Genomic DNA, 115,343 nt, shown 5'->3' on the forward strand with positions numbered 1-115,343 from the left:
AAGCAGAGTAGGCTGTACGTCCAGGGGTGCCTCTATACCCGTTGATAGAAGACACACCAACAATAGATCCTTGGGATTTGACGAGATAGGGAAGAGCAAACTTTACATATTTAACAGTTCCCATAAGGTTGATTTTCATAATTTCCTCAAATACATCTAGATCAACATCTTCGAACATCGCACGTTGAGAGACACCAGCATTACAAATAAGTACGTCCAGTGTTCCGTATTTTTTTATGGCGAAGTCAATGACTTTTTTTGCTCCATCTGTATTAGCAGCATCTTTTACTATATAATCAGCTTCTCCACCTTTTTCCTCTATTGACTGTAGGACATGTTTTAGTCGTTCCTCTTCTCGTCCTGTAAACACGACGTAAAATCCTTTGGTAGCATATAGCTCCGCACATGCTCTACCTATTCCTGAGGAACCACCAGTTATTACTACAGTTTTTTTCATCTATCCGAATTCAATGTCAAAGATATAACTGAAAAAGCCTAGAGCAGTTTCATCTTGGCGAGAATTGTCAAGTAGTCAACTTGGGATAATCTTATTTAGATGTTAAGTCATACACTCGATTGGTTTTGATTTCCTGTTAGTTTTTGACGGTATGGAAAACTTCTAATGCAACAATGTTGCGATTATCCATGCCTAAAATATATTTGCTGTTATCGAATAAGTATCATTCCAATAAAAAGAAGAAGGTTGAATATATGGTTATTTTGTTTTCTGCTAGACAAACCTTTCTCTTGATTTTTAAAGGAGTAACTCAAACAGGATAAATAATAATTGATATGTGTTTTGGATCGAATCTTTACTCTAGCCTTGAAGTTTTTATTAAGAGAGCATTTTTCTCTTTATTGATAATAGTATCGGTTATGGCTTGTGGTCATTCTGATAAGTCAAATAAAATTCTTCAAGAAGCGTATGAGGTTCATAAAAAATCGGTTTTAGTACGAGCTCAATTAAATGACCAACTTACTATGCTTAGAACGGCAGAATATCAAGAAGAAAATAAAGCTGAAATTGATTCAATTGAATTACAAGTCAAAGAATGGGATGGGCAATTGATTGAAGTTCCAGGCATAGAAGAAGAGCATGATCATTCAGGGCATGATCATAATCATGAGGTAGAAGTTAAGCTATCTCCTGATCAACATTTGAAACTGCAAGAGCACTTACTTCTTGAAATTCGTTCAATAGAAAACAAGATTAATGAATTGATGCAGAGTAATAAGTAATATTGACTTAATATAGCGGCGGGAACTTCAAATTAGAAAAACCAATACGTAATGATATTAAGTGGTCTAGAGATTAAAGAGCGAATGGGAAAGGATATTAGGATAGAGCCCTATAATCCTAATCAATTGAACCCTAATAGCTATAACCTTCGACTTCATGATGAGTTAGCTGTCTACGACAATCATGTCTTAGATATGAAAGTTGAGAATAAGGTGACCAAACTGACTATTCCTGAGAGTGGTCTTCAATTGGAACCAGGAAAACTTTATCTAGGCCGTACACTAGAACATACCAAAACTGACAATCTCGTTCCTATGCTAGAAGGTAGAAGTAGCATAGGTAGGCTAGGAATGTTTGTTCACGTGACTGCGGGTTTTGGCGATGTTGGATTTAATGGTTTTTGGACTTTAGAAATATTTGTGGTTCAACCCTTGATAATTTATCCAAGTGTTGAAATATGTCAGATATATTATCACCACCTCGATGGTGACTATACTCAATATGAAAGTGGTAAGTATCAAAATAATGAAGGGATACAGCCAAGTATGCTTTACAAGGATTTTACTAAGAAATAAAAGCAATACTCTTTGAGTGAAGGAATAGCTAAAATAAGTTCAGGATTTCATTTTTGAACAATGTTTTCAAGTTAGGTACTTTTTAGGTAACCTATAGAAAATAGCGTCTTTGTCTAAAACCTCTTTGAGAGGTGCTAAAAAGTTGAATAGAAGGTTTATCCAAGGATAAACTCTATTAGTTTTATACAAAGCAAACCATAAGTCAATCAAGAAAGAGTATTGAAACTTAAACTAATGCAACATTGTTGCGTTAGCTAATTGCGTTTACATTTGTAAAAAATTTCATAAAGGTGCACATTTTGAAATACATAGCTAAGTTCTTAGCCATAGGAGCTATTCGATTTTATCAAATAGGTATATCTCCTTACTTCCCATCATCATGTCGACATACTCCTACATGCTCAGGATATATGCTAGAAGCCATTCAAGAATGGGGAGTATTTAAAGGGATAGTTCTTGGATTGAAAAGACTCAGTAAGTGTCACCCATATGGTACATACGGATATGATCCTGTTCCTAAAAAAGCAAAAGATGAATAAGCCTTTTAAGTATTCTACAGAAGAACTGGAGGAAGGACTTGACCTTCTATTACAATTTGAAAAAAGGGGAGGTTTGCTTCCGGTAGCTGTTCAGGAGACTGCGACGGGCCAAATTCTCATGTTAGCATCTGTCAACAAAGAAGCATTTGAGAAAACGATCAAGACTGGTTTAGCTACGTTTTGGAGTACTTCTCGAAATACACTTTGGACCAAAGGTGAGACCTCAGGAGATACTTTAAAGATGGATAACATATTGGTAGATTGTGATCAAGATGCTTTAGTGTATCAAGTGACACTATTGGGAGATGGAGTATGTCATACTTATGGTAGTAACGAAAGACACCGAAAGGCCTGCTTTTATCGTGAATTGAAGGTTGAGAAAGAGGGACTCCAATTTGTAGAAGGAATGCAATAACAGAATAAGTGCTTTTGTATTAAAAAAATTAAGCTGAAGATAATGCCAAACAATAATAAGTTACCCGTTACTGTTCTTAGTGGTTTTTTGGGAGCAGGTAAGACCACTCTTTTAAACCATGTTTTGCACAATAAGGAAGGATTGAAAGTAGCGGTCATAGTCAATGACATGAGCGAAGTAAATGTCGATGCTGATCTAGTGAAAAATGAAAACACACTCTCGAGGACTGAAGAAAAACTCGTAGAGATGAGTAATGGCTGTATTTGCTGTACGTTGAGAGAAGACTTGATGGTAGAGGTAGAACGATTGGCAAAAGAAAATAGGTTTGACTATCTGTTAATAGAAAGTACAGGTATTAGTGAACCAATTCCAGTAGCACAAACTTTCAGTTTTGTGGATGATGAAAACGGAATTGATCTTTCGCAGTTCAGTTATATAGATACAATGGTGACAGTGGTAGATGCGTTCAATTTCTTCAAAGACTTTGGTAGCCCAGACCTTTTGGTAGATCGAGATTTAACAGATATTGCTGGAGATGATCGTACGATTGTTCATCTTTTGACCGACCAAGTTGAATTCGCGAATGTTATTATTCTGAATAAAGCGGATCTAGTTGATGAGAAAAATTTAGGTGTCCTTCGCTCTACTTTAAAAAAACTCAACCCTACGGCCAAGATTATAGAATCATCATATAGTAAGGTAGAACCTCAGAAAATCTTAAATACAGGATTATTCAATTTTGACGAAGCAGAACAAGCTCCTGGATGGGAAGAGGAACTGAATAAAGAAGAACATACTCCTGAAACTGAAGAGTATGGAATTACCTCATTCGTGTACAGAAGTATAAAACCATTTGATCCGATTAGGTTATATAATTATGTAGAGAATGATTTTCCTAATTCGATAATAAGAAGTAAAGGATTGTTTTGGTTGGCTTCGCGCCCAGATCAAGCGCTTTCTTGGGGTCAAGCAGGAGGAATACATGATGTCAATAGTGCAGGTGTCTGGTGGAGTAGTATGCCTTTTGATCAAAGAATAATGTATCCAAGCTTTTTAGAAAATCAAGAAGATATTCAGTCTGGTTGGGACGTTAGGTATGGGGATAGAAAAAATGAGTTAGTATTCATTGGACATGAAATGGATGAACAGGCTATTAAGTCAGATTTGGATGCTTGTTTAAGTACGGATGATGAATTAGATACAGACTTCTGGGTAGAGGGATATAAGGATAATTGGCCTATTGACTCCATGTCATGATCAATTTCACGATAACAGATTGGTGTCGTTAAAACCTAAAACAATTTTCTAAAAATAAAGCTTTTAGCTCAGAGTAAATTTGGATTCATTTAGTCAAGATATTTATATTAAAAATACTCTTAGTGGAGATAAAGAGTTATTCAAACCTATTAGCGAAGGAAGGGTAGGTATGTACGTATGTGGACCTACCGTGTACGGTGAACCACATTTGGGACATGCCAGATCGGCGATTACTTTTGATGTGATCTATCGCTATTTTTCTTTTCTAGGTCTTAAAGTCAGATATGTTCGCAATATAACGGATGTTGGCCATCTTGAAGATGAACTAGCAGATCAGGGAGAGGATAAAATCATTAAGAAAGCACGATTAGAACAGCTGGAACCAATGGAGGTAGCACAGAGGTACACCAATCTGTATCGTGATACGATGGCAAAGCTTAATGTATTGCCACCTTCTATCGAACCAACTGCTTCCGGTCATATTACTGAGCAAATAGAAGTTATTCAGGAAATTCTATCCAATGGCATGGCTTATGAATCCAATGGTTCAGTTTATTTGGATGTGAATGCTTACGCAGATAAATACCATTATGGAGAATTGTCTGGGAGGGTATTAGATGAGTTGATGGCTGGCAGTCGAGACCTTGAGGGTCAGCAAGAAAAAAAGAACCCTGCAGACTTTGCGCTGTGGAAGAGAGCAGAAGCGTCTCATATCATGCAGTGGTCTTCTCCTTGGGGTAAGGGGTTTCCAGGTTGGCATATTGAATGTACAGCGATGAGTAAAAAATATTTAGGACTACCATTCGATATTCATGGTGGAGGTATGGATCTTAAATTCCCTCATCACGAAGCTGAAATTGCACAGAGCTATGCTGCCTTCGGATGTACTCCTGTCAATTATTGGTTGCACAATAATATGATGACATTAAAGGGACAGAAAATGGCTAAGTCTAAAGGTAATTTTATTACACTTGGTCAGATGTTCAGTGGTGAGCATGAGCTGTTACTACAGGCTTATGATCCTATGACAGTTAGGTTTTTAATGTTACAAGCACACTATGGGAGTGTAATTGACTTTTCTAATGAAGCCCTTAAATCTGCAGAAATCGCTTGTAATAAACTTCAGAAAGGTTTGGAGTTAATAGGTGGTTTAGAATCAAAATCAGATAAGATCGTTGATAATGAGTTATCTCAACAAATTTTGACAGCTTGTGAAAACTGCTATGTCAAAATGAATGATGATTTTAATACCGCTCAGGTGCTGGCTAGCTTATTTGAGTTAATGTCTCTGGCCAATAAGTTTGAGAATAAAGAAAGCAACGTAACTGAAGAAGCATTAAGTCAACTTAAAAGAACTTTTAAAGGGTTCTTCTGTGATGTGTTAGGTATTCAGCCTCAGGAGAGTTCTGAAAATGATTATTTACCAGAAGTCATGGAGATTATTTCAGAAATCAGAAACGATGCTCGATCAAAGAAAGACTTTCAAATGGCTGATTTTATTCGTGATAGGTTAGCAGTTATTGGGATAAAAATCAAAGACAGTATAGACAAGACTACATTCGAATTCAACGGTTAGTCAAAAATTAGTTAAAAAGAAATTAGATGAATAAGCCAGATGTAAGAGAATTAGTAAAAGAAAAAATCCTTGTACTAGATGGAGCCATGGGGTCTTTGATTCAAACTTATAAGTTACAAGAAGAGGATTTTAGAGGAGAGAGATTCAAAAATCACTCTGTTCCACTTAAAGGAAACAATGATTTACTTGGACTGGTACGTCCTGATATATTAAAAGAGATTCATGGTGTATATCTTGAGGCTGGAGCCGACATTATTGAAACCAATACATTCTCTGGTACTTCTATTGCACAGGCGGATTATAAATTAGAGAGTGCCGTGTATGATATCAATTATGAGTCTGCTAAAGTAGCCAAAGAGATTGCGGATGAGTACACGAAAAAAAATCCTAATAAACCAAGATATGTCGCTGGAACAATTGGCCCAACTAATAGAACCCTTTCTCTTTCTCCTGATGTGAATGATCCGGGGTATAGAGCAGTAACTTGGGACGAAATGGTCGCTTCATATCAAGAACAAGCAGGGGCCTTAATCGATGGAGGTGTGGATATATTAATGGTTGAAACTATCTTTGATACTCTGAACGCTAAAGCTTGCCTTTTTGCCATTGAAGAGTCCTACAAAGAGAGAGGAGTGAAACTACCAATTATGGTTTCAGGAACGATCACGGATGCATCAGGTAGAACTTTGAGTGGACAGACAGCTGAGGCGTTTTTGGCATCTGTATCTCACATGGATTTGCTATCGGTAGGCTTCAATTGTGCATTAGGGGCAAAAATGATGAAGCCATATTTAGAAATTCTCTCTAATAATTCCGAATTTGGCATCAGCGCTCATCCTAATGCAGGGTTGCCAAATGAAATGGGAGAATATGATGAGTCGCCTACTGATATGACTGAACAGATTCAAGAGTATCATGATGGTGGTCTGGTCAATATCATTGGAGGTTGTTGTGGGACTACGCCAGAGCATATCAAGGCTATGGCCGAAATGGCAGCTAAGTATGAGCCAAGAGAAATTAAGTCATCCTCTAGTTGCTGTGTCAATTGTGACTAAGGTAGTTTTTTAGATTAAGGAGAATTTGAAAGTAATTAAGAAATATCACTTCTACGCAGCTCACCGAAATGAGTATTTGGAAAATAAGTGCAGTAACCTGCATGGTCATACCTATTATGTAGAGGTCAAACTTTCTATTGAAGAAGTGGATGGAAGAGGTATTACTATGTTGTTTGAAGATATTGATAATTACATAGATCCTATAATCAAAGAATACGATCACATTACATTCATCAATTCTTCAGACAAAGAATTATTGAATGCTTTGACTCCATTAGGGATGAAGCTTAAAGTGTTTGATTTTCCTACCAGTGCTGAGAATATTTGTAAGCAACTCTACACCGATATTAAAAATGTCGGTATTCCAGTAGTAGAAGTTGCTTTGAGAGAAACCACTAGTTCAGTGGTGGTGTATCCGTAATAGGGTTTTCAAAGTATAGATTGACGATAGTAGCTTTCTAATCAAATAGAAACACTATAGTAATTAGGAGTGATTTATCTATTAAGAATAAAGTTTATAAAATTTTGTACTTAGCTAAGGCTCTGACGAAAGCGTCCTTATAGCCAATTTCCCGTACAGATTTCATAGCCTTTAGAGCGGTTTCGCGATTATCATATATCCCGAAATAGTACCTGTCCAAGCCGTCTTTACCTCTAGACATCTGGACGTCTGAATCTTCAAGAGGAATAAAAAACTCAGGTTCTGGTTTCATATTTCTTGGCATAGCTATTACTTGAATTGCAAACCCTTTTCTAGTTTCTTCTTCAATAACTTCTAAGTCTTCGGATACTTCTACCAATTGGATAGTGTCAATATTGATAGTCTCTGGTTCAATGGTTTCTATAATTTGTTCTATGGAATCTGTAGCGTTATCTTCATCAGTTTTGAAAACTAATTTACCAGTGTACAATGAGGATTTACCTCCGCCTTTGTTACTTGCGAAAAAACTCTCACCTGATGGGTAAGTAGAAAAGTAAGCATCAAAACGTTCACTATTTATTGTATCTCCCATGTTGATGGGTTCACTCCATTCTGTCCAAGTATCACCAAGCTTTTTACTCATGTATATATCAAAGCTTCCTTTTCCAGAGTGTCCATCACTGGCGAAAAAGAGAGTTTTTAGGTGAGGGGCATAAAAAGGTGCTATTTCTGATGCGTTAGAATTAACGCTTTTGCTAATTTGGATGGGGCCAACCCAATTTGGTCCATCTAGTTGATAGACATAAATATCTTCGTTTCCTCTTCCATGTCTGGTTCTCATAGAAAGAAAGATTACCCCTTCCTCTGGATTGATAAAGAAATTTCTTAGTAGACTTTCCATGGGGAAAGTGGCATTCAGCTCTAATGGCCTGGTCCAAGAACTGTCCGATTTCATTTTCGATGAAGATATTCCATATCTCCATCGGTTTGGACTAGAATAGGTATTCAGAAGGTAAAGTGAGCTATCAATGTCGTTTACTCCGACTACCATATTATTAAACTTATTGTTCAGAGCAAACAAATTATAAGCTTGAGTCCACTGTGAAGAATCATTCCTTTGAGAAAACCAAATATCTTGTCCAGCTTTTTCCCCACCTACATTATCCTTAGCAAAAGTACTGACGAAAAACAGCGTATTTTGATCAGCGCTCAAAATGGGGTAAGAGCATTCTGTATGCTCAAAACCACCAAGATCCATCTTTTTGTGGTCTCTAAATTCATGTTGCCCTTGCGACAAGAAAAAATTGAAAGCAACCAATAAAAATGTAAATCCTGTCTTCATAGAAGTCTACCAAACGGGTTTGTATTTCTGATTATTAAATAGCTGAACACCAATGGTTAGTTCATGTGTATTTAAGTCTCTTACGTTTTGGTTAGCGGTTTTAAATTCATACGAATAGGTAACAGAATAAATACTCTTAAACGCTATTCGTATCATTGAGATGAATGATTTGTCGTTTCGATACGACAATCCAAGCATCAGGTCGTTCATGTAACTCAACCGAACACCAGCATCAAGTAGAGTAGGAGTTTGGGGAGTTTTTCTAAGGAAAAAGTTGGGTGTTAGTTCAAAAAATTGATTGAGACTCAAACGTACCCCACCTAAAAAATTATGAGTGAGATCTGTTGAGTTTTGCCTAAAAGCCTCATTTCGCCCCAATTTAGAGTTTAAATATGAGATCATAGAATACGAGAAGTAAAATCTACTAGAATAAAACGCTAAACCTATATGGTTATCCATATAGGAGGCACTTGTTCCTTGAGAGAGATATGCTTGATACACTTGATCGTTATTAGGATTTAGTACAGTCAAATCTCTCAAATCAACCTGTTCTAGAATATAACCTGTAGAGATACCGAGAGACAGATAAGAGTCTCTAAGAACAAGAACATGCAAAGCTGTACTGGCCATCAGGTGTGTACGATCGATTGGGCCAACACTATTTTGCATGAAATAACCTCCTACACCCATCTTGAGATTTTTTTTCTTGTAAGGAGACATGTCACTGACTCTAATAGAATTGTACTCATGAGGATTCATTCTATTGACCAATAGCGTACTATTGGCATTAAAGAAGTTACTTTTTGGAGCCCCGTCTGTATTTCGCCATTGTTGACGTGTACCTAGATTTATATCTAAATAATCATTAGCCCCTGTCAGTCCAGGGGCGTAAGTCTGCATTATATTAAAATACTGCCCAAGTAATTGCTGTTGAGCCCAACTGACCTGCTTTACAGAGCACAAGAGTGTTGTAAAGAATAAGATCAAGTATTCTTTTTTCAGTAGGAGTATTTTTCTCTTTTGCTTCTTCAACTTCATCTTGTGCTTATAATATCACTACAAATCCATTTTTCTTAATGATGGTGCCTTCACGATCCAACTCTATGAAATAGTAGTAGGTATCCTTAGGTAGTTTTTCACCTTTGTATCTTCCATCCCATGGACGATCATACCCTTGAGAAGAAAATACCCTTTTGCCATTTCTATCCAGAATATTAACTCTACAGTTTGGAACCAATTCAATATTTGGAATTTCCCAGAAATCATTTTCTCCATCATTGTTCGGAGTGAAAGCACTAGGTATTATGAGTTCCTTTTCAGGATTCTTTTCAATGAATATGGTGACTTCGGTAGAAATGCTAGCTCCAGCCACATCGAATGATTGTATCTCAAACGTATATTCCTTTTGAGCAAAATGAGAAAGTTGTCTGTTTGTCAATAGCTGATTGCCATCAATATAAAACGGTTCACCATCTTTTTCATCGAAAACTAACTTGTAGGTATGACTATCATTTGGATCGGGATCCTCAGTGGTCAGACTTGCAACAAACAAACCTATGGGCTCGAATTCCATGGTAGTGTTGTTGGATATCGTTATAGCTGTAGGAGGATCGTTAGTATTTACTACGCGAACTGTGAAATTTTGCCATGTAGATAAATCGCCATCATCAGCACGTAATGAAACGTCATATGAGCCAATGTCTTCATTAGTAGGCGTTCCTGATAGAACAGCAGTACCATTTGTATTGCTCTTTAGTGACAACCAAGATGGATGACCAAATGATTGTACTATAACCTTATCTCCTTCCAAGTCTTTTGTTTGGACATTATATGTAAATAATTCATCTTCATCAGCCAAGGCTTGAGGAGAGGATGTGAAGGTAGGAGCACTGTTGACACCTTTCACAGTAATCTTAAAGCTCTGTTGTTTTGGTGTAGCTATAATTCCGTCACTTACAGTTAAGACAACATCGTGAGCTCCCACATCTGAAATAGTTGGAGTTCCCTCTAATTTCTGAGTACTAGGATCAAAAGAGAGCCAAGAACTAGTCAGTGGTGAAATCATAGCATAGGTTAAGGTATTCCCGTCATCATCAGTTGCAGTTATAGTGTATGAATAGGCAATATCGCGACTCACAACTGTAATCGGAGTAGATGTAATTTTTGGTTCATCATTGACATCGTTGATATTGATAGTAAATACCTTTTCAAAGGCTAGATTTCCCGTACCGTCATCAGTAGATTTTACCCTAATAGAATAAGAACTCTTAGTTTCATGATCAAAAGCAGCTAGAGTTTGCAGTTCATCGCCTACAATTTTGAAGCTAGCATTATCGGTACTACCGGTTCCAGTTACGAGCGTGTAAGTATGCTTATCACCAGAATCAGGATCAGTAGAAGAGAACTTACCTACAGCAGAATTAGCAGTTTTATTTTCATCGATAGAATTAGCAGAGATAGCTATATCAGTAGGCTTGAAATTATCATCACCAATATTGATAGTAAAGACTTTTTCAAAGGCTAGATTTCCAGTACCATCATCAGTAGACCTTACTCTGATAGAGAAAGACTTTTTGACATCGAAATCGAACACGGCATCAGATTGTAGTTCGTCTCCAACGATTTTGAAACTAGCGTTATCCGTACTACCTGTTCCAGCGACAAGCGTATAAGTATGTTTATCACCAGTATCCTGATCAGTAGAAGAGAAATCTCCGACTTTAGAACCCTTGGCCAAACCTTCTTTAATTGAATTACTAGAAATGCTGATGTCAGACGGTTTATCATTCACATCGTTGATATTGATAGTAAATACCTTTTCAAAGGATAGATTTCCCGTTCCATCATCGATAGATTTTACCCTAATAGAATAAGAGCTCTTAGTTTCATGATCAAAGACAGCTAGAGTCTGGAGTTCATCACCTACAATTTTGAAGCTAGCATTATCGGTACTACCGGTTCCAGTTACGAGCGTGTAAGTATGCTTATCACCAGTATCAGGATCAGTAGAAGAGAACTTACCCACTGTAGAATTAATAGATTTATTTTCATCTATAGAATTATCAGTTATGGAGATAGCAGTAGGATGATCATTAGTAGGCTTAATAGTAATACTAACCGATACCTTATTACCTGTTCGGGTACCATCGCTGATTTGGTAAGTGAAGCTATCACTTGTAGTTTCAGAACCGTCATGTTTGTAGTCGAAAGATCCATCAGAATTTAAGGTCAATGTTCCGTTAGAGACGTCGGTGTCTAAGATTGCAGAAATAGCATCTCCATCAGGATCAGAATCATTTTTTAGAACTCCGTCCGCTGCGGTCTCGCTATTGGTAGAACCTTCATTGTAGGTATAAGCATCAGCTACAGCTTTTGGATCATTATCGTTAACATTAGTGATAGTAACAGTCCAGCTAGTCGATGCATTGTTTCCAAGTGGGTCAGTAGCTACAAGAGTGATTTCATATACATTGTCTTTATCGTCATCGGTTGGGACCTCATGATCTTTGGCACTCATGGTAATTACACCAGTGCTTTTACTTGTCAAAGTAAACTGACTAGCATCTTTACCAATCAAAGAATAAACTATTGTCCCAGTAGGTGCAAAAGGAGTATTTGTAATAGAAGGAGTCACCTTATAAGTAGCATCATTCTCTTTTACATTAGCATTGCTAATAGCGTCAAGTGTAAAAAGAGAACAACTGGCAGAAGAGTTCAGTTTATTTGGAATAGACCAATTCATACCAGCAGGGTCAGTTAAAAGATCGTATGCTGCCTTGGCACTCGTTCCGAACTCGCTATCATTGATACCCATATCGCGATTAGTGACACTAGAGTTTACAGTAGCCCATCCATTTAAAATAGAAGAAAAGTTGATGCAGCCGACTCCAGAAGAATGGAAAATATTACTCAATAATACATTTGAGTTGAGTTTCCATGAACCAAGGTTTTGATCAAAGGATTTTGCTAGAGCAAACATTGATTGCATATTGGTACAGCTACTTACATCCCATGAACTAATATCTTGATTGAATGCATCGTTGTAAGTAAACATCTGACGCATCTCCTTTACATTTCCAACACTCCACCCGCTGATGTTATGGTTAAAAGAATCAGCATTTTCGAACATTCGACTCATGTTTTCTACGCTGGTAACATCCCATGAACTGATATTTTGATTAAATACAGACGCCCCTGCAAACATCGCTTCCATGTTTTTCACAGCGTTGGGTGAATTGAACCAATTGCTGATATTTCCATTGAAGAGGGATGCTCCTGCAAACATGTCTTGTACGTTTTCTATTCCAGTAACTGTCCAATTATGATTACCTAAATCAGTCAAAGAAGAATTATCAAGAAACATCTCGTTGAGATTGGTCACCGAGTTGGTTACCAAATCTGGTACATCGCTAGCTGTAATGGTCAAATTACTACAACCTTTAAAGGCTCTTTCCATAGATGTCCAAGGGTTATTACCCCATTGTTCTATTTTTAGAATTTTTTGATCATCGCCCACACCATTGAAATAGATCTGTGGAAAATCACCAATTATGGTAACTCGATACGTGCCAGCTGTACCAAAATCAATAGTAGCATCTCCTGAATAAGGACCGACCGTACCATTGATACTTGCATCAGAAGTATTCATGTAATGCACATAGTAATCATATCCAGTTCCTGTAGTGGGAATAGTTATTTCAGTAGAAGATGAAGTGCCAGGGTTATCACTTTTCCAAATAGTCACAAAGGGACGATCTGAAGAAGGGTTACAGTTAGAAGTTCCAGTTCCTAGCACATCATTATTTATAGTCCAGCCGAGGGCATCGGTCAAGGTAGCTCTAGCTTCTATAATATGTGAACCATAGGTAAGTCCTTTTGCGCCTAATGTTCTACCACTAACAGTTGGTGATAATGCAGACCATCCCGAAATCGTCTTAGAATAGCTATCACATGTTATTCCCGAATCATCCAACATATTGGTCATATCTACTGCTGGATTTAGCTTCCAGCCGCCAAGGTCTTGATCAAAGGCTACAGCATCACGAAACATTTTTTCCATACTAGTTGCCTTACTAATGTCCCATCCACTGATGTCTTGATTGAAACTATGGGCATTATCAAACATTCCACTCATGTTTTCTACATTCATCACATTCCAAGGACCTAAGTCTTGGTTAAATGAAGATGCATTCTGGAACATATTGCTCATATCTTTTACCGTCTGTACATCCCATGAACCAGTTCCCAATGAGGTCAACGAACTAGCTTCCCTGAACATATTGCGCACGCTAGTTACTAGGCTGAGATCAGGAGCGTCTGAAGCTGTGACGGTCAAATTGTTGCAGCCACTAAAAGCATCCGCCATAGAAGTCCAAGAATTGTTACCCCATTGCTCTATCTCAAGTATTTTCAGATCATCACCTCTGCCATTGAAGTGTATTCGAGGAAAATCTCCAACGATTGTCACTCGATAAGTACCAGCTGTACCAAAATTAATAGTAGCATTTCCTTTGAAAGGCCCAATAGTGCCATTGATAGCAGCGTTATCTGTTTTTACATAATGCACATAATAGTCATAGCCAGCTCCAGTAGTAGGTATATTGATTTGAGTCGAAGATGAGACGCCACCATTATCACTTTTCCAGAGCGTGACAAAAGGCTTGTCAGTTGAAGAAGAGCAGTCTGCCGTGCCGGTGCCAAGAGCATCATCTTTGATTGCCCACCCATTGTTTATTAGAATAGCTCTAGACTTGATAGCATGAGAGCCGTAAGCAAGTCCGTTGGCTGAACCTAAGTCTCTACCAGTTACTACAGGAGATTGAGCAGACCATCCAGTTAGAGTCTTGGAATAATTTTCGCATGACATTCCAGAATTGTAAAACAAGCCTTTCATGTCTACTAAAGCATTCAGCTTCCAACTTCCGAGATCTTGATCAAAGCTACTTGCATGAAAGAACATGTCATGCATGTCCGTAATGTTCTCCGTGTTCCAATTGAGTGGATAATTGAATGAAGAAGCATGAAAAAACATGTCTAAGGTGTTTGTCAGTTTATCTGTTTTCCATCCACTGATGTCTTGATTAAACTTTCTAGCATATGCAAACATGCTTCCCATATTAGTCACTTCACCTACATCCCATGCGCTAATATCTCCGTTGAATTCAGGAGTTCCAGCAAACATCGTCGACATGTTGCTGACGTTTGATACATCCCAATTGGCAGCTCCCAAAGACGTCAGTGAGCTAGCTCCGGTAAACATCAGTGACATGTTAGTCACAGAGCTCAAGTTAGGAGCATCAGCAGCCGTTATAGTCAAATTACCACAACCTCTAAAAGCACGCTCCATAGAAGTCCAAGGATTGTCTCCCCATTGTTCTATTCTCAGGATTTTGTTTTTATCACCACCATCATCGAAGTAAATCTGAGGAAAATCTCCCAAGATGACTACATTATATGTTCCAGCTGTACCAAAGTCAATAGTAGCGTTTCCAGTAAAAGGTCCAACAGTGTTATAAATAGTAGGGTCATCTGTTTTTATATAATAAACATAATAGTTGTAGCCAGCCCCATTGGTAGGTATAGTGATTTGAGTAGAAGATGAAGTGCCAACATTATCACTTTTCCAGACGGTAATGAAAGGTTTACTAGCGGTAGGATCGCAGTCAAAAAATACATCGTCATTAATTGTCCACCCATTGCTAATTAGTATGGCTCTATACTTGATAGCATTAGATCCAAATGCAGCACCATTGGTTGAACCTAGATTTCTACCAGTTACCACAGGAGATTGAGTAGCCCAGCCCGTTAAAGTTTTCGAATAATTTTCACAAGATATTCCAGCATTTCTTAACATGCTTCTCATGTCTACTGCAGTATTTAATTTCCAGCCTCCTAAATCTTGATCGAAATCACGAGCATTATTGAACATGTTCCTCATGTCCGTAATGTTCTCCGTATTCCAATTGAGAGGGTAATTGAAAGAAAAAGCCTGACCAAACATCGCTGATGCATTTATTAGTTTGTCAGTTTTCCATCCACTGATATCTTGATTGAACTTTCTAGCATCTCCAAACATGCTTCCCATGTTGGTCACTTCACTTACATCCCATGTGCTAATATCTCCGTTGAATTCAGTGGCTCCTGTAAACATCGACATCATATTATTGACTGTTGATACATCCCATTTGGTATATCCTGAAGCCCCCAAAGACGTCAATGAACTAGCTCTTTCAAACATTAGAGACATATCCTTTACGGAGCTTAGATTTGGAGCATCAGCAGCCGTGATAGTCAAATTACCACAACCTCTAAAAGCACGCTCCATAGAAGTCCAAGGATTGTTACCCCATTGTACTATTTGAAGGATTTTGTTTTTATCGTCACCATCATTGAAGAAAATCTGAGGAAAATCTCCGGTGATGCTTACACGATACTCTCCAGCTGTTCCAAAATCTATTACCGCATCTCCTGAAAAAGGACCTTCAATACCATTGATTGATGCGTCATCTGTTTTTACATAATGAACATAGTAGTCATAGCCAGTTCCGGTAGTAGGTATCTTGATTTGCGTAGCAGTGGTGGAGCCTGTATAGGTATTGTTACTGTCCCAGATCGTCACGAAGTTATTACTACTAGAAGGTGGAGAACAGCTACTCGCTCCAGTACCCAATGCATCACCAGTAATAGTCCAGCTTCGATCATCAGCCAATACTTTTCTAGCACTGATAGCATCAAAACTATAAATGAGATCTTTAGCTCCTATATTTTTGCCATTGACAGCAGGGGATTGCGCTGCCCATCCGTTAAGTGTACTAGAATACGAGTCACATGACATGCCCGATCTATCTAACATGGAAAACATCGTTATAGATGGATTTAATTTCCAGCCTCCTAGATCTTGGTCAAAGCTGCTTGCTCCAGAGAACATCGCTAAAGTATTAGTAACCTTTTCTACATTCCATCCGCCAATATCTTGATTAAAACTACCAGCAAGGACGAACATGCCGGCCATGTTCGTTACTTCACTGACGTCCCATGCACTAATATCTCCATTGAAGTTAAGGGCTTGTGAAAATAACCCACTCATATCTTGTACATTGGATACATCCCATTTGGTATATCCCGATGCCCCAAGAGATGTCAGTAAGTCAGCATTTTGGAACATACTGGACATACTAGTAACACCGCTCAAGTCAGGAGCATCAGTGGCAGTAATGGTTAAATTTTTACAACCCTTGAAGGCATCCTCCATAGAAGTCCAAGGATTATCGCCCCATTGTTCTATTCTTATAATTTTTTCATCGTCTCCCTTGCCATCGAAGTAAATGCTAGGAAAGTCTCCTACGATAGTTACACGGTATTCTCCAGCTGTACCAAAATCAATAGTAGCATCTCCGTTAAAAGGTCCTACGGTACCATTGATACTAGCGTCATCTGTTTTTACATAGTGTACAGAATAGTCATACCCGATGCCATCTGTAGGGATATTAATTTGAGTATTGGTTGACGTGCCAGGATTATCACTTTTCCATACCGTTACAAAAGGTTTGTTTCCAATTGGAGCGCAGTCTGATGTGCCTGTTGCAAGAGCGTCGTTTGTAATAGACCAGCCTAGCGTATTGGTAAGGGTAGCTCTATCTTTTATTGCAAGAGACCCATAGGTGATATTGGTAGCATCTAAGTTTCGATTAATGACAGTCGGCGATAAAGCTGCCCATCCAGCTAGTGTATTAGAATAATTGGTGCAGGACATACCAGTGTTGTTCAGCATATTGGACATGTCTACTGCAGGATTTAGTTTCCAACTACTGAGGTCTTGATCAAATGCCGAGGCATTGTAGAACATAGAAGACATATCAGTTACCAGCTCAACATGCCAATTTAATGGTTGGTTAAATGAACTAGCACCTTCGAACATGCGGGATGCACGGGTAAGTTTATTTGTTTTCCAGCCACCTAAATTTTGATTGAAACTTGTAGCACCAGAAAACATGAATGACATATCTGTTACCGCTTCAACATTCCATCCGCTAATGTCTCCATTAAAATTGGTAGCACCTTTAAACATATATTGCATGTCTTCTATGTTAGATACATCCCAGATAGTTGTGCCTAATGATGTCAATGAACTCGTTCGAGCAAGCATAAATGACGATGAAGTGACTCGACTGAGGTCGGGGGCATCAGTAGCAGTAATGGTTAAATTGCTACAATCTGCAAAAGAACGATGCATAGAAGTCCAAGGGTTATCTCCCCACTGTTCTATTCTGATTATTTTTTGATCATCTCCCTTGTAATCAAAGTAAATATGAGGGAATTTTCCTGTGATCGTCACACGGTATTCACCTGGCGTACCGAAATCAATATTAGCATCTCCCGTGAAAGGCCCTTCTATTCCATTGATGGTAGCATCAGAGGTGTTTTCATAATGAACGTAATAATTATATCCCCCAAGAGTTGCAGTGGATAGTAAAGTAGGTATGGTGATTTGGGTATTAGGAGTAGAACCTGTATAAGTAATAGCACTATTCCATACGGTGACGAAGTGACTGCTGCCAGATGGCTTTGCACAACCACTAGTGCTATTACCTAATATGTCGTCAGCAATTATCCAACTACGGTCGATAAGACTATTTCGAGCACTAATAGCATCGAAGCTATATTCGAGTCCGTCGGCACTTAATCTCAGACCAGAAGGAGCAGTAGAAGCCCATGAGATAAGGGTATTGGAATAATTGGTACATGAAAGCCCTGATTGGTCCAGCATTTTGGCCATATTCACAGAAGGGTTCAGCGTCCAGCTGCTGAGATCTTGATCAAAACTACTAGCCTCAAGAAACATGCTTGACATATCAGTGACAAGCTTGAAGTCCCAATTTAAAGGTTGATTAAATGAAGAAGCTTGATTGAACATTAAAGCTGTTCTCTGCAGTTTATCCGTTCTCCATCCTCTTATATCTTGATTAAAAGCAGATGCGCCAGCAAACATATTCTGCATATCGAAGACTTCACTGACATCCCAGCTACTGATATCTCCATTGAAATTAGAGGCATAATAGAATAGTGCATTCATATTAGTAACCGTCGATACATCCCAATCGACTGGTCCTAATGAGGTTATAGAGGTAGCCAAGGCAAACATTCCTCCCATATCGGTCACTGCACTTAAGTCTGGTTTGTCAGTAGCAGCAATGGTCAAATTGCTACATCCATAAAAGCCTAGCCTCATGCTAGTCCATGGGTTGTCTCCCCACTGTTCTATGCTGATAATCTTATCTTTATCACCTGTATTGTTAAAATAAATATGAGGGAAGTCTCCTGTGATGGTTACGCGATAGGTACCGGCGGTACCGAAATCGACTGTCGCATTTCCTGTAAATGGTCCAAAGATTCCGTTGATAGATGGATCAGAGGTGTTTTCATAGTGAACAAAATAGTTATATCCTCCTCCATTAGTAGGAATAATGATTTGGGTAGCAGGGGAAGAGCCTGCATAGGTGTTAGCACTATTCCATATGGTCACGAAGGGTTTATTTCCAGCAGGAGCGCAGTCCGCTGTACCAGTCCCAAGTTTATCGCCTGTCATAGTCCAGCCAGCTTTGGCTAGTATAGCTTTAGCCTCTATAGCATGCGAACCATATTCTAATTTATACACACGGCCGAAGTCTTTATTAGTGACTGTGGAAGATTGAGCTGCCCAACCTATTAGCGTGTTTGAATAATTAGTACAGGAGAGGTTTGTTGTATCCAACATGTACTTCATGTCTACTGCAGGGTTTAGTTTCCATCCTCCCAAGTCCTGATCAAAATTGGATGCTCTTAAAAACATACTCCTCATCTTGGTAATCGCCGATACATCCCAATCGGCTGGTCCTAATGAGGTTAAAGAGGTAGCAAAGGCAAACATTGCTGTCAAATCGGGTATTGCACTTAAGTTTGGTATATCGGTAGCAGTAATAGTCAAATTGCTACATCCAAAAAAGGCTCTCCTCATACTAGTCCATGGGTTGTCACCCCATTGTTCTATTCTTAGAATCTTATCTTTATCGTTAGAGTTTTGGTTATTGAAATAAATTCTAGGGAAGTCTCCTGTGATTGTTACTCGATATGTACCTGGGGTACCGAAATCAATCGTGGTTCTTCCCGTAAATGGACCTACCGTACCATTGATAGCGGGGTTAGTTGTGTTTATATACTCAACAGTATAGTTATGCCCTCCATCTTCAGCAGGAATAGTGATTTCAGTAGGACCTGAATCGCCAGGATTGTCAGTTTTCCATACGGTGACAAATGGAGCACTAGGTGAAGCAGGGGCAAAGTTTTCTGTTGACGTAGTACCCCAGTCAAGTTCTTTAGTCTCATTAGAAGAATAAGCATACAAACTACCGAATGGCATTAATGGTAAACTTGCCAATACGAATAGTAGAAAAAACGCGAGTATTTTGGCTGTAGGTGTAGGAGGATTGAACAATACAACTTTAGTACGAAGTTCACATCCGATGAACTTGCGCAAACGCAATCCAATTTGTTTCATTTTGAGCTGGTCGAAACTTTAATACGATAAATTAAAATCTAAACTTCGAGAGTCTAGATAAGGAACATCAGGGGGATTTACATTTCGAAATAAGTAAATAATAATTCAAATCAAGTGTCGTTTTTACCTAACCATACTCTTCTTGTTAAGAATTAAGTGAATAGACTTAACTCGTTATAAGGGAAACTCTTACTGTCAACTTAGGGGTAAAACGAAATTTTTCCTAAAAACATTAATGCGCAAGATTATTGGATGATTTCTTCAATTTGCTATATTTTATATCGTGTTAGTAATCATGCAATTACTAACCGTTGTTGTAACAATATTAATTCTAACACTCTTTTTTGAAGCTTTTGACAGCGTATTTTGATTTGTCGAGTTAACATCTAAAAGTTCAAAAATTCTTTTAGGTTCCAATTCTTTACTTAGGCGAAATTTGCTTTTGTGTTGAAATTATTGGCTTGATTAAAACAGGAGAAACAATGAGCGCGACAGTTTTATTAGATAGTCTGATTGATTTAAAAATAACATTGAGAGAAGGGTGGTTAGTTTTGATTTATGAGTGTGCGATGTAATCTTTAAATCAATTCTCTGTCGATTGCTAGTTTGACGAGCTCGGCTGAGGTTTTTACGTGGAGTTTTTGCATGATATTGCGGCGGTGAGTTCTGATGGTGTGTTCACTGATGAATAGAGATTCTGCCATGCGCTTGGTATTCATACCATCAGCTAGACAACGGATGATCTCAATTTCTCTTTTGGAAAGCTCTTGTAGTTTGTTTTTGGCAGAGGTCTTTCCTTTGAAGTAGTCGAATACTTCTTCGTGAATCTTCGGGTGGAAGTAGTTTTTTCGTTGACTTACTGAGGTGATCGCTTCTACTAGTTCGTCCTTAGATGCGTCTTTTAGTATATAGCCTTGAGCCCCTCGCTCGAGTGCGCCTCGGATTCGGTTAATCGATTGGTGCATGGTAAGCATCAGTACAGGGATGTCGATCTTTTCTCTTTTGAGTAAATCAAGAGCGGCCAGACCATCGATCATTGGCATATCGATATCCATAATGATAACGTCAACTTCTTTTTTTTCTAGGATAGAAGGTATCTCGTACCCGTTTTTGGTTTCGCAAGTCACGGCTATACCATCTTCCGGCTCGAACATGGTCTTCATTCCCTGTGAAAACAAGGCGTGATCGTCTACGATGAGGGCTTTAATCATGGTTCTATGATTGTTTCAGGTTTGGGAACCGGCAGGTCTATATTAATGGTAGTACCCATTCCTGTTCGGCTATCTATAATTAGTTCTCCGTCCAGTTTTTGGACGATATCATTTAGGCTATCTAGTCCGATGCCTTTTGATGCTTTTTCTACATTTTCAGATTCAAATCCATCTCCGTTGTCTTCTACTAGGATGTTGACCAAGTTGTCCTCCTCATATCCGGTTAGTGTGATGGATAGTTCTGAAGCATTGGCATGCTTGAGTACATTGCTGATCAGTTCCTGAGTGATTCGATAGAGCAATATCTCACTCTGAGCGTTGATATATACGTGATCGAGAGAAGCCGTAAACTCTACCGCTAGTCCATTGACTTTTTTCAGATGGCGTACAAGCTCAGATAGTGCAGGGACAAGACCAAAATTTTCGGATACTCCCATATTCAGTTCATGAGATATGTTTCTAATATCTTGACAGGCTTGGTCGACTAGGTTGACGATGGTTTGTTGCTTTTCTTCATTTGTACTTTTGAGACCATTGAGGTTCACTTTGACAGTAGCTAATAAACTACCAAGATGATTGTGTAATTCTTTAGCCAAGTGTTTACGCTCTTCTTCTTTGCCATTCACCATCGCTTGTAGTGTTTCAGTTTCGTGGTTTCTGAGTAGATCTTTGATTCGTGCATTGTTTTTATGGCGCTCTGCTTGGATGAGCAATCTAGAAGTACGCAGTCTTTGTCTAAAATAAAGCATTGCGATCAACAAAAGGGCGACTAAGATGATCGCAATGATGATATAGGTTTGTTGAAGTTGCTTGTCTTTTTCTAGAGTCGTTATTTCTTTTTCTCGAAGGTTGACTTCGTACTCAGTGCGCAGGTCAGCCATAGCATTGGTCGTCTCTTTGCTTTGAATACTGTCTTTGTATGCTAGATGTTGTAGTTGGTAGTCGTAAGCTTTTTGATATTCATGGGTAGAAGCGTAAATCTTGGATAATAAAAGAGACGCATCTCTGATTTGTTCTTTTAGATCTAGTTCTAAAGCCATGTCAAGACCTATGTTTAAATGTTTTTTAGCCTTATATAAATTGCCTTGTTCCCAATAAAGGTTTCCTAGTTGGTTATGATAATCAGACATTCCAAATTGGTCACCGAGAGGTTTTAATAGATCAATGGCTCTAAGTAATCCTTCTTTAGCTAGTTCGATCTTTCCTGTTTTCCAGTAAACTAATGCACGATTCCCTATCACGTAAGCTTGACCGATTGTAAGATTGAGTGAATCGAAGATAGGTTTCGCTTCATTGTAATATTGGTTGGCTGTATCATATTTGTTGATTTCGTAATATGTATATCCAGTGTTGAGAAGCGCAATTGCCAAATTGTATTCTTTACCTAATTGCCGAAGAATATCAATTGATTTGTTTTCATATTTTAATGCATTTTGAATATCTAAATTTATTGAATAAGTAGTTCCGATTTCTCCATAGCACTCTGCTAATAGTAATAATTGTTTATGCTCTTCAGCTAATTTGGCTGAATGGAAAAGAAACTTTAAACCATTTTTTAAATCTCCATTGAGTCTCTTCGATACTCCTTTTTGTTGCCATGCTATGATATAGTATTTTGGTTGAAGTTTTTCAAATCTTAGGATAGTGTCTGCATATAGCTCTTTTAAATTTGGGTCACTTGAGAATATCATGATCTGCTGATACAATAGAGCATTTGATGTGTCAGAAGGTACTTTGGTGGTTAGTACCTTCATTATACTATCTAGAGTTTCTTTGTTTTGGGCATTACCAAGATAAAATACTCCTGAAAGAATAAACAAGTATAAATACTTCACTGATTAATGTGGTTTCTGAGCATATTGGAGTTTAGGGTCTAATAAATAGAACTCAGGTTGATCACCGACAGTATACTCGCAGTATAGATCATATACTTCTTCAAAAGTGATCTCATTACAGGATTTAGTTTGGAAGGGGTTACTAGCGGTATCATTAAAATTTATATTGACAAAGGGCATTAATTTAGAAGATACAGGAACTATGTGAACAATATTGAAATTAGGATAAGGTTCTGTCCCTCCTTCTGATACGACTTTAAAATTTATAGTGCTTTCTGGTGGAATTGGTGACTTGTAAGACTTGCCTTCACTTTGAATACTAATGCTAAGTATAGGTAATGAAGTTGGGGCATACCAGTGTATGCTGGGTGAGCCTGTAGATAAGAGATTAGCGTCGATTTCAATAATTACATCAATGGTCATATTCATTTTATTTAATTGTCTGTTACAAAAGTCTAGTCCGTTTGGGTTTGATTAATACCTCAATTGCGGTATAGGATCAAATACCTCAATTGAGGAAAATTAAAGAGCCGTTACTTGTAAAGCAATAGTTAGACACATTCTATTTCAGAAACACATCATTTCTTTATTTGAATTTTAATCAAGGCGGATATGTGTATCTACTATACCTCATCTGTAGTATTTGACCATCTACCCATTTTGATTGATAGATCCAGTATTCCTTTCACTCAACTTTGAATTATCAAAAGCTTTTGGAGTGGAGCAGACCCCACTTGAAAAAACGAACTGTTCCTGTGTGGTAGTTTTCATAGGAGGCGGTAGCCGAAAAGCCAAATGAGTAGGTAAAAAATAAACTTATTGTAAAATGGAAACTATTGATATTCTATGTGTCGTAGACACTAATTTTTTGATGAAACAGGTAAACGAAGGTAAATTAAGCGCTGGTACTTTGAACAGCCCAACTAGTTTAGGAAGTTGGAATGATTCAGATAGCTATATTTTCATGATTTGTGATGGACAATATGCGTCCACAAAAAATGGAACTTCAGAGCTTGCAGTCAATGCTTCTGTTGGAAATACCATTAGATGGACAATTACAGATCCCTCAACTGGGTTGCAAGACAATCAAACACAGTCATATTGTTCGATATTATATAACTTTTCTTCAGGTACAGGTTACGGAGGGATAATAACCCAACCAGAAATGAGTAGTGTACCCGCAGCTTTATATTATAATAGTGAATCAGAGGTGACACAACCAACCCTTTCAGCTTATATGTGTTCTGCTTGGGCAAGTTCTGTTCTGAATATCGGCAATGTACAATATAACTGGTCTTTTCAAATTGTAGATTCAGCTACTGGTGCAACCGTTGGATATTTTACTTGGGATCCTTTTATAAATATTAGCTGAATTAGTTTTTGTAATCAACATTAAGGTCGAAGCATGCTTCGACCTTTTTTATTTAAAAGGATCGAGATTTCCCCTCCACTACCACAAAAGCAGTATCTGACTATCTACCCATTTTGATCGATAGATCCAGTATTCCTTTCACTCAACTTTGAATTATCAAAAGCTTTTGAAGTGGAGCAGACCCCACTAGAAAAAACGGGCTGTTCCTGTGTGGTAGTTTTCATAGGAGGCGGTAGCCGAAAAGCCAAATGAGTAGGTGGAAAAATAAACTTTAATAAAATGAAACCGATGTTTAAAACCTTAATTTATCCAGTATTGATGAGCTTATGTTTTTTGGCTTGTGAACAGTCTGAGGAAGTACAGTCATTGTCAGAAAGTAGCTATGGAGAAGTATCCTTTTCCTTTGATGATATGGATGTTTCTGCTAGCAATACGCGTACGGCATCATTAGATCCAGACCAAATAGTAGTTACTATTCAGTCTGCCGAAGGAGGGGAGTTAGTCTATGACAAAGAAGCCCTCGATGTCATCTCATTCAATGGCAACTATATCAGTGACCCTATCGCTCTAGAAGTGGGATCTTATGAGTTGGTAGAATACTTAGTTCTAGATGAAAACGGAGAAGTTCTTTATTTGACACCGTTAGAAGGAAGTGAGTTGGCTTACCTTGTGGATACTCCGTTGGCTATGTCATTTGATATCGCTACGGATGATTCCAAACAAATCACACCAGAGGTGATCTCTCCAGAAGGCTATGATGCGTCGGATTTTGGTTATACAGATTTTGATTTTGAGGTAGTCAATACGATCGATTTCTTGATGTCTGTTCACTATTTTGATAAAATATCAGAGTCATACGAACTGACTGATGCATCTGTCAAAGTATATGCAGGAGATACGCTACTTTATGAAAACGATCTTTTGAATGAAACCACACAGATCCGAGTGCGAGATGAATTTGGAACCTACACTATCGTTACTTCTAAGTCTGGATATGAACAAGATACTGTAGTACTTGATAATAGTAGTCTCAAATTCTACCAAGACGAACCACTTATCGTCATTTTGAAAGAGATAGAAGTCGAGTACTTTGATGTATATGCAATGGAAAACAGTGTGACGGGCGGAGTTGGTCTTTCAGTTGGAACTTTCTACCCTGGAGACAAAATTACCATTACTTGTGCTGAAGATGATTTTTGGTATTGGATTGTATCTAGTTCGTTTACTAATGCAAATGGAGCGTCTGGTGATTTATGGTCAATTTTTGGATTCCAATTTAGGTTATTATCTCTAGTAGGCAGTTTTGATGGTGGCATTACTTATTTCAAGGTAGGAACTAATTTTGAAACAATAGTTGATTCGGATGAACCTGTAGAACTAACCTTATATGCCTGGGATGTTGATTTTGCTAACAATTCAGGTTTTGTGACGGCTTCTGTTACTCGTCAGTAATAAGTAGAGTTTCATGAATTCGTCATCTCGGAAGATTTTCTAGGATAGCGTAGAAAACCTATCCGAGATCTCAACGCTCATATTTCCAAATAACGTTGAGATCCCAGATAATTCCCCGACCTGCAGGTCTTGGTACTTTCTGGGATGACGAATTCACTGATAATGGTGCGAGTTTAGTGATAGTGTAACAGGTGACTTAAGTGTTACTCGCTTTCTACTGGGGTTCTTACCTCTTGAATCTAGCTTAAATAAAAATCTAAAGTAACCTCGTCCCTTTGTGTCAAGGAACTTTATTGAGTAAATTATATTGAAAATCAACTTAATAACTAGCAAAATGAAACTAAAAGCTACCCTACTCCTTATGGCCACCGTGGCCTTGTCATCCAGTATCTATTATAGTTGCGTATTTGATGATAAAACCCAGTCGTTTTCTAACATGGTAACTCCTCAGCCCTTACCATCTGTCGTTCCAGATTTTAACTTTCCAGAAGATTCAGTCATTGTATATGGTTGGTTGGACTCGATGGATACGATTAACATTACCAATCATGCTTGGGGAATTTGGGCGGGTCTCACATCCAAATCTGATCAGATTTATAATTTATCAGACACATTACTGATCTATGAAACTTGGTTAGGAATCTCAGATATCGCCTCACTATGTGCTAATGGTGATGCAGAGGGAGGTTGTGACATGACTAAAGAAAGAAATGTTCGAGAGAGTCTTCATTTCCCAAATCAATTGACACATACATTTGGAGCTGCTACTACATCATCGGTAGATAAAAATCCTGGATTGTATGTGTCAGTGTCGTATGATCCAAATGCGGCCTGTCATGCGACTCAAAACTTGCTACTCAACCAATCCACTATTAGTAAACTAGTGGTCAATAATGGTATTGGAACGATTAAAGCTTTTCCTAATAATAGCATTACTATCAAGCCGACTTATTTTATAGGTAAGAAAAGTGATCAACTGATCCGTATCCCAGCATGGTCAGGACCTCCTAATAAACCAGATAGTCTAGGTCAGGTATTTGACTCATCAGACTGGGATTCGTTTATATATGCAGATGTGAATAATAGTCAGCAATCGGAAAAAGTAGCTATTCCAGTAGATAGTACAGTCAGTACTCCTCCAGCTAGTGCTATTGTCAACCTCGATGAGTTTATATATTATACTTTTGATGAAGCTACGGCCAACTATATCAATGCTCAACAAGAAGGTCAAACTGGAGTGAAAGTAGATGCAGGAGACTTGGCGGTATTAGTAGCTATGCATGTTACTACAAAAGAGATCAGTAATTGGACGTGGCAGACGTTTTTTTGGACAACGAATCCTGATAACCCTGATTTTCCTAGTTCTGATTGGGAGGCTAGTCTTAGACCTTCTCAGTTGGAAGGGGCTGCTTCTCATTATGCAGTATCTACTGCTTATGCTATGGTTTGGCCTAATCAACCAATTACAGGAGGTACGAATGAAGGTGCTACTCCAATAATAGGTTTCAATCCATATCTCGAAGCAGGCCTTCCTGAATTTACAGTTTCTAATCGGTTAAACCCCAATTTCAAATATGGAATGCAAAGTAACTGTATGAGCTGTCATGCGCTAGCCACATCCGATGCGAAGAATGGTTCACTAGGGTACACGGCCGATCAGTACATAAGTATGAATGATTCGATTTTTACCAATTATGTTCAACTTGATTTTGCGTGGTCTATTCAAGGCAATTTGAACCCTAGTAAATAATATACTGAAAACCCCACTGGTGATCATTGATGAAATGCTCTCTAGTGGGGTTTAATTTCCTATTGTTAGTGCCAACACTCAGGGTTGAGGTTTCTTTATATTAAGGTTATACCTATTGAATTAAAAGCTTCATCCCTCACAAAAGGAGGCTACCCCCTCATCATTCAGTACAGGAATTAATTTTTTTGCCACAGAAATACCACCGAATTTTACACTAGGAAAAATTTTTTCGCAGCACATTTTCTGACTTGAAGCGCGAAAGATCTTTTGCGCTTCAAGTCAGCTGGATAATTGCGAAAAAATTCTTTTTTTGAATAATCCGACTGGATTGCTCCGCGAAAATTCTTTTTCGGACTAATCCAGCTGAATTATTCAACGAAATATCTTATTTGGAGCAAATCAGCTGGAAAATTCAAAAAATAAAATCTAAGCGCTCCAATCCGACTGGATTGGTCCAAAAAAGATTTTTTTTCGGTCTCGCCAGCTGGATTACTCAATCTGGAAAATTTACGCGCTCCAAGTCACTGTCAGTCGAGCAAAAAATATTTTTGGGAGTCTGCTCCACGAGATTTAGACCATATTAATTAATAATTCAAAAGTAGATGCTAGGAAAGGGGCTTGTTAAATGAAAATGAGATTAATCATTTATATAACTGTTATTTGTTTGTAGTTGCCATTGTTACCGTTATATTTGATGTCTCGATATTTAATTAATACTAAACATTTATATATGATCAAGCTTAGAACAAGCTATTTGCTGCCAGCGGAACTGGCAGAAACTACAGCTAATTACCTTAAGGCCATTCAAGAAGCCAGTATCACAGATCCTTTCGTACTTAAAATAGTCGCTCTACTAGAGTCGGATTTGGAAGCACTACAGCAGGCTATCATGGCAGTACGACTTAACCAACTAGTGAGTGAATTGTCCAAAACAGATGCATTGAGAGATGATTTGTTTATCGGCTTCAGAGATTTAGTCGATGCCAATAAGCGTCGTCGAATAGAGACTATCAAGGAAGCGTACGCCAAAGTATGGCCTGTGATCGATCAAGCGGGTAAAAATTTGTACAAACTCGGGTACGCGGAGCAATCGGGTAAATTATCTGCGCTATTCAATGAATTGGATGAAGAAGCCTATCAGTCGGCGATCACTACGCTAAATGCCATGGACATCTATACTGAACTGAAACAAGCGCAGACGGAGTTCAACGATCTATACAATGAGCGTCTTGAGGCAGATCAAATGGCAGACTACCCGACGCTGTCAGAGGCTAGGTCTAATATTATTCCTCATCTCAATGCTCTTCTGAGTACTATGGAGATTCTTCAAAGTACTACTACTGAAGGTGAATATGACGAGGTTATTTCATTGATCGACGGTATTACCACAGCTATCATGACCGTGGCTAAGTCTAGAAAGACGCGCTCGGAAAATGAAGCTGAAGAAACGGAAGAGGCTACAGAGGAGGTAGCTTAATTTAGGTAAAAGATATTCCAACCATTGAGTCGGATAGTTTCATTATACCACCTTGGCGAGAGCTGAGGTGGTTTTTTTGTTAAACACACTTTATGCATTGGAACTTTGTAATGATAGGTTTCACAACAATAAATCAAGGCGGTGACAAAGAGGCTTAGTATAGCTACGGTGATTTATTGTCGCAGCTAGGGGATAGGGTGTCATTTCTTATAATAAAGATGACTTTACTAATGAATTACAGGATTTGCTTGGTGCATAAAAGTATGCCAGTAAAAACAAAAGACGACCTCCCAAAATGATGAAGTCGTCTTTTGGTATGTAAGTGATTACGTCTTACTATTCATCTGTTGCAGTGTAAAGTATATCTGACTTTCCATCGCCGTTAAAATCACCGATTATTACATCCTTTGGATGAATTCCTCTAGCAAAGACAGCATCCTCATGGTTGTTTAATACACTCCATCTATTTCTGCCATCATCAGAACTGAACCAAGTCTGCTCAAAGTGAATCAAGTTATCCTGACCATCCCCATTAAAATCCCCAAAACGAACTCTGTCAAAAGACCTGAATGGCAATGACCAGCCCAAACGGAGATCGTCTCCTGACCCATTGGAATCATACAAGACACTATATCTATTCCTGTTATCCTTAAAAAGGATGTCATAAGAATCATTGTTGTAAAAATCTCCAATCAATGCCTCGCTTAAGTTGATAGAATGTGTCATCCATGGTACCTCTTCTCCCTGACAACTCCACCACATGTAGAGCTTATTATCTCCTGATTTATTGGCGATCAAATCCATTTTTTCATCACCATCAAAGTCTGCACCCCTAAAGACGTCTACTTTGTCAGGATCGAAAGTTGATAAGGTTTCTGAATTCCAGTTAGGTCCATAATAGACCCTAAAGGTCGTTCCAGAGATCACAAGTATGTCGTCCCTCTTATCTCCATTGACATCTCCTATTACCAAATCCCCAGATGGAAAAGTGAAGGTAGATACCTCTTTTTCGAAAATGTTGTATTGGAAATAACCTTGAATACTTCCATTTCCTAAGTCATTTTGATGAAACAGATCATCTTTTCCGTCTCCATTGAAATCCCCCACCTTTAATTGATCTGCAGAGATTGTGATAGAATTGAGGCGGGTAGAAAACTCTTGCCCTTTCGAAAACAGATAAGCGCCACCATTAAAGCCGGCTTTGTATAAATCTTTAATCTGCTGCTCGGAAGCTTCATTATTTTCTGCCAGACGTCTCATCCATGTTCCTATGTCTCTAGTATTTTTCAACGTCCTCAACATCACATCCCATGAAAACCCATCTATATTATCTAAAAGTCCATCTACTCCGAGAGGGTTTGGTTCATCTTCAGTATCTATTAAATCCAATACAAGTCTATTTTCAGAAGTATACGAGAGGTCCTTCAGATAATCGTTTAGCTCTGGTATGACATTACTGTATGTGCTACTTTTCACTACCTTATAAGCAATAGCAAATGACCATAAGTGCTTGAGGTTATCTTCCATCGTTTTGGCTGTCGTGTTACTTAGCCGATGATATTCAAACGCATCTATCATTTGCATCAATAGCAAGGCATCGTCTAATCGCGTTCGACTATTGAGATCAGAGAAAAATAGTTTTATTTGATTAATAGGCGCCACGATATATGGGTATGTTGTTTTCTTACCTGGTGTCACAGACAGAGTAAGTCTTTCTGTTGTCTGCTGCCACATATAAAATGCCTCAGTGCTTATCTCTTTTTCTATTTGACCTCTAAATCGCAGGTATTGCTGAAGTGCCTCAGCAAATAGCTTACCTAATACGTGGTCGTAATCATTTTTCGTACCCAGTGTCACATAGAACCGGCTTTTCTTTTTTCCACTGGATATCAGAATAGGGTTCCTACCCAGCCTTAAATCGTAGGGCATCAGGTTACCAACTTCTGTTTGCGGATAGTAAGCAGAAGGTGTTGATTGGGTGTGATACTCAAAATGATAAACTACCGAATGCCTAGGTCTAGCCCCAGGCCAGCGAAACCAACCGTCTTTGTTAGTAATTGCAGTTTTCCATCTATTAGGAGTGATGTTCTTTCGAATTTTTACGGTCAACTGTGGTAGGGGAAATGAATTTCCTTGACCATCTAGGGCTTTTATTTGACCATCTGGACGCCATTTTCCTAGTCTTCTCTGAGCAGAATTTGAGCTCTCAGATGACCATCCTGCAATTTCGTAAGCTTTATCCTCTAGTCGAGCAATATCTTCTTCCCTTTCAGGAATATCTGCTAGGTGTTCGGGAAGATATAACGAAGAAAGAACAGTATATTCTTTCAAAGGAAAAGAATCATCTGCAGGTATGACACCATAGAAAACTCCATCTTCGACCTCGTCGGTTTGGTTCAAATCAGAGCCATATATCGGGTGGGTAAACACATCTGCAGTTTTTTCCAATTCATCTAGAGAAACATCATCTGATAAGGTAAAGCGTACATACTGATAGTTTTCTTCTACTTCAATTTCTTCAGGGTTGAATGAAGGGTCTTTACTGAGTTCGTCCAATGCCTGTTGCATGACCGATACAGAATAGGCGGTCTGTACCTTGTTAGCCTTAATTATTTCCTCATGAGGTGTTTCAGAACCAAGATCGTCTTGACCGCAACTCAAGGTGATAACTCCAACACAGAGCATAAAAGCCTTGTTAACTAGGGATTTGATTTTAAAATAGTTCATTTTATTGCTCCTTTCGTTATTTAATATATATGATATCTGTTGAGTTGTTTCCAGTGAAATCACCTACTAGGAGTGATTGGATACCTGGTCCTACTTGAAACTCGTCTCGTATTTTGATCCAATCTTCAGAAGCTCCATCACTGACGTACCAGCCAGCACCTGCGAACATACTGAAGCCAAAGTGTTTCAAAACATCATCCTCCCCATCGTTGTTAAAATCACCGATTAGTACATCTGACATATAAGAACCGCTGTCATTCATCTTTTCCCAAGAGTCAAAAGGTCTTTGATTCTTACCAAAAACTGCATACCAACCTACTCCTTGAGCGCCACCTGTACCATGCCGCGCTAGGATATCATCTATACCATCTCCATTATAATCTCCCACACGAACATCTTTCATCTCAAAGCCAGAAGAAGTCACCTTGTTCCAATTATCATGACTCAAAGTACTCCCAGCATCTCCAAAGGCTACATACCATCCTATACCTTGTCCATTAAAGCTATCCCACTGCCTCATGATATCATCTATGCCATCTCCATTGAAATCTCCAACTGCAAGCGTAGATACTTGTGTACCAGAGCCAGATATTTTGGTCCACGAATCAGTAGCTCCTTTAGAAATGTGCCAACCTGATCCTGTTTGAGCAAAAACATCTGACTTGCCATCGCCATCAAAATCGCCAATTAGCACATTATTGATAGGATAGGAGTTGTTATTAGCTATATCCCAACGGTGAAGGCTTTTGCTGTATGCGATATACCAATTCACACCATCTGACGTAATCAGGTCATCTTTGTCATCTCCATCAAAATCTCCAACTTTAATGTTTGCAGCAGGTATTCTAGACTGACTGATAGACGTTCCATTCCCTCTAGCTCTATCAAATACATACATCCCGTGAGTAATAGGCTCTTCACAATGAATGCAGCGTCTGAATTTATTTGCATTGATAACCTCCCTTGTAGATGGGTGCCATCTACTTGTTACAGTACTTGCATTTGAGGAAGTATTCATAATGTTCCTGTCTTGGTCATTATGACGTGCATTGAACAAATGTCCCATTTCATGTGAATAGGTTTGAACAGAGAAAGAGGTACTTACAATGGAAGTCACAAACATATAAGACCGATCGAATGGTAGACACATTCCACCTAAATAGGCACTACCCACAACGTCGTCGTTTTCGTAATTTTTCAATATGATCAATACGTTATTCTCAAACTCTAAGTGGTCTCTTGGATCACCTATGTCTTCCGTAATAACCAACTGCTTTTTTACCCGAAACTTGATGTTGAATTCATTGAACCTTGACTGCATGTGATTGATATAGGTTAAATGCAGCGAGTTGATCGTATGAACATTGCGTTGGCCAGTAGTCGCGTAAAAATCATACGTAGTAGTAGTAATGATATCTACCACACGACCTACTCTGCACTCATCTTGACTTTCTACTACCTCTGAGGTTCTCAAGTGTGAGTGATCATCTATTGTTTTCGCTGTACAGGTATATTTCTTTGAATCTTTCAGATCGCTAGATCTGTAAATGATCACTTTATTTGGCTCCCCTTCGATACCCAAATTAGCCACATTTTCAATGAATACTTCTTCATGATCCATGTGGATCATGGCATTGATAGTCGATCCATCTAGGGTGGCAGTTACCGCAGCGTTGTTAGTGGTTTGTCCATTATAATAGACATTCTTCATCAGCTCTGATATAACCCGACCTCTAGATGATACCCCATAGGATTGATAATCTTCACTCATCAAATCAGAAGGTTCCAGTTGCATATCCCACTGGTCTTTCTCTGAAAAAAACAATTTGAAAGGTGTATTAGGGGATTGAGAAACAAAACTGGACACATCTTCAATGACCAGTTCGTATATCTGAAACGATTCAAACTGTTCCTTCAGCTGTTCATATTTGACGTCTAGTTCTTCATCATTTTCGTCTCCGATCAACTTAGCTTGAAAGTATGGAATAGCACTATCTAAAGGTTGAGACTCTACTAGATCAGGTTCATCTTGCTGACACCCATTGGTGAGTACAAGAATACTCAACAACAGACAAGTCATAGAATAGCCAATACTTTGGCTATTCAATTTACATCTGGTTGTAATTTTCATAATTTGCAATTTTTTGGGCGCGCAATTTAGCACGAACAACTCCAAAAGAGTATCTCTATTATTAATTAATTTACACACAATGGTTTTTTAAAACAAATCAATGATGCTCAATACAGATTAGGTATGTTAGAGTCGCTATCATTGAAGTATGATAAAGAAGGGGGGAAGCTCAAACGCTACAACTCAGTGATTAAAATGTACCGTTTCGTTAAATTGGTATTTATGGATTCATTTGCACTTTATAAATGAGAACAGGTATGATTTTATCATAAAAATGATATCTGGGTGATTCAATAATAATATTTAAAAACCGATCAGAATACTAATCCGCCTTATGAATCTTGATCAGCTCTTTCTTATACGAAGATTGAGTTGCGCTGCAAGTTTTAATTACCTCAACTAACATTTACCATATAGGAAAATCACGTTAGGAGATCGAGAAATTTAAATCAAACAGAAAAAGAATCTGAAAAGAATGATTAGTAATAAAATTTTCAAAATTTTTATTGGCCTTTTTGCAATTGTAGCACATCTAGTTGTTGCGGAAAAGACATCTCCTTGGGCTGGGGCTAGCACAAATAAGGTTCAAATTGTTAAGGGGCAAACGAATCAAAAAAGGCTTGATAGGAATGTTGTAATTGGTATCATAGAAGAAATTCGCCAAACCGGAAGTGCTCAACTGAGTATACCACATCCTCAGGGAGGTGAATTATCCTTCAATGTTCGTTTTTCTAACTTACTATCCAAAAAACTCCAAAGTAAGCATCCGGATATCTATACGCTTAAAGGATTCGGCATAAATAGTGAACGTATCCGAATAAATCTGACTCCTTCAGGTTTAAACGCTATTGTCTTCACTAATAACGAAACGATTCATATAGTACCCACAGACGACGAAGGCAGTGAACATGTAAGTTATTTCAGAGAGGGTCCTGTGGTACTATCATCAGATATTGCTAAGCACACAATCTGTTTAAACGAGCATGAAGTAATCGATCAAACTTTATCAAGCTTTTACCTTACAAGCTAAGTTATAAGGCCGTTACAAAATCAGAGGGTTTTGCAACGGCCTTTATTTGTTTGTGAGACTTAGTTTTGCTACTAGGAAGAGTAAAGAATATAAACCTAAGTATGGAGTATAGTTTTGGAATTAATGACCTAATAAATCTTTTTTCAAAGTACTACTACCGAAGGTGAATATGACGAGGTTATTTCATTGATCGACGGTATTACCACAGCTATCATGACCGTGGCTAAGTCTAGAAAGACGCGTTCGGAAAATGAAGCTGAAGAAACGGAAGAGGATACAGAAGAGGTAGCTTAATATAGTTAAAAGATATTCCAACCATTGAGTCGGATAGTTTCATTATACCACCTTGGCGAGAGCTGAGGTGGTTTTTTATTTATTGAAACTTATAGACTGTGGGTATTCATGTGAGGGTGTGGTTATAGCAAATATTATACAGGTTGAAAGAAGGCTTTAAAGGGGACTGCCCGTTAAGATTTATTTCCTTGATATTAATCTCTTGAATTATTCAAAGATGCGCTATGATATGGCTGCAAATTGCAATTAATTCTTGTTATTATTTAATGTTATTAAATAACGGTTTTACATAACATTAATGTAAAATAACGATCATGTAGAAATGCTTAGGATTGTGCATTGAACCGTTAATTTTGATTGACCCTAAACAAATAACCAACGAATAATTAAATACATGATTAAGCATAGAACTAGCTATCCACTTTCCGCTTCACTAATATTAAATATAGCTGACTATTTACAGGTTGCTTCCAGAATCTTATATAATCCTATTACGAGGAATGTACTTTAAGGCATCCTGACCAATCACAGTGCATTTATCTGTAAGGTTTAATTCCCCTGCCAGATAGGTCGAGCTACATAGAAGGGACTCTGTAGCCTCGTGTACCTAGAGTTTTTATTTCCAATTAAAGGGATAAGACTCCTTTAGTTTATTCTCTACCTCCATTGGTTCATCTTGTATAACGATAAGATAGAAACCATCTTAAGAGGTACTGAGATTTATCATACATTTTTCGAGAGTCGAGACGAATGGTTTTGGCTATCCAAAAACCTTTTAAGGGTAGATATATCCTTTGAGGAATTTTTGTGCCCTAAAAATTAGAATAATAAATAGCTGTTCTCGTGCAGTAGATTTTCACGAGAGAGGCGGTAACCGAAAAGCCAGGGGCAAAGTGTGCCCGATGAGTAGGATCAACAATCAGTTAAGTAAAAATGACTAGTAATTTATTTAAAAGAAAAGTGAACCATTTCACTATCCAAAAAGTCACCTGTGTGGTGATGATTCTTTGTAGTATTTTTTTGAACCAGCTTTCATATGCTCAATTCTGGGGGTCAGCCAAAGGGACTGATAGAGATAGGTATACCATTAATGATGACAACAGTAATCACTATTCTTATTTAAGGCTTCAAACCTCCGGTGATAGAGGGTGGAATATGGTGAATCAAGGAGATCTATGGTGGGGGTTTGCTGCAAATGGTCTTCACAGCGATCGTGGGAATAGGAAAATGATTCTAACACGAAATGGAAATTTAGGAATTGGTATTGATAATCCAACAGAAAAACTACATGTGGCTGGCAATATTCGTACAAATGGAGGTGAGTATCAGAGTTGGGGAGCAATAAAAATCCACCCTGATGCGGATAATACTGGAGATGATGAAGTTTTGTTTCTTAATTCTGCTGGCCAAGAGAATATGAGGGTACATCATAATGGATATGTCGGTATTGGGACGAACTCTCCAAATCACAAATTCCATGTCTATGCCAATGGTGCAGTTGGGCTTTTTGAATCTTCTTGGAACCAAGCTTATTTGAGAGTCTCTACCAATGAAGGAATTCATAATAGAGTTGAACTGGCGAATAGACCTGGAGGTAATTTAGCTCTATGGGTTGCAGGTGTAGGTGATGCACTTACAATTCTTAAAAAAGGGAATGTTGGAATCAGAAATACAAACCCGATAGCTGATTTGGATGTAGCTGGAAGTCTGCGTGCTACAGGTTCCATAAATATTGGTACAAGTAGAGTCTCGTCTTCTCATGCATTAGAAGTGAGGAAGCATGTTGACAATTGGCAAGCCGTTTTTGGGAGTCCAAATGGTCCGCATGTTTTGATTGCACATGGACAGTCTAAGGATGGTATGGATATCAATACACGTCAAAATAACAGCTCGGAAAGATATGCATTGAGGGTTCGAAATAATCAATTGACTCATCTCTATGTCAGAGACGATGGAAATGTAGGTGTTGGTACTCTTACCCCTAATCACAAATTAGAAATAGCAGGTGACGTATATGCAAAGTCTTTTGTCACTTCGGCCGCAAGCTTTCCAGATTATGTGTTCACAGAAGAGTATGATTTAATGGAGCTGAGCGAGGTCGAGACCTTTGTCAAAAAACACCATCACCTCCCTAATATGCCTTCTGAAAGTGAGGTAGTTGATCAAGGAATGAATCTCAATGACATTACGATCCAATCAGTGGAGAATATAGAGTCTATTTTTCTTCATCTGATCAAACTGGAAAAAGAGATGGTAATACTCAAGAATGAGAATAAGAAACTGAAGGAAAAATTAGATACCCTTTAAATAAGTCGAGAACTATAAAATCTATCATTATGAAAAAGAAGTTCATCAAACTTATTTTGTATTGTTTGATATGTCTCGGTGGGGCTTTTCAGGTTAGTGCACGGTCAGCATCACTGCAGTTTAGCGAACCGGATTTTAGAAATATGCCTTTAGGTTCGTATATCAAAGGGATATATACAATACAAGAAGATATTTCAGGAGGAGACTACCTTAAACATAGGACTGACGATATAGGGTCGATGGAGGCATTGAACCCAGACGATACTCGTTTTTATTTTTGGATCATTGAAAACCGTTACAAGGGTTATTTTCAGGTATACAGTGCGTCGGAAAAAGGAGCAATTCTGCAAATAAAAGATGACGGTGTTCCTGTTTTTACCAATGAACTGAATAGCGAACGTTCCTCGTTGCTATTTCGGATGTCGGAAGCAGGGCCTAATACTACTGATGCAGACAAGTCTGATGGGATAGTAGCTAAGGGATACATCACCACAGTCTCAGGAGCTAACGATGCTACGTGTGACTGTAAGATTATGACTCCGGTCGGCTCTTCTAAGAGGTTCATTATTAGGAAGGTCGATTTTGATGTAAACATGTACTATCCGATTACATTCGAAAAAGCAGATCCGATTCTTAATGCGAACAAGGGCAATATTGAAGAAGACCTTGCTAATCGTCGAACTCGTATCTATCAAATAAACAATAATAAAAGAAACAACTTTGTTTCTTCTAAGTTCTTTGTAGGAGGGTATGGTTCGGATGATTTTCGAATAACAATTGCTTCAGGTACAGAGGGTACCGTGGGATTCGTAGACTATATACGGCACAATCTCATGAGTAGTACCTATGATCAAGCTATTCCCAAGGTAGGAATTAAGATTCATAATGGCGTTATTTCACTTATTTTTGGTCAAGGCGGACAAGAACTACCACGATCTAATGCTTCGCTTTTTGGAGGCGAAATAGCAACCGATTTTGTATTTGGAGTACCTATCACCTTTGGGTTTGAAGGACAGCAATATCTGGTAGCATCTCAAAATGGAAAAGAGTATCGACTTCCATTGAATGACCCTACAGAGTTTTTCATGAATCAGTCTATCTCTCAAAATGCTAGAATGCTTGTGCAACTAGAACAAGGTGAGGTACAACTTTCCTATACTTTGAAAAATGCTCTGGTGAATTTAAGAAGTGATTTCGGAGGGAATGATGGTTCTACATATTACTCTTCCGATGCTTTTTTTCCACACTCACCAGATGGGGAAATTGTCAATACCTTCGACTGGACCCAGACCAAGTGGCCCATTCGCTATCGAGATGCAGGTATTCAGGAAGAGGAAGTCTTTAGTCCATTTTATCAGTCAGGAGATTTTTACAATAGCATTTCAGCGAAGTACGATCAGTCTACTGGAGCCTATCAGGGTGGAGAAGATTTTTCATACAATGAAGGCTGGGAGTTGATCAAAGCTGACTTAGGCTACAATGCAGACGGTACTATCCGTTCACAAGCTCCTTTACTTCCGTATGTGATGCTGTATGACCGAGTTCTAGGGATGCTAAGGGTGATGGTGTATACGAAAAACGAAGGAGAAGCCAATCAATTGATCCTAAGTCTAAATACTGACAGCAACAATAAATATCGACCCCAGATGTGGGGAGGGATGGCTCAGTTTGCTTCTCTAGACAGAGTGAAAGCAAGTAGTTTTAGCCAGCCGATGACCTTTTTCAGTTCGTCAGGTAGACAATGGTATTTTGCCGACTTTTACATGGAATTTGATCCCTGTGTTTGTTTTTTTGAATCAAACTTCACATTGGAGGCCTATAAGCAAACTAAAGGAGATCTCTCTATCATAGGTCGCTTGTCAGGAGGGAGTATTCCTGCGGGAACAGATCCGTATGATGATTGGACATCACATAGGGAAGATTATTTGATGAGTGTGATGGACAATGATTTTGGAAGTCTAGAAAATACGCTAGGGACTACCGTATTCAATCAATATGATCAGTTTGATCTAGTAGAATATTCCAATGAAATTAATGGAGTATTGGTAGGGAAAAAGATTGAAAAATGGGAGAAAGAAGCGGCTTGGTTAACCTGGAGAGGTACCAAGCAAGATGGCAACTCTCAAATTGCCTCAGGTACCTTTACGATTGCTGAAGGTGCAGCTACTATCGTGGAAGGTGCAGCCAAGATGATGGATAGTCCAATTTTGGGCTTTGCTTCAAAGAAAGTCGAAGGAGCGGCTAAAATAGCACAAGGAGTGGCTAAAATAGGTAAAGGATCAGCCACTATCGCTCGAGGAGAAGCTAAACTAAAAGTAGCCAGTGCAAGAAAGCTACAGTATGATGCTATCAAGGACAAGGTGAAGCGGAGTGATCAAAAGATCAATCTAAAGGAGCCCGATCCACGGCCTCATGTTGTATTTGGTGATCTTGCCTTGAAAGGGACGTTGACTATTTCTACTAAGATGCTAAGGGATGGTGATGGAAGGATTGTCACTCCTGGAGGTCAAAATCCATGTGATGGGCCAGGTTGTGAATGGTATAACAATGGTCTGTTAGGAGGTACTCCTCTATACGATCGTCCTTTAGGGAATTTCAACTTGCTCAATCAACCTAAGTTCGGTGTAGCCATTGTGCGAAATGGAGATAGTTTCGAGGCGTATTTGAAAATAAAAGAAAAGCCTTATTTCGTTTACAATAACAGCGCTCATGGTAAAATAGATGATGCATTGGGACTAACCATTCAAGTGCAAACCAATAAGCAGAGGACCAATCCAACAAGCTATCAAAGTGCTGGTATAGCGTCTTCTGAAATTGGCTATAGCACTTTAATCGGAGAATCAGGAGGGTTGGTAGGTGAGCATGACATTACTGATTTGATAGATTGGGATGTGATCTTGGAAAACCTCAATATGAATTCAAATATTGAAAGTGAGCTAGAGAATTGGATCACGGTGTCTTACGGCGTTTCTTCCTTGACCTTGACTACCTTAATAGATAGAAGTCTCAATCGCTCTTTTGCTAATGGAAACTTCATTTATGAAGGTGAAACCCACTTTGCTTACAAAGACGTCGGGGCATTGGGCCAGAGTGTTTGGGGTGAGTCTAAGAAATTGGCCAATAGTAACACCACACTAGCTTCATATGGTTTTGTGGATCATCCACTATTTGGTACCAATTACAATATCTATCATTCCAATTTTGACAAACCTACCGGTGAGTTGCGCTCTGCTATGAATAGCTATTGCCAGAATCAAAAAACTGCACAGGCAAACTCTGCAAGAGAGGTAGAAGAATTGGAAGAACCTGTGATAGAGGAAGAGTTAGAGTTAGAGGAAGGGATATTAATATACCCTAACCCATCTGATTGGTTGGTAAACTTTCGTTTGACCAAAGCTATGAAAGGTGAGACTGTGATCACGCTCTATGATCTAGATGGTACAAAGCTAATCGAGACCGTTGAGCAGTTAGTTGATGGTTACCAACTAGAAGGAAAGATCAACATTCATTCACTATCATCAGGGATTTATATATTGAGAGTGAAGTTGCCTAATGGAGAACTTATTAATAGAAAAATTATAAGAAAATAAGTGTAGGTAACTTTGGATAAAAGACACCTCTCAAAGTATAATGGGAGGTGTTTTTTATGCTTGATCAAAAGTGAAAAAAGTTAATATTCTCTATTCAACCTCAGCTTGAGAGCTGCCATTTTCATCTGGGCTGATATGAAATATTCAGATACCATTGAGATAACAATAGTTTTGACTTGATAATTGTGTGATTTGTGAGACCTAGTTTTGCCACTAGGAGAGAAGTTAAGAATAGAAAATTAAATATGACATATAGTTTTACTGTCGATGACCTAATAAATCTTTTGGCTTGGGTAGGCGCGTTTTCCTATCTGGTTGGGTATTTCTTATTGGCCAGTAGAAAAATACAAGTGCAAGACACATCTTATATGATGTTCAATTTGGTAGGAGCTGCTCTGTTGGTTTTGAATGGTTTATATATTAGAGACTATCCTACAGCCTTTTTGAATCTTGCATGGGGAGGAATAGCATTGATTCCAGTATTTCGCAAATCATGAAAACTGGATGAGCCCAAGAGCATGCTTTATATATAGCTGTTCCAGTCTCTTGTACTTGTCATTATCATTAATCGTTCCCAGATAGAAATAAGCACCATCTACTAGACTAAATATAATTTCAGTGATTTCGTCTATGTCGTCGTTTTCGATCACCTGATTTTCTTTAGCACTGATCAATTTCTCTTTCAGGTTGATATGAACCTTTTCGAGATAAGAGCTCATGCTTGTTTTGAATTCCTCCAGTCTAAATATTAGCGCATAGCAACTATAGAATACCCCATCATCGAAGTACTTATTCCAGTCTCTAGAAAAAAGTGAGGTAACGTATTTAACAATTTCTTCACGAGAGGTTATTTCCGGTGTTCCGTTTTTATTAAGGAATTTCAAGTATTGTTCCAGTAGGAAATTGTGAAGATGAGTAAGCAGCTCATGTTTAGATTTGAAATGATGTAAAATCAAACTTTTACTGACCTCCAGTTCCTCAGCTAATTTGGCAATAGACGTATTTTCTAGTCCGATCTTTTTTGCTGTATTATAGAAGGCTATGATGATTTCCTTTCTCTTTTCCTCTGTTATACTCTTTCTACCCATTGATTCTATTGGTCAATTGTGTTGGTTCTAAATGCCTAATTCCCGTTAAAAGGCGGTGATTGATAAAACAGCAAGTCTACCAGATTTTAGATTTATATCAGGGGTGGTGAAAAAAAATATATGTTAATCCTAGACATAAAATCCTCCGTTTTGGTAACGAACGTTTAAAGATTAATTAACTGAACGGTCGGTCAATCATTTAATTCACCCGCATACTTTTACCTCCAAAAAAAAGATGGATATGAAGAGGTATGCACTTGGGTGTTTAATCTTTCTTGGAGTAACGGTAACCAGTTTTGGACAGCACAGTATCACAGGTACTGTCACTGATTTGTCAGGTAGATCAGTATTGGGTACTCATGTAGTATCTAAGACTACAGGTGTCACCGCTATAGTCGATCACGAAGAGAAGTATAGAATAGATACACAGTCTAACGATACACTGATCTACTATTTCTATGGATATGATTTTCAAGTGATACCTGTAAATGGAAGAGCCAAGATCGATGTGGTATTGACCTCGCCAGAAGATACGCTTACTAATGAGCGAATAGCTGCTTCTGCCAATCGCAAAAGAAAAGTAGTTATGATATTGGTAGATGGTATATCAACTGACACTTTTCATAAGGTCAGTACTCCCTATATGGACGCGATGTCTGAGCAAGGTTGGTTTAGTCCAGCGTATGTAGGTGGTCGACGAGGGACGATTAGCGAAACGCCTAGTATATCAGCAGTAGGGTACAATAGCATGCTTACAGGAACTTGGTGTCATAAACATCATGTATTTGGTAACTCTATTGTTTCACCTAACTACAATTATCCTACTGTATTCAGAATTTACAAAGACGCTTATCCAGAAGGCAAAATTGCCATATTCTCTACTTGGGAAGACAATAGAACCAAGTTGTTAGGAGAAGGGTTATCCTCCACAGGTTCTTTGAAGTTAGACTATGCCTTTGACGGATTTGAGCTAGATACGGCAGCGTATCCACACGATGCAAACAAGCACTATCTAAAGCGAATAGACAATAAAGTAGTAGCTGAAGCAGCGGATTATATCATTAACCACGGTCCTGATTTGTCTTGGGTATATCTAGAGCATACTGACGATATGGGACATATGCATGGCGATGGCCCTGAGCTATATAGTGCAGTTACTTATGAAGATGCATTGATCGGTACTATTCAGGACGCTGTGAAGCTAAGAGAACAAGCGACTGATGAAGAGTGGTTGATCATCGTGACGACAGATCACGGCCGAAAGCCCACAGATGGTAAAGACCACGGCTCTCAGAGTTTCCGAGAGAGAAGCACTTGGGTAATAATGAATAGACCCATTCAGAACCTTTATGCTCAAAATAATCAGGTAGCGATTGTCGATATCCTGCCCACCGTATGCAACTATCTCAATATTGATATTCCAGCATCTACGGCCAATGAATTGGACGGTATTTCACTAACTGGGGCAGTAGATGCATTCGACTTACGAGGAACTTATTTAGGAGGATATCTCCAGCTCGACTGGTTGACAGAATACAGGAATCATGAAGAGGCTACAGTATACGTGAGCTACACCAATGAGCGAAAAGATGGAAAAGAAGATCAATACAAGGCTGTAGGCCAAGTAGATGTTCAAAAAAGAACTTTTACTACCAAAATCAACCCACCAAAGAAAACCCCATATGTCAAGGTTGTACTAAAAACGAAAAATCACGCAGTGACGACATGGGTAAAAGTGAAATCTTAATCTGTTAAAGTGAATAACTAAAACTATGAGAAAAATTTTATTCTTAGTGCTCTTGCTGGGTAGTTGGAGTGCGTTTGCCCAGACGAACGTTACGGGTATCGTAAAGGATCAAGCGGGCGTTGGGTTGCCAGGTGTAACCCTGCTTGTCCAAGGAACAAACAAGGGTACTTTGACCGATATGGATGGAAAGTTTTCCATACAGGTGTCTAGTACCGATGTGTTGGTGGTATCATTTGTAGGATATGTCACTCAGGAAATCCCTGTAGGAGATCAATCAGTCATTGATGTCTCGATGGAAGTCGATGTTGATGTCCTTAATGAAGTCGTAGTCACTGCTCTGGGGCTGAAGAAAGAGAAAAGATCAATAGGGTTTGCAGTTCAGGAAGTAAAATCTGCTGAGCTTAATCAAGTAAGTACACCTAACGTGGTCAATCTTTTGGCGGGTAAAGTAGCAGGTCTACAGGTAACTGGCTCAGGCAATGGTGTCGCTAGTTCATCTAGGATAGTACTCAGAGGAGAGAATTCATTGAACATCAATAAAAATGCGCCGCTCTTTGTCATAGACGGTGTACCTGTCAACAATGAAATATACGGAGTAGGAGGAGGACCTACCGATCAGGCTGATTTGCCTACTGACTACGGTAATGGAATCGCAGAGATCAACAGTGCTGATATAGAAAGTGTAAACATTCTTAAAGGAGCAGCTGCTTCAGCGTTGTATGGTTCTAGAGCTTCAAATGGTGTAATTGTGATTACAACCAAAAAGGGTAAAGCAGAGCAAGGAATAGGTGTAGAGATCAGTTCAAGCACGATGTTCAGTTCGGCATTGGTATTACCAGATTTACAATCCAGCTATGGAGGAGGATGGGCTCAGGCCTATGCATCAGATTTTGGTACTAACTATGGTCCTGCTTTGGATGGAACAGTTATAGAGCATGAGTTAGCGCTAGGCGAACCTGTAGAGAGACCATTTATTAATAGATACGATCTCAACGACTTTTTTGAAACTGGATTGCAATTGGATAATACGGTTGCGTTGTCTGGAGCGACTGACAAGATCGATTATCGATTTAGCTACAGATACAATCGCAATACAGGTATCGTACCTAATACTGATCTGACTAGAAACAGCTTTAGATTAAATACAGGCTATCAGATTACAGACAAGTGGAGAATGGATGCTAGGGTGAACTATCTGAAAAGTGAGAGTGATAACTTGCCTGTAGCTGGATATGGATCGCAGGGGATCATGTACACCTTGCTGTGGAACTATCTAAATGTAGACCTCAAGGATCTTAAGAATTATTGGATTACTCCAGATGAAGAGCAAAGAAGACTATTCTCTTGGGGTGACAATCCTTGGTTGATCGTGAATGAGAACATCAACTCATTTGATAAGAAAAGAATTTTAGGTGCTTTTACCACGACCTATGACCTTACGGAGAACTTGAAGGTTTTGGGACGAGTAGGAATCGACGAATCATCAGATTTTAGATTTTCTAGAAGACCAGTAGGATCTCACAGATTTGTCAATGGAATGGTGAGAGAGCAGAATGTGGATGTCAAAGAGTTGAACATGGATGTTTTGCTTACTTATGACAATCGCTTTGGAGAGTTAGAGACCAAATTTTCTGTTGGTGGTAATCGTTACAATCAAAAGATAGGTATTGATCTTGTTCAAGGTAATGGATTGACTGTACCAGGACTATATACATTGTCCAACATCAATGTGACGCCTGTGCTTTCCAGTGAATATTTCGAGAAAGAAATACAGAGTGTTTATGGTTTTGTCAATCTAGGATATAAGAAGTTTTTGTATTTGGATCTGACAGCTAGAAATGATTGGTCATCCACTTTGCCATCTGATAACTGGTCATACTTTTATCCATCTGCATCAGTATCATTCATTTCTACTGCCATTTTTGACTTACCAGAGCAAGTTGAGCTAATCAAGCTTAGAGCCAATATCGCGCAGGTCGGAAATGACACAGATCCTTTGAGTTTGAGAAAGACCTATTCATTTGGCACGAGACCGGGTACTTTTACGAATCCGACTGTACTTCCAAATGCAGATCTTAAGCCGGAAAGAACTACTTCAAGTGAAATTGGTCTAGAGACATATTTCTTTGGACAAAGACTATACGCAGATGCATCTTACTACTATACAAGTACTAAAGATCAAATCATCTCTGCTAATGTCTCTCGATCTACTGGTTACAACTCTACGATCATCAATGCTGGTGAAATCGTGAACTCAGGAGTAGAGTTATCGCTAGGAGGTATACCAGTAAAGACTCCAGACTTCTCATGGGAGTTGGCGGCCAACTTTAGTAGAAACAGATCAGAAGTTAAATCTTTGGCTCCAGGTCTTGAAAGTTTTGTGATCGCACAAGGACCAGATAATATTACCGTAGAAGCTCGACCAGGAGAGCGAATGGGAGATATCTATGGACGTACTTATGAAAGAAATGACGCAGGACAAATCATCTATGACGAGTCTGGTTCTCCTATCACCGGTACAGACAGAAAAAAAGTAGGAAACTACAATCCAGATTGGATGCTGGGTTTCAATACCGCATTCAGTTATAAAAACATCAAGCTATTTGCTCAGTTTGACTATCGTCACGGAGGAGACCTATATTCATATACACAAGCGATAGGTAGAGAGAGTGGTACACTTCAATTCACCGAAGGCTGGAGAGACGGTGTAGTAGGAGAGGGTGTAGTGTCAGATGGTGCTGGTGGATATGTACCTAATACTACAGAAGTAACTGCTGAGACTTGGGCTTATGCTGTACCTAGATCCAATGCTGAAGCCAATTTGTTTGATGCTTCTTACTTGAAGCTTAGACAAGTAAGTCTTAGCTATTCACTACCTCACAAAGTGATAGAAAGCTTAGGAGTTCAAGATTTGGTAGTCAGTTTCGTAGGAACAAATCTCTTCGTATGGTCAGATGTACCTAACATAGACCCTGAAGTACAGGGACTAAGCGGGGGAACTATCTTACCAGGTATCGAAGTGACACAGCTGCCTTCTGCCAGAACATACGGTTTCAAAGTCAATCTAAAATTTTAATACACTCAATCATGAAAAGAATTATATGCTTTTTAGCGTTGGCCACGGTGTTTTTCAGCGCTTGTACTGATGACTTTGAGTCTATCAATACCAATGGCAATCAACCAGAGTCTGTAGGGTCAGAGTTCTTACTACCTACGATCATTTTTGATTTTGCCAATATCAATGTGAATGAAGCTTACAACTTCGGAGATATCATTTCACAATATGCAGCCAACTACGAGTTCATCAACTTGGATTTGTATCGATGGAGTGGGGACGACCGTTTTTGGTCACCGATGTATCAGGTTCTCTTGAATATTCAAGATGTAAAAAGTCAAGCGATAGCTGATGGAGATCAAAACCTAGAGGCAGTAGCGCTCATCCTAGAGTCTCAAGTCATGAGTGTGATTACTGATGCTTATGGTCATGTACCTTATTCTGAAGCTCTATTGGCAGAGTCTAATATGATAACACCTTCATATGACAATCAGGAGGATATCTACAATCAGCTTTTTACGAATTTGGAAAGAGCCAATAGCCTGATCGATACTGATGGTAGTGTCAAGGGAGATATTCTTTTTGATGGGAATATGGCTATGTGGCAAAAGTATGCTAATACTCTACGAGTGAGATTGTTAATGCATACGGCTAATGTCAATACTAATATATCTTCAAACCTTAAGGCCATTTTGGAGAATCCAGCTAAGTATCCATTGCTTGGATCTACGGAGGACGATGTTATTTATGAATATTCTGGGGTAGTGCCTGATGTATCTACAGTGTCAGCGGTGAATGGTGGAAGAGCTTATGATTATTTCTTGAGCGTACCTACTACTACTTTTATTGATAATTTGGATGACAATGACCCTAGACTTGAGTTGTTCTTAAGTCCAAGACAATGTGCTGAAGGTGATGCTACTTGTGCCGCTGATAGATTACAAGGCGTAGCTCCAGGTTTGGATCAATCAAACATCGGTAGACCAGCAGACTATTCTCGTAGATCTGAAGAGTTCTACAACTCTGGTACTTTGATCCAGTCAATTTGGGTTACTTATAGTGAATTGAACTTCATCTTGGCCGAGGCAAGAGAAGAAGGATATATTTCTACAGGTACCGCTAAGGGATATTATGACGCTGCTGTAGAAGCTTCCTTTACTCAGTGGGGATTAACTATGCCGGCTGATTTTTTAACAACGACAGCTCCATATGATAATACTACTGAAGTGCTTTACGAGCAAAAGTGGCTGGCACTGTATCATGTAGGTATAGAAGCATGGCTAGACTGGAAAAGAACAAGAAAGCCTTCGTTTATCAAAGCAGGTCCTGGCACTTCCAATAATGGGAATGTACCTGTAAGACTTTTTTATCCAGCAGACGAACAGTCTCTCAACGCTGAGAACTACGAAAATGCTATCAAGCTATTGGACGGAAATGATGACCTAAACGCTGGCGCTTGGTGGTGGAGCGCAAACTAGAGAAGAAATAGTGTTTTTTCAGATCATAGAGGCTGCTCATTAGGGCAGCCTCTTTTTCTTTTTTACCGGCGGGCTCAAGTTAAGATACCAGTGAGCAAACAATACCGCCCTATGGTGTTCAATTGGTTCAATGTAGTGTGAAGTGATGGCAATCTGGTGGTATATGGGAAGATTGTTTGGTTCAAACTGCTCATCATAGAGCATCTACTGACCCAGTTTTTAGAATTCTTTTTTAATTATGGGATAGTTGTCCTTTAATTCGTTGTTTATAATTTTGGGATTACCATCCTTGAATTTAAAATATGGGTTTCGACAAGAATATATTAACGGGTAGAATAATTGATGATAACACATGGTGGGAGGAGAGGAGGATTCCTTTTTACGATGAATTTAGCAAGAGACGTTACTATAATGGTTTCTTCGATCTAGTTTCCCAGAAATTCCCTCATCGTGCTGTAGTACTAATGGGACCTAGAAGGATTGGAAAGACGGTGATTATGTATCAAGCCATACAGGATCTTATTGATAGTGGTGTGGATCCAAAGCATATTTTTTATTTTAGTCTAGACACTCCTATTTATACGAATGTCCCATTAGAAGAACTTGTAAATGATGGTTTGTCGATCAATAATGTATCACTAGAGAATACATATGTCTTTTTTGATGAAATACAGTACTTAAAGGATTGGGAAATTCATTTAAAGTCACTAGTTGATAAGAACAGGAAAACGAAATTTATTGCAAGTGGGAGTGCTGCTGCCGCTCTTAGAATGAAAAGTATTGAAAGTGGTGCAGGAAGGTTTACAGATTATTTTTTACCTCCACTAACATTTGCAGAATATATTGACCTCAATGGATATGACAAGATGCTCTCAGAAACGGAAGTTAATTTTGGAGGAGCTCGTAGGTTTTATAAATGTTCAGACATTGAGAAATTCAATGATCACTTTATTGATTACATAAATTTTGGAGGTTTTCCAGAAATAGCGCTTAACTCAGACAAGGTGAAAAACCCTGAGCGTGTGATCCAGAAGGATATTACGGATAAGGTAATAATGAAGGACTTGCCGGGATTGTTCGGGATAGAAAATACCTTAGAGTTGCAGCAGTTTTTTAATGTATTGTCCTACAGGACTGGTGAGATTTTAGACTACAAAAAGGTTTCTCAAGAAACAAAAACTGACAACAAGACAATAAAGAAATATATAAAGTACCTAGAAGCTGCATTTCTTGTTAAGGTCTTGCATAGAGTAGATCTATCAGCTAAAAGATTTAAAAATATAACCCAGTTTAAGGTATATCTAACCAATCCTAGTTTATTCACGGGTCTTTTTGGTAGAATAAGGGCTAGTGATGAGCGTTTTCCTCACTTGGTTGAGACCGCAGTGTATGCTCAATATATGCACAGGGAGCATGAATATCTAAGATATGCTAATTGGAAAGTAGGAAAAGAAGAGGGGGAGGTTGACTTGATTCAGGTGAGTAATAATTTTCAAAACGTTCATTGGGCTGTCGAGGTCAAGTGGTCAGATAATCCTAAAGCAGGAAAGCTTAAAAAGTTTATGGAGAAAAACAGGCTGTCTAAAGGAGTGATAACCAGTAAAACCAAGTTTGAAGATTATGAAGACCTCTTAATCGTTCCCAATAGTATATACGCCTATGTTGTTAGTAAGAACGCACTCGATAAATTGGATGAAGAAATTCTTTGAGTCTAACTTATCTATGTAGTGAACTAATTGATTATTTCTATAAAAGAAAGATAGCCGATCCAACCTACACAGCAATAGCTAATCTATGGAACTGAGCAAATCATAAGTGCCTCAATACTTAGGTGCCCATTGGTTAGTTATCTATTGCCTTCGATCAGATCGGCGGAAATCTTGCTGTCACTAATTCTGAAATAATACATGGTCAAAAGCTGACTATGTTATTCACGGTGAATGCATTTACTCGGGTATATCCTTGCCCTTTTCTTCATCCATGATGATATCCAAAAAGTAAAACAGTTGATCTAAATCCTTAATGAAACACTCAAAGTCATCCATTAGTTCGTCATGCTTGGTGTGAAGGTATTGGAATACTACGCTTCGCAAATTTCTCTGAAGTCGCAATAGATCAGTCTTCTCTGAAAAAGCCTCTAGTGCTTCTACTGATTTTAAAGAAAGTAATGTCTTACAAGTTGTGGCATTCATATTATCGATGAGATTAATTGCATGGTTTGTTTGTTGTTGCTAACCTAATGAAAGGGAATGTATTAGGTGTTCGCAATAGTGAACACATAGGAGAAATCTGAATTTTATAGCTCCGCAGCGGAGCACGATTTTTACTGACGTTGGAACCTTCCTCCGCAGCGGAGGAAGGTTTTTACGCATGACAAAACGTTGCTCCGCCGCGGAGGAAGCTTTTTACGCTGAACAAAACCTCGCTCCGCTGCGGAGGAAGCTTTTTACGCTAAACAATTGGTCCCTCCGCTGCGGAGGAGCATTTTATAGCCTGTTGGTTTGCTACTACATAGTAATCTGTCAAAGTGGGGCAGCTGCCTACCTGAATAGATCGCTTTCCCGAAAGGTCGGGAAGGACGACTTTTTAAGACCTTAATTAGATGTTTGACGTTATTCATAAAATGCAAACTCGTAAGTATATTTCGTCATTACGAACGGAGTGAAGTAATCTGTTCATGTCATGCAGAAGTTCAGTGAACGGATTGCCGCATAGCCCCTCGATTTTCTATCGACAGTCTATTCGCAATGGCGCTGTTATTTCAACTATTAGCCGTCCTATATGACTTCATGAGTAAAATCAATTCTACGATAGTAAAAATTGTTTTAAACAGATAAAGGAGAACTCTTCTCACAGACGAATTTTCATTCGGACGATTCAAATATATATTGAGACGCAGCATAAATACGTTCGGCGTTTGGAAGTAGAAATGACCGCCCTATCTTCACGAAAAATCCAGTAAACAACGAAACAATAATGAAGGCAATACAAGAGATAGAGGCTATTCTGGGAGTTAAATTAGAAGAACAATCATTAGACGAAGATCAGGATCAAAAAAGCCTCTATTATATTCGTAAGGAAGAGCTGCGAAGTTTGGATTTGTATGGTGTGACTATCGAGGATTTTACCCCACTGGTGCCGTACTTACAGAAACTGGAAAGTTTTAAACTTACGAATTCTACCATTCAAAATTTTTCTGAACTCCTAAAATTCAATTGTTTCAATTTACAACTGGACAATGTTACCTTTCAGAACAGCAACTGTGACACGATTGGTCGCATGCCGGGTCATGTAATCTGCTCTAATATGAGCCTAGATGCTAGTTGTTTAGCCTGTCACCAGCAGCTCAATTACAAGCGATTCAGGCAAGTAGAGTTTACCAATTGTCACATTGACAATATTCAGGAGATGGATGATCTGGAAGATATCTCTCTTTTGATATTAAACAACATTACCTTCACCCATAGCCCCAAGAGAGGTTCAAAAGGGACAACTCGTCGTTTGACTATTACCGACACCAGCTTTGATGATATTTCCTTTCTCCCATTTGCTCACTCATTAAAATCTATAGAAGTGACGAATTGCCAGATCGGTAGCATTTCAGGGCTGACTCACTTCCCTTCTTTGGGAGGGTTTGCTATCGACTCTGATACGATTATTGAAGATCAATCAATATTAGAAAACAAGTCAGGTAAGAAAATAGGCCTTGCACTAGAGCAAGGGGAAAAGCCTTTGGATTTAATTAAGTTATCCCCTTTTAAGAACCATATTGATAGGTTAGAGATCCATAAGTTCACAGAACAAAAGTTAGAGGGCATTGATACCTTTCAGCAGGTAAAGAAGTTATACTTTCAAGACTCTAATGTGCATCTAGAGGCGTTTTTACCGATTGCTCAGCAGATAGAGAGTATTAGCTTGAGTAGTAGTACAGTTCAAGACTACAGTTATATCCAAGACTTTGCTAGCTTGATTGATTTTAGTGTGTCACAATATGGAGATGAGGATGAAGCATTAGAGATCTTTCCCCAGATACTGCCACTAAAAAACCAACTAAAATCGTTGGATATCTATGAGTCAGAAGGAGTCAAGTCACCGCATTTGATCAGAGAGTTTACCGCATTGGAGTCTTTAGTGATCGCATTTATCGATGGGGAGTTAGTCTCTCATATTTTGACCCTTCAAAACTTAAAAAGGCTGTCATTGATGATGTTTTACGAAGAAGGTACTTTCAGCTTAGAAAACCTCAAGAACCTAGAGTATCTAAAGCTCGAAACAGATGTGACTTTTACTGGGTTCGAGCATCTTAAAAAACTAAAATCCTTAAAGATCGGTGACTCTACTGATTCACCTACCATTGATTTCAACATGCTTCCAGAAATGAAAAACCTAAAACGTCTCAATCTGGTGAGTTATGATTATGAAATAAATGGTTTCGATCAGTTTCCTAATTTAGAGTACCTACAACTCAAAGGAAGTGCTAAAGTGACCTTAGGAAAGTTGGAACATTTGAAGGTATTGAGTTTAGAAAATGCCAATATAGAAAACTTTTCCACGTTCGAAGAGCAGCCTAATCTCGAAAGTTTAGACCTGTCGAATATAGTGTGCAAGCTAGATCTCAAAGAGATTGATAAGTTTCCAAACTTAAAAAAGCTTACGTTTATGGAAAGTGAAGTCACTGATATCTCAGCTTTAGAGCCTCTCAAGAAGTTGGAATATCTGGATCTACTAGGTACAGAGGTGAAGGATGTTCGTGTCCTGAATACTCTTCCCAATTTTAAAGGAGCAAACTTAGCGGTATGGGGTCAGAATGACTTAGCATCACAACTGGATAACCCCAATGTCGCTGCGTATGCTGGATTCCATCCAGTGTATCTCTGGATTTGGGAAGAAGATGAGTTTGGAATTTAATCGCAGGGCGATAGCCTTTTGGGTTTAATTCCCTGATCCTTGGGTCGAGTAGAAATAAAATCCCAAAGATACCTCATACCCTTGGGTCGGGGAGCTTCATTCTAATTAGCTTAGTTGGCTTTCGATAATAAGTCCTCACAATATTGTAAAAATGTCAGAAGCAAATTCAAATACACTTATTGAAGCTCTTAAAAAGATAGAGGACGCTTTGCAGGTAAAACTGGAAGAGGAGAATCATAATAGCAAAAAACAACAACCCAATTCATATAAGAGCTTCGGTCATCGGCACACAGCTAGAAAGCTAGATTATCTGACCTTGTCGGATTTGCACTTTGAGAGTTTTGATGCCTTAGCTCCTGTGTTCAACATGGTGAAAAAACTGACACTTATCAATTGTCGTGTTGATGATGTTTCAGCATTTCTTAGTTTCAAGTGCTTAACTCATATAGTTTTAGATGGAGTAACTCTTCCGGATACCTGTGATCTCCAATGCTGTCCGGCGAATACACTTAGAGGGCATTTCAAAGTCATTCATTTTAAAAACATGGAGGTCGTGCATATAGGATCTCTACTTCCTTTCGCCAAGTATTTATCCCATTTAGAATTTGACACATGTCAAATCAGAAACTTCTATGAAGTAAATCTGATCCCAGCACTATACAGTCTTACGCTAACCAATACACACATTCACAATGATGTCAATGATGAGGTTCATAAAGCAGATCTTAGTAGAAACTTATATTCACTGAGATTTAAAAATATGGAATTAGATGACTTCATCTTCTTCCTGCCTATTACTAGATCAACCAAAAACATAAATATAGAAAACAGTATTCTGGAGAGTTTTCATGGAATCGAACAGATTCCTCAATTGGAAAAACTTGCAGTAGATACAGGGACAACAGTGAAAGTGACGGAACCTCCTGAGGTGGATTCGAATATATCATATCAGCTGAAAGTATGCGAAATCAGCAAAACACGAAAGCGTAAGAAAGGCCTTCACACGAAGACTTTTGATTTTCAAAAGTTAGCTTCCATCGCTCATTGTATCAAAGAGCTAAGCTTTCATGAAGGAAGTAAGTTGACTAATACTACCTTTCTAAAACACTTCACACGACTTGATTCGCTAGTCTTTAATTACCAGAAGGTTGACCTCTCACATTTTTTACCCATTGCTCAGCAAATACGCTCTTTGTCTCTGGAGGGATGTCAATTTATGACTGAAGAATTACCCGCTTTCACTCAACTAGAACGAGTAGAGGTACATGAAGGGCATTCCTTCTCACAAGGGAAATACTTTAGAAACTTAAAGAAACTATTACCTCTCAAACAGCAATTGAAGAAACTGGCTCTTTGGGTCGATGAGCCAAAAGGGATGAGTAGTATCAGTGAGTTTGGAGCCCTTGAGTCCCTAGTGGTACAAAACGCAATTAGTGAGAAAAAAGCACAGCTAATACTCTCTCTACCTCATTTGAAAAAGTTGAGACTGAACATCAAATCGAAAAAAGGGAGCACTTTAGACCTCAAGGCAGTCAAAGGTCTGGAGTACCTACAGATTTGTGGTCGTGTAAACCCGATAAGGCTCACAGGAATTGATCAACTTATTCGATTGAAACACCTAGCATTAGAAGGAAGTGTTCTTATGAGTGACCTGAGTTGTTTTAAAAAACTAGCGTATTTCAAATGCGAAGATTCTATAGACATCAATCAACTCAGCAGTGATACTTTGAAAGTACTTGAATTAGACCTTGATGAGGATGATTATCGTATCCAAGGCCTAGAGCAGTTTCCTAATCTGGAAGAGTTACTGATAGATGGTGTATTTGATAGAAATCAGCACAAGTTTGTTTTAGGAAAGTTGGATAGTCTTCGTGTGTTAAAACTACAAGCCGGCTATCACCATGAGATTGACTTTTTAGATCAATTGCCTAATCTTGAAAGGCTAGACCTTAGTAACAATCAACTTCGAACGCTCAAAGGGTTGGCATCACTCCAGAATCTAAAGATGCTCGACGTATCCTTAAATGAACTCAAGGATTTGGATGGGTTGGAGCACCTGCAAAATCTAGTTTATCTGGACTTGATTGACAATGGAGTGTCTGAGGTGAAAGTTCTTAACAACCTACCTGCGTTGAAACAGGTCAATTTACCAAGTGCAAGTAAGGAGCTCGTGAAGCAATTAGACAACCCAGGACTAGCAACCTATCTCGGCGGACCTTACAGAGCCTTTACGATTTGGGAGGATCAATCATTTTACCTATGATGGTATAGGGAAGCGGTCTATATTAATCATAGATTCATCTTAAAGAATACAGGAAATCAAGGTGCCTACTAGTACCACCCGAAGCCTGTTGAAAGAGTTTTTTTCCTGTCTTGATCTGAGATTTGCAATAAATCTCAAACCTTCTTCAAAACGAATAATCCTCCAATCTCAACGGATATTGGTTCTATCCTTACGGATACAAATTGGGCATTTCTTCCACCGGTATGCCGTCATACATTTACTCGAAATTAATTTATTAGAGACCATTTAAACCTGACTTCTTTTTTGATCAGCTATACAATTGTTATCAACTATTGATGGATTAGAAAGGTAAGTAGGCTTTAAAAGGTTGAACCTATAAAAAACCAAACATGAAAAAGTTTACACTATTAGCTATGCTCATCGTAATGAGTATACTCACTCACGCACAGGTCATCAACTTTCCTGATGCTAACTTTAAAAACAAACTATTAAGCATTGGCGGTATAGATACTAACAATGATCTTGAAATTACTCAACAAGAGGCGGAGCTGGTGACTAGCCTTAATTTGAGAAATTCAGGTATCAGTGATTTGACAGGGATAGAATATTTTATCAATGTAGAGACAATCAATCTTGATAAGAATAATATCGTTGATGCAGACTTTTCTGGAAATACAGAATTGGTCAAGTTGGACATCAGTTTTAATAGCAATATCAAAAGTTTAAATGTTGAGAATAATGCTAAGCTTAAAGAGCTTTCCATTGGTCGGAGTAGAAATTATCTATATGATGGCCCCACAGAACTCGACTTTACTAATAACCCACTACTAGAAAGATTGTTTGTGGTTTATTGTGATGTAACGAATTTGGATTTGTCTAATAACACCGCTTTGATCACTTTAGGAATTGAATGTGACAGACTACAAGGCCTTGACTTTTCTAATAATACAGCGTTAAGGTGGTTGTCAATAAATTATTCCAACATAAATAATTGGTCACAACCACTGGATCTTACCCCGCTGACTAAACTAGAGCAATTACGAATAGCAGGAAATGGGTTAACTGAGATAGACCTTTCTCAGAATACGCAGTTGACAACATTTCATGCAGAGAACAACAATCTTGAGTTTCTGGATTTATCAAACAACCCAAAAATAGGCACACTTCGTCTTGATCGTAATGAGTTGACTAGTATAGATTTTTCTGCTCTCAATGAACTTGGGTTTCTAAGTATCGGTGATAATAAATTAGAGACATTAGATCTTAGAAATACGAGTGTACAGAGTCTTAATTTTTCTAATAATCCAAATATTACTAGAGCATTACTGACAGGACTTAATTTTCGTGCAGATCAGCCGCATTTTGCGTCTTGTCCTAGTTTGGATTTCATCTGTGCAGATGCAGCTTACATCCCACAGATTCAAGATCGTTTCAACAATCCTAACTATACCGCATGTACAGTAAGCAGTAGCTGTGGTACCGATTATTACCCTGTAACTGGCACAGTACGCTATGATCTGGATAATGATGGATGTGATGTGAACGATAAAGGTTTCACAGATGCACAATTCATCTTGTCTAATCAAACTACAGGAGATATCCTGCAGGTTTTTCCACTCAATACCGGTGAGTATAGTGCAGCACTTCAAGAGGGGGATTACTTCATGTTTAGCAATCTGCAAAATCCTTTGTATTTTAAGATTGACCCTTCTCCGTTTCCTCCAGCAGTCATTAGCTTTCCACAGAATGGACCAAGTGTTACTAAAGATTTCTGTGTTTCTGCCAATGGTTTTTTCAATGATTTAGAAATCATGATAGTACCAGTTAATCAAGCAAGACCTGGATTTAGTGCAGAGTATGTAGTCACGTATAAGAATAGAGGAACTACTACTCAGTCAGGAACAGTTACATTCACCTATATGAATGATGTTTTACAATATACTTCAGCTTCCCCTGGCCCATCAGCGATATTTGGAGATAAGATCACTTGGTCATTTAGCGATTTAACTCCACTTGAATCGAGAAGTATTACCTTGACTTTTCAGGTCAACACACCTTTGGACAATCCTGCTGTAAATGGTGGTGATATATTGGCTTTCGAAACAAAGGTGGCTGCTAATAATGATTCTTCCCCGAGTAACAACGTAGCTGTTCTTAATCAGACGGTGGTAAACTCTTACGACCCTAATGATAAGACTTGTTTGGAAGGAGAGATTTTGGAGCCAAAGAATGTAGGTAACTATTTACATTACCTGATACGCTTTGAAAATGAAGGTACAGCGGATGCTATCAATATCAGAATTACAGATGACATTGATACTACCAAGCTAGATATCGCAACCTTTGTTCCATTACATGCGAGTCACCCATACCGTACAGAAGTGCATAATGAGAAAGAGATTGAATTTATCTTCGATGATATACACCTTCCATTCAATGATGCAGATAATGACGGGTATGTGTTATTCAAGATCAAATCTAAATCGGACCTTGTTCTCAATGATGAGATTGATAACGGAGCCTCAATCTATTTTGACTTTAATCCTCCAGTTATTACGGATGTAGAGACAGTTACTGTAAAAGAAAAAGAGGATGAAGAAGAGCTACCAGAGTTCTCTGATTTCTTTGTCCTGTCTCCTAACCCTACATCAGGAGTTATGTATCTGAGGTATAAAGAACCCAAAGTAGCTAAGTTCATTCAGTTCATCAGTATTCATGATTTATTTGGAAATGTAGTTGGTTACTTCCCTGGAACTACCCAAATATTCAATGTCAGTTATTTGTTTCCGAATAACTATATCATGAGAGTTCATACTACTAAAGCTGTATTCGCTACACAGTTTATCAAAACAAAGTAAGAAAATGAGGTAGTTATAATTGTTGAATTAACTGTAAAACGCCCTACTTCTGATGATCAGAAGTAGGGCTGGCTGGCCGATAGATTAATTAGACTTCTTTGCATGGACTTACAATAAGTAGGCCAACATCTAAAATGAATAGAAAATATTTCAATCGAAGAATTAAATACTCTTTAGAGATGTGCTAAAACCGTCTTTTATCTTTTCGATAACTTTTGATCAGTGATTTATCTAATATTATGCCTACCTGATGTGTACCATAGTTTTGTCCAATGAGCCCATTGGTAGGTAATTCGAAGGCATAACCGATCCGCAAATTTTTACCAATTTCAAAATAAAAAAAGGTACCATAATGCACGAAGTCACGCATGCTGAGCCCAAACCACACCAAACCATCTACATTGATACTTCCCGTAAGGTCCAATGAAGGCCTGCTTTGATCTGCGAATTTGATTAATCCGTCTACTTTATATTCTGTTTCGCTAAAATGCCTGAAATAATACCCCGCATTTAAATAGTAATGCCTATTGTATCTAATACTGTTGGCCGACCCATCTTCTATGCTAACTTCTAAAATTCTCGGTATGGAAGCACCTACATAATAGTCCAAATTCATGAACATCGCTCCAATTCCAAAATTAGGAGTAGTTGTATTCTCCAATCCCGTAGTAAGCAACTCATCATCTACAAACTCAAGATTAAGTTTGGAAAGGTCATAGCTATTCGTGACGAAACTTCCTTGTAATCCAAACCCGAGTTTTGATTCTTCCATTTTGATATTGTAGGATGAAGAAAGCTGTACTTCGTTCGTACTACTTATTCCTACTTGATCATTGATAATGACAAGACCAACTCCCATTTCACCATCTTTAAGAGCCGCTTGTCCAGTCGCAGTATTGGTAACCGGTGCTCCTTCAATACCTACCCACTGCGCACTGGTCATAAAAGAAGCGGATACGTTATTGTATATTCCAGCATAAGCCGGGTTAAGCATTAGTTTGTTAAACTGGTAAAGTCTATAGAGTGGATCGTCCTGTGCGTGTAGAGAGGATATCAAACAAACTAATAATACTATAGTCAATGAAATTCGGCTCATGATTTTAACGTTTTAAGAATAAAAATCCCGAACCTATTTTCTTTTTATTGCTACGTACAATGTAGAAATAATTCCCTTGAATTAAATCCCGATTGCTACTTTGATTGGATCTACCTCTGAACACTAGCTCTTGATTGTTGTAGTCTTTGATGCTAAACACTTTGTTTCCATTTCGGTTAAAAATTTCCACAAGTGTATTGTCGTATAAGAGTATGTTTTTGATTTTGAGAAAGTCATGTTTCCCATCTCCATTGGGAGTAACTACATTTTTAACTTCAATCTTGGGTAGGTCTCGTACTTCACCTGTTATCTCAAAAGTGATTACACCAATAGAGGTATTCATACTTACGGTACTATTAAAAAAGCCAGTTTGACTAGCTAATAGCTCCACAGTGAATTCAGCGTATTCATCAACCTGAATATTCGGAGGAATGTTTAATAGCGCAAAATTGGTACTATCGGATAAGGTGACTTGATAAATTTCAATAGAAACATCTCCAGTATTCCTCATCTCAAAAATTGTTTCTATCTCAATATTAATGGTAGTGCTACCTACATCGACAACTTCAGAGTTTACAGGTGTAATAAGTACGTTGTCTATATCGTCACTGATCTTAGTTATTTCAATATCTCCATCATCGTCTACATCTAAAACCTCAACAACTACATTAAGATCAGTAGATACAATACCATCAGATGCACTTACAATAATTTGATAAACATTGTCTAGATCGCCGTCTGTAGGGGCTTCAAAATCGGGTGATTGAACAAAACTCAATTCTCCGGTCTTTGAAATAGTGAAAAAATTAGCGTCAGCTCCAAGAACAGTATATGTAACGTCGTCATTTCCACCTCCATCACCATCATTGGCGTCAAAATTGAAGATTGGAGTCAGGTTGTTTTCAAGATAATTTTCAGAAGGCGTAGACGACGTGAATATGGGTAAATCGTTAATAGGGTTGACATTGACAATTAGGTTAAAAGGCTCACTGTTCCTATCATTGACAAGAATAGGAACGGTCAATTGTCCATTGAAGTCGGTATCTGGCGTTATAGTGTTTCCTAGGACAGAATAATTGGGTCCTTCTTCTACTACTAAGGTGAAACTTAAAGGAAATAATCCATCAGGATCGTTTACTAAAACGTCTGCTAATGTAATGTTTAAAGGAACTTCCTCGTTTGTGGCAAGATTCCTTTGTCCTGTAATAGTGAAGACTTCGTCATTGATATTGTTCACAGTAACCGTCCAATTATGAGAAGCGGTATTGTTGTCTGCATCTCTAGCTGTGATAGTTACTTCATAGACATTGTTAGTGTTGGCATCAACTGGATTTTCAAAGTCTCTAGCTACCATGCTGACGACTCCTGTTGTACTGTTGATAGTAAAGTCCGCTGCATCTGTTCCGCCGAGAGAGTAAGTCACTGTTCCAATCGGCGTACCAGTTATACTAGGAGTCACTGAAGTGTAAGTATTATTTTCATTGACGTTCGTATTTGCAATGGGATCAATTGTGAAAGTTGCTGATTCCGTGAGGTCGTTAACAGTTACCGTCCAGGCTTCTGAGTCATCATTTCCATCACTGTCTGTAGCTGTGATAGTTACTTCATAAACATTGTTAGTGTTTGCATCAACTGGATTCTCAAAGTCTCTAGCGACCATACTGACAACTCCAGTGGCGCTATTAATGGTAAAGTCCGCTGCGTCTGTTCCGCCAAGAGAGTAAGTCACTGTTCCAATCGGTGTTCCAGTTATACTAGGCGTCACTGAAGTGTAAGTATTGTTTTCATTGACGTTCGTATTGGCAATGGCATCGATGGTGAAAGTAGCCGATTCCGTAAGGTCGTTAACAGTTACCGTCCAGGCTTCTGAGTCATCATTTCCATCACTGTCGGTAGCAGTAATCGTTAATTCATAAACATTGTTAGTGTTGGCGTCTACCGGATTTTCAAAGTCTTTAGCTACCATGCTGACTACTCCAGTGGCGCTATTGATAGTAAAGTCCGCTGCATCAGTCCCACCAAGAGAGTAAGTCACTGTTCCAATCGGTGTTCCAGTTATACTAGGCGTCACAGAAGTGTAAGTATTGTTTTCATTGACGTTCGTATTGGCAATGGCATCGATGGTGAAAGTAGCCGATTCCGTAAGGTCGTTAACAGTTACCATCCACGCTTCCGTGTCATCATTCCCGTCACTATCAGTAGCAGTAATCGTAAGCTCGTAGATATTGTCGGTATCATCATCGGCAGGATTTTCAAAGTCTCTAGCTACCATGCTGACTACTCCAGTGGCGCTATTGATAGTAAAGTCCGCTGCATCTGTTCCGCCAAGCGTGTAAGTCACTGTTCCGATCGGTGATCCAGTGATGTTAGGAGTTACAGAAGTGTAAGCATTGTTTTCATTGACGATAGCATTAGCAATTGCATCGATAGTGAAAGTTGCTGATTCTGTGAGGTCGTTAACAGTGACTATCCAAGCTTCTGTGTCATCGTTTCCGTCACTGTCAGTAGCCGTAATGGTTAATTCGTAGACATTGTCCGTATCATTATCAGCTGGATTTTCAAAGTCTCTAGCTACCATGCTGACTACTCCCGTGGCGCTATTGATAGTAAAGTCCGCTGCATCAGTCCCTCCAAGCGTGTAAGTCACTGTTCCGATTGGTAATCCAGTGATGCTAGGAGTTACAGAAGTGTAAGCATTGTTTTCATCGACGCTGGCATTAGCAATGGCATCTATGGTGAAAGTTGCCGATTCCGTAAGGTCGTTAACAGTTACCTTCCAAGCTTCCGTGTCATCATTCCCGTCACTATCAGTAGCAGTAATTGTTAATTCATAGACATTGTTAGTGTTGGCATCAACTGGATTTTCAAAGTCTCTAGCTACCATGCTGACTACTCCCGTTGTACTGTTGATAGTAAAGTCCGCTGCATCTGTTCCGCCGATAGAGTAAGTCACTGTTCCTATCGGTGCCCCTGTGATGCTAGGCGTCACCGAAGTGTAAGCATTGTTTTCATTGACGTTCGTATTAGCAATTGCATTGATGGTAAAAGTTGCTGATTCCGTGAGGTCGTTAACAGTTACCGTCCACGCTTCCGAGTCATCATTCCCGTCACTGTCTGTAGCAGTAATCGTTACTTCATAGACATTGTTAGTGTTGGCATCAACTGGATTTTCAAAGTCTCTAGCTACCATGCTGACGACTCCTGTTGTACTGTTGATAGTAAAGTCAGTCGCATCAGTCCCACTGAGAGAGTAGGAGACAGTTCCGATCGGCGTACCAGTTATACTAGGCGTCACTGAAGTGTAAGTATTATTTTCATCGACGCTAGCATTAGAAATTGCATCAATAGTGAAAGTTGCTGATTCCGTAAGGTCGTTAACAGTTACCGTCCAAGCTTCCACATCATCATTTCCATCACTATCAGTAGCTGTAATTGTAAGCTCATAGACATTGTTAGTGTTGGCGTCTACCGGATTTTCAAAGTCTCTAGCTACCATGCTGACTACTCCCGTTGTACTGTTGATAGTAAAGTCCGCTGCATCAGTCCCACCGAGAGAGTAGGAGACAGTTCCTATCGGTGTACCAGTTATATTAGGCGTCACTGAAGTGTAAGTATTATTTTCATTGACGTTCGTATTTGCAATGGCATCTATGGTGAAAGTAGCCGATTCCGTAAGGTCATTAACAGTTACCGTCCACGCTTCCGAGTCATCATTCCCGTCACTGTCTGTAGCAGTAATCGTTACTTCATAGACATTGTTAGTGTTGGCGTCTACCGGATTTTCAAAGTCTCTAGCAACCATGCTGACGACTCCCGTTGTACTGTTGATAGTAAAGTCAGTCGCATCAGTTCCACCAAGTGTGTAAGTCACTGTTCCGATTGGTGTTCCTGTGATGTTAGGAGTTATCGAAGTGTAAGCATTGTTTTCATTGACGTTCGTATTTGCAATGGCATCGATAGTGAAAGTAGCCGATTCCGTAAGGTCATTAACAGTTACCGTCCAGGCTTCTGAGTCATCATTTCCGTCACTATCAGTAGCAGTAATCGTAAGCTCGTAGATATTGTCGGTATCATCGTCTGCTGGATTTTCAAAGTTTCTAGCTACCATGCTGACGACTCCAGTGGCACTGTTGATGGTAAAGTCCGCTGCGTCTGTCCCACTAAGCGTGTAAGTCACTATTCCCATAGGGGTGTCGCCGGATAAGCTCGGTGTTACCGAAGTATAGGTTGTGTTTTCATTAACATTCGCGTTCGAAATCGCATCGATAGTGAAGTTGGCAATCTGACGGACAAATATATCTTCTGAAAACTCTGACGTATTGCCGCTTGCATCCGTAGCAGTCGCGACTATGTGATCTCCCCTTACTACAGATCCTAAAGCAAGCGTACTTGAGAAAGTATTTTGAGCACTAGCAGCAGGATAAGTTATAGTGGTTAAATACTCTTGTCCTTGGCGAGATCCATCTGATTTGTATAAATCAACTAACAAATCGTAATCACTATTACCTGTAGCAGCGTCTACCAAAAAGTCAAACTCTAAATTTGCTCCATTGATTACAGCGCTTGAGATAGCAGGGAAGTTTTGTAAATCATTGTTTCCCATGTCTACATCGTTGATGTCATTGGTATCCGCACCTGATGCTCCTAAATCAATACCTATTGTATTCCCTGAAATACTATTTCCCCTTATGCTATTTCCAATAGAAGTTGTTCCAGTATTTAGGGAAATTCCTGTGGTATTGTTTACGATCACATTCGATTCCGCTACATTAATGCCTCCTAAAGTGGAATTACTACCTATTATTTGAATACCTGTGGTATTAGGCGATGAACCACCTACTGCGTTTTCACCAATTTTGACACCTCTCACGGTACTGCCATTGCCATTTAGTGCAATTCCTGCATTGGCAAAACCATGGATAATCAATCCATAAATTTCACTAGCAGCTGTAATGTTCAAACCATTTACTGAACCTGCACTTGATCCATCCAATTGGATATTCAACACCGCATCATTTCCTGCTGATAAAGTGTTTCTTGTAGCGCCTATTTGAGAATACCCGTCTATGATTACTTCTTGTGAAATAGTTGGCAGGGCAGATGTAGGCGCGATTGTTTGTACCCCAGCACCAGAAATACTAAAATCAATATAGTCTTTGTCTGTATCAGAATTAGCTTGAATAAGTGCATATCGCAGTGATCCTGGATTGGTGTCGTCTAATGTATTCCTGACCCGAGAGACCCAAAGAGGTGACCCAATAAATGTTCCGTTATTGCCATTTACGATATCTTCAACAGTGGTTTGAACGCCGATAGTCTGGTCATCATCAAAATTCCAATAAGCCACCAAGTCAGATTCGTTAGGATTGGTGCTTGCCATGTCCGACTGGATTTGGACTGGTGTATGAGATGTATTGAAAATCTTAAATTCATCTAGCTGACCGTCGAAAAAATTAGGGGCTCCTATTTGTAAACTGCCTGTAGTACCGGCATTTCCAACGGCTGTATTTGAAGTGATCACAGATGCCACTTCTACTCCATCAAAATAAATTTTGGCAGTTGCATTCCTTTGATATGTACAAGCAATGTGCGTCCATTCGTTCAACGGGATTTGGTCTACAGTTGTGAAATTGACGCCAACTGTTGCGGGAAACAAAAAGAACTGAACCGTTCTATTTGCATTTACACGAACACGTTTATCATCGATACTACCACCCGATCTCCTGAATAACAATCCTCCATTAGCATCTGGGTTGGTAACTTTTACCCACATCGAATAGGTAACTTCATTGTTTACATCAAAATCAGTACTTGCAGGAATAGTAATTGCGTCGTCTACTCCATCGAAGTATATGTTTGTAGCACCAGGAGGCTGGGTAGGTAACGGCTCCCCAGTATCATTGGTCACAGTGACGGTTATCGTTTGAGAGACAGTAGCTCCTCCGACTGCATCCGTAGCGGTTACTTGCAATAGGTAATCATTATCAAAATCGCTGTCTGTCGGATTTTCAAAATCTGGTTCATTATTGAAGGTTAGCAAGCCATTTGCAGCATTAATACCAAACAAGGAGGCATCTGCCCCGCCAGTGATGGAGTACGTTACATTAGCATCTGCTGCCCCTCCATCGCCATCATTAGCCTGTACATTGAGAACTGTTCCCGTACCATTTTCTGTAAAATTTGCCGAGTTGGCACTAGTAATGATAGGGGCCTCATTGACATCCGTGACTGTGACTGTGATCAACTGTTCCGTTGTTAATCCCGATTTATCAGTGGCAGTGACCCGCACCCTGTACGTATTGTCGCTTCCTACGTCCTGTGGGTTTTCAAAATCTCGAGCAGTACTGAACCTCAGTCTCCCATTGCCCGAATTGATGGAGAAAAATGATTGATCTTGCCCTCCTGTGATGGAATAGTTTACATTAGAATCGTTACTCCCTCCATCACCATTATTCGCTTGTATGTCAAGTACGTCACTTGTACTGTTTTCGGGCCCGCTGGCTGTGTTTCCACTCGTAAATATGGGAGGCCCGATGAAATCGAGACTTAACCCAGTATTGAAATTGGTGGAGTTACTAATGGAGGAGGTATTCAAATTTGTAAATGCGCCATTACTGAATGTAACCCGTAGATCTGAAACACTATGAACATCATCATTTAATGTAGCATTTCCAGTCAAAGTAATGATAGCAGTAGTTCTATTGTTGGAAAATGCTACATCGATACCTAAACCAGCGGGAAGATTGTCTATTGATAAATTGCTTTCTACGGTCGATGTATTACCAACAAATCTATCTCCTACCAAATTAATGATTAATTCACCCTGTATACTTCCGTCATTAGCTGATGACTCTTGAAAAACTTCATTAGTCAAATTATATTGATAGATGCGAGAAGGGCTATTATCAGATCCGACCATATAAAGCCTAGTACCATTCCCACTTACGGCTACTCCTCTTGGCCCACTGTCTTGACTTCCGACATCGATACTACCCAAATTATTGAACCCTCCTCCAGTTGTTGATAATCTAAACCTTGTTCCAACACCTACAGCGCGTAACCTATCTTTCGTTCTTTCGGTGAAGAAAAATTTAGAACCATCTGAATTGAATGTTACACTTTCAAGGGTATTGATGTCTGAATCGATAGTCAATACATCTATATATCTGCCGGGGTCACTTGCTGTAGTTAAGTCATAAGCTGTGCCTAAATTATATTGGCGAATTTCCTCATTCGAGTTTGCAATAAATATTTTTCTTCCGTCATTGGAGATCGCTACACCTCTTGTGTCAGCAGATGGAAGCGTCAGATGATCCATATTATTTGCACTGGAAAAAGAGGCGGAGGAAATTTCAAATGGAGTAGAAAGCGTATAGGTTATCGCTTTATTACTTCTACCCAAATACATATAAGTGCCATCTTTCGAAAAACTTATACCGTGTGGTTCGCCTCCTTGAGGGCTGGTGTCGAGTGATGAACCTGAATAGGAAGCTGATGTAATGTCATGCGGGATACTCAAGTTGTATTGAAAAACTCTATCTGGACTTATATTAGCAACAAATACGCGGGTCCCATCAGGACTTATCTGTACGCAACGTGGGTCTGTTGCTTGACCAGAGATATTGAAGTTGCTACCGCCATTGCGAGTAGATATATCTGAATTGGTAGAATAGGTGAGGGATCCTGGTTGGCCATTCGCAAAACGTACTATGCCAATTAAAAAAATAATCAGAAAGAGACGTTCAACAAGTTTGGACTTATGTAGCATGTGGTTTCTAGCAGAAAAAATCAAATGCCAATATTATCTAAAGCTTGTAATTAAGGGGAGTAGGGTAGAGTCGACAAAAGGTCGACAAGAATCAATAAACTGGATATCTAGTCAATAAACGATTTTAATGCTTCTCGCAGCTCGGCGGCAACGAAAACGGGCGTCATTTTTCCTGCCGCTGACTGAGGGACGAAAAACGACCGTCGTTTTTGCTGCGGACGGATGAGGCTCAGAAAACGACCGTCGTTTTTCTTGCGGACGAGTGAGGCTCTAAAATCAGCCGTCATTTTTCTTGCGGACGGCTGAGGGACGAAAAATGACCGTCGTTTTCCTTGCCGCTGCGTGAGGCTACAAAAACAACAGCTGTTTTCGTTGCTGCCGAACGGCGTGGGCAGTTCATGTTTTTGAATTGCCTAAAAATTTCAAAAAAGAAGGTGATTTGATTTTGTGAACTTATTTCTACCTTAATATCTAAGAAAGAAATCATTCACTTTTACGGAAGGGTCAAGCCCTATCTTCTTTCGTATTCGATAGCGCGTATTTTTAAGACTATCTACTTGTACATTCAATAAACTGGCTATTTCCTTAGAGCTTAACCCCATCTTGACATACGCAACAAACCTTAAGTCACTTTGAGTGAGTTTCGGATATTCATTATTGATCCTTTCAAAAAAGGAAGGGTGTATCTGCTCAAAAAGTAATTTGAAGTCTTCCCAATTAGATCCTGAGTTCTCGGAGTATTGATTAGTAATTAGTTGATCAAGCTTTTTTCTAACTTTTACATCTTCCACTTCATCCTTAATGGTAGTCAGCTCATCTATTCTCTTAGTCACTTCCATATTGGAGGATAGCAGTTTTCTATCCCTCTTCTCTATTTCTTGCTCGACTTTATCTATGGTGCCTTTTGCATTACGCAGTTGATACTCTGTCAATCTATTCGTAGCGAGTAGTTGTTTGTTTTCAAGGATTACTCTTTTGAAGTTGTACGCAACACCGATGGTTAGGAAAAAAACTTCAACATACCATGCGAATCGCAATACAATGAATTTAGAAAAAAACACTGGTGTAACTCCATATAAGGCTAGTATGTGGATGATTCCAATCAGAGAGAAAAGCACAATACCTACAGTATAAAAACCTGCTTGTTTTAGGTTTGCTCGCATAGCAAAGACACCTACCGTAATCAAAAGTGTCGTGTGTAAAAAACTTGAAAAAGGCACCTTGGGTAGGTTCGCAAGATCTATTCCTAAAAAAACAGCCAAAATGAGAAATACGTGTAGTAGTGCATCTGCATAGAGCAGAGAGGTTAAGACTTTACTAAAAGTGCGTACTCGTAAAAAATAAATGGTGAAGAGTGATATGAATGCGATAAGCCCATACAAACTCATCCTCATCATGAACGGATTCCAATCAGGATTGCAGGCCCATAAGTAGAGAAACCCTAAACCACTTCTACTCAAAATAAATAGAATCACGAATGCTAAGTGGAAGAAGTAGAGCAAGTATATTTTCTTTTTGAAAAGAACAAAAAGTACAATGGAGATGAGGCAAACAATAAATAACAAACCTATACCAACCCCAAGCTCTAATGTTTGAATCAAGTTTTTCTTTTGGTACTCTTCCTCAGTCTGAAAGCTCAGAGGCGAAATACTCCGATTACCATTCGTAGTGATGTATAGATAATACACTTGAAGGGTCGAATCTTGGCTAGTAATAGGGAATACATGATTTCTATATTGCTCCTGTCGATCTTCAAAAGGAATGCTAATGCCTGATTGAAAATGTTCTTGAACAGTTCTGTTTTTTACAGAATAAAAATCGATGTGTTTTAAAGCAGGCTCACCTACTTCTAGAAGATACTTAGACGTGCCGTTCTCTAAGGTTTTTAGTTTAATTCTTATCCAACAATCGCTTTTGACTTCTGTTAAAGTAATTTTTTTATCAGTAGAGCTTTCAGGTCTATCAATTATTTCTTGAATAGAAAGTTCATTGCTCGTATCTAAATACGCTATCTCAAAGAAGCTAAAATGGCTATCAGTAAATTGAGACTGTGCTAGCAGATTAAAAGTTGATACAATCAACAGTATAGCAAGAGGAAGTTTTACATTAGCAGGCACTTACAAAGGATTTCTTGAAGTTATTTAGGGGACTAAATTAAAACGATTCGCAATAAAATGGCCTTAAAAAGCTTTTTATTGGATTTCAGCCGCTTCACTACTCATTTCGACTTCACCTCTAATAAAACCACTCATACAATAACCTCCGCTTCCCACACATCAAGTGGGTACATTCATACATCTATTTGGTTTCCAAAAAACACAGAATCTAATATTAAAGTGCAAAAGGCGGAAACCGAAAAGCCTTACGAGTAGGTGATATTTTTTTCAAAAGCTAATATTATGAATAATACAGAGAAACTGGAAGTGCTAAGGGACAGGGCGAGCCTTGAAGCAATTTACGACGCAAATGCTCAACCGGGCACTCATGTCTTCTTTTACAAGGGAAAACGACGAAAATGGTCTGATACTTATGCTGAGGTGCAAGTAATTTATGCGGACAGACAGGTGAAAGTAACTGATCACAGTAATAGGCCAGGACTGGGTGTTTTTACCATTGGTAGCCGTCCTAATTGGTATTACAGCCTTTCTTTGTTTCCTGATCCTAAAGTGCTTGAAGCAAAAATCTACGAACTGCTCCAGTTTAGCCTAATTGGAGAATCGGTTTATGAAGAACAAATGACTGTCTGATAGGCTATCTAAAAACGGGTCGAAACGGATCTTTCGACCCGTAAAATGACTAAATTCTTAATTTCATCAGAAATTCGTCGTTTAGCCTCTTATTTACTTTCTTACCTCCAATAAAGCCACGCACTTTACATGTAATGTTTGAAGTTTATAATTACCGTTGTTGCTTGTACAAAGAATTTTAGATTGAAACCAATTTTTTAATATAGAATCGTCTCAGTTTTTTCTCAGATAAGTTGAGAAAATGTTGGGAAATCCTTCCCTTCTTTTGAAAAACAAGCAAAAAAGATGAGAAATTTCCTACTCATCAACACTAATTCCTTTGAGTTTTCTAAAGTGAATTTTAGATATAAGTGTAAGAATCCCCTAAACTTCACCGTTAGTAAACATAGTTTGTTCTAATAAATGTTGATCAATTTCTAAGCTTGGTGCTTGCTGTTTAGCGAACCGAACTGGTGGTTTGTTTCCCAATGATTGATGAGGTCTTATATTGTTATAAGTCCATACCCATTTCTGCGTTTCATCTCTGACTTCATTGAGATCTGTGAATAAATGGGCTGATAAGACTTCTTTTCTGTAGTTGCCATTGAACCGTTCTATCAAGCTGTTTTGAGTGGGTTTGCCTGGCTGTATGAAACAGAGTTTTGATACGATGCTTTCTAGCTCAAGTCTCGAATGTAGCTGAAGTGAATTCTGGTCCATTATCAATACGAATGACTTTTAGTTTACCTCTCCATTCAATCAACCTAGTCAGTTCTCGCACCACTCAATGAGCACTGATTGACGTATCAATGGTGATCATCAAAGCTTCTCTGTTGTGGTCGTCAATGACATTGAATGTTCTGAACTGTATGCCGTTGATCAATGAGTCATGCAGAAAATCCATACTCCAAGTGATGTTTGTTTTGACTGGTATGATGTGTGGTGCTTTCACTCTGGCAGGAAGCCTCCTTTTTTGCCTTCTCCGCAAGTTCAGACCCATCATCAGGTAAACTCTTCGTACTCGTTTGTGATTCCATCTATAGCCATCTGCTCGAAGCATGTGATACATTTTGCGAAAACCATAGGTGGGATATCGTTCGGCTAATTGTTCCAAATTACTGATGATTTGAGCATCCTCAGTTTTTGTCTTAAAACGATAATCAAGTACACCGATGTGCTTAGTTTGATTGCAGAGCAGGCCTGCCTGATACTCAGCCCCTCTGCTTTGACCAAGTATCCAACAGCTTCTCGTTTAATAGCAGGCCTTAGAGCTTTTTTTCTATCAGGTTTTTGAGTGCATTATCCTCTAAGGCCAGATCCGCATACATTCGCTTGATCTGATTCAATTCAGACTCAAGTTCTTTCATTTTCTTCAGCTGATTAGCTTGCATGCCTATGTACTTACTCTTCCAGCTATAATAAGTCGGCAGACTCACTCCATGAGTACGACAAATTTCAGCAACTGTCCTACCTGATTCTTGTTCTGATAAGATTTTGATGATCTGTGGTTCGGTAAATCTGCTCTTTTTCATTTCCCTAAATTTAAGCGTTTATCTTTAGTTTTAATCGCTCCAATTTTTAGGGATCCATGTAGTCTCATCTATGGTCAGATAGAGTCCTACATTATCTGGAAAAACAACGTGTTCTTCTGCGTACTCTAGTTGATCCCAAGTAGTAAAATCACTCAAATGAACAGCATACTATTCCTCTAACAGTTTGCCGTTCACATGAAAGTACTTACCCAAGCTTTTGCAACTTACTGGACTGGTATCGATGCACTGCTTTTAAAAAAGACGCGAATTCTTTAGTCATTCGCGTTCCTTTGGCTATTAATTGCCAGTCTCTACTCATTACTTTACCTGTGTATTCATTGAGCCAGCGCCTACGCTTGACCTTCAGAAAACTAGCCTTTCCTCGAATGGGGAAATCCTTGACTGTTATCGGTTCGTGGAAACCATGTAATCGTAATTGATCCTCAGAAAACTCCTTGGCAGGCAATTCTTTCTCAACTAAACTGATCCAATAATCTTCTTTCTTGTTTCTCTGCTGATTCTACTTCAAAGTAGTCCAGCATGCCCTCAGGTAATAGCAATTCTCATACTACCAAACCCAATTCTATTGTGTAAAAAAATAAAATTAGATTATTCACAGGCTAAACACCGGTTTTCTGTTTGATCTCTAAAACAGAAAAGCGTTACTATCTATTAATAAACAAAGCATTATGTGCAATAAGGAATGATCATAGGCCCTTAGAAATTGAAGAGAAAATTTCTTTTCTAGGATAGGGATAATTTATTGCTTCGATTATTCCTATCGCATGAAAGCTCGTTATTTTATATTTTGATATAAACTTGCAAAAGAATTCCTCCTCCCAAGCTAGCGAGATGAGCTAGCTAAAACCCCAAGTATTTTTACTCAACGTGGTAATCAAAATTTGATTGAATTGATAAGTTATTTAGCGTTTATGGCCGAATAATGAACAATTCTATTTGACTAATAAAAATTAAAAATGAAAAGAAACAAGTTAAAAAAAAACAGTATTACGACTTTAATTTTAGCATTTTTTCTAGCTTCAATTTTCTCATGTTCAGAAGATGACGTTGCCGCTGAAAATCAAGAGTTAATTACAACTAAGGGCGAGGCAAATTCGACTTCTTCAGATGAAAATCAATCTGAAGTTGGTAGCATAGAATCTCTTCTACTGATTGATGCTGATACAGATGAAGTGTTATTTCCTTTGGGGGAGTCTAGTCTTATGAATTTGTCGACACTTCCGCTAAATCTTACCATTCAGGCAATTACCTCTGGAAACATTGGAAGTGTAGTTTTCGAAATAAAGACATCCGGTTACACTAAAGTAGAAAATGAAGCACCTTATGCACTTTTCGGAGATGAATCTGGAGATCTTACTGGAGGTATTATTCCCTATGCAGGAGATGGACATGCAGATAAAGCTTTATTCGTCACCCCCTATAGTGAAAAAGACGGTCAAGGAGTCGCCGGAAAAACTTTTAGAATTCCATTGAACATTTTGGATGAAGTTGGCAGCATAGACTCTCTTCTATTGATTGATACTGATACAGATGAAGTGGTATTTACTTTGGGGGGGGCTAACAAAGGAAGTGCCATTCTATCTCATTTGAGTTTGACGACACGTTCACCAAATTATACCATTCAGGCAATTACCTCTGGAAACATTGGAAGTGTAGTTTTCGAAATGAAGACATCCGGTTACACTCAAGTAGAAAATGAAGCGCCTTATGCACTTTTCGGAGAAGAATCCGGCGATCTTACTGGAGGTATTTTTCCCTTAGGACAAGAAGATTTATTCGTCACCCCCTACAGCCAAAAAAACGGTGAAGGAATCGCAGGAGTACCTTTAAGAATTTCATTGCAGGTTTTCGGTGAAGTTGGCAGCATAGAATCTCTTCTACTGATTGATGCTGATACAGATGAAGTGTTATTTCCTTTGGGGGAGTATAGTGTTAGTTTTACTCGTATGTATTTGTCGAAACTTCCACCAAATCTAAATCTTACCATTAAGGCAATTACCTCTGGAGAGGTTGGAAGTGTAGTTTTCAAAATAAAGGCAACCGGTTACACTCAAGTAGAAAATGAAGCACCTTATGCACTTTTCGGAGAAGAATCCGGCGATCTTACTGGGGGTATTATTCCCTCTGCAGTAGATGGACATGCAGATGGATCTTTATTCGTCATCCCCTATAGCGGAAAAAACGGTAAAGGAATCGCAGGAGCACCTTTTAGCCTTCCATTGACCATTTTTGATTTACTGGTTCAATCCGAATAAATATTAAGGCTGTATGGACAAATAGGAACTTAACATAATAAAAGGGAAAGTCGATTCCTTTTATTATGTTAAGTTCCCTGCTGTTTGAAGAAGTAGTGTGTTGAGCATTGGTCTAACATCATTTCTATGTTGGGAAATACCAAAAAACGTTTGGGCTGGAGGTAAAATTCTAGGAAAGCATAGGGAACAAAAAAAATCAAGAACATTGTTTTGCTACAATCCCTCAACTTTCATGAGAAATTTCTCATTTGGTTTCCTATCTACTGCCTCAACTCCAACAAAACCACGCATTCCACATGAGAAGTATGAGGGAATTGATCTACTAAGCTAATCTTCTTGAGTTCATAACCAGCTTGCTGAAGTTGTTCTACGTCCCTAGCCTGTGTAGCAGGGTTACATGACACATAGACCATTCGTTCAGCATTTAGTGCAATAACTTTCTTGAGCGTTTTTGGAGCTATACCAGCTCGTGCAGGATCAAGAATAACTGTTCCTATCTTTTCCTTGTATTCAGGGTACTTGGTCAAGAACTTTCCTACATCACTCGCGAAGAATTTCACACCTTCGATACCATTTCGTTTTGCGTTTTCTTTAGCGTCTTCGATGGCAGACTCTACGATGTCTACGCCTATAATTTGAGCATTGTCACTTTTCGAAGCTAGAATTTGCCCTATAGTGCCAGTACCACAGAATAAATCAAGAACGATGCTATTGTCTATAGTGTCTTTCCTCTCAAAGGCATAATCTACAGCCTTGTTATACAGCTTTTCGGCAGACTTTGGATTCGTTTGAAAGAAGCTCTTCATGCTAATCTCAAAGTTGAGTCCGAGCAACTCTTCAATGATTTTATCCTCACCATATATTACCTCTACTTTGCCAGTAGTGGCAATAGTTCTGTCTCCAGTTTCATCATTGGTAGTATGCAGAAGGCCAGCTACTCTATCTCCAAAAAGTTCAACCAAATAGTCGGCAAACTTATTAAGATCAAAATCTGAAAGTCCGTCAGAGGTAGTAACCAGATTGAATAATAATCTATCCGTTTTGAATGATTTACGAACTACAAAGTACCTAAAGAAGCCAAATCTCTTAGGAGCATGCCACGGAGCTAATCCAGTGTCTTGACAGTATTTTTTGATCAGTTTTAGATTGTCTTCTACTTGTTTGTCAAACAATCCAGAATCACAGTTCAAATCTTCGGCACACCACCAAGTACCTCGTTTCTTAAAACCTAAAGTGAATTCATCAACATCAGTTTTGAGTTTCTTATCGTAGCCAATAGCAGAGAAACCATACTCCATCTTGTTACGATAATGAAACGACTCAGGAGAAGTCACGAATTCATCGAATTTAGAAGCTATGTCAGCCACTTTGCCTATTCGTTGAAAGAGATCAAGAGTACTTTGTTTCTTGTACTGATGTTGTTTTTCTATAGGTAGTCTGAGGTAAGGAGCGCCAGGGATTTCCTGATATGGCATGTCTATTTCATCAGGAGACTGCTCTAGTACCTCCATTAGTTTACATTCAGCGTAGCTTTTACTAGATTTTTTGACTTGAGCTTTGACTAATTGTCCGGGTAAAGTATTGGCTACGAAAACAACAAATTCACCTTCTTCATTTCTAATCCTACCGATTCCTTTTCCTCCAAAAGCATAGTCTTCGATTCGGATTTCAATTACCTCTCCTCTCTTTACAAATTTGTTTCGTTCTCTTCTTGGCATTGCTCAAAATTTTGAGCGGCAAAGGTAATTAGAATCTTCAGAGCTTGCTATTGGGGATAGTAAAGTATCTCTGAGTCAGAGCAACATTGAAAATCACCTTTTTAGGCGATTGACCTCGATTACCTCACTTCATAACTTGCATTCATATTAAAATCATAGATTATGAAGAAGCATTATCCAGTCATTATCGTAGGAGGAGGGCAAGCCGGTTTAGCGATTAGTTATTGTTTGAAGGAGAAGGATATTGATCATATTATTTTTGATAAGGGGCAAGTAGGAGACTCTTGGAGGCTACATAGATGGGACAATTTTACCTTAGTAACGCCCAATTGGCAGTGTGAACTACCAGGCTATAAGTATTCAGGGGACAATCCTAAGGGATTCATGAATAGAGATCAAACTTATGAATTTGTAAAAGGATATGCTGATATGTTTAACCCTCCTTTGGAAAATGGAGTGACTGTAACCTCCGTGGACAAAGTGGGTGATATCTATGAAGTACAAACATCTATGGGAGATTTCACCTCGCAAGAGGTAGTCATTGCAAGTGGTGCTTTTCACAACCCTTTGATTCCTCCAGTGGCTCATAAGCTACCAAATACTGTTAAAAATGTACATTCTTCAGAATATAAAAATGCAAGTCAATTACCAGAAGGGGGAGTAATGATTGTAGGTAGCGGGCAGTCTGGTTGTCAGATTGCAGAAGACCTGCACCTTGAAGGAAGAAAAGTTCATTTGTGCGTAGGAAATGCCCCGAAGTCTCCTCGAAACTACAGAGGTAGAGACGTGGTAGAGTGGCTAGACCAAATGGGCTATTATGAGAAGTCAATCGATACTTTTCCAGACCCTGTGGCGGTAAGAAGAAAAATCAATCACTATGTCACTGGTAGAGATGGAGGTAGGGAAATAGACCTTAGAGCATTTGCACTGGAAGGAATGAAACTCTACGGATTGTTTAATGATGTCAAAGATGGTGAGATCCATTTTGGAAATAATCTAAAAGAAGACTTGGATAAGGCAGATGCAGCTGCTCAAAGTATCAAAGACCGAATAGATGAATTTATTGCGACTAATAAAATTGAGGCACCGATCGAAGAACCTTATGTTGCGCCTTGGGAGCCAGAATCAGATATATCAAGTATCGATATTGCAGAATCAGGGATTACTTCTGTGATTTGGTGTATTGGTTTTACTCCTAATTTCAAATGGCTAAAATTGGATGCATTTGATCAAACAGGGTATCCTCGTGGACATCGTGGTGTTTCGGATATAGAAGGGTTGTATTTTTTGGGCTTCCCTTGGATGCATACTTGGGGATCAGGTAGGTTTAGTGGTATTACTCAAGACGCGTGGTATTTGTCTGAGCAAATTGCTGAACGATTGTTGATAGAGCAGTAGTCGGTTTCGCACTAAGCGTAGAATTTGAAATTGGTATATAAGTATCAGTTAACTAGATAATTTAATAGGGGTAGTTTGACGGGAAGTCATAGCAAAACTATCAGCGGCAATCTTTGAAAAGGTTGCCTTTTTTGCTGTCATTTAACAATGATAGATCTAAATGTATCCGTACTCTGAGGCGAAAGAGATTAAATCAATAGTCTTGTTGACATTAGCTTTTTTCATCAGGCTTTTACGATGGGTATTGACAGTGTTGACACTCACAAATAGAACGTTAGCAATTCTTGAGCTTGAATATCCTTTGACTAGAAGTCCTAATACTTCAAGTTCTCTTCCACTAAACAATTCCTTATCACCAAGCTCCTTATCGTTGACATATTGGTCAAAAAGGTGCGCATCAGGACCGTATACTTTCCATTTGATTTGATTAGTTGGGTTAAAAAGTGAGACATCAGTACACTGACTTACGAATACTTCCACTTCATTGTCATCATTGACGATAAGTGGTTTAATAGTTCGTAAGAGCGGTATATAAGTACCATCAGCTTTTCTAATTCTAAAGTTCATCTGTAGAGAATGAAGAGTCTGGTTGATTTGTTCCTTATTGTAGCAGACAAACTTTCTGTAAGCCTTAGAAAGCTTCAAATACATAGTGAGGTCAGCAGGATGAATGTGCTTGATGAAAAAGTCAGCAGTCAGTTCTTCAAAATTGTAGCCCAGAGCAATTTGTATCCCTTTCTTATAAAACCTTCTTTGTACTACATCCTGTAGATACATAAATTGATTGGGTTGCAGTCGAGCCTCACGCAAAAAATTCTTTGCTTTGAAACTGTTCGCATCTTCGACTTTAAGTAGTCCCTCAAAGAATCGTTGCTCATCCGTATACCCCATATTGAACAAATTGAATGCTTCCATACTGACGACTTTTGGTTTAATAAAACTCTCTTTTTTAACTCCTTGAGAATTAAATGAGTTGTAATTGATAACTGGTTTTTATTTGTAATTCAAAATTCTAAAGAAAAAACATGTTAAAACCTGCGTTCCTCCATAAAACACTTCTTATCACCTAAATTTCACCATTTTAGGTGATAACATCCGATTGGACCGCTCTCTATATTTGATTTCATGAATGGCACGGTGCTCGTTCATTTTACAATTACACAATCAAATATAGAATTATGCCAAAGGTTGATTTACCATTACACAAAGATGGAGATTACTTCGTAGACTACGAAGAGAAAGTATTTGAAGACGTCAAAGCAGAAGAAGGTGAAAAGGCGCTAGTAACCTTTCACACGGTTGCATTTGAGGGATCTATTGGTCTAGTAAACATCCTATCTGCCACTAGATTATTAAGAAAAGGATTTGATACATCTATCCTGCTTTACGGTCCGGGTGTGACATTAGGTTTACAGAGAGGTTTTCCAAAAATCGGTGACGCAGCATTTCCAGGTCATTTAACATTTGCTGAACGTTTGACAAAGTTCATGGATGAAGGAGGTAAAGTATACGCGTGTAGATTCGCCTTACAAGCGCTATATGGTCACGGAGAGCCTTCATTATTACCAGGAATCACACCTATTGCTCCTCAAGATGTATTAGACATTATCCTATTGCATAGAAAAGACAATGCATTTGTAATGGATACTTGGACGCTATAATCATGTTCAAGAAAGAAATAGTAAAAGCGGCTGCAGTACAAATCAGTCCAATTATTGACGATGTAATGGCCACCACCTACAAGGTGGCCGATTACATCAAGAAGGCAGCGAGCCAAGGTGCGGATATTGTTGTATTTCCAGAAACGTTTATTCCAAACTACCCCTATTTCTCTTTCATTAAGCCACCAGTAATGCAGGGTAAAGATCACTTGAGGCTATATAATAATGGAGTAGTGGTTCCGGGACCTGTGACAGATTTAATCGGTGAAGCTGTTAAGGAAACAGGCACGGTTGCAGTTATTGGAGTAAATGAATTAGACGGTGGGTCTATATACAATACACAATTGGTTTTCGATGCTAACGGTGAAATCGTACATAAGCGTAGAAAGATCACACCTACTTATCATGAAAGAATGGTCTGGGGACAAGGCGATGGTAGTGGACTCAAAGCAGTAGATACAGCAGTTGGTAAAGTAGGAGCACTGGCTTGCTGGGAGCATTACAACCCTTTGGCTAGGTACGCACTGATGACAGAAGGTGAGCAAATTCACTGTGCTCAATTCCCAGGATCTATGGTAGGACAAGTTTTTGCTGATCAGATGGAAGTTACTATCAGACATCACGCTTTAGAGTCTGGATGCTTCGTGATCAACTCTACAGGTTGGTTAGGGCCCGATCAAATAGAGTCATTGACGAGTGATAATCAACTCCAGAAGGCACTAATAGGAGGTTGTATGACGGCTATTATTTCGCCAGAAGGCAAACATTTATGTGACCCCATCACAGAAGGAGAGGGAATAGCGATTGCTGACTTAGATATGAAACTGATCACCAAACGCAAGAGAATGATGGATAGTACAGGGCACTATGCAAGACCAGAACTGCTGTCTCTACAGATCGATAAATCCGCTCACCAGATGGTATATGAAAAGAACGAAGGAGCTTCAACTGCTTCACCCAAGCCTGTTACTGAAAAAACTGAGTCGGTCATTTTAGAATCTTAAAAGTATATCTATGAATACAATGGTTACATCCCAGATAGATACGAACACTATGCTCCGATTACAGTCTCAGGGCATTAGAATGAAGAGTGAAGGTAATACGGCTAATGGTCGTAAGGGAGGTGCTGGCCCTTCTGATCATAAAGCAATCAATCTGGCAGGTCAAACTATTATGGTTCCCACGTATAATCATGAAAGTCAAGATTCGCCCTTTTGGGCTACTGAGCCTAATGAACTGGGTGTATCGATATTGTATGATAAGGATGATAAGTTAGGTTCGATTACTTTTCCGCATCAACCAAACTTTTATGCCAAGTCTACTTCTGATGGTGTTCCACTATGGAAAATAGCAACCCTTCACAGTAAAGATGTATTGGCCACAACAGTACTACAAAACTGTATCAGGTACAATGACAAAGAAACCTCGTGTCAATTTTGTGCGATTGGAGAATCTCTGAAAGCGGATAAGACGATAGCTTATAAGAAACCTTTTCAATTGGCTGAAGTAGCTAAAGCAGCAGTAGAACTAGACGGTGTTTCTCAATTTGTCATGACGACAGGCACTCCTAATACTAAAGATCGTGGAGCTTCACTGCTTTTGGAAAGTGTCATCGCTGTCAAAGAAGCTGTAGATATTCCCATACAGGTACAGTGTGAGCCGCCAAACGATTTTAGTTGGTTTCAAAAATTAAAAGATGCTGGTGCTGATAGTATAGGCATGCATATCGAAGGAGCGACTCAGCGTACTCGAGACGAGATCATGCCTGGCAAAGCAACAGTTACTTTGGACTATTATGATCGTGCTTTCGAAGCCGCAGTCGAGGTGTTTGGAAAAGGACAAGTCAGTACATATATATTGGCAGGGCTAGGTGATACCCAAGATGAAATAATCGATAAATCTAGATCACTTATAGATCTAGGAGTTTATCCATTTGTTGTACCATTTGTGCCTATAGTAGGTACCCCTTTAGAGAACCTAGCTTCTCCAAATGCAGCCTTCATGGAACCAATCATGGCAGAAGTCGGAGGGCTGTTGTATGAAGCGGGTATGACCTCTGAAACTGTGAAAGCAGGGTGTGCCAAATGTGGGGCTTGCTCTACTCTCAAGTCATTTGAAAAACAAAGGGAACTACTCAAAACTGCATAAGGAAATAGCCTATGATTATCGAGACACCAAAAACATATAAGTTCAACTACATCAGTTTTGACTACCCACATGAACCGTGGGATCAAAAGTGCTATTGGAACCTCAGAAAAAATGTATTCTGTAAGGAGCAAAAGATCTTTTCGGATAGTGATCGAGATATTATAGATGAACATGCGATACCTATAGTAGCACTAGATGAATGCATGGGCATAGTCCACAATGTAATCGGAGCAGTTAGAATAGACGAACGGTCTCCACGAGTTTGGTGGGGAAGTAGGCTATGTGTCGACAAGGATTATCGAACACACTCTAGATTCAATACCAATTTTCTATTCTCGGATGAGCCAAAACAAATATTTACCCTATCAGTAGGAGGCGCACTGATATACAAAGCTGTCACTACGGCCAATTACTTAGGGTGTGATCAGTTCTTCGCTCATGTACAATCTCAGAATGTGAAGTTCTTCAAACGACTGTACTGGAAGGAATTGGATAAAGTAATCATTCATGGAAAAGAACACAGCCTGATGGAAGCAGACCTTACTCAGTACCCAGCTTCACCTTGGGCTAAAAAACTTGAATACGTCGCATAATGGTAATAGAAGATATATTGACCGAAGATATAATCAAGGCTGTTAGAAGCAATCCGTACGTGGTGGACAAAATGAATATCTCACGTACGTATGATAAAATAGGGTCGACAGTAAGTCTTCCCAAAACACATCACACATCTCTAATTGCTCCAAAAATTCAGTTAGGAGATGATTGCACAGCCATCCCCAATGGAGACACCGGATATACACTTTTTGCCGCAGAAGGAATGATCGATTCATTTTTGACCAAAGATCCTTGGTTTGCAGGTTACTCCGCAGTGATGGTCAACATCAGTGATATTCTATCTATGGGAGGTATTCCTACCGCATTGACAGATGTCATATGGGGAATGGATGCGATAGATATAGATGAGATCTGGGAAGGAATGAAAGCGGCCTCTATAGCCTACGACGTACCGATCGTAGGAGGGCATACCTGCTACAATAGTGAGAGCAAAGCACTAGCCGTATCTATCATAGGTACTGCCAAAAATCTTTTGACCAGTTTTGATGCGAGAGCAGGGCAAAGGTTATTGATGGCAGTTGACATGACAGGACATTATTATAAAGAATACCCATTTTGGAATGCCAGTACGACGGCCAATAGAGAAGCCTTACTTCGAAAGAAAATGGTCTTGAAAGAAATAGCTGATGAGCTACTAGCGACTGCAGCCAAAGACATCAGTATGGGAGGCTTGTTTGGTACCATAGCCATGTTGTCCAATACCAGTCAAGTAGGATTTAATATTGACTTTCAAAATATCATTCCTGCACCAGACAAAGATTGGGTGAAATGGTTGACCTCGTTTCCAAGTTTCGGATTTGTACTAACCTGTGATGAAGAAAATGTAGAAGCGATTACCAAAAAGTTTGAGTCAGAAAATGTCGTTTGCCAAGACATTGGTCTAGCCACAGCCAACCATGATATTGTTATTCAACTAATCGAAAACACTATAAAATTTAACTAATGCCAGAAGTTAACCTTAAAGTAAAATGGCCTGACAACGCAGTCAGTGATGTATATTCTCCTTCCACTATTGTTTGCCAATATTTCACAGAAGGAGATAGCATGACAGTCAAAGAGTTTGTATCCAAATGCACTACCGCTCTAGAGCATGCCAGCAAACGTGTAGAAGAAAGGTATGGGTATGCTTGTACATCTGCGATGAGTTCGATTTATACTGTTCAGAGTATAGCCAAAGATCAAGAAGGAGATAAAACAGTTGAAATACTAGAACTAACCTAAGATGTCTTACTTCAATAGTTCCTCAAATTTCATGAGTCTATTAGACTGTGACGAATACTTCGTTTCAGCTGAGTTGACGCCGCCTAGGCACTATGACTTGGCGGATTTCATGCGCAAAGCAGAAATTATTCATGAATATGTAGATGTAGTTCAAATCAATGATCATCTGCTATCTAAGGCTCGGATCAACAACATCATCCCTGGTCAGCAGTGCCATCTCTCGGAGATGGAAGTAGTACTTCAGTTCTCATTAATTCACAAAAACAAGATAGCCATTCAGGGGGATCTGTTAGCTATGGCAGCTTCGGGGTTAGAAAATCTTATCATCCTAGGAGGATACCCTTGCGCTATAGGTTCTGATCCAGATGCTACCGAAGTACATGATTTGGATGCCATTGAAGCGATCAAAAAGATCAAAAACCTTACGGATTCAGGAGAAATGTTCAATGGTGAAATTATCTCTCCACCACCTACTTTCAACATAGGTGCCATAGACTTTGCCTGTCATGGGCCTCATCTATCTAAAGGAGTAGATAGACTCGAACGTAAAATAGACGCTGGAGTAGATTTTATTCAATTACAAGCCATTTTCGAACTTGAGTCTGTCAATGAATGGATGAATGAGGTAGTGAGAAGAGGCTTAGAAAAAAGAGTGAAGTTCATAGGAGCAATATTTCCATTTGAAAATGCAGAGCGTCTTCATGCATTGACTCAGATCCCTGGATTAGATATACCACAGGATTTGATCACTAGACTGGAAAAGAACAACTGTCAAAAAGAAAGTTTAAGGATCACGAAGGAATTGGTGGCAGGGGTACGGCAAATAGAACCCATATCAGGATTACATATTCGTTCTATAGGAGCAGAAGAATGGGTGCCCAAGATTATAGAGCACTGTGGACTGAGAGGGGAAGTGGTGTATTAACTATAACTAACTAGGTTACTTAAAGTAACCTAGTTAGTTATAGTTAATCTTCGAGAGTTATTTCTTTTTCTATTTTTTCAATTTCGATTTCATGAAATTTTCGATATGTTTTTTCCCCACCAAACCAGTCTAAAACATCCGTCCTCTCCAGCTTAGAGTTTTTAGATGCAGATAGGTGAGACCAATAGGATGAATGTGGGTAGTCTTTGAAATCTTGAGTTATACCGTGTAATTGAGGGTTTTGATGAATATAGGAGACTAATCTTGAATAATATGAGTCGTTCATGATAGCAATTCTTTTGAATGGTGTCTCAAAAAGAGATCCAGAGCGATCATATACTTTGTTAATCGCTCTGGTGTAACTCTGTAAAAAGCTAGAGAAAGCATTGCTTACATACCACTCATAGCCTTTTTTAGTGTTTTTTGGAATACTCAATTCATATTCTTCTCTGACCTGAATAAGTAAGTGGTAGTGATTATCAAGTAAACAGTAAGCATAGGTTTTGACCCAAGGAAAAACATATTGAGCATACTTTTCTAGAAAAAAGTAATAGTTCTTGTCTTCGAAAAAAACTGGAGACTTATTGATTCCTCTATTGAAGATATGGTAAAACTTACCAGGCTCTAGAGGTGTTTTTCTGATTTCCATGCTCTAAAACTAACCTAACTTCTTTAACTAACGAGGTTACTCAAAGTAACCTCGTTAGTTAACATGACACACTTAACTGAATAGACCCCACATTTCGTTGAACAGACTCGCAAACTTTCGCGAAAGCTCCCTGTAGTCTGCAGCGCCACGTCGCGAACTCGCGAAACTCTCCTGCACATTGCAGCTTTGCGTCGCGAATCCGCGAAAACACCAAACAATCTGCATGGGCTCGTCGCGAATCCGCGAAAACGTCATGTAAAGTGCAGCACCATGTCGCGAACTCGCGAAAACTTCCTGCAGGCTGCACGAGCCTGTCGCGAACTTGAGTGCCTCTACATATCGGCTTGAGGTCATCGTAAGAAGGTAGGTCAGCCTACTTTGACTGTTTAGATATCATATGATAAGCTAGTTAGTTACTCACTCAGGAGAGGCTCATACATCATTATAGCATGATTTTCTACAACCACTTCATCACTTATGAGGTTTTCATGTTCATCAGTGATTTTTCTACTTAGCCTGTTGTGTCGAGTGTAGCCACCCCAGAACTGGTGCTTGATTTCATGATAATCTTCATAGACCTTATACTGGTCAGTTTGCTTTCTTTCCGAACGAATTTCTCCATGAAGCCGCTCTTCACTCAAGAACAAGTTGAGCTGGTACGCTTGATCAGTGTCATTACGAAACTGTAGGTCTACATAGTTGTAGGAAAGTGTAGCCCCACTACCAAAAGGAAGCTTACGGTTCACATCGGGAAAAACATCAAAACCATGTCGCCAGCGCTCAGTCACTGTCAGAGGTGTATGTAGCAGCATCCAATAAAGAAGGTTTCCCAACTGGCATAGCCCACCTCCATAGTCATATCCTATCTGTCCATTGCTCAGGACAAGCCCTTTTAAGTACCCTCTTTTCTTGGAAGGATTTCCGACTAAGTACCAAAGAGAGAAAGTTTGCCTAGGATGGATAACAATCCTGTTGATCTGTTTGATTGCCAATCTTAGGTTTGTGATTTTGTTGTACTGATACTGCATGTCGACATCCTTAAGAGGTCTTAGCAGCATTGAGCTATGCTCTATCACTATATTTTGAATCAACTCTTTCCGCTGTTCCTTGGAGAAATGTTTAGCCTCCTTGATCCATCGAAGCCTTCTTTTGAATATGAAATATCGCTTACCTAAGAACTTTCTTAGCTTTCCTCTTTTTTGGGGTTTCTCTACTTGATTTGTACCAGTCATTAGTTTGTTTTATCTCAGAGAGATGACTTGTTAGATTACTATTTTGACTCTGAGTAGAACATGATAAAGTCCCGAAGATAATCCGAATACCCACAGCCATGAATCGATAAGTCTTTCAAACTTAAATAATCATGACCATAGGAAGTTTTGATTGACTTATTTTACTTCGCAAACGCCTCTACTCGCTTTGAAAACGGAAGTGATTCCTATGATTACTCTTAGAGTCAGAACACAAGGGGTGAAGATGAAATGATAAGCTTATTATGATAAAGTAAGACTCATTATTATTATATGCTAAATGATCTTTGGACATAAACTTTCACAAATGAAAAATCTAATTCCTTTCTTATTGGTAACAATACTACATATCACAGCCACTGCGCAGATAGTTCAGCTAGAGGGATTGTATGCTACTTCTACCGCATTACCCCTTGAAGAAAACGCTGTAGACAACTTGTTCGATGATGATATAGAGGAACCAGTGACCTACTGGCGTACTATGAAAGGTGCAGGACCCAACGAAGGAATCATGATGTACTTTTCTGAGCCTACCTACATCGGTAGTCTAGAAATAGATGAAGAAGTAGGTGCTGAATACGCTACTAAAATCATTTATGAAGTATATGGGGATGGAAGAAGTTTTGGTTCGACAATAAGAGACATGGGAGTGAGCAAGAATATTGATCAAGAGCTTACCTCACTTTATATAAAAATAGCAGACTGTGAGGAAGTAAAGTCTATAGAGCAGGTAATCGGAGATAAGACTCATCATAGATCGATTTTCGACGCTGATAAGTCGGTCTCTATATCCGAAATTTATATGTATGGAAAAGATGACTCACGTTATAAAATACTTCCTCCTAAGACTGTCAAAGGTAAAATAGAATCTTCTTCCAGCTTGACACCCGCACTGGCATATGGTGCCACCAACTTGATGGATTCCAAAAAAGAATTTGGTTGGGCTGAAGGTAGTAATGGAAATGGCATCAATCAGAAGTTGACATTCACGACAGACGAAGAGATTACAATTTCAGCGATCAAAATATGGAACGGGTATCAGCGATCACCTTCACACTACAAGAGTAATACCCGTCTAAAAAGTTTTGAATTTGGTCTAGGAGACGGGACAGGAGCTACGCATATGATCAAGGATGAAATGTCCTCTCAAATAGTCAAGCTCAATGCGCCAATAACGGGACGTAAATTCACACTAACTGTGAAAGACATATTTCCAGGATCTAAATACCAAGATTTGGTGATCAGTGAGCTCAAATTCTTGGATGGAGATCAGCATATTATCATTTCAACCGATGCAGAAGAAAAACGCATTCGAAATACCCAGGCAAATTCGAACGCGATACTGGATAGATATATTGATAGAAATATCAGTGTTTATGCTACGGCTGAAAAACATAAAGAAACTGAAGGAGGATATTTTTATGAAGACTTTTGGAAGCAAAACAGTTTAATACTTCGCTCCAACAACACCTTTGTCATGTATGAAAGTGAAGAGTATTCTGTGGGGGAATACCGTGAAAAGGATGACTATGAAAACTCTAATTATGAATCCAAAGAGATCATAGCAGATGGAAACTGGGAATTGAAAGAATCAGGAGACGACTATGTCAAGGTAAGAATCTTTGGAAAGATCTTTACCCCTACGACCAGAGCTGAACTTTACCACGGTGATGTGACTTCTGCTAATGTTCGGATCTTTCAAGATAAGCTCACACTGACCAAGCAAAAAGTTTCAGGTGAGAGATTTGTAGAGGATATAGTAGTAATCGGAAACTGATATGAACAAACAAGCCGTCATAATTATCTGTACTGTATGTCTATATGCTACAGCCACTACTACAGCATGGAGTCAAGAAGGGAGTTTTGTAAAACTAGAAGCGTTGGACACTACCTTTCGCTATGATATGAGGTATGCTACAGCTAACAATTTTTTGAAGGAAAAAGTATATAAATGTGCAGACTGTATCATCAGAGAAGAAGTCGCAAGGTCACTGATACAGGCTAACAATTACTTCAAAACCAAAGGGCTTAGAATCAAGTTTTATGATTGCTATCGACCATTGGATGTCCAGAAAAAGATGTGGGAAGTCATGCCCAACTCTAGCTATGTAGCCAATCCTAAATACGGATCGATCCACAATCGTGGAGGAGCAGTAGATATCACACTAGTAGACCAGGCAGGCAAGGAACTAGACATGGGGACGGACTTTGACTATTTCGGAGAAAAAGCCCATCATGCCTATAGTGACTTACCCGCTCAGGTGATTGAAAACAGAAAGCTATTGAAGGTAGGCATGATGAAATTCGGATTTACGCCCATCAGAAGTGAATGGTGGCATTACAACTTTGGTACTGCTAAGAAATATGCCGTTTCAAATTTCCAAGTAGAGTGTCAGTAGTGTTACAAATAAGAACATGGCTATCCTATCATTGGTTTAGCCTATTCCTATTTTTCATATCCTTTCTATTTCGATTTTACACCTACCACAGTCACTCATCGTTCGCCAACGGCTGGGATGCATACTTCTATATCATTCAAATCAAATCTTATATAGAAGAGGGTGCCATGCACTCTAATCGACTTTCCCTTTTTTATCCCTTACTCCTAGGAGTATACTACTTAGTACAGGATTATGAATTGACCTATCAAACCATATCAGCATTGATAGTTGGCCTTTTTTCTCTCCAGCTATATCGACTAGCAGCGATTCAAAATCAAAAATCAGATGCTAAATACCTAGTAGCTGGTATTGCGTTATTCAGTCCTATGCTCACCTATGTAGGAGCACAGTTCCCTAAAAACCTTTTGGGGTTTATAGGGCTACTCTTCCTCTTAGAGTTCCTATTTAAAAAGCAATATGTAAAAGTCGCCCTGATTTTCTTAGTCAATTGTTTCATACATAAAATGACAGCAGGGCTTTCTATCGTACTAGTGGCTTTGTTTTTAGTCTTTAGGTTATTGCCTGCATATTCGAGGTATCTGTTCCTTGGAGGCATGGCTTTTCTAGCACTATTAGTAGTTTTTCCAGAGCTTTTAGCTTCATTTAGTTTTGACCGAGAAGGGTTTGCATTTAATCAAGCTTCCATTCCTAGTCTATCTTTCATAGAGCTAATGAAAGAGTCAATTTCAATTTCGTGGACTACTGAAATTGTATTGATCAACCTGTTATTCTTAGTGATACTCATCATTGCGATAGTCAAAGAAGAGACCTCTTATTACTGGTATGTCACATTCGGTCTATTTATTCTTTTGACCTTGCCTATTTTGGAGTGGTCACCTACGAGTCTCTCTTACCGTCTTTTGATGGGCTTTGTTATTATAGGTTCTCTTACCTTGTCTTACTTCAGGTTTCAAATTCGGACATGGATGAAGTATATCGGGTTCCTGCTGATGATAGTAGGTGGTGTACATACAGCTATAAGGTATCCATCTGATAAGCTGGACCCTCCCTATAATAAGTATAAAGTCTTGACGAAAAAGATTGAGGCACTTGGTGTAGAACCCGAATTACTGATTGTTCACAAGTCATTTGCAGAGTACTACACATTTAGAACGGGAAAAGACGCACTACCGTGGTTGCCGGAGTATGAACTCCCCACTTCACGACTTTGGCGAATAGCTTATGGAGTCCCCGTGAAAACAATTTATTATTATTCAGGGGAAATATTTGATTTAAATCATAAGGTTTTTAAGATTAGCCCTTGGTACTCAATGATAAGAGAGGATATTTGGAGATCCTTTATGCATAATGTCAAAGAGGATGATACCGAATTGTATAACGAACTAAACACTTGGAGAAACCCTAATACTATACGACCAAGCTATTTGATCCAGGATAAAAATCTAGTCAAATGAAAAACACTTTATCTACCGATCTCAACCTCCTAAAAAGTAACTTTTCAAAATACGTCGAACTAACAGATGCCGCTTGGGAGACCATTAGTTCTGCATTCCTAAGTCGAGATATAGCTAGACGCGAATTTGTTCTCAAGAAAGGAGAGATCTGTCGGATGGAGGGTTTCGTCATCGAAGGCTGTTTCAAAGTCTCGACGACCGATCAAGAAGGAAAAGAATCTATACTCTACTTCGCAGCGGAGGACTGGTGGCTCATGGAGATTGATAGTTTTTTGAATGCTACGCCTTCTGAGTTGTATATACAGGCGCTAGAAGACAGTAGAGTTTTATTCATCAGCAAATCGGATAAAGAAGAGCTCTATACAAAAGCTCCAGAAATAGAGCGTTTATTCAGAATCATGGCACAGACAGCTGTAGCAGCTTGGCAGAGACGTGTCGTCCGAAACCTCAATTGGAGTGCTGAAAAACGATACAGTCACTTTCTAGATACATATCCAAACATCGCTAAGCGCGTCACCAATAAGGATATAGCCAGTTACTTAGGTATTACACAAGAATTCGTCAGCAAACTCCGCAAAAAGAGAATGAAGGAAGGCAAGTAGAAGCCCGTTTCTTGAACTAGTTCAATGTTTTTCTAATAGAACCAGACAAGCTTTGTGATCGGATCAAATCATAAACCTTGTTATAGGCTTGATTTTACATCAAAACTCTATTTGAAAATATACCAAACATGAAACTAGTTTATTTCAATTTCTTCGCTACAGCTATGTTGCTTAGCTCATTTATAGGATATGCTCAAGAGCAGCTTCCAGGAGATATTACAGCAGACCAAGCGCAGTTAATCGTAAATGAAGCCAACCGTCTTTCTAAAAAAGAAGGAGTAGTAGTTAATATCGCAGTTGTAGATGCTGGAGCCAACTTAAAGTCATTCTTGAGAATGGATAATTCCTATCTAGGAAGCATTGATGTAGCCATCAAGAAGGCTAAAACAGCCAGATATTTCAATGCACCTACTGGTGAAATTGGCAAAATCGCACAGCCGGGTGGAGCTATTTATCACATAGAACATTCCAATGATGGACTAATCACTTTTCCAGGAGGAGTTCCGATTTACAATTCAGCAGGTTATATTATAGGAGCAATTGGTATCAGCGGAGGTACTATAGAGCAGGATCATGACATTGCTACTGCTGCATCCAAAATCATTTTGAAGAAATAAGATAAGCCCATATTTATGTACAAGCCATTTTGGATTTCTACTCTGCTATTGCTTTTGGTAGGAGTCACACAAGCACAACCTAAACACACTTACGATCATCCCAAGTATGATATAAATGAGGTCAGTAGAGTAAGTACTTCACAGAATACAGTCACTTGTATCATCTATGAGATAGATTCAAAGCACTTTGCTTATTCAGCGGGAGACGGAAATAAAATAGACGTATTCAGTGTAGGCGAAAAAGCCAAAATGAAACCGCTGGCTAGTTATGTAGTCACTGGAGGTAAGAAAACTATCAGAGGGCTAGTAGCTGATACCATAGACGGCCAAGACTATCTATTTGCTGGACTCAAAGGAGGGAATGCTATCGAAGTTTTCAAGATAAATAATGATGGAACACTCAAAAGTGTTTTCGTAATAGAAGATACCCCAGAGACGTATCTAGGAACTATTATTACGCTGCAAGTCATCCATATGAAAGAAGCCTCTTATCTATTTGCTGGGGGATTGGAAAGACCTACTCGCGGTATGTCTTCTTTCAAGATCGGCAAAGATGGAAGTTTGACACATGTCAAATCAATTGCTGATAATCAGGAGATATTTACAGATGGGATTATAGGTATGTCCATTCATCGTATAGACGGACGAACTATCTTGATGACTGGAGGTTTCCATGACAATGGTCTAAGTAGCTGGGAGGTATTTGAAGATGGAACATTCAAGAATATCAGCAATATCGCAGATAGTGATACGAGATTTCTCAATGGTACTTATCCAGTTATTTCAAGTTCGATTCAGGGGTGGAATTTCGTAGTGGTAGGTCATAGACATCATAGCTATTACAAACCTACTCCTTGGGTGAAAGATCGTAAATCATACTATTATCATGGAGATGCAGTAAGTGTTTTTATGCTGAATAAGGAAGGAGAATTGATCCCTCGATCAGTATTTATCGATGACAATGAGACTATGATCCAAGCGCAGACTAGGTTACATAGATTACCTATTGACGAATATTATGATTTGATCGCAGTGGCTACTCGCGACAATCGAAGTATCCAATTATTTGCGTTGACTCAGCAAGGTAGACTATACGATGCTGGTAAAATAAAAACAGGACTTCCTGTATACTATGGTTTAGCTGGACAGGTGATCAATGATCAGCTTTACTTATTCATTGGGTCTGTAGCAGGTAGTGAATTTGTATCCTATCGACTGGACAGAATAAAAGAAAAAGATTAAAAACAGTATAACTTCAATTAATTATGAAACTCAACTATTCATTAATAGCAGCGACTCTACTTTTTTCACTGACGATCATTTCGTGTAGTGAGTCTAAAAAACCAGTACTACGTCACGTAGTGGCATTTACATTCAAGCAAGAGATCACTCCAGAGAGACAGGAGCAGGCTATCAAAGATTTTATGGCTCTTAAAGATCAAGTACCTGGTATCATTAGTTTCGAAGGTGGTAAAGATGTCAGTGTTGAAGGTTTTACTAAAGATTTGACTCACTGCTTCACTGTGACTTTCAAAGACAAAGAGTCTAGAGATAACTATATTCCACATCCAGCTCATCTAGCACTAGTAGATAAGAACAAACCATTGATGACAGATCTTTTGGTTTTGGATTACTGGGGAGAGGAATAATCAGAATATTTTAAAATGCCAGTAACATGTCGGGTTACTATGGGGCATGCTTATTTAAGCATGCCTCTTTTTTTATAAGTAGGCACAAGTTCTTTTGAATTCAGAACTTGTCTTGAAAAGAAGCGAAACTTTAAGAACTTTGCAGCCTTAATTTTATACTTCGCGATGAATAACGATCCAGAACTAAGCGGTAAATATCTAGGTACAATCTCTTCAGATTTTGTAAAGGTTTGTGACAATCTAAAAGAAGCTTCTTATCAAATCAGGTCCAGAGGATTTTCAGAATACCCAATATTTCCAGTGTCCAAGGATAACCTCCCTCTAGGTCAAGCTTTGATCAAAAAAGGTGAAATGGAAAATGAATGGAATTATCATGTGACGTACATCGATGAGTTCATTCAGAGAGATATTGTACCAGAAGAAAGCCTCAAAGATTTCCAAGAAGCCTATAAAGATGCAGATGAATTTTGTTGCTTATTCGTTGTAGATGAGAAGTTTACCAACTTTGTATTCATTCCTTACCCAAACGATTGAACTAAAAAGCAAAGTTCTCTGTTATAGCTAGTCAAATTAGCAGCAATGGCGAAAAATAGATCTTCAGTGCGAAGAGATTTCTTTAAATCTTCAAAGGATTTAAGTAACTCAGGTACTCAATTCACAGCAGCATACGAATGACAGTAGACGTCATCATTCCAGTACTTAATGAACAAAATGCAGTAGGCCTAGTCATCGATGATATACCAAAGGCTTTGGTAAGAAATATAATCGTAGTAGATAATGGTTCTGTGGATGATACTCCAATTGTAGCAGAAGAGAAAGGTGCTATCGTATTGCATGAGTCCCAGCAGGGCTATGGTAAAGCCTGTCTGAAGGGAATAGATTTCATCAAAAGTCAAGACGAAAAACCAGATGCAGTTGTCTTTTTGGACGGTGACTATAGTGACTATCCCGAACATATGACTGAACTGATAAAAGAGATTAAATCAGGAAGTGAATTAGTCATAGGCTCTAGAGCATTAGGGGACATGGAATCTGGTGCTATGACAGTTCCTCAGGTCTTTGGAAATTGGTTAGCCACTAGAATGATAAGTGTTTTCTATGGATATAAGTTTACTGATTTAGGACCGTTCAGAGCTGTAAGGTTTGATAGTCTTTTGAAAATGAATATGAAGGATGAGAACTTTGGCTGGACAGTAGAAATGCAAGTCAAGGCTACTAAACTTAAGATGAATACAACCGAAATTCCTGTGAACTATAGAAACCGAATAGGTACATCAAAGATATCTGGTACTGTCAAAGGAACTATTCTAGCAGGGCATAAGATTATCACGACAATTTTGAAGGAAATATGGTAGTAGCTTGGATAATAGTGGGAGTGTACTGTGGATGCTTGCTATTCGTATTTATGTTTAGCATGAGTCAGTTACATCTGACCTACTTGTACCTCAGATCCAAAAAGAAAAAGCAGTCTGTCCCTGAACTGAAAAACTACCCTATGGTAACAGTTCAGTTGCCAGTATTCAATGAAAAGTATGTTATCGAAAGACTAATCGATAGTGTAGTTCAGCTAGACTACCCTAAAGACAAATTAGAAATCCAAGTTCTAGATGATTCTACAGACGAAAGTATAGAACTAGCAGCTAGAAAGATCAAAGAATACCAGTTACTTGGTTATAATATCCAACATATTTTTCGCAGTGATAGAGTAGGCTTCAAAGCTGGTGCATTGGCGTATGGGACTAAAAGTGCTAAAGGAGAATTCTTAGCAATATTTGACGCGGACTTTGTGCCTGACCCTAGTTTCTTAAAAAGAACAGTTCCATATTTTGAGAGTTCTAAGATTGGATGTGTTCAAACTCGCTGGTCTCATTTGAACAAAGACTATTCAGTACTGACTAAAATGCAAGCATTTGGGCTTGATGCACATTTTACTGTAGAACAAACTGGACGAAACTCGGCACAGAGTTTTATCAATTTCAATGGGACAGCTGGTATCTGGCGCAAGGCTTGTATCGAAGATGCTGGCGGTTGGTCTGCAGATACTTTAACGGAAGATTTAGACCTTAGCTATCGAGCACAGCTCAAAGGTTGGAAGTTTCAGTATGCTGAAGATGTAGAATCACCTGCAGAACTTCCGGTAATTATGCCAGCTATCAAATCCCAGCAGTTTCGATGGAACAAAGGAGCGGCAGAAACTGCTCGCAAGAACTTAGGAAAGGTATTGCGCTCAGATAGAACATTGATGACTAAGTTTCATGCTTTCTTTCATCTCAACAACAGCAGCGTTTTTCTTTATCTGTTTGCAGCTGCCTTGCTAAGTATTCCAGTATTGTTGATTAAGGTTGAAGACCCTGTTTTTGATTCATTGAAGGCTTTTGGGCATTTTTTATTCTTTGGCTTTTTATCGGTCACTGCATACTTTTATACATCTACGCAGGTGCTCGGTCTAGAGCATCCCAAACGATACTTTTTCAAAGTGTTTCCTGTGTTTTTAACTATATCGCTTGGTTTGTCTTTTCACAATTCATTGGCAGTAGCCGAAGGCCTTCTGGGTAAGAAAACTGCTTTTATCCGAACTCCGAAATTCAATATTCTTTCCAAAAAAGATAGTTGGATAGGTAATAGGTATATTAAACTGAGACTGGATTGGCAGACTATTGTCGAAGGGTTACTAGCTTGCTACTTTGGATTTGGTATCCTTATGGCATTCCATATGGATGATTTTATCATGATCATTTTCCATGTAATGCTGACACTTGGCTTCTCTGCTATCTTTGTACATTCTATCAGAGCACTGAGGCATGCTTAAAAAAGTCATCGGGGTACTACTACTTAGTTTAGGGATCATTTTGATTCATTATTATGTACCTCGTGATCAAGGATGGAGGCTTATAGGTGCCTATATAGTTTCGTTTTCTGGATTTCTTCTATTATCCAAAATCCAACTCAAATTCAAACAAGTCTTTATTATAGGGATAGTAGTTAGGCTGCTTCTATTTTTCGGGACGCCTAGTCTCTCTGATGATTTTTACAGGTTTGTATGGGATGGACAATTGATCCATGAAGGAATTCATCCTTTTTCTTCTATCCCGTCTGAGCTCCATACCAAAGGATTGATCCAGCAAGATGAAATGTATGATTCTCTTAACTCTAAAGATTACTTTACCATTTATCCTCCAATTAGTCAGTTAGTCTTCTGGCTTTCTGCTAATGGTAATAGCTTGTCGATCTCTGTGTTAATCATGAGGTTTGTTCTTCTGGTGTTTGATCTGGGAATAATGATCATACTCTGCTTGCTCATTAAATATGTCCACAGAATATCATGGTATGCACTCAATCCACTAGTTATTCTTGAGCTGGTAGGAAACCTACACTTTGAAGGAATAATGCTGTTCTTCGTATTATTATCAATTTACTCTATTAGCCAAGGTAGGGTAATGTTGTCGGGTGCTAGTATAGGGTTGGCTATATCAGTGAAGTTGGTTCCACTGATATTGATACCTGCTTTTTTAAGTCAATTGGATTGGAAACGATTTTTTGAATTAGTTATCATAACTACTTCTGTTGTTATTCTATGCTTCATTCCATTATGGAATGCCTCTTTGGTTCATGGCATGATGAACAGTTTAGACTTGTTTTTTAGAAGCTTTGAGTTCAATGCAAGTATTTTCTTTTTGGTTAGATTCATTGGGTTTAAAGTAGTGAATTACGACATTATTCAAGTAGCTAGTCCAATATTGACAATCGTTGGAGGGCTTTTGATACTAGTGTATTGTCTCACGAGATATGGTAAAAAAGATGCATTAGCATTGACGTTTACTGTAGTCTGGGGTATTCAGTTGCTCGTAGCGACCACCGTGCATCCGTGGTACATAGTACCTCTTATCGGACTATCAGTTATCACAGGTTACCGTTTTCCTCTAGTTTGGTCTTTCTTTATTTTTCTGAGCTATTTAGGGTATACAGCGAATGGATATGAACATCCTTTTTTGATGATTGGTATTGAATATTTAGCAGTTGGGTTAGCTGTATTCTATGACATTGTACAATCGCGAAAACACCTTTCAAATGTCTGACAGTACACTAATCATATTCATCAAGAATCCAGAGCTGGGTAAGGTAAAAACTCGACTGGCAAAGGATATTGGAGATGAAAAAGCACTACATATCTACAAGATGCTTTTGGCACATACTCGTTTGATTACACAAAATCTTCCTGTCCAGAAGCAGTTACATTATTCTTCCAACATTACCGAGACGGACTCATGGAAAAAGTATGACAAGTACGTTCAAATAGAAGGTGATTTAGGTCAAAAAATGAGTCATGCATTTGCCACTGTCTCTCCTTCGAGTCAGAAAATAGTAATCATCGGAAGTGATTGTGCTGAATTGACAAGTGAGATTCTCCTACAAGCCTATGCTGCTTTGGATGACAATGATTTGGTAATCGGTCCAGCTAACGATGGAGGGTATTACTTGCTAGGGATGCAAAAGCATCATTCAGAGCTCTTTGATGAAGTAGAATGGAGTACTGAACGAGTTTTTGATCAGACCATAGACAAAGCGAATAAGATAGGGCTATCTATTTTTACTCTTCCAGAGTTGGTCGATGTAGATACCAAAGCTGATTGGGATTTGGTTAAGTCAAACTTTGAATTTCCTGAATATCCAGCACAGCAAGAGGAGGGTAGACACTATTATTTTGAAAATGGCTTTCTAGTATTTACCGAATTATATCACTTGATGCGTGGTAATTGCTGTGGTAGTGGATGCAGACACTGTGGGTATCGGTAGTTGTATTTTACCGTTTGTGCATTTCTTTTCTAGATAGGACTTTAATCAAAGTTTATTATTCATTGTTGCAAAGCACCTAATTCCAATGAATTGATTTAACCGTATATAATAGAGAATAGAATGTACTAAATGGTCCATTATCTCTATTACTCATTAAATTCAACTACTTTTCTACAGTCAACCCAAACCATTTCGGTTTGATTCAGTTAAGATTACATGAATTTTACCCACTACTGAGATGATCGGTCACAGATTTACACATTTCATACCTGACCAAGACAAAGGAAAGGATACCTATGAATCACTATACAAGATATTTCGTGAGCTACTATTGATTACATCAGGTGATCCTCAGGAAGCTTTGAGTTGGTTGACCAACCTTGACCAACAGTACAATATCACTACGGAAGATTACGGGATTGGGGACTTTATCGAAGACCTAAAGAAAGAAGGCCTATTGAAGGAGAATCCTGCTGACGGAAAAATGTCTATCACAGCTAAGACGGAAAATGATTTCAGAAAGAGTGCGCTCGAAGAGATCTTTGGAAAGTTGAAAAAGGGAGGTAAAGGGTCTCATGATACTTTCAATACAGGAAAAGGAGAGGAGAGAGGAGTAGATTTGCGAGACTTCCAGTTTGGAGATTCTCCAGCAGACATTGCGATGACAGAGAGTCTCCGTAATGCACAGATCAATCATGGATTCGACAATTTTGAGCTGAGAGAAAGTGATATAGAAGTAACAGAGCGTGAGTTCAAAACTCAGACCTCTACCGTCTTAATGATAGACATCAGTCACTCTATGATTCTTTATGGAGAAGATAGAATCACTCCAGCTAAGAAAGTCGCTATGGCTCTGGCAGAGTTAGTTCTTCGCAAATACAAAAAGGATACCTTAGATATTATCGTTTTTGGAAATGATGCTTGGCAGATCGATATCAAGGATCTTCCTTATCTCAGTGTAGGTCCATATCATACCAATACCATCGCTGGACTAGAGTTAGCGATGGATATTTTGAGAAAGAGAAAGAATCAAAACAAGCAAATATTCATGATCACGGATGGTAAGCCTACGTGTATGAAAGTTGGCTTGAAATACTATAAAAACAGTTTTGGCCTAGATCCCAAAATTATAAGCAAGACCATGAACCTTGGAGCAAGCTGTCGTAGGCTTGGCATTCCGATTACTACGTTCATGATCGCCAGTGATCCATACTTAAAGCAGTTCGTGAAGCAATTTACCGAGGTGAATAATGGTAATGCTTACTACAGCGACTTACAGGGATTGGGACACTTGGTATTTGAAGACTTTAAAAGAAACAGACGAAAAAATCTATAATGGCAGACTACAGTAAATTGTCCATTGATCAAAAACGATCAATCAATACACTAGGTGCGCTCAAGAAATCTGGCTATACACCTAAAACCGTAAAGGAAGAACTAAGAGACAACCTTATTCAATCAATAGAAGACGATGTTAATGTGTTTGAAGGGATTTGGGGGTATGAGCATACGGTCATTCCAGATGTGGAGAGAGCTATTTTATCTAAACACAATATCAATCTTCTGGGTCTTCGCGGTCAAGCCAAAACTCGTATCGCTAGACAGATGGTCAACCTTCTAGATGAAGTGGTACCGGTAGTAGGAGGAAGTGAGCTAAATGACGATCCTATGGATCCTTTGACCGATTTTGCTAAGGATTTGATAGCGGAAAAAGGAGATGATACACCAGTAGTTTGGTTGGAGAGGGACGAAAGGTTTACGGAAAAGCTAGCTACTCCAGATGTATCTATTGCCGACTTGATAGGTGATGTAGATCCGATCAAAGCTGCTTCCATGAAGTTGTCTTACGCAGACGAAAGAGTCATTCATTACGGGCTTGTACCGAGGACACATAGAGGTATTTTTGTCATCAATGAAATTCCAGATTTACAACCGAGAATTCAAGTTTCGCTTTTCAATATTCTACAGGAAGGAGATATTCAGATAAGAGGCTTCAAACTAAGACTTCCCTTAGATATCCAGTTTGTATTCACTGCCAACCCTGAAGATTATACGAATAGAGGAAGTATAGTGACTCCTCTCAAAGATCGATTGGGAAGTCAGATTATTACGCATTATCCCAAGTCTATTGAAACTAGTCTGAGAATTACTGAGCAAGAAGCAAATAAGAGACCTACGGATAATGTAAAGTTCAATGAGCTGTCTAAAATGATCATTGAGCAAATAGCGATAGAGGCTCGCTCTAGTGAATATGTAGATGAGAAGAGTGGTGTATCAGCTAGACTGACCATTACTGCTTACGAAAATCTAGTGAGTGCAGTAGAGCGTCGTATGTTCAAGAACAAAGAAAAGACAGGATATGTCAGAATATCTGATTTTGTAGGTGTCATTCCATCCATTACTGGGAAAATTGAGTTGGTCTATGAAGGAGAGCAAGAAGGGGCAACTATTGTCGCACAAAACTTAATAGGAAAGGCCATTAGAACTTTATTCGTTGATTACTTTTCTGATCCAGACCAAGTCCGTAAAGCGAAAGATCAAAAAGACCCATACAAAGCAATAGCGAACTGGTTCGGTAATGGGAATTTAGTTGATTTGGTCAATGATTATAGTCAGTCAGAGTATGAAAACGAGCTAAATAAGGTTCCAGGATTAGCTGATATAGTAGACAAAGAAATTAAAGGTACGAAGGATAAGAACTTTAAGTATTTCTTAATGGAATTTGTACTGTTTGCGATGGTGGAGTACAGTTACCTAAGTAAGCATAGTCTAGACGAAGGTCTTAGAATTGATGATTTATTAGGAAGCATGCTGTCAGGGATTGATGAAGAGCCAGATGATGAACAGAAGTTCTATTAATCGTAGGTTTAATATTTAAGGTCAATATGACTTAATAGTATAGAGCACTAAAGCACTAAGGCTGCCTATAAGTAATAACATTTAAAAGCCCTGAACTTGGTTTAGGGCTTTTTCAGTAAATAGTGCTTACGATTGTTGATTGGTTTTACAGAGTCAATTATTTCTTTCTCTTTCCTTCGAGTTCTTTTACCCTCTTTCTCAATTGGGCATTGTCATAGCTTAACACAAGTATTGCTAACAGAAATGACATCTTAAATATGAGAGAGAAAGCGTTGTAACCAGGAATATGCAATATCATAGCAATAGCGGAACATATAACGGATAAAGATATGATAGCGTAAAGTGCGTTGAGGTTTTTCATAAGAGCGAATTTATTGTGAAAACATGAAACAATCGAATGACTAAATGAGAGTAGGTAAAAGCGTTTTAACTTTGTCTCATGACAGAATCGTACATTGTTCCCAAAGGCGGAAAACCTCAATTCTTAAATCTTCTAGCCCCTAAAGTTTTTAAATGGTTGGCTTCAAAAGCTAAAGCTAAAAAAGCTATTGCGTCAGGTGAATTGAAGGTCAATGGAAAGCAGGTCAATTGGGATGCAAGAGTGTTTTCAGGTGATGAAATCACATTTAGTCAAAAGGGAAGACAACAGGCTACGCCTAAACGAAAAGTCTATCAGGAAAAAATTCCTGTAATATATGAAGACGAGCATCTTGCAGTACTTAATAAACCTGGTGGAATTCCTGTCAATGGAAATCAGTTTAAGACACTAGAAAATGCATTACCTTATAATCTTAAGCCTTCAAAGGAACCAGATGCTCTTGAAATGATTCGTCCATTGCATAGATTGGATGGACCTACTTGCGGTTTAGTGATGGTGGCCAAGACTGACAGAGCACAGGTAGCAATGGGAAAGCAATTTCAATTCAAAGAGATTAGAAAGCGCTATAAAGCAGTAGTGATAGGCAAGTTGAAAGAGTCAAAAGGCACTATCGAAAAGCCAATAGACGGAAAGAAAAGTACTAGTGAATATGAAGTGTTAACTTCTAAACCTTCAGCAAAGTATAAAGCTTTGACACTAGTTAACTTATATCCAGTTACTGGACGAACGCATCAACTTCGTATTCATATGTCTGAAATTGGTCATCCAGTGGTAGGTGATAAATTCTATTCGGGGAATCAAGATGTTCTACAAGGAAAGGGATTATTACTTTGTTCAGACAAACTATGGTTTGATCATCCCATTACAGGGGAAAAAACAGAAGTTGAAATTAAGATTCCAAACAAGTTTATCACTGTTATGGAACGAGAATCACAGCGAGTTCAGAGAAATAGAAGAGTACGGTAATCTATAGTTTGTCGCAGCTCAGCGACAACAAAAAAAATTCTTGATTTTGCTGCCGCCGGATTGCGACAACGAAAATGGGCGTCATTTTTCTTGCAGTTGCGTGAGGGAACAAAATTAGGAGTCAGCTTTAGTAAATCTGCGTGAGGGAAGAAAAATGGGCGTCATTTTTGATGAATCCAGCTGAGGGACGAAAAACTGCTCCAATTTTTACTCCCTCATCCGTCGGCAAGAAAAACGAGCGTCAATTTTCTTCTCGCGGGTTCGAGTTAACTGTAGGTAGAGTTATTTTATCATCTCCACTACCCAAATACCACGAAGTTGATTCTCTTTATAGCCTATAGCTAAGTCATTAGGATATAATTCCTTGATTTTGGCATGGGTTTCTGATTTTAGCTCCTTACCAAGTGTGCCATGACATTGCAGACACATTTTGTTGGTGATAATTGGGTAAAAGCCAGTGACAACATTTTCGTCTTCAGTCAATAGAGGTATAATTGGTTTACCATCCTCCAGTGCTTGCTTAGCAATTTCGATATATTCAAGCTGTTTTTTATTTGCTTGATTATCTGGGTTGCGAGGCAGGTCACTAACACGGCTGATATCTGTGTCTAATTCCATAGACATGCTATCGGTTAGATGGTAAGCATTCTCATCACAGAAAGTCAACGCTGCAATAGTCCCATTGTTGTTAATCTGTTTCATTAGGTTTTTACCCAGTACTTTTTTCGTTTTCATAGCTAATTGCAGTCCTAGCTTGGTCATATCATTAGACTCCTCTTCGTTATCAATCTTATCATGACTTTCTTCCCAGTGAGCATCAAACCACTCAGGTTTTTCTTGTTCCGTATAGTAGATGTAAGCTGAGATAGCATCTAGTTGATTGTCAGTAAAACTAAGTTTAGGCATCACTCCGAATTTACGAACAGCATTATACATCAATGCCCTGTTCTCAGATGGGTCTTTCATGAATAAGCTAATTCTGTTTTTGAATACCTCAAATGAAGGAGTATCCAAGGAGTATCGTCTTTTTACGGCAATCATTGGAGGCGCTATGCGGCCGATTTCAGAAGCTTGAGCATTGTGGCATGCTATACATTGTGACAGAACTATAGTTTCACCTTGACGCAGTACTTCCGGAGTAATATTTCCAATTTGTTCGAAAGAGCTGTTTTTCTTAGGTGTACAGCTGAATAATGCTAATGAAAGAAGTAACGCAACTAGTTGTAGATATTTCATGGGATGAAGTCTTAGTAACTCGGGTTTTAAGTTAAGCAATACTAGTTGATGTAGAAGAGGAGATTTGTATCAAATGCTACCAAACAAAAAGCCCTTTCCAACCTGAATTGAAAAGGGCTTTGACTTTAGAGACAAATCTTTGTTAAAAGAATGTCTTGAAAATATCATTAAAGATGGCAAATCCCATCAGTCCTAGAAGTAATACCATTCCTACTTTCTGAGCATTTTCCAAGAATTTGTCAGAAGGTTTTTGACCTGAGATCATTTCGTAAGTTAGGAATACTACATGACCACCGTCCAATGCAGGAATAGGCAAGAAATTCATAAATGCTAAAACCATAGAAAGCAGCCCTGTTAAACTCCAGAATTTGGTCCAATTCCATGTCCCTCCGAACATTTGAGCAATTCCGATTGGGCCACTTAAAGATTTACTTGGAGAAACTTCCCCTCTGAATATTTTACCAAAAGCCTGTATGTTTACCCAGACTACATTGAAAGCTTGTGCGGTTCCTTTGCTTACAGATTCTCCAAATGTATAGTCGGCATGTCCAAACTCAAGTGTTACCATAGATTCAAACCCTATTGTACCCTCTTCAGTTACCTCAAAGTTTAGCAGTTCGGTAGAACCTGATTCTCTTTTTACTTCGGCTTTGATTTCTTTTCCAGCATTTCTAGCAAGAATCGACTTGAAATCAGCAAAGTAGTTTGTAGTAGTGTCGTTAACAGCAAGAATGATATCGTTGGCTTTTAATCCACCTTTGTCAGCATTACTGCCTATGATTACCCTTCCTACTTTGAATGGTTGTTGTGGTCCTATGAATAAGCCATCATATTTCTTTTTATCTGCAAACTTATCTAGGAAGCCCTTTGGTATCGAAACTTCTAAGATTTCTTCACCTCTCTTTACAGTATAGTAAGACTTATCGTCCAAAATAATGTTAGTATTGATAAGGTCAGAAAACTTTTGATAGTCCTTACCATTTAGCTTTAGAATTTTATCTCCAGTCTTGAATCCAATTTCTTCACCCAGCTTGTATGCAACTATACCATGTTTATTAAGCTCTTCTTTTGTCAAGAACGATTCTCCTTGACTGTATGTCATCAAAACAAAAATGATAATACCTGTGATGACGTTAACGATGATACCTCCCATCATAACGATGAGCCTTTGCCAAGCTGGCTTAGATCTAAACTCCCAAGGTTCTGGTTCTGCTGACATAGAGTCTACATCGAGCGACTCGTCTATCATTCCTGTGATTTTTACAAAGCCTCCAAGAGGAATAGCTCCGAAAGAGTACTCCGTTTCACCATACTGAAATCCCCATATTTTAGGAGGGAAGCCTATAGAAAATTTCTCTACTCGCATACCGAAGGCTTTTGCGGCCAAAAGGTGACCTGCTTCGTGTACTCCTACTAAAATTGAAAGTCCCAGCATTAACTGGGCAGCCATAATTATTCCTTCCATCAATTACATATTTCAATAGCCAATCTACGACTCTCTTCGTCGGTAGCTACATAATCTTCTAAACTTGGAGACGTGATTAACGATACTTTGTTCATGCACTGTTCTATGATATCGGACATTTGGAGGAATCCAACTTTGTCTTTTAGAAAGGCATCAACAACGATCTCATTTGCGGCATTTAATATGCACGGCATATTTCCACCTTGTTTCATCGCCTCATACGCCAGCCCTAGATTACGAAAAGTATCAAGGTCTGGTTTTTCGAACGCCAAAGATGGGTAATCCATAAAATTGAACCTAGGAAAAGTACTTTTTATTCTGTGAGGGTAGGTCATGGCATACTGGATAGGAAGCTTCATGTCAGGAAGTCCCATTTGAGCCTTCATAGATCCATCTTCAAACTGAACGATTGAGTGTATAATTGACTGTGGATGAACGATTACTTCGATTTGATCATCAGACAAACCAAATAACCACTTGGCTTCGATTACTTCAAGTCCTTTATTCATCATTGAGGCGGAGTCAATGGTGATTTTCGCCCCCATTTCCCAATTAGGATGTTTTAAAGCTTGAGCTTTCGTTACATTGATAAGCTCTTCACGACTTCTACCTCTGAAAGGGCCTCCTGATGCTGTTAAAATTATTTTTTCGATAGGATTTCCAACTTCACCAGTTAAACACTGAAAAATGGCTGAGTGTTCCGAGTCCACAGGGAGAATTTGTGACCTAGAAGTTTCCAACATCTTATTGATCAATTCTCCTGCAACCACCAAAGTTTCTTTATTGGCTAAAGCAATATCCTTATTGGCCTCTATGGCTCTAAGTGTAGGTTTAAGACCTGCATATCCTACTAAAGCAGTAAGTACTATATTGACTCTTTCCATCTCTGCAATATGACAAAGGCCATTTTCGCCAGCGTAAACTTTAATGTCTAGCGGGTCAAGAGCGGTGAATACTTCATCATATTTGTCTTCGTTGCCAATAACTACAACATTGGGATTAAATTTCTTAGCTTGTTCGATGAGCAGGTCTGCATTATTATAAGCAGAGATAGCTTCTACTTCGAATTTGTCAGGGTTGGCTTCTATAACTTCTAAGGCCTGTGTGCCGATGCTGCCTGTAGAGCCGAGAATGGAAATGACTTTTTTTGACATTCTAATTGGTGTATAAGCAATTTAGGAACGAAAGTAATAAAGAAACTTGTCATACATAGGTAGTATGATGATATAGGATTATACTTTGAATTTGATCAACTTATCTGCAATTTTCCTGTCATTAGATAGCCTTGGAACCTTATTTTGACCACCTAGTTTACCTTGTGATTTCATGTAGTCTATGAAGCTGTTTTTCTTCAAAGAAATAACTTCTAATTTTTCTAGAATACTTCCTGTAATAAGATCTTCATAGTAGGTGTTTAACTCAGTCAATCGCTGATCCAGATCTGATCTGAATTTCGCCATATCGGAAGGTGGGGTTTCAAACTCTATAAACCACTGGTGTCTTGGTAGTCCTAATTCTGGCGTGACCTGAGGGGCTACTGTGAATTCAGTTAACTCTGCTTCTTTATTCAATGAAAGTGCATAATTCATAGCCTTTTCAACTTCCTGTCCTATCACATGCTCACCAAATGCTGAGATGAAATGTTTGATGCGCCCTGTTACTAATATTCTATATGGGTCTTTAGAAACGAACTGAATGGTATCACCTATTGAATATCCCCAGAGTCCAGCATTACTATTAATGATCAAGGCATAATTGACGCCTATTTCTACTTCGCCAATACTAAGCCTTGTAGGGGCATCATTAAAATATTCATCTGCAGGAATGAATTCGAAAAAGATTCCAGAGTTTAGAAGCATTAAAAGCCCGGGGTCTTCGAGTGTGTCTTGATAAGCAATGAAGCCTTCAGATGCAGGGTAGGTTTCAACAGAGTCTATTTCTTTTCCTATACTTTCAAATATTTTTCCTTTATATGGTTCGAAGTTTACACCACCGTACACGAAAAGAGAGAAGTTTGGAAATATATCTTTAATAGCCTTCCCTGATTTTTCGGTTAGTCTATCAAAGTACATCTGAACCCAAGGAGGAATCCCTGAGATTAGGGTCATATCCTTGCTGAACGTTTCTTCTACTATGGTGTCTACTTTCGTTTCCCAGTCTTCTATACAATTAGTCTCGTAGGTGGGCATCTGGTTAGAACGTAGGTAATTAGGTACATGATGGTTTACTATTCCGGATAGTCTTCCTGTGTGAACTCCTGTTGTTTTTGTCATTATCGGACTTCCAGAGAGGAAGATTAAGTTCCCATCAAGAAATTGGCTGTTTCCAGAATTGTTTACATAAGTCAACAAAGCATTCCTAGCACTATTGATATGATTGGGGATGGAGTCTTTAGTGATTGGGATGTATTTAGTACCAGAGGTAGTGCCAGAGGTTTTAGCAAAATATGCGGGTTGACCTGGCCAAAGTACGTCTTTTTCTCCTAGTTTTATTTTTTCAACATACGGCTTTATGACTTCATAGTCCCCAATAGGTACTGCTTGTTTGAAGTCTTGATAATTATTAATCTGTGAGAATTTATGATCCTTACCAAACCGCGTATTGGCTGCTCTTTTTACAATTTTTTTCATGATGTCGTCTTGAACTTGGACGGCATTCATTGACCATTTTTGCTGTTCTTTGGATATGTAGTTGGCGAAAGGTTTGCTGAGTATGGATCGAATTCCCATGCTGCTGATATTTTTTGCTCGAATATACTTAGCAGCGAATAAAAAATCTTCTCAACGATCAAATCTGTTGATTCGGATTAGTGAGAAAGTTTCTTAGTTTATCCGTTTTGCTTCTTTCTTTCTTCGTTAGCATACTTGTTGAAGTTGTTTACTTCAGCTTCTGATACTCCCAGAAAATCCGCGTACATTTTGCGTTGTACATTCCAAAAGTCTCTTACTTGTTCTTTGAATTGATCAGGAGTGATTTCTCCCTTTTTTTTCTGCTGTACATAAGCCGCGTATTGATTTTTGGTTTCAAGCCTTAGCTTATAAAACTTCTCTTTTTTAGCCTTTTTTAATTTGAAATAGTTTTTCGCTAAGTCAGCTTCAAATTCAGCAGCTTTCATTCTATTGATTTCTCCAGTTGACTGTGCGTTTGATTGATAACCTATCATCAAAACAAAAAGAAATGCTACAAGCGTTTTCATAATTATTTAAAATTTAGTCAAGTCAGCTCAATGACCTTTTAATCAGTAAGGTTAATACAATATCAGGTTTTAATGCTTCATCAAGGAGGGACAGAATCTAGATAATTTTATTAGGTGCGAATGCACCCTCAAATCGATGAGGTTTTGTACACCATTGTTTTTCGATGAGTTATAATTATTGATGGATGAATGTGTTGTATATGCTTAAATATGAGATGTTTATAATTGGTATTTTTGTATTTATACTCAACTTATAACACCTGATACCAATGTATTGTTCCAATCAAATAATAAAAAATTACTTTATAATTTTTATATCTATTGTTATTCTATTCACTTCATGTGGAGGAAAAGAAGAAGTGCTCGACCAAGATGAAGATGGCATAGAAGACACAATTGATAATTGTCCTTCGACACCCAATCCAGACCAATTGGATGAGAATAGTGACGGGATAGGGGATGTATGTGAAATAGATACCGATTTAGATGGCATCTATGATTATGCCGATAATTGTCCAGAGATTGCTAACGAAGATCAAGCAGACTTTGATAGTGATGGTATTGGTGACACTTGTGACCCTACTACAGTAGCTGAAGATAGAGAGTACATGATAGCTGCCATGGATGCTACTTATCAAACCATCCGAAACCTCAAAAAAGGAGACGGTATGGAAATGATAATGGATGAAATGCTGAGTTTAAGAGCAGGAGAGTTTCCCGAGACCCTTTGGATTGATGCACTTACTGAAAATTTGGAAGCGAATTTATTAGAAGTACAAGGCGGGGATGAAATCTCTAGACTTGATCTAGTTAAGTTCGGGGGTACATATACATTCAATAAAGAAGACAGTATGTGGACTAGAAAATTAGTTTCTACTTCAATGATTGAATTTCAATTTCCGTCAAGTCAATATGAGCCTAATCTCAACGCAGTATTGACTATTAGTAATTATGTTGATCAAAAAATTACAGCTAATCAAGATGATTACTATTTGCCTATTACTGGTAATGTTTCGTTTTCAAATGACGGTATCAAAATGGTCGAAATTGGCTTGGTGTCTGCTTCGTACGCGATAGTGGATACTAATGCTTCTGATTCTATCACTGTAACTAACTTAGAAGCCGATATCTATCTTAATCCAGTTACAGTGAAGCTTGTCATGTCAAAAGAGGGAATGAACTATGAGGCAAGTTTAGCTTTGATAGAAGGTGGGCAGGAATCTGTTAAAATCACAGTGAATGCTGAGTTGAATCAATCCACTTTCGAAAATTTGACGCAAGATGATATCAAGAGTTTGACTTTCGAGTTGAAAATGCACTATATGAAAATTGTATCTGCCTCTGATTTATCCAGTTTGTTCAAGTTGGAAGATCCAACGGATCAAGAAATTGCAGATGCTATGGATGTTGATATATTAATAAATAATGTAGCAATTGCTGATATTGGATACGATTCAAGTCAAGAACAGATTACATTGGTTTATAAAGATGACTCCTCTGAAGATGCTCAATCGTTTGTAGAAGATTTTGTTCTGGACGTAGTGACGATGATTGAAGAGTATACGGGAGAAATTCTAGATTAACATTGGTTCGTTGTGTACTTAAAAATAACAGGCCTAAAACATCAGTTTTAAGCCTACTATTTATCAATTGAGATTCATTAGATACTGAGCAACTGATGATCTAATTTACCTTGTGTTTACATATAAAATTAAAAATAAAGTTGTTCACTAAGATGGAAAAGATTGTTTTTTATGGTTAGTTCAAATTTTAGTTGAAATAAAACATAATAGAAGAAAGTAATACTTACTTACAAATAGTAAAAATGGTGTTATAGGTCTTAGCCGCTCAAGTATTAGTATCATAAAATTTTTTTACCAAAAATTTGACTTTGATAAGTCAATTAAACGGTCAATGGTTTAATCTAAATTAACCCAGACAAGCCATATTGGGAGTAGAAAACTAGGTTATTTTGTATAGTTAAGAGCAAGTCAATTTTTTTTGTGAAAAACTCACGATTAAGAGAGGTATATAATTTTAAAATTGGTATATCTTAAGAACACTACCATTATTTATCTAGTTTGAAATCACAGAATCTAAAACTATCTTTCAAAAACTGGTCACAGTTCTGTTTTGTGTCGAAGATGAAAACTATAATACGCTATGTAAAACAGTCAAATCAATAGTTTATATCAACTAGCTTTTAATTTTTCTATTCTTAGATTGAAATTTTGAAAAAATCAGTTCATACCGTTGTAAAGAATAGAAGGTGGTACTAGATTCGTGCCACTCAATTAAAAGACGTGTTGAGACATTTAATTATATCCTTAGTACTGTATTTCTTGTAAATGTTATTGGACAAGCAAAGTCCAAGACTTAACTGATAACAAATAAACAAAAATAAACTAATGACACATTTTAAAAACAAACTAGTATTGTGTTTGTTGCTATTCGCAACAATTTTTTTTCAGTCTTGTAATGATGAATCTAAAGAAGAGTCGATAGAATTTTCTCCAAACGAAATCAATACTACACCTCACGTTTACAAGGGGAAAACTTATGAACTTAGTAGTTACACGGATAAAAAAGGAATTGAAAAGTTTATAGAAAATGAACAGTATTTTTTGTTCGAAAACATCCTAAAAGACGAAAAAATAGTACATGTGGATTATTACAGGTCAAACGGTCTGAATATCTATTATTTTGATTCACAGGTTGAGTTAGAGAACTATTTTAGAGATTTAAACAAAAATGCAATTATTCGTTTTAATGAGAGTTCAAAAAGGAATCGTGAGATTGTAGATCATACTATATACTTTACCTTCTATGATGGCCCGAATTATTCACGTAAATTTTTTTCACATGAACTAGGATTGGCTCAAATATTTGAAGAAGGTGTTGAAGAAGGTTTTAATTTTTCAGGGAGATTTTCACGTGCAAATGATAAAGTAAGTTCTGTTTCTTTTTATAACGCCTCACATCTATTGAATGTGCGTATTACAATGTATAAAGATCATAACTTTTCCGGATACAGAAGATTTATATACTTGGATCCAGAGTCTTGGTATAAGAGTTCCTTGTCTATCGATTATTATTCTCATGATTCTAATGGACGTCCTTGGCCTTCTGGAACTGTAAAAGGTGACTGGAATAGAATGGATAATACATTAAGTAGTATGAGGTTTAAAGCCGATTTTGAATACTAATTGACTGCTATTAATTTTATAATAAAAAAGGCTGCTACTGTATGGTGAAGCAGCCTTTTTTGGATCAACTAAAGTTTGACTATTTCCAACTCCAATCGTATTCTCCGATCTTTTCAAGAGCGGCTACTAATAAGTCAGTGGATCCGTTGATGTCGTCTTTGTCTGCCATTTCTATTACTTGATGTAGATGACGAGTTGGGATGCTGATTGCACCTGAAATGGAACCATTTTTACCTTTTCTTTGAAGTCCCGCTGTGTCAGTTCCACCGGCTACCAATATTTCATTTTGCCATGGGATTTTGGCTTCGTTTGCAGTTTTTCTAAGGAACCTGACCATACGTTGGTCACAAATTGTCATAGCATCTAGTATCTTAATTGCTGTTCCTTTACCTAGTTCTGTAACATATTCATGAGGCTGAGCACCAGGAAGGTCATAAGCTATAGTAGTATCAAGAGCGATTCCAAAATCAGGATTGATAGAGTGTGCCGCTACTTCTGCACCACGGAGACCTACTTCCTCTTGAACAGAGAATACGGCATATACATCATGAGCAGGCGACTTTATTTTTTTCAATGCTTCAACAAGAATAAATACTGAAACCCTATTGTCGATTGATTTACAATTAACACAGTTGCCCATTTCAATTAATTCCCGTTCTCTGGTAATAGGGTCTCCTATAGATACAAGTTTTTCAACATCCTCTTTTGACATGCCTAGATCTATAAAGTAATCTTCTTTTTTGGCTACTTTATTTCGTTCTTCTGGGCTCATGATGTGTATAGGTTTACTACTCATTACCCCCATTACATCTTCTTTTCCGTGAATTATTACACGTTGGGCAGTGAACGTCTTAGGGTCAAAACCTCCTAATGTTTGGAAACGAATGAAACCTTTATCGTCAATGTGACTTACGATGAATCCAATTTCATCCATATGGGCAGCAACCATCACCTTCTTGTCTGTTTTGCCTTTCTTGACGGCAATAACATTTCCCATATTATCGACCGAATACGAGTCTACATGGTCTTTAATTTCTTCTATGACAAGGTTTCGGATTGCGTTTTCAAATCCCGGAGCACCTGGTGCTTCACAGATTTTTTTTAGTAACTCAGTATTAAAAGACATCTTGGAAAAATTGAGAGGAAAAAGAAGTGCGCACGAGAAGATTCGAACTTCCACGGGATTGCTCCCACCACCCCCTCAAGATGGCGTGTCTACCAATTCCACCACGTGCGCATCAGTTAAAGGACTGCAAAAATAGAATTTATTGTTAGAAATGCTAGGTGTTTTTTACTTGATACATTTTTAAGATAATTCTATTACTTATCTTCAAGCAGATATTTGTAATCAAATAAGTCCGTTTCATACTAACGGTAAATTTTCGATAGACTTCTCAATGTGTTGAACTAGAGTTTTTTCGGTCCTACTAGACTAAAGCTTAGGTATCGAATCAAAACGTTTTGATGACTTATATTACCCTCCAAATAGTATTTGTGAATTGCTTTTTTCGGTCGAATAAATAGTCAATAATTTCAAACCCTGTATTCTTTCCAAGAGTTTCAATGTCTTTCAAACTATATTTTTTCGAAATTTCAGTGTGAATAGGCTCCCACTGATCGAAATGAAATGTATTTCCATTTATTGTCACAGTTTGATTCTCTTTACTTAATAATGAACTTTTACAATCTCCTGTAATAGGGTCATAAGAAGCATTGTGAATAAATTTGCTTCGCTCAAAATCTCCATCAAGTTCATGATTAATTCTATCTAATAAGTTTAGATTGAATTCTGCGGTTACTCCTTTTTTGTCCGAATAAGCCGCTAAAATTGACTCTGGTTTTTTCTTCAAGTCAATACCTAATAAGATTAAGTCTCCTGTGTTTAAATCCTGACTAATCTTAGAAAGAAATGTTTTTGCTTGTTCGTTAGTGAAGTTTCCAATATTTGAGCCAAGGAATAGTAGAATGTTTCTCCTGTCTGATTGATGAGAGAGCTTATCTAATACTTCAAAGTAATCTCCCTGAAGTGTATTGATATTTAGTTCTGGAATTTCCTGATTAAGACTAGAAGCCAAACCGTTTAATGCATTTTGAGAAATATCAATTGGTAGATAACTGAAGTCAGCCTCTTTTTGTAGAAAATACTTCAATAACACTTTTGTTTTGAGACCATCGCCAGCACCAAATTCAATTAGGTTGAACGGTTGATCATTAGGAGAAAAAGTATCAAGAATTTTATCTGCTTGGAGATTGAAAATTTCGAATTCTGCTCTCGTCAAATAGTATTCGTCAAGTTCCATGATTTGTTGGAAGATTTGATCGCCTTTTTTGTCATAGAAATATTTAGAAGAAAGAGACTTAGGATACTGATTTAGACCAGAAATTACGTCTTTGTAAAAGTCAGATGAGATATCAATCTTGGGTTTTTCAATAGTATCAAACATGTTTAGCAAGGCGAATTCCAGTGAACTGCCAGTTTAGATGTGGGTGAAAAAAATTTCTATAGGTTGGACGTATATGGTTACGAGGGGTTGCGTAAGAACCACCCTTGAGAACCATTTGGTTAGTCATAAATTTTCCATTGTATTCTCCTAGCGCACCTTCAGGAGCTTCGTAGTACGGATATGCAGTGTAGGCTGAACTAGTCCATTCCCACAAGTCTCCATAAAACTGATAATTTCCTTCAGTAGGCTGAATTGGTTCAAAAGTATCCATGTCAGATAGATTGGCTGATACTGGAATGCTAGGCTGATGAATACCACAGGCAACTTCCCATTCAAATTCCGTAGGAAGCCTCATTCCTTTCCATTTCGCAAATGCGGCTGCTTCAAACTGGCTTACATGAGCTACAGGAGTATCTAGGTTCACTTTTTTTAAACCATGCATGGTGTAGTTATACCAAACACCGTCCATATTGTGCCAGTGAAATGGAGCCTTTTTGTCATTAGTTTTGACCCATTCCCATGCTTCAGAGTACCAATGTCTGAAATCCTGATAGCCTCCATCTTGAATGAATTCTAAGAATTCTGCATTAGTGATAAGTCGATCTCCAATTATATAATCATGAAGAAAGACGCTATGATGACCTTTTTCATTATCAAAGCAGAACCCATCACTATTATGTCCGACTTTATAAATGCCTTCAGATACATCCAGAAATCCTAAAGGGGTTGCTGAGCTAAGGTTTTTGTTATTCGATTCCTCTCGATATTTAGGGAATAAAGGGTTATTTCCTAGAATGTACTTTATATCATAGTATAAAAGTTCTTGATGTTGTTGTTCATGTTGAAGTCCAATCTCTATGATGTTGAGAAGCTCAGTTGAAAGGTTAATGTTCTCGATAAAGTCCTTCATACATTTATCTACATATTTCCTGTAGGAATATATATCCACAACTGAAGGTTTTGAGAGGTTTCCTCTATTAGTTCTGAGTACTCTATTTCCTACTGTTTCGTAATAGCTGTTGAAGACATAATTATATTCGGGGTGAAACAATTTGTAGTCAGGCATGAATGGAACCAACAACATTTGCTCAAAAAACCAAGTAGTGTGACCAAGGTGCCATTTGGGAGGACTAACATCTACAATAGGTTGAACCACATAATCTTCTGGTTCTAGAGGTTCGCAAATTAATTCTGATTGTAATCTGATTTGGTGATACCTGAACAGTAAATTAGTGATCACGGAAGTTTGAAAAGTGTTAATAATTGAATTTTTAATCGGTCTAAGGTTTAGTTTTAGCTCATAAGTTACACTTTTAGACTGGAAAAAGTTCGCAAGGGTTGTCTTTTATGATGCGAAGATTAGGTCTGGAACTATGAAAATCTTCTTCATTAAAGTCTATTTTTAGTAAAAAGCAGTCAAATATGAGGGTTATTATATAGTGCAGTTAATTATGTATATTAAGACAGTATTAACTAAATATGTTCTTTGATCTGATACAGCTGAGAGTTTCCATTTTTCTAGTTTAAATATTTGACTTCGTCATCTTCAGTAATCACTCAAAATCCCTTATCTTTTATAATCAATACTCGGGTAGAGTAAAGTAGCAGCTATGGAATATTATATGAAAACATTGTTGTTTGATCCAACAATTATTTGTCAAGCCATTTCAAATCAGCTTTCATTTTTATTATTCAACAAGACTGCCGATTTGAATAATCATTGGATTTCCTATCTCGATTGGATTCTATTAGCAACGCTGATTATGGTTATTATCGTAGCTGCTCGTTTACTCAATAAAAAAACATCTACCAGAAGATTTATCCAAAATAAAATAATAGAAGAGGCGACGGCTGAAGTCAATAGACAGAAGGCCGAAATCCTAAGTCAATCAGAAGAACTTCATCAAGCGTATGAAAAAATTAAAATTAAGAACGATGCAATTGAGGAAGCTTTTTCACATCTCAGTGAATCATTTTCTAAGCAAAGAGACCTAAATAAGTTTAAGGAGATGACCACTGCTATGATCGTACATGATTTTAAGAATGCATTGAATACGGTGATCAGTTTTTCAGAGGGACAGCCATCTCCATTAGAAATAAGGAGTATAAATCAATCAGGGAAGAATATGCTCAATATGGTATTGAACATACTTGATGTACAAAAATTTGAAAATACGGATGTTGCCATCTCTCAAAGTGAGCATTTTTTAGATGAGATGATTAAGAGTGTAATAGAGCAGACAGACTTTATGATCGAGCAGGATAATATTACAGTCCATTATTCATCTGCTAAGAAGTACTTATGCAATGTAGATCTAGAGCTAATGTCTAGAGTATTTTGTAATATTTTGATTAATGCACTTAAATACTCTCCTACAAATGGAAGAATTGAAATAAAATCTAAACGAAACGGTGACTTTGTAGAGGTTTCATTTATTGATCAAGGTCCAGGGATTCCAAAGAGAATGCTTCATCGAGTCTTTGAAAAATACACTCAAATTTCACCTAAAAGCTCTAAAGGTATAAAGTCTACTGGATTAGGATTAGCCTTTTGTAAAATGGCAGTAGAGGCACATGGAG

The 115,343-nt window shown here is 38.5% G+C and carries 79 protein-coding genes, 1 tRNA gene and 2 pseudogenes (2 of these 82 cut by a window edge); 51 read left to right on the forward strand and 31 right to left on the reverse strand.

The features are described from left to right. Nucleotides 1-457, reverse strand: partial view of an SDR family oxidoreductase gene (locus tag DKG80_RS17290; RefSeq protein WP_109832633.1) — the 5' portion only. 350 nt of this gene lie to the left of the window's left edge; the window shows 457 of its 807 coding nt (coding positions 1-457); its start codon is at nt 455-457; its stop codon lies beyond the left edge, outside the window. A 335-nt stretch (nt 458-792) separates the two neighbouring features. Here DKG80_RS17290 and DKG80_RS17295 point away from each other — a divergent pair, with 335 nt between their 5' ends. The 8 genes from DKG80_RS17295 to DKG80_RS17330 all read left to right on the forward strand — a co-directional run bounded on the left by DKG80_RS17295 (nt 793) and on the right by DKG80_RS17330 (nt 7,078). Further along, a complete protein-coding gene (locus DKG80_RS17295) occupies nt 793-1,239 on the forward strand; it encodes a hypothetical protein (protein ID WP_109832634.1) in 447 nt (148 codons plus the stop codon). A 51-nt stretch (nt 1,240-1,290) separates the two neighbouring features. Then, nucleotides 1,291-1,815 carry a dCTP deaminase gene (gene dcd, locus DKG80_RS17300; protein ID WP_109832635.1) on the forward strand — a complete coding sequence of 175 codons (525 nt, stop codon included), beginning with the start codon at nt 1,291-1,293 and terminating at the stop codon, nt 1,813-1,815. A 299-nt stretch (nt 1,816-2,114) separates the two neighbouring features. Further along, nucleotides 2,115-2,354 (forward strand): membrane protein insertion efficiency factor YidD, encoded by a 240-nt coding sequence (yidD, locus tag DKG80_RS17305; RefSeq protein WP_394342255.1) that lies wholly within the window; start codon nt 2,115-2,117, stop codon nt 2,352-2,354. Next, the gene (locus tag DKG80_RS17310) at nt 2,347-2,769 is read left to right on the forward strand and encodes a phosphoribosyl-AMP cyclohydrolase (RefSeq protein WP_109832636.1); all 423 of its coding nucleotides are present in this window, start codon (nt 2,347-2,349) and stop codon (nt 2,767-2,769) included. The genes yidD and DKG80_RS17310 overlap by 8 nt, the downstream gene beginning before the upstream one ends. A gap of 42 nt (nt 2,770-2,811) precedes the next feature. Beyond that, nucleotides 2,812-4,026: a GTP-binding protein gene (locus DKG80_RS17315; RefSeq protein WP_109832637.1), complete on the forward strand. Its 1,215-nt coding sequence runs from the start codon at nt 2,812-2,814 to the stop codon at nt 4,024-4,026. A gap of 79 nt (nt 4,027-4,105) precedes the next feature. Next, a complete protein-coding gene (gene cysS / locus DKG80_RS17320; RefSeq protein WP_109832638.1) occupies nt 4,106-5,602 on the forward strand; it encodes a cysteine--tRNA ligase in 1,497 nt (498 codons plus the stop codon). A gap of 26 nt (nt 5,603-5,628) precedes the next feature. After that, nucleotides 5,629-6,657 (forward strand): homocysteine S-methyltransferase family protein, encoded by a 1,029-nt coding sequence (locus DKG80_RS17325; RefSeq protein ID WP_109832639.1) that lies wholly within the window; start codon nt 5,629-5,631, stop codon nt 6,655-6,657. A 25-nt stretch (nt 6,658-6,682) separates the two neighbouring features. Beyond that, entirely contained in the window at nt 6,683-7,078 is a 396-nt protein-coding gene (locus DKG80_RS17330) for a 6-carboxytetrahydropterin synthase (RefSeq protein ID WP_162555954.1), read from the forward strand. 94 nt (nt 7,079-7,172) lie between these two features. On the opposite strand, the gene DKG80_RS17335 is transcribed toward DKG80_RS17330, so the two are convergent. The 6 genes from DKG80_RS17335 to DKG80_RS17360 all read right to left on the reverse strand — a co-directional run bounded on the left by DKG80_RS17335 (nt 7,173) and on the right by DKG80_RS17360 (nt 23,428). Next, the gene (locus DKG80_RS17335; protein ID WP_109832641.1) at nt 7,173-8,420 is read right to left on the reverse strand and encodes a glycosyltransferase family protein; all 1,248 of its coding nucleotides are present in this window, start codon (nt 8,418-8,420) and stop codon (nt 7,173-7,175) included. A 6-nt stretch (nt 8,421-8,426) separates the two neighbouring features. Next, entirely contained in the window at nt 8,427-9,458 is a 1,032-nt protein-coding gene (locus DKG80_RS17340) for a PorP/SprF family type IX secretion system membrane protein (protein WP_109832642.1), read from the reverse strand. Between the two features lie 7 nt (nt 9,459-9,465). Beyond that, nucleotides 9,466-19,953, reverse strand: a complete 10,488-nt coding sequence (locus tag DKG80_RS17345; protein WP_109832643.1) for a BspA family leucine-rich repeat surface protein — start codon at nt 19,951-19,953, stop codon at nt 9,466-9,468. A 578-nt stretch (nt 19,954-20,531) separates the two neighbouring features. After that, a complete protein-coding gene (locus DKG80_RS17350) occupies nt 20,532-21,164 on the reverse strand; it encodes a response regulator (protein ID WP_109832644.1) in 633 nt (210 codons plus the stop codon). Then, a complete protein-coding gene (locus DKG80_RS17355) occupies nt 21,161-22,999 on the reverse strand; it encodes a tetratricopeptide repeat-containing sensor histidine kinase (protein WP_162555955.1) in 1,839 nt (612 codons plus the stop codon). Before DKG80_RS17355 ends, DKG80_RS17350 begins: the two co-directional genes overlap by 4 nt. 3 nt (nt 23,000-23,002) lie before the next feature. Continuing rightward, nucleotides 23,003-23,428: a hypothetical protein gene (locus tag DKG80_RS17360; RefSeq protein ID WP_109832646.1), complete on the reverse strand. Its 426-nt coding sequence runs from the start codon at nt 23,426-23,428 to the stop codon at nt 23,003-23,005. A gap of 397 nt (nt 23,429-23,825) precedes the next feature. On the opposite strand from DKG80_RS17360, the gene DKG80_RS17365 reads away from it, so the two are divergent. From DKG80_RS17365 to DKG80_RS17380, 4 genes are all read left to right on the forward strand, one after another. Beyond that, complete coding sequence (locus DKG80_RS17365) at nt 23,826-24,371, forward strand: AidA/PixA family protein (protein ID WP_109832647.1); 546 nt, start codon at nt 23,826-23,828, stop codon at nt 24,369-24,371. Between the two features lie 288 nt (nt 24,372-24,659). After that, the gene (locus DKG80_RS17370) at nt 24,660-25,823 is read left to right on the forward strand and encodes a hypothetical protein (RefSeq protein WP_162555957.1); all 1,164 of its coding nucleotides are present in this window, start codon (nt 24,660-24,662) and stop codon (nt 25,821-25,823) included. Nucleotides 25,824-26,157: 334 nt separating this feature from the next. Next, nucleotides 26,158-27,573 carry a hypothetical protein gene (locus tag DKG80_RS17375; RefSeq protein WP_162555958.1) on the forward strand — a complete coding sequence of 472 codons (1,416 nt, stop codon included), beginning with the start codon at nt 26,158-26,160 and terminating at the stop codon, nt 27,571-27,573. Between the two features lie 730 nt (nt 27,574-28,303). Further along, nucleotides 28,304-29,050, forward strand: coding sequence for a DUF6261 family protein (locus DKG80_RS17380; RefSeq protein WP_109832650.1), 747 nt, complete (start codon nt 28,304-28,306; stop codon nt 29,048-29,050). A gap of 336 nt (nt 29,051-29,386) precedes the next feature. Here the strand turns inward: DKG80_RS17380 and DKG80_RS17385 are convergent, their stop codons facing one another. Both DKG80_RS17385 and DKG80_RS17390 read right to left on the reverse strand, forming a co-directional pair. Further along, entirely contained in the window at nt 29,387-31,777 is a 2,391-nt protein-coding gene (locus DKG80_RS17385; RefSeq protein WP_109832651.1) for an FG-GAP repeat domain-containing protein, read from the reverse strand. Between the two features lie 16 nt (nt 31,778-31,793). Next, entirely contained in the window at nt 31,794-33,908 is a 2,115-nt protein-coding gene (locus DKG80_RS17390) for an FG-GAP-like repeat-containing protein (protein ID WP_109832652.1), read from the reverse strand. 475 nt (nt 33,909-34,383) lie between these two features. Between DKG80_RS17390 and DKG80_RS17395 the strand changes: the two genes are divergently transcribed. From DKG80_RS17395 to DKG80_RS17410, 4 genes are all read left to right on the forward strand, one after another. Continuing rightward, nucleotides 34,384-34,938: a hypothetical protein gene (locus DKG80_RS17395; protein ID WP_109832653.1), complete on the forward strand. Its 555-nt coding sequence runs from the start codon at nt 34,384-34,386 to the stop codon at nt 34,936-34,938. 1,227 nt (nt 34,939-36,165) lie between these two features. Further along, entirely contained in the window at nt 36,166-37,539 is a 1,374-nt protein-coding gene (locus DKG80_RS17400) for a hypothetical protein (protein WP_109832654.1), read from the forward strand. Nucleotides 37,540-37,568: 29 nt separating this feature from the next. Further along, nucleotides 37,569-41,129, forward strand: coding sequence for a T9SS type A sorting domain-containing protein (locus tag DKG80_RS17405; protein ID WP_109832655.1), 3,561 nt, complete (start codon nt 37,569-37,571; stop codon nt 41,127-41,129). Between the two features lie 245 nt (nt 41,130-41,374). Beyond that, on the forward strand, nt 41,375-41,626 hold the full coding sequence (locus DKG80_RS17410) for a CBU_0592 family membrane protein (RefSeq protein WP_109832656.1): 252 nt from the start codon (nt 41,375-41,377) through the stop codon (nt 41,624-41,626). Here DKG80_RS17410 and DKG80_RS17415 read toward each other — a convergent pair. Then, on the reverse strand, nt 41,621-42,217 hold the full coding sequence (locus DKG80_RS17415; RefSeq protein ID WP_109832657.1) for a TetR family transcriptional regulator: 597 nt from the start codon (nt 42,215-42,217) through the stop codon (nt 41,621-41,623). The two genes, DKG80_RS17410 and DKG80_RS17415, sit on opposite strands and share 6 nt — an antisense overlap. Nucleotides 42,218-42,458: 241 nt before the next feature. On the opposite strand from DKG80_RS17415, the gene DKG80_RS17420 reads away from it, so the two are divergent. From DKG80_RS17420 to DKG80_RS17435, 4 genes are all read left to right on the forward strand, one after another. Then, nucleotides 42,459-43,964 (forward strand): alkaline phosphatase family protein, encoded by a 1,506-nt coding sequence (locus tag DKG80_RS17420; RefSeq protein WP_221409154.1) that lies wholly within the window; start codon nt 42,459-42,461, stop codon nt 43,962-43,964. A gap of 25 nt (nt 43,965-43,989) precedes the next feature. Further along, nucleotides 43,990-47,040, forward strand: a complete 3,051-nt coding sequence (locus DKG80_RS17425) for a SusC/RagA family TonB-linked outer membrane protein (protein WP_109832658.1) — start codon at nt 43,990-43,992, stop codon at nt 47,038-47,040. An 11-nt stretch (nt 47,041-47,051) separates the two neighbouring features. Next, on the forward strand, nt 47,052-48,497 hold the full coding sequence (locus tag DKG80_RS17430) for a SusD/RagB family nutrient-binding outer membrane lipoprotein (RefSeq protein ID WP_109832659.1): 1,446 nt from the start codon (nt 47,052-47,054) through the stop codon (nt 48,495-48,497). A gap of 302 nt (nt 48,498-48,799) precedes the next feature. Beyond that, nucleotides 48,800-50,206, forward strand: coding sequence for an ATP-binding protein (locus DKG80_RS17435; protein ID WP_109832660.1), 1,407 nt, complete (start codon nt 48,800-48,802; stop codon nt 50,204-50,206). A gap of 237 nt (nt 50,207-50,443) precedes the next feature. On the opposite strand, the gene DKG80_RS17440 is transcribed toward DKG80_RS17435, so the two are convergent. Further along, a complete protein-coding gene (locus tag DKG80_RS17440) occupies nt 50,444-50,689 on the reverse strand; it encodes a hypothetical protein (RefSeq protein ID WP_109832661.1) in 246 nt (81 codons plus the stop codon). A 784-nt stretch (nt 50,690-51,473) separates the two neighbouring features. Here DKG80_RS17440 and DKG80_RS17445 point away from each other — a divergent pair. The 3 genes from DKG80_RS17445 to DKG80_RS17455 all read left to right on the forward strand — a co-directional run bounded on the left by DKG80_RS17445 (nt 51,474) and on the right by DKG80_RS17455 (nt 58,508). Then, nucleotides 51,474-53,405 (forward strand): leucine-rich repeat domain-containing protein, encoded by a 1,932-nt coding sequence (locus tag DKG80_RS17445; protein ID WP_109832662.1) that lies wholly within the window; start codon nt 51,474-51,476, stop codon nt 53,403-53,405. A 151-nt stretch (nt 53,406-53,556) separates the two neighbouring features. Next, on the forward strand, nt 53,557-55,668 hold the full coding sequence (locus DKG80_RS17450) for a leucine-rich repeat domain-containing protein (RefSeq protein ID WP_109832663.1): 2,112 nt from the start codon (nt 53,557-53,559) through the stop codon (nt 55,666-55,668). Nucleotides 55,669-56,039: 371 nt separating this feature from the next. Then, a complete protein-coding gene (locus DKG80_RS17455) occupies nt 56,040-58,508 on the forward strand; it encodes a DUF7619 domain-containing protein (protein WP_109832664.1) in 2,469 nt (822 codons plus the stop codon). 184 nt (nt 58,509-58,692) lie between these two features. Here the strand turns inward: DKG80_RS17455 and DKG80_RS17460 are convergent, their stop codons facing one another. The 4 genes from DKG80_RS17460 to DKG80_RS17480 all read right to left on the reverse strand — a co-directional run bounded on the left by DKG80_RS17460 (nt 58,693) and on the right by DKG80_RS17480 (nt 69,489). After that, the gene (locus DKG80_RS17460) at nt 58,693-59,604 is read right to left on the reverse strand and encodes a PorP/SprF family type IX secretion system membrane protein (RefSeq protein WP_109832665.1); all 912 of its coding nucleotides are present in this window, start codon (nt 59,602-59,604) and stop codon (nt 58,693-58,695) included. A gap of 4 nt (nt 59,605-59,608) precedes the next feature. Continuing rightward, nucleotides 59,609-67,372 (reverse strand): cadherin domain-containing protein, encoded by a 7,764-nt coding sequence (locus tag DKG80_RS17465; protein WP_109832666.1) that lies wholly within the window; start codon nt 67,370-67,372, stop codon nt 59,609-59,611. A 283-nt stretch (nt 67,373-67,655) separates the two neighbouring features. Continuing rightward, on the reverse strand, nt 67,656-67,859 hold the full coding sequence (locus tag DKG80_RS21320; protein ID WP_109832668.1) for a hypothetical protein: 204 nt from the start codon (nt 67,857-67,859) through the stop codon (nt 67,656-67,658). Continuing rightward, nucleotides 67,837-69,489, reverse strand: a complete 1,653-nt coding sequence (locus DKG80_RS17480; protein ID WP_109832669.1) for a 7TM diverse intracellular signaling domain-containing protein — start codon at nt 69,487-69,489, stop codon at nt 67,837-67,839. The genes DKG80_RS21320 and DKG80_RS17480 overlap by 23 nt, the downstream gene beginning before the upstream one ends. Nucleotides 69,490-69,771: 282 nt before the next feature. On the opposite strand from DKG80_RS17480, the gene DKG80_RS17485 reads away from it, so the two are divergent. Continuing rightward, a complete protein-coding gene (locus DKG80_RS17485) occupies nt 69,772-70,119 on the forward strand; it encodes a hypothetical protein (RefSeq protein WP_109832670.1) in 348 nt (115 codons plus the stop codon). A 363-nt stretch (nt 70,120-70,482) separates the two neighbouring features. Here DKG80_RS17485 and DKG80_RS17490 read toward each other — a convergent pair. The 3 genes and pseudogenes from DKG80_RS17490 to DKG80_RS17495 all read right to left on the reverse strand — a co-directional run. Then, nucleotides 70,483-71,630: pseudogene (locus DKG80_RS17490) on the reverse strand (IS3 family transposase). Between the two features lie 30 nt (nt 71,631-71,660). Then, nucleotides 71,661-71,786 (reverse strand): hypothetical protein, encoded by a 126-nt coding sequence (locus DKG80_RS21405; protein ID WP_262509900.1) that lies wholly within the window; start codon nt 71,784-71,786, stop codon nt 71,661-71,663. A gap of 49 nt (nt 71,787-71,835) precedes the next feature. Continuing rightward, nucleotides 71,836-72,129: pseudogene (locus DKG80_RS17495) on the reverse strand (ISAon1 family transposase N-terminal region protein); the annotation flags it as partial. Between the two features lie 478 nt (nt 72,130-72,607). On the opposite strand from DKG80_RS17495, the gene DKG80_RS17500 reads away from it, so the two are divergent. After that, entirely contained in the window at nt 72,608-73,906 is a 1,299-nt protein-coding gene (locus tag DKG80_RS17500; protein WP_109832672.1) for a hypothetical protein, read from the forward strand. A gap of 260 nt (nt 73,907-74,166) precedes the next feature. Here the strand turns inward: DKG80_RS17500 and rlmD are convergent, their stop codons facing one another. Beyond that, complete coding sequence (gene rlmD, locus DKG80_RS17505) at nt 74,167-75,624, reverse strand: 23S rRNA (uracil(1939)-C(5))-methyltransferase RlmD (protein WP_109832673.1); 1,458 nt, start codon at nt 75,622-75,624, stop codon at nt 74,167-74,169. A 162-nt stretch (nt 75,625-75,786) separates the two neighbouring features. Here rlmD and DKG80_RS17510 point away from each other — a divergent pair, with 162 nt between their 5' ends. Next, on the forward strand, nt 75,787-77,022 hold the full coding sequence (locus tag DKG80_RS17510; RefSeq protein ID WP_109832674.1) for an MSMEG_0569 family flavin-dependent oxidoreductase: 1,236 nt from the start codon (nt 75,787-75,789) through the stop codon (nt 77,020-77,022). Nucleotides 77,023-77,178: 156 nt separating this feature from the next. Here DKG80_RS17510 and DKG80_RS17515 read toward each other — a convergent pair whose 3' ends face one another. Beyond that, the gene (locus DKG80_RS17515; protein ID WP_109832675.1) at nt 77,179-77,937 is read right to left on the reverse strand and encodes a LuxR C-terminal-related transcriptional regulator; all 759 of its coding nucleotides are present in this window, start codon (nt 77,935-77,937) and stop codon (nt 77,179-77,181) included. Between the two features lie 263 nt (nt 77,938-78,200). Between DKG80_RS17515 and DKG80_RS17520 the strand changes: the two genes are divergently transcribed. The 7 genes from DKG80_RS17520 to DKG80_RS17550 are packed head-to-tail and all read left to right on the forward strand — an operon-like array spanning nt 78,201 to nt 83,595. Next, nucleotides 78,201-78,683 (forward strand): MSMEG_0572/Sll0783 family nitrogen starvation response protein, encoded by a 483-nt coding sequence (locus tag DKG80_RS17520; RefSeq protein WP_109832676.1) that lies wholly within the window; start codon nt 78,201-78,203, stop codon nt 78,681-78,683. Nucleotides 78,684-78,685: 2 nt separating this feature from the next. After that, entirely contained in the window at nt 78,686-79,687 is a 1,002-nt protein-coding gene (locus tag DKG80_RS17525) for a Nit6803 family nitrilase (RefSeq protein ID WP_109832677.1), read from the forward strand. 10 nt (nt 79,688-79,697) lie between these two features. Next, nucleotides 79,698-80,831 carry an MSMEG_0568 family radical SAM protein gene (locus DKG80_RS17530; RefSeq protein ID WP_109832678.1) on the forward strand — a complete coding sequence of 378 codons (1,134 nt, stop codon included), beginning with the start codon at nt 79,698-79,700 and terminating at the stop codon, nt 80,829-80,831. Between the two features lie 11 nt (nt 80,832-80,842). After that, nucleotides 80,843-81,424 (forward strand): MSMEG_0567/Sll0786 family nitrogen starvation N-acetyltransferase, encoded by a 582-nt coding sequence (locus DKG80_RS17535; RefSeq protein ID WP_109832679.1) that lies wholly within the window; start codon nt 80,843-80,845, stop codon nt 81,422-81,424. Then, nucleotides 81,424-82,392 (forward strand): sll0787 family AIR synthase-like protein, encoded by a 969-nt coding sequence (locus DKG80_RS17540; protein ID WP_109832680.1) that lies wholly within the window; start codon nt 81,424-81,426, stop codon nt 82,390-82,392. The genes DKG80_RS17535 and DKG80_RS17540 overlap by 1 nt, the downstream gene beginning before the upstream one ends. Continuing rightward, entirely contained in the window at nt 82,392-82,670 is a 279-nt protein-coding gene (locus DKG80_RS17545) for an MSMEG_0570 family nitrogen starvation response protein (protein ID WP_109832681.1), read from the forward strand. Before DKG80_RS17540 ends, DKG80_RS17545 begins: the two co-directional genes overlap by 1 nt. A 31-nt stretch (nt 82,671-82,701) precedes the next feature. Continuing rightward, entirely contained in the window at nt 82,702-83,595 is an 894-nt protein-coding gene (locus DKG80_RS17550) for a methylenetetrahydrofolate reductase (protein WP_109832724.1), read from the forward strand. A 43-nt stretch (nt 83,596-83,638) separates the two neighbouring features. Here DKG80_RS17550 and DKG80_RS17555 read toward each other — a convergent pair whose 3' ends face one another. Then, nucleotides 83,639-84,244, reverse strand: coding sequence for a hypothetical protein (locus tag DKG80_RS17555; protein ID WP_109832682.1), 606 nt, complete (start codon nt 84,242-84,244; stop codon nt 83,639-83,641). Between the two features lie 413 nt (nt 84,245-84,657). Continuing rightward, nucleotides 84,658-85,476, reverse strand: coding sequence for a VanW family protein (locus DKG80_RS17560; RefSeq protein WP_109832683.1), 819 nt, complete (start codon nt 85,474-85,476; stop codon nt 84,658-84,660). A gap of 325 nt (nt 85,477-85,801) precedes the next feature. Here DKG80_RS17560 and DKG80_RS17565 point away from each other — a divergent pair, with 325 nt between their 5' ends. From DKG80_RS17565 to DKG80_RS17635, 15 genes are all read left to right on the forward strand, one after another. Next, nucleotides 85,802-87,271: an NADase-type glycan-binding domain-containing protein gene (locus DKG80_RS17565; RefSeq protein ID WP_109832684.1), complete on the forward strand. Its 1,470-nt coding sequence runs from the start codon at nt 85,802-85,804 to the stop codon at nt 87,269-87,271. Between the two features lies 1 nt (nt 87,272). Then, the gene (locus DKG80_RS17570; protein WP_109832685.1) at nt 87,273-87,893 is read left to right on the forward strand and encodes a M15 family metallopeptidase; all 621 of its coding nucleotides are present in this window, start codon (nt 87,273-87,275) and stop codon (nt 87,891-87,893) included. Next, nucleotides 87,884-89,350 carry a hypothetical protein gene (locus DKG80_RS17575; RefSeq protein WP_162555959.1) on the forward strand — a complete coding sequence of 489 codons (1,467 nt, stop codon included), beginning with the start codon at nt 87,884-87,886 and terminating at the stop codon, nt 89,348-89,350. The genes DKG80_RS17570 and DKG80_RS17575 overlap by 10 nt, the downstream gene beginning before the upstream one ends. Continuing rightward, a complete protein-coding gene (locus DKG80_RS17580) occupies nt 89,347-89,952 on the forward strand; it encodes a Crp/Fnr family transcriptional regulator (RefSeq protein WP_109832687.1) in 606 nt (201 codons plus the stop codon). Before DKG80_RS17575 ends, DKG80_RS17580 begins: the two co-directional genes overlap by 4 nt. 128 nt (nt 89,953-90,080) lie before the next feature. After that, complete coding sequence (locus tag DKG80_RS17585; protein ID WP_109832688.1) at nt 90,081-90,569, forward strand: GlcG/HbpS family heme-binding protein; 489 nt, start codon at nt 90,081-90,083, stop codon at nt 90,567-90,569. A 15-nt stretch (nt 90,570-90,584) separates the two neighbouring features. Then, on the forward strand, nt 90,585-91,811 hold the full coding sequence (locus tag DKG80_RS17590) for a stress protein (RefSeq protein ID WP_109832689.1): 1,227 nt from the start codon (nt 90,585-90,587) through the stop codon (nt 91,809-91,811). 23 nt (nt 91,812-91,834) lie between these two features. Further along, nucleotides 91,835-92,218 carry a Dabb family protein gene (locus DKG80_RS17595; RefSeq protein WP_109832690.1) on the forward strand — a complete coding sequence of 128 codons (384 nt, stop codon included), beginning with the start codon at nt 91,835-91,837 and terminating at the stop codon, nt 92,216-92,218. A 165-nt stretch (nt 92,219-92,383) separates the two neighbouring features. After that, the gene (locus tag DKG80_RS17600; protein WP_109832691.1) at nt 92,384-92,752 is read left to right on the forward strand and encodes a hypothetical protein; all 369 of its coding nucleotides are present in this window, start codon (nt 92,384-92,386) and stop codon (nt 92,750-92,752) included. 137 nt (nt 92,753-92,889) lie between these two features. Further along, nucleotides 92,890-93,573 carry a glycosyltransferase family 2 protein gene (locus DKG80_RS17605; protein WP_109832692.1) on the forward strand — a complete coding sequence of 228 codons (684 nt, stop codon included), beginning with the start codon at nt 92,890-92,892 and terminating at the stop codon, nt 93,571-93,573. 59 nt (nt 93,574-93,632) lie between these two features. Then, entirely contained in the window at nt 93,633-95,027 is a 1,395-nt protein-coding gene (locus tag DKG80_RS17610; RefSeq protein WP_317048737.1) for a cellulose synthase family protein, read from the forward strand. Then, a complete protein-coding gene (locus DKG80_RS17615) occupies nt 95,020-96,294 on the forward strand; it encodes a glycosyltransferase family 87 protein (RefSeq protein ID WP_109832694.1) in 1,275 nt (424 codons plus the stop codon). Before DKG80_RS17610 ends, DKG80_RS17615 begins: the two co-directional genes overlap by 8 nt. Continuing rightward, on the forward strand, nt 96,287-97,012 hold the full coding sequence (locus DKG80_RS17620; RefSeq protein WP_109832695.1) for a TIGR04282 family arsenosugar biosynthesis glycosyltransferase: 726 nt from the start codon (nt 96,287-96,289) through the stop codon (nt 97,010-97,012). The genes DKG80_RS17615 and DKG80_RS17620 overlap by 8 nt, the downstream gene beginning before the upstream one ends. Before the next feature lie 238 nt (nt 97,013-97,250). After that, entirely contained in the window at nt 97,251-98,348 is a 1,098-nt protein-coding gene (locus DKG80_RS17625) for a vWA domain-containing protein (RefSeq protein ID WP_109832696.1), read from the forward strand. Beyond that, complete coding sequence (locus tag DKG80_RS17630) at nt 98,348-99,871, forward strand: sigma 54-interacting transcriptional regulator (RefSeq protein WP_109832697.1); 1,524 nt, start codon at nt 98,348-98,350, stop codon at nt 99,869-99,871. Before DKG80_RS17625 ends, DKG80_RS17630 begins: the two co-directional genes overlap by 1 nt. A gap of 439 nt (nt 99,872-100,310) precedes the next feature. Beyond that, nucleotides 100,311-101,216: an RluA family pseudouridine synthase gene (locus DKG80_RS17635; protein ID WP_109832698.1), complete on the forward strand. Its 906-nt coding sequence runs from the start codon at nt 100,311-100,313 to the stop codon at nt 101,214-101,216. 282 nt (nt 101,217-101,498) lie between these two features. Here DKG80_RS17635 and DKG80_RS17640 read toward each other — a convergent pair whose 3' ends face one another. The 5 genes from DKG80_RS17640 to DKG80_RS17660 form a co-directional block, all read right to left on the reverse strand. Then, nucleotides 101,499-102,452 (reverse strand): c-type heme family protein, encoded by a 954-nt coding sequence (locus DKG80_RS17640; RefSeq protein WP_109832699.1) that lies wholly within the window; start codon nt 102,450-102,452, stop codon nt 101,499-101,501. Nucleotides 102,453-102,594: 142 nt separating this feature from the next. Then, nucleotides 102,595-103,917 (reverse strand): RIP metalloprotease RseP, encoded by a 1,323-nt coding sequence (rseP, locus tag DKG80_RS17645; protein WP_109832700.1) that lies wholly within the window; start codon nt 103,915-103,917, stop codon nt 102,595-102,597. Continuing rightward, on the reverse strand, nt 103,917-105,071 hold the full coding sequence (locus tag DKG80_RS17650) for a 1-deoxy-D-xylulose-5-phosphate reductoisomerase (protein WP_109832701.1): 1,155 nt from the start codon (nt 105,069-105,071) through the stop codon (nt 103,917-103,919). The genes rseP and DKG80_RS17650 overlap by 1 nt, the downstream gene beginning before the upstream one ends. 78 nt (nt 105,072-105,149) lie before the next feature. Then, nucleotides 105,150-106,646, reverse strand: coding sequence for a GH3 auxin-responsive promoter family protein (locus DKG80_RS17655; RefSeq protein ID WP_109832702.1), 1,497 nt, complete (start codon nt 106,644-106,646; stop codon nt 105,150-105,152). 98 nt (nt 106,647-106,744) lie between these two features. Next, a complete protein-coding gene (locus DKG80_RS17660) occupies nt 106,745-107,113 on the reverse strand; it encodes a hypothetical protein (RefSeq protein WP_109832703.1) in 369 nt (122 codons plus the stop codon). 269 nt (nt 107,114-107,382) lie between these two features. Between DKG80_RS17660 and DKG80_RS21470 the strand changes: the two genes are divergently transcribed. Together DKG80_RS21470 and DKG80_RS17670 are read left to right on the forward strand one after the other, a co-directional pair. Beyond that, nucleotides 107,383-108,696, forward strand: coding sequence for a thrombospondin type 3 repeat-containing protein (locus DKG80_RS21470; protein ID WP_109832704.1), 1,314 nt, complete (start codon nt 107,383-107,385; stop codon nt 108,694-108,696). A gap of 825 nt (nt 108,697-109,521) precedes the next feature. Then, nucleotides 109,522-110,319: a hypothetical protein gene (locus DKG80_RS17670; RefSeq protein ID WP_162555960.1), complete on the forward strand. Its 798-nt coding sequence runs from the start codon at nt 109,522-109,524 to the stop codon at nt 110,317-110,319. A 79-nt stretch (nt 110,320-110,398) separates the two neighbouring features. Here the strand turns inward: DKG80_RS17670 and DKG80_RS17675 are convergent, their stop codons facing one another. The 4 genes from DKG80_RS17675 to egtB form a co-directional block, all read right to left on the reverse strand. Continuing rightward, on the reverse strand, nt 110,399-111,445 hold the full coding sequence (locus DKG80_RS17675) for a M42 family metallopeptidase (protein WP_109832706.1): 1,047 nt from the start codon (nt 111,443-111,445) through the stop codon (nt 110,399-110,401). A 27-nt stretch (nt 111,446-111,472) separates the two neighbouring features. After that, nucleotides 111,473-111,556 (reverse strand) — tRNA-Leu (locus DKG80_RS17680). Nucleotides 111,557-111,788: 232 nt separating this feature from the next. Next, a complete protein-coding gene (gene egtD / locus DKG80_RS17685) occupies nt 111,789-112,763 on the reverse strand; it encodes an L-histidine N(alpha)-methyltransferase (RefSeq protein ID WP_109832707.1) in 975 nt (324 codons plus the stop codon). Next, the gene (egtB, locus tag DKG80_RS17690) at nt 112,756-114,003 is read right to left on the reverse strand and encodes an ergothioneine biosynthesis protein EgtB (protein ID WP_109832708.1); all 1,248 of its coding nucleotides are present in this window, start codon (nt 114,001-114,003) and stop codon (nt 112,756-112,758) included. The genes egtD and egtB overlap by 8 nt, the downstream gene beginning before the upstream one ends. A gap of 370 nt (nt 114,004-114,373) precedes the next feature. Between egtB and DKG80_RS17695 the strand changes: the two genes are divergently transcribed. Then, a protein-coding gene (locus tag DKG80_RS17695; RefSeq protein ID WP_109832709.1) for a sensor histidine kinase crosses the window boundary here: on the forward strand, nt 114,374-115,343 show its 5' portion. Its footprint extends 338 nt past the window's final position; 970 of the gene's 1,308 nt are visible here — the first part of the coding sequence; its start codon is at nt 114,374-114,376; its stop codon lies beyond the right edge, outside the window.

The sequence above is a fragment of the Reichenbachiella versicolor genome (assembly GCF_003171675.1).
GTDB classification, from domain to species: domain Bacteria; phylum Bacteroidota; class Bacteroidia; order Cytophagales; family Cyclobacteriaceae; genus Reichenbachiella; species Reichenbachiella versicolor.

Bases quoted from the DNA above. Each gene is read 5' to 3' on its own strand.
- DKG80_RS17295 (WP_109832634.1), top strand. From the start codon at position 793: ATGTGTTTTGGATCGAATCTTTACTCTAGCCTTGAAGTTTTTATTAAG.
- dcd (WP_109832635.1), top strand. From the start codon at position 1,291: ATGATATTAAGTGGTCTAGAGATTAAAGAGCGAATGGGAAAGGATATT.
- DKG80_RS17310 (WP_109832636.1), top strand. From the start codon at position 2,347: ATGAATAAGCCTTTTAAGTATTCTACAGAAGAACTGGAGGAAGGACTT.
- DKG80_RS17315 (WP_109832637.1), top strand. From the start codon at position 2,812: ATGCCAAACAATAATAAGTTACCCGTTACTGTTCTTAGTGGTTTTTTG.
- DKG80_RS17325 (WP_109832639.1), top strand. From the start codon at position 5,629: ATGAATAAGCCAGATGTAAGAGAATTAGTAAAAGAAAAAATCCTTGTA.
- DKG80_RS17335 (WP_109832641.1), bottom strand. From the start codon at position 8,420: ATGAAGACAGGATTTACATTTTTATTGGTTGCTTTCAATTTTTTCTTG.
- DKG80_RS17340 (WP_109832642.1), bottom strand. From the start codon at position 9,458: ATGAAGTTGAAGAAGCAAAAGAGAAAAATACTCCTACTGAAAAAAGAA.
- DKG80_RS17345 (WP_109832643.1), bottom strand. From the start codon at position 19,953: ATGAAACAAATTGGATTGCGTTTGCGCAAGTTCATCGGATGTGAACTT.
- DKG80_RS17350 (WP_109832644.1), bottom strand. From the start codon at position 21,164: ATGATTAAAGCCCTCATCGTAGACGATCACGCCTTGTTTTCACAGGGA.
- DKG80_RS17360 (WP_109832646.1), bottom strand. From the start codon at position 23,428: ATGAATATGACCATTGATGTAATTATTGAAATCGACGCTAATCTCTTA.
- DKG80_RS17365 (WP_109832647.1), top strand. From the start codon at position 23,826: ATGGAAACTATTGATATTCTATGTGTCGTAGACACTAATTTTTTGATG.
- DKG80_RS17370 (WP_162555957.1), top strand. From the start codon at position 24,660: ATGTTTAAAACCTTAATTTATCCAGTATTGATGAGCTTATGTTTTTTG.
- DKG80_RS17375 (WP_162555958.1), top strand. From the start codon at position 26,158: ATGAAACTAAAAGCTACCCTACTCCTTATGGCCACCGTGGCCTTGTCA.
- DKG80_RS17380 (WP_109832650.1), top strand. From the start codon at position 28,304: ATGATCAAGCTTAGAACAAGCTATTTGCTGCCAGCGGAACTGGCAGAA.
- DKG80_RS17385 (WP_109832651.1), bottom strand. From the start codon at position 31,777: ATGAACTATTTTAAAATCAAATCCCTAGTTAACAAGGCTTTTATGCTC.
- DKG80_RS17390 (WP_109832652.1), bottom strand. From the start codon at position 33,908: ATGAAAATTACAACCAGATGTAAATTGAATAGCCAAAGTATTGGCTAT.
- DKG80_RS17395 (WP_109832653.1), top strand. From the start codon at position 34,384: ATGATTAGTAATAAAATTTTCAAAATTTTTATTGGCCTTTTTGCAATT.
- DKG80_RS17400 (WP_109832654.1), top strand. From the start codon at position 36,166: ATGACTAGTAATTTATTTAAAAGAAAAGTGAACCATTTCACTATCCAA.
- DKG80_RS17405 (WP_109832655.1), top strand. From the start codon at position 37,569: ATGAAAAAGAAGTTCATCAAACTTATTTTGTATTGTTTGATATGTCTC.
- DKG80_RS17410 (WP_109832656.1), top strand. From the start codon at position 41,375: ATGACATATAGTTTTACTGTCGATGACCTAATAAATCTTTTGGCTTGG.
- DKG80_RS17415 (WP_109832657.1), bottom strand. From the start codon at position 42,217: ATGGGTAGAAAGAGTATAACAGAGGAAAAGAGAAAGGAAATCATCATA.
- DKG80_RS17420 (WP_221409154.1), top strand. From the start codon at position 42,459: ATGAAGAGGTATGCACTTGGGTGTTTAATCTTTCTTGGAGTAACGGTA.
- DKG80_RS17425 (WP_109832658.1), top strand. From the start codon at position 43,990: ATGAGAAAAATTTTATTCTTAGTGCTCTTGCTGGGTAGTTGGAGTGCG.
- DKG80_RS17430 (WP_109832659.1), top strand. From the start codon at position 47,052: ATGAAAAGAATTATATGCTTTTTAGCGTTGGCCACGGTGTTTTTCAGC.
- DKG80_RS17435 (WP_109832660.1), top strand. From the start codon at position 48,800: ATGGGTTTCGACAAGAATATATTAACGGGTAGAATAATTGATGATAAC.
- DKG80_RS17440 (WP_109832661.1), bottom strand. From the start codon at position 50,689: ATGAATGCCACAACTTGTAAGACATTACTTTCTTTAAAATCAGTAGAA.
- DKG80_RS17445 (WP_109832662.1), top strand. From the start codon at position 51,474: ATGAAGGCAATACAAGAGATAGAGGCTATTCTGGGAGTTAAATTAGAA.
- DKG80_RS17450 (WP_109832663.1), top strand. From the start codon at position 53,557: ATGTCAGAAGCAAATTCAAATACACTTATTGAAGCTCTTAAAAAGATA.
- DKG80_RS17455 (WP_109832664.1), top strand. From the start codon at position 56,040: ATGAAAAAGTTTACACTATTAGCTATGCTCATCGTAATGAGTATACTC.
- DKG80_RS17460 (WP_109832665.1), bottom strand. From the start codon at position 59,604: ATGAGCCGAATTTCATTGACTATAGTATTATTAGTTTGTTTGATATCC.
- DKG80_RS17465 (WP_109832666.1), bottom strand. From the start codon at position 67,372: ATGCTACATAAGTCCAAACTTGTTGAACGTCTCTTTCTGATTATTTTT.
- DKG80_RS21320 (WP_109832668.1), bottom strand. From the start codon at position 67,859: ATGATTTCTTTCTTAGATATTAAGGTAGAAATAAGTTCACAAAATCAA.
- DKG80_RS17485 (WP_109832670.1), top strand. From the start codon at position 69,772: ATGAATAATACAGAGAAACTGGAAGTGCTAAGGGACAGGGCGAGCCTT.
- DKG80_RS17500 (WP_109832672.1), top strand. From the start codon at position 72,608: ATGAAAAGAAACAAGTTAAAAAAAAACAGTATTACGACTTTAATTTTA.
- rlmD (WP_109832673.1), bottom strand. From the start codon at position 75,624: ATGCCAAGAAGAGAACGAAACAAATTTGTAAAGAGAGGAGAGGTAATT.
- DKG80_RS17510 (WP_109832674.1), top strand. From the start codon at position 75,787: ATGAAGAAGCATTATCCAGTCATTATCGTAGGAGGAGGGCAAGCCGGT.
- DKG80_RS17515 (WP_109832675.1), bottom strand. From the start codon at position 77,937: ATGGAAGCATTCAATTTGTTCAATATGGGGTATACGGATGAGCAACGA.
- DKG80_RS17520 (WP_109832676.1), top strand. From the start codon at position 78,201: ATGCCAAAGGTTGATTTACCATTACACAAAGATGGAGATTACTTCGTA.
- DKG80_RS17525 (WP_109832677.1), top strand. From the start codon at position 78,686: ATGTTCAAGAAAGAAATAGTAAAAGCGGCTGCAGTACAAATCAGTCCA.
- DKG80_RS17530 (WP_109832678.1), top strand. From the start codon at position 79,698: ATGAATACAATGGTTACATCCCAGATAGATACGAACACTATGCTCCGA.
- DKG80_RS17535 (WP_109832679.1), top strand. From the start codon at position 80,843: ATGATTATCGAGACACCAAAAACATATAAGTTCAACTACATCAGTTTT.
- DKG80_RS17540 (WP_109832680.1), top strand. From the start codon at position 81,424: ATGGTAATAGAAGATATATTGACCGAAGATATAATCAAGGCTGTTAGA.
- DKG80_RS17545 (WP_109832681.1), top strand. From the start codon at position 82,392: ATGCCAGAAGTTAACCTTAAAGTAAAATGGCCTGACAACGCAGTCAGT.
- DKG80_RS17550 (WP_109832724.1), top strand. From the start codon at position 82,702: ATGAGTCTATTAGACTGTGACGAATACTTCGTTTCAGCTGAGTTGACG.
- DKG80_RS17555 (WP_109832682.1), bottom strand. From the start codon at position 84,244: ATGGAAATCAGAAAAACACCTCTAGAGCCTGGTAAGTTTTACCATATC.
- DKG80_RS17560 (WP_109832683.1), bottom strand. From the start codon at position 85,476: ATGACTGGTACAAATCAAGTAGAGAAACCCCAAAAAAGAGGAAAGCTA.
- DKG80_RS17565 (WP_109832684.1), top strand. From the start codon at position 85,802: ATGAAAAATCTAATTCCTTTCTTATTGGTAACAATACTACATATCACA.
- DKG80_RS17570 (WP_109832685.1), top strand. From the start codon at position 87,273: ATGAACAAACAAGCCGTCATAATTATCTGTACTGTATGTCTATATGCT.
- DKG80_RS17580 (WP_109832687.1), top strand. From the start codon at position 89,347: ATGAAAAACACTTTATCTACCGATCTCAACCTCCTAAAAAGTAACTTT.
- DKG80_RS17585 (WP_109832688.1), top strand. From the start codon at position 90,081: ATGAAACTAGTTTATTTCAATTTCTTCGCTACAGCTATGTTGCTTAGC.
- DKG80_RS17590 (WP_109832689.1), top strand. From the start codon at position 90,585: ATGTACAAGCCATTTTGGATTTCTACTCTGCTATTGCTTTTGGTAGGA.
- DKG80_RS17595 (WP_109832690.1), top strand. From the start codon at position 91,835: ATGAAACTCAACTATTCATTAATAGCAGCGACTCTACTTTTTTCACTG.
- DKG80_RS17600 (WP_109832691.1), top strand. From the start codon at position 92,384: ATGAATAACGATCCAGAACTAAGCGGTAAATATCTAGGTACAATCTCT.
- DKG80_RS17605 (WP_109832692.1), top strand. From the start codon at position 92,890: ATGACAGTAGACGTCATCATTCCAGTACTTAATGAACAAAATGCAGTA.
- DKG80_RS17610 (WP_317048737.1), top strand. From the start codon at position 93,633: ATGAGTCAGTTACATCTGACCTACTTGTACCTCAGATCCAAAAAGAAA.
- DKG80_RS17615 (WP_109832694.1), top strand. From the start codon at position 95,020: ATGCTTAAAAAAGTCATCGGGGTACTACTACTTAGTTTAGGGATCATT.
- DKG80_RS17620 (WP_109832695.1), top strand. From the start codon at position 96,287: ATGTCTGACAGTACACTAATCATATTCATCAAGAATCCAGAGCTGGGT.
- DKG80_RS17625 (WP_109832696.1), top strand. From the start codon at position 97,251: ATGATCGGTCACAGATTTACACATTTCATACCTGACCAAGACAAAGGA.
- DKG80_RS17630 (WP_109832697.1), top strand. From the start codon at position 98,348: ATGGCAGACTACAGTAAATTGTCCATTGATCAAAAACGATCAATCAAT.
- DKG80_RS17635 (WP_109832698.1), top strand. From the start codon at position 100,311: ATGACAGAATCGTACATTGTTCCCAAAGGCGGAAAACCTCAATTCTTA.
- DKG80_RS17640 (WP_109832699.1), bottom strand. From the start codon at position 102,452: ATGAAATATCTACAACTAGTTGCGTTACTTCTTTCATTAGCATTATTC.
- rseP (WP_109832700.1), bottom strand. From the start codon at position 103,917: ATGGAAGGAATAATTATGGCTGCCCAGTTAATGCTGGGACTTTCAATT.
- DKG80_RS17650 (WP_109832701.1), bottom strand. From the start codon at position 105,071: ATGTCAAAAAAAGTCATTTCCATTCTCGGCTCTACAGGCAGCATCGGC.
- DKG80_RS17655 (WP_109832702.1), bottom strand. From the start codon at position 106,646: ATGGGAATTCGATCCATACTCAGCAAACCTTTCGCCAACTACATATCC.
- DKG80_RS17660 (WP_109832703.1), bottom strand. From the start codon at position 107,113: ATGAAAACGCTTGTAGCATTTCTTTTTGTTTTGATGATAGGTTATCAA.
- DKG80_RS21470 (WP_109832704.1), top strand. From the start codon at position 107,383: ATGTATTGTTCCAATCAAATAATAAAAAATTACTTTATAATTTTTATA.
- DKG80_RS17670 (WP_162555960.1), top strand. From the start codon at position 109,522: ATGACACATTTTAAAAACAAACTAGTATTGTGTTTGTTGCTATTCGCA.
- DKG80_RS17675 (WP_109832706.1), bottom strand. From the start codon at position 111,445: ATGTCTTTTAATACTGAGTTACTAAAAAAAATCTGTGAAGCACCAGGT.
- egtD (WP_109832707.1), bottom strand. From the start codon at position 112,763: ATGTTTGATACTATTGAAAAACCCAAGATTGATATCTCATCTGACTTT.